A 113938-nucleotide genomic window follows, 5' to 3' on the forward strand; every position below is an offset into this window, starting at 1 on the left:
AGGCAATGTTGTCCGGCTGGGTGATAGCCAGATAATCGGCATTACGCTCTGCCAGGAGTGCAGCGACGCGCTGGCGCTTATCGGCGCTGCTTTCACCGCTGATCTCAACCGGCATCTCGCGGATCGCGCCCACGGGCGGGGCCGGGCGATCCTGCCACAGGCTGTCGAACGGCGAATCATTCAGGGCGACAAGTTCGCAATGGCTGGCGTTCAGCGCCTCGTACTGAGCGTTGGTCATCAGCAGGGCTTCAAAGGCAATCCGGGAGCCCGCCCCGACATGCCGATCCAGCCAGTCCGCCAGCAGATCGTTGTGCAGATGAAGGATCTCAATCTCCGCAAGGTCCACCTGTTCACGGGCCTGCACCTGATAGCGTCCGTCAACAAACAGCAGAGCGCGATCGCGCAGGATCAGGGCGTGGCCCGCTGAGCCATCAAAGCCGGTCAGCCAGGCGAGAACGTCGTCATGTGGGTGGCAGTACTCGCTCTGAAAGGCATCGGTACGCGGAACGATGATGCCGTCCAGCGCCTGGGTTTCCAGCCACTGGCGCAGGGCAGAGAGCGGTGATGTGGTTTGCATAACTTTCCTTTTTTATGATTAGCGGAACGGCGGCTCGTTGAAGGTACGCAGCTTGCGCGAGTGCAGCTTATCCCCCTCGGCACGCAGCAGGTCGATAGCGCGAATGCCAATCTGCAGGTGCTCGGAGATCGCCCCCTCGTAAAAACGGTTCGCCTGACCCGGGAGCTTAATTTCGCCGTGCAGCGGCTTATCGGAGACGCAGAGCAGGGTGCCGTAAGGGACGCGGAAGCGATAACCCTGGGCGGCGATAGTAGCGCTCTCCATATCGATAGCCACCGCGCGGCTTAAGTTGAAGCGCAGCGCCGACGCCGAGTAGCGCAGCTCCCAGTTACGATCGTCGGTGGTGACCACCGTCCCGGTACGCAGACGCTGTTTAACCTCTTCGCCCGGCATGCCGCTCACCTCTTTGGTGGCGTCGTACAGCGCCCGCTGCACTTCGGCAATGCTCGGGATCGGAATGTCCGGCGGCAGCACCGCATCCAGGACGTGATCGTCGCGCAGGTAAGCGTGGGCCAGCACGTAATCGCCAATCAGCTGGCTCTCACGCAGCCCGCCGCAGTGGCCAATCATCAGCCAGACGTCCGGACGCAGGACCGCGAGGTGATCGCAGATGGTTTTGGCGTTCGACGGGCCCACCCCGATGTTGATCAGAGTGATGCCCTGGCCGTCGGCGGTGACCAGGTGCCAGGCCGGCATCTGATGCTTCTTCCACGCCAGATCGGAGATGGCCTGCTCCGGGGCTTCGGTTTCGGCAGTGATCCAGATCCCGCCCGCGCAGGAGAGGGCGATGTACGGGCTGTCCGGATCGAGGATCTGGCTGCAACCCCAGCGCACAAACTCATCCACATAGCGGGTGTAGTTGGTGAACAGTACGAACGGCTGGAAATGTTCCGCTGGGGTGCCGGTGTAGTGACGCAGGCGCGCCAGCGAAAAATCAACCCGGCGGGCGTCAAAGTGCGACAGCGGGGAAAACTCCGCCGGATGGTAGATCCCGTCGGCGGTCTCATCCCCAATCTGCGACAGTTCGGTGGTCGGGAAGTGGCGCTTCAGGCCCGCGCTCATGGAGCGGTCCAGCGTCAGTTCGGAACCGTCGATAACATACGGATAGGGGATCTCATGCCGCGACGGCTCGACGGTGATGTGGGCGCCGTAATCCTGATACAGCAGCGTCAGTTGCTCTTCCAGATACGGGCGAAACAGCGTCGGCCGGGTAATGGTAGTGGAGTAGCAGCCAGCGTGGGTAAAGCGCGCATAGGCGCGGGTCTTCGGCGTATTGGTGGCGCTACCATCCCAGGTCACGGAAAGCGAAGGATAAACAAAGAGGCCATTCATTCTGGCCTCTGCATCCGGGAGCGTTCCGTCTTTAATATACTCGCTGATGGCGCTGCGTAAGGCGTTGACCGCCTGGTCGTACAGCGCATCCAGCGTTTCCAGTGCCTGAGCCGGGGTCAGGCTGGAGCCCTTATTATTCATCTCTGTCTCCTTGTTCCACAGGTGTACGGCGTTCACCGATAGTATGTCACCTGGATGTGAAACTAAAGTATCAGGATGAAGCCGGTTTCATCAGTAGAGCCGTGGCGGCAGAAAGCAAACATCCGGCCAGCAGATAGATGGCCACGCTGTGCCAGTCCCCGCCGGAGAAGGTCACCAGCGCAGCGGCAATAAACGGCGTAAACCCGCCGCCCACCACGCTCGCCACCTGATAGCCCACACCCGCGCCGCTGTAACGGTAGCTCGCGCCAAACATTTCGGTAAACATCGGCTGCTGGACGCACACCACCATGTCATGGGCGATATTCGCCAGCAGGATAGCGAACACCACAATCCAGAACACCGACTGGGCTTCAAGCGCCATAAAGAACGGGAAGGTGCTAAGGGCCCCGGTTAGCGCACCGGTGATATAGACCCGACGGCGACCAAAGCGGTCTGCCAGCCACGCAAAGCAGGGAATGGTCAGGCAGCTGATACCGCCCACCAGCAGGCCAATATTGAGAAACAGCTCGCGGGGCAGGCCGAGGTTCTGGGTGGAGTAACTCAGGGCAAAAGCCGTGACGATGTACATCGTCAGCAGTTCGCACAGGCGCAGGGCGATGATTTTCAGAAACGCCCCCGGATGGCGGATCAACGCATCCATCACCGGCAGACGGCGCTTCTCAGCGGGTTGCTGACGCTGCTGCTCGAATTCGGCGGACTCGTCCATCCCTTTGCGCACCCACAGGGCCGCCAGCACCAGCACGATGCTGAACAGGAATGGGATTCGCCAGCCCCAGCTCAGGAACTGCTCGTCGGTGGTAAGCGTGCTGATCAGCGAGACCAGCCCGGTGGAGAGCAGCAGGCCAACGCCATAACCCACCTGGACGCCGCTGCTGTAGAAGGCTTTTTTACGCGCCGGGGCGCTCTCTACCGACAGTAGCGCCGCGCCTCCCCATTCGCCGCCGACGGCGAAGCCCTGAACGGCGCGCAGGGTGACCAGCAGCACCGGTGCCCACCAGCCAATCGCGGTAAAGGAGGGCAGAATACCAATCAGCGCGGTGGCGATGCCCATCATCCACACCGTCAGCATCAGCATCCGCTTGCGGCCCAGCTTGTCGCCAAAGTGACCGAAGATCACCCCGCCGAGTGGGCGGAACAGAAAGCCAACGCCAAAGGTGGCAAAGGCGGCGAGCGTGCCCATCGCCGGGCTTATCTGCGGAAAAAATTCGTGGTTAAAGACCAGCGCGGCGGTAATGCCGTACAGCAGAAAATCGTACCAGTCGACAACCGCACCGGCAAAACTGCCGAGGGCCGCGCGGCGCGCGCGATGAAGCGATGGTGCTGTCCCATAGGGGGACGGGGATGCGAGGGTGGTGTCCATAGTGGTCCTGTCTGACGTTATTTTCTTATAGGTATAGGGAGAAGATCACTCACATTGCGGCCGCCTGAAAATAGCGACGGGTATGAGACTACCCCGACAGCAGGCAGGTGAAAACGTTTTTATCCTGGCGTGAGCTAAACGGGTGATATTTATCGACATGATGCGTGGTTATCTGGCGATAAACGCAGCAACAAGGCTATGCTTATCTGATACGTGGAGCGACAGAGGAAGGGAATGATGCGCCGTAGTACTATTTTGGGCTGTTTTGCCGCATTACTGGTCAGTCAGAGTGCGCTGGCGGTGAGTTACCCGTTGCCGCCGGAAGGAAGTCGTCTGGTGGGGAGCCCCCAGGTGATCACCGTTCCGGCTGACAACAGGCTGCCGCTCGAGGCCTTTGCGGCGCAGTACGGGCAGGGGCTGAGCAATATGCTGGAGGCCAACCCGGGAGCCGATCCGTTTTTACCTAAATCTGGCTCGCAGCTGGTGGTGCCCCAGCAGATCATCTTACCGCCGACGGTGCGGGAGGGGATCGTAGTGAACGTGGCGGAAATGCGCCTGTACTACTACCCAAAAGAGGGGAACACCGTGGAGATCTTCCCTATTGGCATTGGTGAAGCCGGACGGGAGACGCCGCGTAATTGGGTGACCGCTGTCGAGCGCAAGCAGGACGGGCCAACCTGGTCACCAACGCCAAACACCCGTCGCGCCTACGCCAAAGAGGGCAAAACCCTGCCTGCGTTTGTTCCCGCTGGTCCGGACAACCCGATGGGGCTGTATGCCCTCTATATTGGCAGGCTGTACGCCATTCACGGCACCAATTCGAACTTTGGCATCGGGCTGCGCGTTAGCCAGGGCTGTATTCGTCTGCGTAACGACGATATTAAGTACCTGTTCGATAATGTCCCGGTGGGGACGCGGGTGCAGCTGATCGATCAGCCGGTAAAAGTCACCACCGAGCCGGACGGCAGCCGCTGGGTGGAAGTCCACGAACCGCTGTCGCGTAATCGCGCGGAGTTTGAATCCACCAATAAAGTGCCGCTGCCAATGACGCCTGCGTTACGCGCGCAGCTCAACGGGGCGGAGGTGGATGCCGTGCGGGTGAGCGGGGCGCTGGAGCGTCGGTCGGGGATGCCGGTGAATATCGGGTTCGGAGTGCAAAGCACGCCGCTGGTGATGACCTCCAGCCAATAAGCCAGACAGTTAAAGCAAAAAGCCCGCTTAAGTTTCCTTAAGCGGGCTTCTTAAATGTGGCTCCTCTGACTGGACTCGAACCAGTGACATACGGATTAACAGTCCGCCGTTCTACCGACTGAACTACAGAGGAATCGTGTGAACGGGGCGAATATTAGCGGCGTCTCCTGCACTTGTCAAAGGGTGATCCCACCTGTGTGAATCGTTTGCTGACAAAATCAGCAAAGTGGCGGTTTCAGCAACGGATTGCACGTTTTTGGTGCGCATATACCCCGAATGGGGCAGATCATAAACCGCTGTTTCATGTTTAAAAGCGTGGGCAATGATTAGATTTCCTTATTTTCCGCCGCTTAGCGGACTTATCGGACCTCTTTTAAAAACTGGCAAGCATCTTGCAAAACCCTCAGTACATTCGCGCCGGAACCGGCAACGCATTTCGTACAGGGGGCAAAATGAACTTAAGACGACTGAAATACTTCGTAAAAATCGTCGATATCGGTAGCCTGACCCAGGCCGCTGAAGTGTTGCATATCGCACAGCCGGCACTGAGCCAGCAGGTGGCCACTCTGGAAGGTGAGCTGGATCAACAGCTGTTGATCCGCACGAAACGCGGCGTAACGCCAACCGAAGCGGGCAAGATCCTCTACACCCACGCCCGTACTATTCTGCGCCAGTGCGAACAGGCCCAGTTGGCGGTGGGTAATGTTGGACAGACGCTGAGCGGCCAGGTGTCAATCGGCCTGGCGCCGGGCACGGCGGCCTCGTCAGTCACCATGCCGCTGCTACAGGCGGTGCGCGCGGAGCTGCCAGAAGTACTGGTCTATCTCCACGAGAACAGCGGTTCGGCGCTCAATGATAAATTGCTCGGCGGACAACTGGATATGGCGGTGCTTTACGATCGCTCTCCCGTGGCGGGCATCACCAGCCAGCCGCTGCTGAAAGAAGATCTCTTCCTGGTGGGAACGCGCGACTGTCCGGGACAGAGCGTGGATTTAACCGCGGTAGCCGAGATGAATCTGTTCTTACCTCGCGACTACAGCGCCGTGCGTTTGCGCGTCGATGAGGCTTTCTCCCTGCGTCGTCTGACGGCCAAAATCATTGGCGAGATCGACTCTATCTCCACGCTGACCGCCGCCATTGCCAGCGGAATGGGCGTAACGGTACTGCCAGAATCGGCAGCCCGCTCGCTCTCCAGCGCCGCCAACGGCTGGATGGCACGAATTTCCTCGCCGTCAATGAGCCTGCCGCTGTCGCTGAACGTCTCGGCGCGCGGCGCACTCACACCGCAGGCACAGGCGGTGAAGGAGATCCTGATGTCGCTGGTGAGCCGTCCATCGCTGGAGAATCGCGAGCTGCAGCTGGTCAGCTGATATTCCATAAAGGTATAAGTTGCGGGTTTTTATTATTTGTTCTCACGACGGGCACGCTCTAACAATAGCGCTATGTCAGATCCGCCGGAGTGAACCGTGAATTTCCAGCAACTTAAAATCATCCGTGAGGCGGCCCGTCGGGATTACAACCTGACCGAGGTCGCCAACATGCTCTATACCTCCCAGTCGGGCGTCAGCCGCCATATTCGCGAGCTGGAGGAGGAGCTGGGTATTGAGATCTTCATTCGTCGCGGCAAGCGCCTGCTGGGTATGACTGAGCCCGGCAAGGCGCTGTTAACCATCGCTGAGCGCATTCTGAATGAAGCCAGCAACGTGCGCCGCCTGGCCGATCTCTTTACCAACGATGCCTCCGGCGTATTGACCATCGCCACAACCCATACTCAGGCCCGATACAGCCTGCCGCCGGTGATCAAGGCCTTCCGTGAGCTGTTCCCTGACGTACGTCTGGAGCTGATCCAGGGCACGCCGCAGGAGATAGAAGTCCTGCTGCAAAACGGCGGGGCGGATATCGGTATCGCCAGCGAGCGCTTAAGCAACGACCCGCTGCTGGCCGCATTCCCGTGGTTCCGCTGGCATCACAGTCTGCTGCTGCCGGTCGACCACCCGCTGACCCAGGTCTCTCCGTTGACTCTGGACGCTATCGCCAAATGGCCGCTGATTACCTACCGTCAGGGCATTACCGGGCGCTCGCGTATTGACGAGGCCTTTAACCGCAAAGGTCTGACCCCGGATGTAGTGCTCAGCGCTCAGGATTCTGATGTAATCCGCACCTACGTCGAACTGGGATTGGGCATTGGGCTGGTGGCGGAACAGTCCGGCGGCGAGCTCGAGCAGGGTAACCTGATGCGTCTCGATACCCGTCACCTGTTTGATGCCAACACCGTCTGGCTCGGGCTTAAGCGCGGCCAGCTGCAGCGCAACTATGTCTGGCGCTTTATCGAACTCTGCAACGCGGGACTCTCGGTGGATGAGATCAAACGCCAGGTCATGGAGTCCGAAGAAGTGGCCATTGACTATCAGATATAGCCCAACCGACCCCGCATCGCGGGGTTTTTTCTACCCCGGTTCCGACGGTGAACGCAGTTACATTGCATGATGAAGTTTCTTGCGAAGTCTCGTCCAGTTTCCCTCAGCCACACTTTCTTCCTCCCGTAAAAAAGATAATTTCTATATAGTCTTTAACCTATATAGATTTTAACCTATATTATCAGGGAGGACGTGTGTGGAAGATTGAAACGACGAACCGGACAGGGACCATCCTTTGTGCGGGTAACAAAGCCGGGAACGAAAAACGCTTCTATGAGGAGATGATCCCGCTGGCGGATCGTGAATTAACGGCTTATCTGAACAATAAAGAAGGAAAGGAGTGAGGTATGGGCAGAACGCTGGAACAGCTGCTTGCTGAGGAAAAACCTGAAGTAGTAGAGGCCGCCAAAGCTATAGCGGAGGAGATGCTCCTTAACATCCATCTGGCCGAACTGCGTGAGAAAGTGAACAAAACGCAGAACGAAATGGCCCAGGCGCTGGGCTTAAAGCAGCCGACGGTGGCGGGGATGGAAAAGGCCGGGCGTGACATCAAGCTTTCCACCCTAAAACGCTATGTTGAAGCGGCTGGAGGCAAACTGCGCGTCGAGGTCGATCTACCGGATGGCTCCCATTACGGCTTTGCGCTTTAAAATGGGTTTGATCAATAAGAATGCAAAAAGCCCGCTTAAGTTTCCTTAAGCGGGCTTCTTAAATATGGCTCCTCTGACTGGACTCGAACCAGTGACATACGGATTAACAGTCCGCCGTTCTACCGACTGAACTACAGAGGAATCGTGTGAACGAGGCGCATGTTAATGGCCCCGCCATTTTGTGTCAACACTAAATTCAACGCGCTGATTCAATTGATTAATTAAGCCTCAGAGTGCTGGTTTAGTGTACTTGCGCTGCGGGATCGCCGCTCTGGCCGTCATTTTCACGTAACCGTTGCAGCGGGTCCTGCTGGTAAAACTGGCAAAAACGCTGCCACAGTGCCGGGAAGCGGGGGGCAAAAAGCTCGGGCGCGCTGAAGAAATATTCCGATAACACTGCAAAGCACTCGGCCGGATCGGTGGCGGCGTAGGCATCAATACTGGCTGCGCTTTCGCCCACCAGATCGATCTCATCCTGAATATTGTTCATCGCGGCGTGCAGATCGTGTTCCCAGCCAGCCACTTCACGCAGCGGGATAAAAGGAACGCCGCTGGCGCGATCGCCATTGCGGGTGTCCAGCTTGTGCGCCACTTCATGAATGATAAGGTTAAAACCGGATGCGTCGAACGAGTCCTGAATGTCCAGCCAGTTGAGGATAATTGGCCCTTGCTGCCAGCTTTGGCCAGACTGCACCATCCGCTGACTGTGCACCAGCCCGATATCGTCCTCCCATTCGTCGTCAACCACAAACGGCGCCGGGTAGATCAGCACTTCATGGAAACCATCCAGCCACTCGATACCCAATTCCAGTACCGGCAGGCAAAAGAGCAGGGCGATGCGGGTACTCTTACGATCGTCGAGATCAAAACCCTGGAGCGGGACCAGACGTTTTTGCTGTAAGAATCGCATGGCAAGCTGCACCAGACGCGATTTATCCTCATCCGATAAAGTGGACAGGACGGGGATCGCCAGCGCCTCTTCCCACGGCAATGCCGCGCTTCGGGCGGATTCATTCGATTTCCAGGGCCACTTAATCATCGCTTTGCTCGCAAACTCGTCACTTGAACAAAATTGAACGGTTATGGTCTGTTAAAATGCCAAATTACGCGGCATCATGGCAACCATCAAAACGGAGAGATGCCGGAGCGGCTGAACGGACCGGTCTCGAAAACCGGAGTAGGGGCAACTCTACCGGGGGTTCAAATCCCCCTCTCTCCGCCACACTATCTCTTCAGTCAGTCTTTCCGCTAGCTTTCTCGTCAGACATCCTGTGCGCCGGGTACATTATCATTCCAGTTAAGGGAAGTAACAGCCCTTTACCGCTGCAAAACAATATATGTGAAGTAAATCAGGATGTTTACCCGAAGCGGTTGTATTGCGGGCGTTACTCCTGATGGCAATATTGTCTGAGCAGGGCGACCTGCTCGGGACGCAGACGGTAGCGATACACGGGCCGACCGGTGGCACCATAGTGAATACTGGTGTGCAGAATATTTATCTGAGCCAGCCAAATCAGATACTTGCGACAGGAAACCCGGGAGATATTAACAGCGTGCGCCAGATCGTCGGTCGAAAACTCGGTTCCGGGATGCGCATCAATCCACAGGCACAGCGTGCGCAGCGTCTGCGGGGTCAGCCCTTTTGGCAGACGTCGGCTGTCCGCCAGCCCTGGCGCGCCGCCGCGCAACAGCCGATCGACATCGGCCTGGTCATGGTACTGCTGCGACGCCATCAGGACTTTTTTCTCGCGCCAGCCGTTTAACGCCTCTTCGAAGCGCGGAAACTGAAACGGTTTGATCAGATAATCCACCACGCCATAGTGCATGGCGGTCTGAATGGTGGCGGCATCGGACGCTGAAGTGATCATAATGACATCGGTGTTGCGCCCCGATGCCCGGATAACCGGCAGCAGGCTTAGCCCATTTTCGCGCTGCATGTAGACATCCAGCAGGATCAGGTCGACCTGCCGGGCACGGGCGTTCAGCACCGCCCCGGCCTCCGCCAGCGTAGTTGCCACGCCGCAGCAGCAAAAGCCGTCCACCCGGTTAACGTACTGGCGGTTGAGATCGGCCACCATGGCATCATCATCGACAATCAAAACATGTATCACGCGCTTTTCCTTTCACTGTCCCAGGGAAGCTGAACAAAAAACTGGGTAAACACGCCCGGTTCAGATTCGACGGCGATCTCCCCGCCCAGGTTTTCAATATGCTGACGGGCGAGAAACAGCCCCACACCTCGGTTTTCCCCTTTGGTGGAAAACCCTTTGTTAAAAATGGCCTGCAGATGGTCGGGGGCAATGCCCGGCCCATCGTCACTGACCTCTGCGCTGAGCCAGCCCTGTTGATAGTGCAGCAGCAGGCCGATCTCCCCCTCGGGCTGCGCAGCCATCGCATCCAGCGCATTCTCGATCAGATTACCGAGTACGGTGATCAGCCCCGCCACCTGCTGTTCATTCGGGTTATCCGGCACCTGACTGGCATCGGAAAGCGTCAGGCTAAACCCCAGCTCTCTGGCGCGGTTGATTTTGCCCAGCAGAAACCCCGCCACCACAGGCGATTTTACGTTGCGCTGCAGCGTGCCGACATCCATCTGCCAGGCATTGGCGGTCATCAGGACGTACTCTTCCAGTTTGGCATAGTGCTTCATATGCAGCAGGCCGAGGATCACATGCAGCTTGTTCATAAACTCATGGGAGTGGCTGCGCAGCACATCCAGATAGCTCACCATAACGTCCAGTCGCTGTAGCAGCTGGCTGATCTCGGTCTTATCGCGGAAGGTGGTGATGGCGCCCATCAGCTGATTATCGCTTTTGACGGGCAGGGTGTTGCAGAGCAATAGCCGACCGTGGCAGTTGATCTCCTGATCCTGACGCGGCAGCCCGGTATGCAATACCTCACGTAGGTTCGCCAGTAGCGGCGTCTCGTGCAGGGCATGGCTGCTGGCGCTGGCATTCAGGATCTGCCGGGCGGCATGGTTGATCATCGTCACACGCCCCTGCTGATCCACCGCGATCACCCCCTCGCGCAAGGACTGCAGCATCGCCTGACGCTGTTCCAGCAGGGCGGAAATCTGATACGGCTCGAGGCCAAACAGCACGCGTTTCAGCATCCGCACCAGGCCCCATGCGCCGAGCGCACCCAGCAGGGCGCTGAACAGAACCAGCCAGATGGCATCCCAGCGGTTGCGGGCGATCTGCTGTTCGACTTTATTCAGCGAGATCCCCACCGCCACCACCCCGATCTGCTGATGCTGAGCGTCATAAACCGGGGTAAACACCCGCAGCGCCTCGTCGAGCACCCCGTGGTTGACGGCGACGTTCTCTTTGTCTTCCAGCGCAGGCTGAAGATCCTCCCCAATGAAGGTTTTGCCGAGCAGGGCACCGTTAGGATGTGAATAGCGGATCCCCCGCATGTCGGTGACGACGGCAAACAGCAGGTTATTACGCTGCATCACTGCCAGGGCCACAGGTTGAATAATGTTGCTGTCCGGAGGCAAGGATAAGCCGCGGATCACCTCCGGGCTGTCGGCCAGGGTTCTGGCAACCGCCAGGGCGGTATCCCGCACGCCATCCCGCGTGGCACGGGTAATTTGCGCAAAATAGAGCACAAAAATCACCAGCAGGATCGCGCCCGTTACGCTGTAGACCATCAGCGTGACCAGGGTGTTCAGTTTCATTGGGCGCTTGTGCGTAGGAGGAAGGGGCGGCAAATCGCGCATTGAAACTCCAGGAGATGCAGAAAGCGGGCATTATGGCTGATGGCGCTAATTTGTTAAAGCTATGTAAATCTGGTGGCGGGCAAAAAGCAAAAAGCCCGCTGCGTAGCGGGCTTAACAGAGGCTTGCCAGAAAATCAGAACTGGTAAACGATACCCAGCGCGAACTGGTCGTCAGAGTGACCGCCGGCTCGGGCTGCGTCGTCTTCATCCAGCAGGTTAAATTTGTATGCGGTGTAGACGTTCATGTTCTTGTTGAAGTAGTACCAGGTACCCAGTTCAACATAGTTCACGAGGTCGGCGTTAAATCCGCCACGACCGTTGCGTTCACCCAGATCTTTGCCTGTGGAATAGACGTAGCCCAGAGAAGGACGCAGGCCGAAGTCAAACTGGTACTGCACCACGGCTTCGACGTTCTGGGTTTTGTTGGCAAATCCGACATCGCCACCCGCCCAGGTCATGTTGCGGGTTTCACCGTACATCACCGCAGCGTAAAGGTTGTTGGCATCATACTTCGCTGCCAGAGACCAGACTTCAGCGGTATCGCCATAGCCGTCAGCAGACTGTTTGTTGGTGCGGTCAGACTTGCCATAGACACCCACGAAGCCAAAGCCATCGAAGTTGTAGGCCAGCGAGGTGCTGTAACCGTCGCCATTAGCTGTTTTCACCTGGTTTTCGTGGTTTTTACCCTGATACTGCAGCGCAAAATCCAGGCCTTCAACCGCACCGAAGAAGTCCGTGTTGCGATAAGTCGCCACGCCGGTAGTACGGCCGGTCATAAAGTTGTCGGTGTGAACCCAGGAGTCGCCACCCCATTCCACCAGCATATCGGTATATGCACCGGCATCGTAGGCCACGCCGTAGTTACGGCCATAGTCAAATGAACCGTAGTCACCGAACTTCAGGCCAGCGAACGCCAGACGGGTGCTCTCATCCTGCTCGCCTTCCGGGGCGCTGGCGGTCATGTTGTACTCAAACTGGCCAAAACCGGTCAGGTCGTCGCTAATTTGTGTTTCGCCTTTGATGCCGAAACGGGCGTAGGAGGTATCAACGTTTTCACTGTTGCTATCGTCGGTTTTGTCCCAGATATGCTCGCCGACCATCTTTCCGTACAGATCGAATTTATTGCCGTCCTTGTTGTAGATTTCAGCCGCGTTTACTGCGCCAGCGCTTAACAAAACAGGGACGAGAACTGCCAGAACTTTTCTTTTCATTATATATTCCCTTCAAAGTATTTTCTTAATGAATATACGTAACCCTCTCCGGATTACGGGTTCAATACTATTTCAGGGCGGGATTTTACTGTTTAAAAATAAATGTAACCAAATCATTTAGACTATTTCAAAATATTAATAATGATTTCATTATATGTGATATTTATGGTTGCTGAATTTGTATATTTATTATCTATTAATATATATATCAGTAACTTATTGAAGTTAAGGTTTCATTGGTTGTATTTATGCTTTTGCGATAAGGAGACGGCAAAAAAAAGCCCGATAACAGTATCGGGCTAAGGATTAGGGGGAATTTGAGAGTTATTAATGGTGTAACGATAAAAAAAGCATATAACGTCGTTATCATTGCACAGTTCTTCGTTTGAGCAAATGTCTTGTCCAGGATAAAAACAGTGTAATAAATCCTTCCCGTCCCTCTCGCCATGTCCGCTTAGAATATTTTTCAGTCAAATAAATACGAGCGAATGATAAATGTGCTAAATATAATCTTGCGGAAGATGACCCTAACGCAAACTGGCGGCAGAAAATCTGCCCCAGAGGGGTGCGTTCGATCGAAAAATGTGATTTATTTCACGGTTTGGATTGGCGATGTGAATGCGACGGCTATACTGTCGCGAAAAGGAAAGGACAATAACATGGAACAAAAACACAATCGCAGCCTTGGAGGCAAACTGGCCCTGTGGGTATTTTACGCCTTTTGCGGCTATTTCATCTGGGCGATGGCCCGCTATCTGTGGATCGTCAGTAAAGTCACCTCGGTATCGGGGCCGCTCATTGAGGACGATCTCGGCTCGACGTCGGGCAAATGGCTCAGCGCCCTGTGCGGTTTTCTGCTGTTAAGCGCGGTGGGATCGATCCTTGGGGCCATTGCCTGGTACACCCGGCCGCGTGATGTGTCAGAAGAGTAAATAATTGCTATTGTACGGCTTTTCACTTTTTGGAAAGCACTATGGAACTCGTGCAATGGCAGCAACGTTTTGAAAGCTGGCTGAAGGCGCATCATGCCACCGATGATACCGCCCATGATATCTCGCATTTCCGTCGGGTCTGGAACACCTCACAGCGGCTGATGAAAGATCGGGCGGTTGATGCGCTGGTCATCCTGACGGCCTGCTATTTTCACGATATCGTCAGCCTGCCAAAAAATCATCCGCAGCGGGGCCGCTCGTCGCAGCTGGCCGCCGCGAGAACCACCGCCATCCTGCGCGAAGACTTTGCCGATTTCCCTGCCCATCACTATGCCGCTATCCAGCATGCCATCGAGGCGCACAGCTTCAGCGCGGGCATTACGCCGCTTACCGAGGAAGCGAAAATTGTTCAGGATGCCGATCGGCTGGAAGCCCTCGGTGCGATTGGCCTTGCACGCGTCTTTGCCGTGTCCGGCGCGCTGGGGGTACCGCTCTTCGACCCGGAAGATCCCTTTGCCGATGCGCGTGAGCTGAACGACCGGGCGTTTGCGCTGGACCATTTCCAGACCAAACTGCTGCGCCTGCCTGAAACGATGCAGACCGCCGCCGGACGACAGCTGGCACGCCAGGGTGCCGATGTGTTGATTCAGTTTATGGCCCGGCTCAGTGCCGAGCTATGCGGTGATTACGAGGGTATAGACGCCGCAGTGCTGCAGCGTTTCCGCGACAGTCTGTGATGCCTTTATGTGTTACTCTCTCCTCAGTCCCTTTTGGCCCGGTTAAATCTATGCAGGAAAATGTATCAGTGATGGAGTCCGCGCTTGTGCTGGCAGAGAAATCAACGGCTTCAGTTCAGGCGTTATTAAGCCAGCTCCTGGAAATTTACGATGCCAGAACGCTGGCTCATCTTCTGAAGACTCAGGGCGACAGTCACTGGAGCCCGGCGATCCTCAAGCGTCTGGTGACCAGCGAGCGGGCAGGCCATCGCCTCAGCGACGGTGAATATAGCCTGCTGCAAAACCTGCTCCCGCGTCCTCCGGCCTGTCATCCTCACTATGCTTTCCGCTTTGTCGATCTGTTTGCCGGGATCGGCGGCATCCGCCATGGTTTTGAGGCGATCGGCGGCCAGTGCGTGTTTACCAGCGAGTGGAACAAACATGCGGTGCGCACCTACAAGGCCAACTGGTATTGCGATCCGGATGCACACCAGTTTAACGATGACATCCGCGAAGTCACCCTCAGCCACCAGAGCGGCGTCACGGACGACGAGGCAGCGCAGCACATTCGCAACGCCATTCCGGAGCATGACGTGCTGCTGGCGGGCTTCCCGTGTCAGCCGTTTTCGCTGGCCGGGGTATCAAAGAAGAATGCCCTGGGCCGCGCGCACGGTTTTGCCTGCGACACGCAGGGAACGCTGTTCTTCGACGTGGCGCGCATTATTGACGCTCGTCGCCCGGCGATCTTCGTCCTTGAGAACGTGAAGAACCTGAAGAGCCACGACGGAGGTAAAACCTTCCGCATCATCATGCAGACCCTCGACGACCTGGGATATGACGTAGCGGATGCCGCGGAGAGCGGGCCTGACGATCCGAAGATTATCGATGGTAAACACTTCCTGCCCCAGCACCGCGAGCGCATTGTGCTGGTGGGTTTTCGTCGCGATCTCAACCTGCGGGGCAACTTCACGCTGCGCGATCTCCCGGGGTTGTGGCCGGCACGCCGACCCACCATTGCCGATCTGCTCGAACCCGTGGTGGACGCAAAATTCATTCTCACCCCGGTGCTGTGGAAATATCTGTATCGCTATGCGCAGAAGCATCAGGCGAAGGGCAACGGGTTTGGTTTCGGTATGGTCGATCCCACCAACCCGAACAGCGTTGCCCGTACTCTCTCGGCGCGCTATTACAAAGACGGGGCCGAGATCCTCATTGACCGGGGCTGGGATAAAGCCCTCGGTGAGCGGGATTTCGACGATCCGCAAAACCAGCGCCACCGTCCTCGCCGCCTGACGCCGCGCGAGTGCGCCCGTCTGATGGGCTTTGAAACCCCCCAGGGCTACCAGTTCCGCATCCCGGTGTCTGACACCCAGGCTTACCGTCAGTTTGGTAACTCGGTGGTAGTCCCGGCGTTTGCCGCCGTCGCCCGACTGCTGGAGTCGCGTATTCTGCAGGCGGTAGCGCAACGCAAGGCTGAGACTGTCGATGGCGGACGTTCATAATAAGGCCACCCGCAGTAAAAACATGCGCGCCATCGGCACGCGGGATACGGCCATCGAAAAACGGCTGGCTGGCCTGCTGACGGAGGTCGGTTTTGCGTTCCGCGTGCAGGACGCCAGCCTTGCCGGGCGGCCTGATTTTGTGATTGATAGCCACCAGTGCGTCATCTTTACCCACGGCTGTTTCTGGCATCGCCACGACTGCTATCTGTTTAAGGTCCCGGCGACCCGCACCGACTTCTGGCTGGACAAGATTGGCAAAAACGTTGTTCGCGATAACCGCGATATTGCCTTGCTTCAGCAGCAGGGCTGGCGGGTACTGGTTGTGTGGGAGTGCGCGCTGCGCGGCAGGTTAAAGCTGGACGACAGGGCGCTCACGGAGCGGCTGGAGGAGTGGATCTGCGGCGGTGGAGAGACCGCGCAGATCGACACTCAGGGCATTCGCCCGCTTAAGGTTTCTCCGCCTGACACGGCGTAACCACCGGTTTGGCCGGTAACAGATACTTGCCTAACGTCACCAGCACCACCGCCATAATGATGATCCCCAGCGCCATCCACTCAACCGGGGAAAGCGATTCCCCGCCAAGACCCGTACCCAGCAGCACGGCCACCACCGGATTCACATAGGCATAGCTGGTGGCGACTGCCGGAGAGACATTGCGGATCAGGAACATATAGGCATTAATCGCAATCACCGAGCCGAAAATAGCCAGATAACCCACCGCCAGGAAGCCGGACAGGTCGGGCAGGGCGGTCAGCTTTTCGCCAGAGATCATTGACGCCACCAGCAGCACGATCCCGGCGGTGACCATCTCAATCGCCCCGGCCATCATTCCGGTGGGTAATTCGATGCGTGAGCCGTACACCGAGCCAAACGCCCAGCTCATCGACCCGATCAGGATCAGCACCGCGCCCCACGGATTACCGCTCAGATTACCGCCGCTGTTAAGAAGAATAATGCCCGCCATCCCGATGGCGATCCCCAGCCACTCCAGCTTGCGCGTTTTAATGCCAAACAGGCGGCTAAAGCAGAGGGTAAACAGGGGAACGGTCGCGACCACCACCGCCGCGATCCCCGAAGGAACATTCTGGTGTTCCGCCACGGTGACAAAGCCATTTCCGACCGCCAGCAACAGGACGCCGATCAGGGCGGCATTGAGCAGCGGGCGCAGCGGCGGCAACCTGTGACCGCGCAGGAATAAAAACGCCAGTAGCAGGACACCCGCAGAGAGGAAGCGCACGCCCGCCATCATCAGAGGCGGCCAGCTCTCCACGCCGATGCGGATCACGAAGTAGGTGGACCCCCAGATGATATAGAGCGCAAACAGCGCGCCCGCTAATGGTAAGACTTGCCTGAAACGCATACTCCCTCACAATGCAATAATTTGGTCGCATAGAGTTAACGTGAAAACTATCACGCTGGCGAGTTCTTTAATTGTGGTGATTCTGAATTATTTGTTGACTTAAACGGGAAAGTTTCGGGGTTGCGGGTTTTACTCCATACTGTTCAGGTTATTAACAAAAAAGAAGGAACGTAATTTTGGCGGGAAGTAGCTTATTAACACTGCTGGATGATATTGCCACCTTGCTGGACGATATTTCGCTGATGGGAAAACTGGCGGCCAAGAAGACCGCGGGCGTGCTGGGAGACGATCTCTCTCTCAATGCCCAGCAGGTCTCGGGCGTGCGCGCCAATCGGGAGTTGCCGGTGGTCTGGGCCGTGGCGAAGGGGTCATTGCTCAATAAAGTGATCCTCGTGCCGCTGGCGTTGCTGATCAGCGCCTTTATACCCTGGGCCATCACGCCGCTGTTGATGGTAGGCGGGGCGTTTCTCTGCTTTGAAGGGGCAGAGAAAATATTGCATTCGCTCGAATCACGTAAGAATAAAGGAAAGGAGAGTCCGGAGGCGCGGCAACAGCGTCTGGAAGCGCTGGCCTCGCAGGATCCCGTCACCTTTGAGAAGGATAAGATAAAGGGTGCGATCCGCACTGACTTTATCCTGTCGGCTGAAATTGTGGCCATCACCCTGGGTATTGTGGCGGATGCGCCGCTGCTGAACCAGGTGTTGGTGCTGTCCGGGATTGCCATTGTGGTCACAATCGGGGTCTATGGCCTGGTGGGAGTCATCGTTAAACTCGACGACGTCGGCTACTGGCTGAGTGATAAAACCAGCGCCCTGGCGAAGATGTTCGGTAAAGCCCTGCTGGTGATTGCCCCCTGGCTGATGAAGTCCCTGTCGGTGATTGGTACCCTGGCCATGTTCCTGGTCGGCGGCGGGATCGTGGTGCATGGCATCGCGCCGCTGCATCATGCCATTGAACACTTTGCCGAAGGACAAGCTGCTGTTATTGCAACCGTTTTACCTACCTTACTGAATCTGGTAATCGGGTTGATCATTGGTCTTATCGTGGTCGCTGTAGTAAAATTCGTCGGAAAAATGCGAGGTAGTTCACATTAATAGCTTGTGGCTATACCAGGCATAACTGTTATTTGTCGACTAAATTGATACAGTTTCACACTGATAAAGGAGGCGGTTATGGTCTTTCTGGTCAGCGATGAAGTTAAGCCAAAAAACGGCGGTCCACGAATGGTCGTTACCGGCTATGCAAGCGGAATGGTGGAGTGTCGCTGGTACGACGGTTACGGCATCAAGCAGGAAGCGTTTCGTGAAGATGAGCTTCAGCATGGTGACGGCATCCGGCGACAGGACAAGGCTTGAGTCACGCTACGCCCGGCAATGCCGGGCGTTTTTGTGCGCTATAATCGCTAACAGACAGTAATATTACCGTCCCCGCACATGCGGATGGCGCAGGTGGCTTTCAGGGAGTGTGTGTGCAGCCCGACGATATTGTAAGAAAAGAGGTTTTTGCGGCACCTCATCGTTTTCATCCGGGCCGGGTTGTCAATATCTGCTTCATTACCGTCCTTATCTTCTCCACGCTGCTGACCTGGCGCGAGGCTGTGGTGCTTGAAGACGCCTATGCTGCTACGCAGCACACGCATCTCGAGAACGTGGTCAACTCACTGGATCGCCAGCTGCAGTTCAGCGTGGAAAAACTGCTCTTCTTTCGCAACGGCATGCAGGATGCCCTTGAAACCCCGCTGGCCTCTACGGTGTTGCATGATACCGTCTCCCGCGTTAGCGACCTGCGGACAAAATCCTTCTGGCAACTCACCTTCGACGAGCGGCGCACCTTACCCTTAAATGGCGTTTCCGATGCCTTTGTCGAGCAGACCAACAGCCTGATACGCGACGACGAACGGCTCGAACAGGAGATGAGTGCCGCCTTCGAAATGGGCTATTTGCTGCGTATTAATGCCCCTCCTGCGCACGCAAAGCGCATCGTTTACGTCTCCCGGGCGGGGTTTTACATCTCTACCGAACCCAACAATGGGGAGCGGGACATAACCACCCGTTACTATCAGCTGGCGATCACCCCGTGGTTCACCCGTCAATCGGATCGCGATAATCGCGCCCGCAGCGTGCGCTGGTTTACGCAGGCGGCTGAACGCGATCGCATCGTTACGGTCAGCGTCCCGGTCGACTATCAGCGTTACTGGTACGGCGTGCTGGCGATTGATTTTACCCTCCCGGGAATCAAGAAGCTGCTGCAGGATGCGGTAGACGGTAATGGGGAAGGGGAGTTCCAGCTCTATGACAACAGCTTTACGCTGCTCGCCACGTCGGAGAGCGTCGCCAGAAACGCCAGCCAGTTTGATGAGCGCGAACGCGCGCAGATTGCCAGCGCCATGGAGAAGGATACCGAAGGGGAGATCCGGCTGGGGAGTCGGTACGTTAACTGGCAGCATCTGGACCACTTCGACGGGGTCCTGCTGCGCATCCACACCTTCAGGGAAGGGGCGCAAGGCGACTTTGGCAGCATTACCATTGCCCTGACGCTGCTCTGGCTGCTGTTCACCGGGATGCTGGTGGTCTCGTGGTTCGTCATCCGCCGGATGGTCAGCAATATGTACCGGCTGCAACACTCGCTCCAGTGGCAGGCCTGGCACGATCCCCTCACGCGAATCAACAACCGCGGCGCACTGTTTGAGCGGGCAAAAGCGCTGGCGAAGCGATGCGAGCAACAGCAGCAGCCTTTCTCGGTGATGCAGATGGATCTCGACCATTTTAAAAACATCAACGACAGATACGGCCACCAGGCGGGCGATAAGGTACTGACCCATGCGGCCAGGTTAATCACCAGCACGATACGGGAGGCCGATGTCGCCGGGCGCGTGGGCGGGGAAGAGTTTTGCGTGGTCCTGCCAGGAGCCGGGCCTGAGGAGGCGATGCAGATTGCCGAGCGGATACGGGCGCGGATTAACGGCCGCGAAATTCTGGTGAAAAAGAGCCAGACGGCACGCATCAGCGTGTCGATCGGCGTCAGCAGCGCCCGGGAAAACGGTAATTATGACTTTGAACAGTTGCAGTCCATCGCTGACGCCCATCTCTATCAGGCGAAGCAGCGAGGACGCAATCAGGTCGTTGGTCAGGAAGAGAAGAAGTGATCCAGCCCTTCACGCCAGCCCGCAGGGCCGGGCTGTTGGGTATGGTAAACCCGCTGCGGGTCATCGTTTTTCAGCTGTATGCCCTGGCGGTTAATGCCTTTGATCACTACCGCCAGGTCCACGCTGTCCAGCAGCGGGGCGTCGTTTGGCCCGTCCCCCAGCCCTAAGGTGGTGGGCAGCATGCCGTCGCGCTGCAGGTACTGCTCGTTGAGCCAGCTGATGGCCTGGTCTTTACCGCCCCGGGCGTCAAGGATATGCCAGAAGCGCGCGCCCTGAACAAACTTCAGCCCCAGCGCCTCCAGGGCCGTTTCAAAAGCCGCCATTTCCTCGTCGCTGTCACGCCAGATCAGCGTAACCGAGGCTTCGTGCAGCCGCGCCAGGGCCGCTCTTTCGCGACTAAGGCCTGTCCACTCGCTAATCACCCGCTCGTCCACCTCATCGAAGGTGGTGAACTTGTATCCCGCGTCGGTACGCAGCTGGTTAATCACCTGGACAATATCGGCATGGGGAACCCCGCTGATCAGCCGTGGGCCGTCAGGATGATCGTTCCAGCGCACATCCAGCTGAATCACCGCGCCGTTCTCCGCAATAAAGGGCAGACCGTCCAGGCCGAGATCGCGCTGGATCGCCTGCATCTCCGCCGCGGTTTTGCTGCTACAGAGAACGATCGGGATTTGATGGTCCTGTAAAGTCTCCAGCCAGCCAGCGGCGGGTTGCCAGTCGTAGGTGTGAATGTCCAGCAGCGTGCCATCCAGATCGCTATAGATGAGCAGCGGCTCCTCAAGTGAAGGCATAGCATCTCCCGTAACGGATAAAGGTCGTTTATAGGAATTTTCTTAAAAAAATGGCATGGCAATAGTTCCACTTATGGAACCGATCCCGTTGAGGCCGCGTCCCAGGCCCATTGGCAATCATATCTAAAAATTTAATTTCGTGAGGTAACTATACATGTGAAAAATATATCCTTGTCTTGCAAAAATTTTGCAGATAATGTCTACCCCACATCAGATTTCCTGGTGTAACGAATTTACAAGTGCTTCTTGCATAAGCAAGTTTCATCCCGGTCACCCCATGACCGGGATTTTTTTCGCCTCAGCGATTCACTTCCGTCACGCTAAAATCATGGATATCGAGCTCGAAGGCCTCAGCCAGCTCGCGCCAGGTGTGGTAATCCCGGTCATTCACTCTTACCCGTGCGGGGTCATCCTCGATGCGTTTTACCTCACTCTCGCTAATTTCATTGATTGCGGCGAGCAGGGCATCAACGTCAACATTCACTTCCCGTTTTGCCGTTTCGCTGTACTCTTTGACGGTCTTCATCACTCACTCCTCATTACAGGCTGTCCACCTGTAAGTATAGACCGTCGATAAAAACGTCATTCACGCGGCAACACGCTGCCAGTTTTCACGTTTTGTTCTACACTGGCTCAAAACCAGAGGAGGATTTTATGCAGGTTAACGATCGGGTGACAGTCAAAACGGATGGCGGGCCGCGCCGCCCGGGTGTGGTACTGGCGGTTGAGCAGTTTAATGAAGGCACGATGTATCTGGTCTCGCTGGAAGATTATCCGCTCGGGATCTGGTTCTTTAACGAGACGGGTCACCCTGACGGCATTTTCGTCGAAAGCCAGGAGTAACGCGTGTGTCGGGTAGCGCGGGCTGGCCCGACCCGAATAGCGCACAGGAAAAATCTCTGGCATAGCCAGAGATCGGGGAGCAATAAAAAAGGGGAGGGCGATTAACGCAGGTTAACGTAAATTCCGTTGGTCACATTATCTGTCAGACGCACAACATGATAGATCACTTGCTTATTGTGCGTTTTTATCTTCCTTTTAATATTTCCTTTATGTGACGAAACCGTCTTGGCCTTGATATTCATCTGATCGGATATTTGAATCGTTCCCTGTCCGGCCATCCACATTCGCAGCATACTTGATTCAGTCCGGCTTAATGATAAAGTCGGAAAATTAAATTCTGCTACATTCTTTATCTCTTTGCTTAAATAATCCCCCACCAGGTCATCCAGTGACTCCGGCTTAATGGATTTAGAGCTAATCAGAAGATTCTGACGTACCCGCAAATATTCGTCGAAATGAAGATTGGCAATTGCCATAAATACAATAAACAGAGTGCCGGGATGCTGATTAATGATCTGCTTTATTTGCTGACTGTTGCCGGGATCGTGAATGAAACAGTCCTCATTAATAAACACCACACCGGGCGTCAAGGCCTCACATGCGGCGGCAAGTTCGTCAACGTTATGAACGTCGTTGATGTCTTTTTTCTTTACCCCTCTACTGGCCAAATACCCGGTTAACCCTAGCCGGGTGTAACTGCATAAATCCATAATGATCGTTGACATGGTATACCCTCACTCAATGCATAACGATAATTTACCATCGGCCTGAGAGCTCTATAACCGCCATACGGGATGGAATAACATAATTACCTGTGAGCATTACAAGGACTTTCAGGCGAACTCACTATCCCGTAAAGTTACGTATAATTTGCCAGGAAACTTCTTAAAGTAAAGTAAATGTTGAATAATGTGAGGAGGATAAAAACATTCAGGCCGCACCAGATATACGCTGGTAGATGTTCCTTATCTTTGACTTTAGGATTATCCTCAAAGAAACAATATAAAACCCAGGGGTTATTATTTCGCTGAAAGTTCACTCACGATATTGCTCAGCAGATTAAATACGTCACTGAATAAGCGTTCGCAGAAAGGGGCAATAAGGGGCATTAACAGAGAAATAAGCACCATGCCGACGGTCAGGGTGATCGGGAAACCAATGACAAACACCGAGAGCTGCGGTGCCATACGGTTCAGTAAACCCAGCGACAGGTTGAGGATCAGCAGCAGGGTAATCAGTGGCAGCGCCAGCATCAGGCCGTTAAGGAAGATCAGCCCGGCGGCACGGGTCAGGGCCATAAAGGCGTTACTGTTCACCGCTTCACCGCCAATCGGCAGCGTGTGGAAGGTATCCACCAGCATTGAAATCAGCCACAGATGACCATCAAAGGCCAGAAACAGCAGCATCGCCAGCAGGTCGATAATACGGGCGATAATCGGCATGTTGAGTCGGCTGCCCGGGTCGAAGAAGGTGGCGAACGACAGACCCATCTGTAAACCAATCAGCTCCCCGGCCATACGCACCGCGGCAAAGGCAAACTGCATTGTAAAACCGATCGCCACACCAATCAGGATCTGCTGTAACCCAACCCACAGTGCCGGACCCGAAAATATCGGCACGTTCACCGGCGGCAGCGTCGGGGCAACGATAATAGTGATAAGAATACCGAGGCCGATTTTAACCCGTTTGGGGATTGACCGCTCACTGAGGATCGGCGCGGTGGAGATCAGGGCCAGAATGCGCAGCAGGGGCCAGAAGTAGAGGCCGAGCCACTCAAGCCATTGATCGCTGGTGAAGTGGATCATGCCCGGGCTTAACCGATGATGTACGGCAGGTTGGTAAACAGATTACGCATGTAATCCAGCAGCAGGTTCAGCATCCACGGCCCGGCAATAATCATCGCCACGAACACGGCGATAATTTTCGGGATAAATGACAGGGTCATTTCGTTAATCTGGGTGGCGGCCTGCAGGATACTGATAATCAGACCGGTGACCAGGGCCACCAGCAGCAGGGGAGCGGCAACGGAGATGGCGACTTTCATCGCTTCCGTGCCCATCATCATGACCGATTCTGGCGTCATTGCGCGCTCCTTAACTGTAGAAACTTTGCGCCAGCGAGCCGACCAGCAGCTGCCAGCCATCCACCAGCACAAACAGCATCAGCTTGAAGGGCAGGGCAATGGTTGCCGGCGGCACCATCATCATCCCCAACGCCATCAGCACGCTGGCGATCACCAGGTCGATAATCAAAAACGGAATGAAGATCGTAAACCCAATCTGGAAGGCGGTTTTCAGCTCGCTGGTGACGTAGGCGGGCAGCAGAATGCGCATCGGCACCGCTTCCGGCCCCTGGATCGGCCCGGCGTTGGCCAGACGGGCAAACAGCGCCAGGTCGGCTTCACGGGTCTGACGCAGCATAAATTCGCGCAGCGGCTGAGCCCCTTTCTCCATCGCCTCCTGCATCGAGATCTTGTCTTCGCTGAACGGCTGATAAGCATCGACGTAAATCTTGTCGATCACCGGCGACATAATGAAGAAGGTCAAAAACAGGGACAGACCGAGCAGAACCTGGTTCGGCGGCGCCGAAGGGGTACCCAGCGCATTTCGCAGCAGACCGAAGACGATGATGATGCGGGTGAAGCTGGTCATCATCAGCAGGATTGCCGGGATAAAGGTCAGCGAGGTGATAAACACCAGCGTCTGAACCGACAGGGTCCAGCTCTGGCCACCCCCGGCCATCGGCGTGGAGATTATGCCTGGCAACTGAGCGTACACGGCGGGAGCAAACAGGCCAAGGCCTGCAAGCGCAAGGGATAAAACACGGCGCATCACGATCTCCCGGAACGCTTAAGCAAACTCTTCATCATGGCCTGGAAATCGGCCGGAACTTCTTTGCCTGTCTCTTCAGAGACCGGCGCAGGCGGTAAGGTATGCAGGATGTTAATTTGCGAGGCGGTGACACCCAGCACCAGCCGGGCATCTTCCACCTCGATAATCACCACGCGCTCGCGTGGCCCCAGCGAGGTGCTGGCCGCAAGCTTGAGCCCGCGCGCGCCGGCGGTTTTACCCGCCAGGCCAACGCGTTTAGCCAGCCAGGCGACAATCAAAATAAAGGCAATAATACCCAGCAGCGCACCGCTGACCTGCAGCAGCGGCGAACCGGTCACTGCAGAGGGTTGAGAGACGATGGCCTGGGTTTTCATCATTAACGGCTCAGACGACGCATACGTTCAGACGGGGTGATAATGTCGGTGATACGCACGCCGTACTTATCGGCGACAACCACCACTTCACCCTGGGCAATCAGGTAGCCGTTGATCAGAATATCCAGCGGCTCACCGGCCAGACCGTCCAGCGCCACTACGGAACCCTGGGTCAGGCGCAGCAGCTCTTTGATGGTCATCCGGGTACGGCCCAGCTCCACGGTCAGCTTGACCGGGATATCCATAATCAGATCGATATCCTGCAGCGTACCGCTGACGTCACCGCCGCCCAGCTGCTGGAACACCGCATCGGCCACGCTTTTGCTGGCCGGTGCTTGTTGTTCGTTTAATGCCTCAGCCCACAGATCGTCCAGTGCTCCGTTGTTGTCATCGGACGGATTGTTCATATCACTCATTTGGGCTGTTCCTCATTCAGAGAATTCAAAATCGGGTTAATCAGGTGCTCAACGCGTAACGCGTATTGATTGTTCACGGTGCCATACTGGCTGGTCAGCACGGGTACGCCATCCACATGGGCGATGATGCGATCGGGTTTGTCGATCGGCAGCACATCACCGGGTTTTAATTTTAAGATCTGCGACAACCGCAGCGGTACGTCAGCAAAGTTCGCCACCAGCTCCAGCTGGGAGTGCTGAACCTGGCGCACCAGGTTTTCGCGCCAGTTCTGGTCTTCGTGACGGGAGTTTTCCAGCGGCGGGTTCACCAGCACTTCGCGCAGCGGTTCAATCATGCTGAACGGCAGGCAGATGTTGAACTCACCGGTCAGGTTGCCGATCTCCACGTGGAACGGGGTGTTCACCACGATGTCGTTTGGCGAGGTGGTGATGTTGGTGAACTTCACCTGCATCTCGGAACGGACATACTCCACTTCCAGCGGGTGGATCGCTTTCCACGCGTCGCTGTAGCCTTCAAGAGCCAGCTTCAGCATGCGGTTGATGACGCGCTGTTCGGTATGGGTGAACTCGCGGCCTTCCACTTTAGTCGGGAAACGTCCGTCGCCGCCGAACAGGTTATCCACGGCGATAAACACCAGGCTTGGCGAGAAGACGAACAGGCCCGTGCCGCGCAGCGGTTTCAGATGGATCAGGTTGAGGTTCGTCGGCACCGGCAGGTTGCGGGCGAACTCATGATACGGCTGAATGCGGATCGCGCCGACGGTGATATCCGGGCTACGACGCAGCAGGTTAAACAGCCCCATACGGAACTGACGGGCAAAACGTTCGTTGATGATCTCCAGCGCCTGCAGACGCTCGCGCACCACGCGACGCTGGGTATTAGGATCGTAGGGACGAATGTCACTTTCGCCCGGTTTGCCCGGTTTTGGATCGTCGGTTTTATCGCTGTCGCCGTTGAGCAGCGCATCGATTTCCGCCTGAGAAAGAATACTGTCGCCCATGTCGTTACCGCAGAATGAAAGCTGTATACAGAACGTCAGTGACTTCCTGCTTAGGTTGACCGCTTACCAGAGGCGCAGCCAGCGTTTGCTTAATGTCCGCCACCAGTTTTTGTTTACCTTCATCGGTAGACAACTGCGTGGGATCCTGACGCGAGAACAGCAGCAGCAGACGGCTGCGCACTTCCGGCAGGTATTCGCTCAGACGGGTGCGGGTGGCATCGTCTTTCAGACGCAGCGTAATGCCCACGTAAAACACGTGCTCGGCATCGCCCAGGTTAACGGTAAAGGTATCCAGCGCGAAAAAGACCGGGGCCGCGGGTGGCGGTGGCTCTGCTTTGGCTGCGGCTGACGGTGCTTTATTCATGCGCCAGTAGCTGTAACCTGCGGTCGCGCAGGCAGCGAGCGTAATTAACACCAGAAGCGGGATCCAGATGGAACGCTTACTTTTCTTGGTGATGGCGGAGTCAGTCATCTGATTCGTGCTTCCTGTTTCGGGACTGCTAATGAGGTGATTATCCCGTGTCCGCTCGCCGTCAAAGGGCCGAAAAGACGGAGATAATCACGCTACCTCTGACGTTTAGGTTTAGGCGAAGATATCGACAGCGTTGTTTCCACGTGCCGCGGACTGCAGGGAGGCAGGTACTGCCAGCAGCTCATCGCTCTCTTCATCGAATGTGCTTGCATTGCCGGAACGGGAAGTCTGCTGCTGATGCTGGGAAGAAGCCTGCTGCTGGCCGTTAAAGTTTTCACTGCTAATGCTGCTTTGCGTCAGTTCAATACCGTTTTCCGCCAGCTGGGTACGCAGCACCGGCAGGGCCGCTTCCAGCGCCGCACGGACGTGGCTATGGCCTGAGACCATCTGCAGCTGCGCCTGGTTATCATCCAGCTTAAGCGTAATCTGCACCTGACCCAGATCTTCCGGGTGCAGACGCAGCTCGGCGCTCTGCTGGCCCTGACGAGTGAAGAGGGTGATGTGCTGGCTGATGGTCTGCTGCCATTCGTTGCTGCCCAACTGGGCGCTGACCACCGGCGCGGCGGCAAAGGTCGGCTGCACTGAGGCCGGGGTGCTGACAATCGGCCCCATGGTGATGGTCGGCCCGGTCGGGGACGGGGTGCTCTCTGCCACCTGCTTAGTCGTCGCGGCGGCAACGGCTGGCGTCAGTTGGGTGTTGGAGGCGAGCGCCGCCTCTTTATCCTGGGCTACGGCTTTGGCGGTGCGCAGGGCGTCAGTATCCAGCGCAGGCTGACGGCCACGATCGCTGCTCAGAGAGGCCTTAACCTCCAGGCCCCCGGTGCTCACCGGCTGAGGTGGTGCGGCAGCAGTGGCGGTCTGCTGGTGGGGCAGCATCGCCATCAGGGCGCTTAATCCCGCCAGCTCTTCATCGCTGAGTTCGGTTTTGCTGTCGGCTTCTTTCGCCGCCTGGGTCAGGCTTTTCAGCACCTCGCCTTTGACTGCGGGCAGCAGGCCGGAGGTCAGGCCCGGCTGGGTGGCACTCTCGTCGGCGACGATGAGATCCTGATGCGCCAGCAGATCGGCCAGTTTCCCGGCGTCGGTGTCGGCATCAATATCGCTGGCGTCGGCTTTCAGATCCACGACGGCCCGCTTACCGCCAGCGGTCTGCAGATCGTTCAGCGTGAGACCGACCTCGTTGCCCTGGCCTTTGGCATCGGTTAACGCGCCCGCCAGCAGGGAAAGAAAGTCCTGCGCGCCGTCGGCCGCTTTTCCGCCCCGAACGCCCGCCGCAAGGTCGGTGTCGCTCGAAAGCAGTTGTTGAAGGGTGATCATTCCGGTCTCCTCATTGTTGCTCGCTGGGCAAATTCATCCATTTTTTTCTGATCGAGACGGCTTTCCGCCAGGGTTGCTGCGGCAACCTGCCGATCCTGCAAGGTTTGCCAGGCCTGTAAACGCTGTTTCTTCTCTCGCCAGAAGTTCAGGGCCCGGTCAACCTTCTCGGTCCACTGAAGCACCTGCTGGCGATGCTGATCTATGGCTTTCTCCAGGGTCTGGATGAACTGTTGATAGTTGATCCAGCGCTGGCTGCCGATGCCCTGGGCCATATCCGTGTTGAGGTTGGTGCGATACTCATGCTGGTAGTCAATCAACATCTTCAGCTGCTCTTCCGCCTGCTGATACCCGCGGCGCATTGCGCCAAGCTGCTGCGCGGCAGTATCAACGTCTTTTTCGGCCAGATCTTTCAGCGTGGATAATGCGCCGTGTTGTGCCATGACATTCGCCCTCTACTCGGTTACACCTGCGGGAAAATCATTTCCAGAGCCTGGATCGAGCTTTCCCAGTCGGCTTTCTCAAAAATACCCTGCTGCAGATAAGCCTCCAGATGCGGCCACAGGGCGATCGCCTTGTCGAGCATCGGGTCGCTGCCTTTGGCATAGGCCCCGACGCTGACCAGATCGCGGTTGCGCTGGAAACTGGAGAGTAGCTGCTTGAAGTTACGCACCCGGGCGTAATGCTTCTCGGTAATCAGGGACGTCATCGCACGGCTGATCGAGGCTTCGATATCAATGGCCGGATAGTGGCCCGCTTCGGCCAGACGGCGCGACAGGACAATATGACCGTCGAGGATCGCACGTGCCGAGTCGGCAATCGGGTCCTGCTGGTCATCGCCTTCGGTCAGCACCGTATAAAACGCGGTGATCGACCCGCCGCCGCTGATGCCGTTACCGGCGCGTTCCACCAGCGCCGGTAATTTGGCGAAGACCGAAGGCGGATAGCCTTTGGTTGCCGGAGGCTCACCGATCGCCAGAGCAATTTCACGCTGGGCCATCGCGTAACGGGTCAGGGAGTCCATAATCAGCAGCACGTGCTGGCCGCGATCGCGGAAATCCTCAGCGATGCGCGTGGCATAGGCCGCACCCTGCATACGCAGCAGGGGAGAGACGTCCGCCGGGGCGGCAATCACTACCGACCGGGCGCGCCCTTCGGCGCCCAAAATGTTCTCGATAAAATCTTTAACTTCACGGCCACGCTCGCCAATCAGCCCCACCACGATGACGTCGGCCTGGGTGTAGCGGGCCATCATCCCGAGCAGCACCGATTTGCCGACGCCGGAGCCGGCAAACAGCCCCATACGCTGGCCGCGACCGACTGTCAGCAGGGCGTTGATCGGGCGTACGCCGGTATCCAGCACGTGCTCGATCGGCGTACGTTGTAACGGGTTAAACGGTTGAGTGATCAGCGCCCCGGTTTCGGTGGTGTCGGGGGAGGGCAGGCCATCCAGCGGTTTACCGGCACCGTCCAGCACGCGTCCGAGCAGCGCCGGGCCGAGCGGCAACTGCTTGCCGCTGTGCAGTCCGTCGCCGGATAAATTTTTGGCATACACGCGCGCGCCGGGCAGGACGCCTTCGACCTCTTCCAGCGGCATCAGGAACAGACGCTGGCCGTTAAAGCCAACCACTTCGCTCTCGACTTCGCGGATCTCGTTCCCGTCCTGGCGTTCGATAATGCAGGTGGCCCCCAGCGGCAGCTGCAGGCCGGTCGCCTCCAGCACCAGGCCGGTGGCGCGGGTTAAGCGACCATAACGGCGAACCGCGGGCAGTTGCGCCATTTTGGTTTCAAAATTGTCGAGGGTGTTGAGCCAGCGGGTCAGGCGTGCGGTCATCAGATGACTCCCGGTGCCGCCAGGCGGCACAGTTCCTGCCAGCGGGTGGCCACGCTGGCATCCAGATCGCCTTCATCGGCAGAGACTTTGCAGCCGCCGTGATGGAGGGTCGGATCGCCACGCAGACGCCAGCCGTGCAGGCTCAGGGTCGCGCCGAGCATCTCTTCCACCCGCTGCAGATCGTCCGGGTGGACGCGCAGCTGCGGTTTGCCGCTGAACAGCGGCTCCTGCTGCAGCAGACCCTGGATCTGTTTGATCAGCGAGGAGTTATCCACCGGCGGGGTGTGGCCGATCACCTGACGGGCGGCTTCCAGCGCCATCTGCATCAGGCGCGAGGCGATAACGCTGTCCAGCGCGTCCAGAGTGTTCTGGAACTCGCTGACCAGCTGCTGCATCCGGGCATGGATTGGCGCCTGCTGGGCACGCGCCTGCTCAAGGCCTTGCGCCAGCCCCTGGGCCAGCCCTTCCTGATAGCCTTGCTCCTGGCCTTTCTGCCGACCTTCGTTCATGCCGGCCGTGTAGCCCTGATCGTGGGCCTGCATCTGGATCTGCGCCAGCTGCTGGGCACGCTGCTCCTCTTCGCTCAGCTCAGGCTCGTCGTTATCCTCACCTGCCTCGGCAGGCGTGATGGACGCAGGCACAAATTCCGCGCGAGGAGGGGAGAGATCGTCGGGGGTCCAGATCTTCCACGGCAGTTCATCAGACATAGGTATCCTCGCCGCTGCCGACTACCATCTCGCCGGTTTCGGCCAGACGACGCACAATAAGGAGGATCGCTTTCTGTTCGTTTTCCACCTGAGACAGACGCACCGGGCCACGGTTGGCAAGGTCGTCGCGCAGGATATCCGCCGCACGCTGGGACATGTTGCGCAGGAACTTCTCGCGCAGCGGCTGTTCGGCACCTTTGAGGGCGATAAGCAGCGATTCGGAGTCCACTTCCTGCAGCAGGCGCTGGATACTGCGGTCGTCCACGTCGACCAGGTTTTCGAACAGGAACATCTCGTCGATGATCTTCTGTGCCAGCTCGCCGTCGAATTCGCGTACCGCGGTAATGACCGCCTCTTCCTGCTGGGTTTTCATCAGGTTGATAATTTCGGCCGCCGTTCTCACGCCGCCCATTTTGCTGCGCTTGAGATTCTGGCCGTCGAGCAGGCCGTTCAGCACTTCGGTCAGCTCAGCCAGCGCCGCCGGCTGGACGCCGCCGAAGGTGGCGATACGCAGCATCACATCGTGACGCAGACGCTCGTCGAACAGCGCCAGAATATCCGCCGCCTGGCCACGCTTGAGGTGGACCAGGATGGTGGCGATGATCTGCGGATGCTCGTCGCGAATAAGGTCTGCGGCGGTCTGCGGCTCCATAAAGTTGAGCGTTTCGATGCCGCTGGCGGTATCGCGGGTCTCGAGAATATCCTCCAGCAGGCTGGCGGCGCGCTCTTCTCCGAGCGCCTTGACCAGCACCGAACGCAGGTATTCGTTGGCGTTGACGTTGAGCGCCGCAAACTGTTCGGCTTCCTGCTCAAACTCCGCCAGCACGTCGGTCAGCTGCTTATTGGAGATCTGGCGCACGTTGGCCATCGCCGCACTGAGAACCTGTACTTCGCGCTGGGAGAGGTGTTTGAACACCTCTGCCGCCCGGTCCTCGCCAATGGTCATCAGCAGGATGACGCTTTTATCCGTTCCGGTAAGGTTACTCATTTTCTGTACTCATCCACTGGCGAATGACCAGCGCCACGACGCGCGGATCGTTGTCTGACATTTCGCGAATACGCTGGCTCATCACCTCAGCGCCCATGCGCTGGTTAGCACGGCGCTGCTGCATTTGTTCGTCTTTGCTGAGGCGCACTTCCACGGCTTCCTGCGTCTCTTCGTGCAGCATGGACTGCTCTTTCAGCGCCTTGGCCTCGTCGGCGCGGCGGACAAGCTGCGGACGTACGGCTTTACGCCACAGCAGCCAGGCAACAATCACCACCAGCAGCCAGCGACCGGCTTCAATCAACTGATCGATAAACGACTGGGTTTTCCAGAACGGCAGTTCACCGCTGGTATCGTCCACGGCGCTGAACGGCGAGTTCACGACGTTGAGGGTATCGCCACGTTTCTCTGAATAACCCATGGCTTCACGGGTCAGGTTTTCGATCTGCTTCATCTGCTCGGCGGTCAGCGGCAGGGGCTTACCGTCCGCCAGGGCTTTGTAGTTGACGACTACGGCCACGGAGAGACGCTGCACTTCACCGGTGTTCATTTTGGTATGGCGAATGGTGCGGTCGACTTCGTAGTTAGTGGTTTCGTTACGGCTGCTGGTGCGCGGACCGGCGTTGGCGGCGGCAGTGGTTTGCTGCTGCTGCGCGCCTTGCTGACCGTTCTGCTGATTCTGCGCCGGGGCGTTAATCGGTGCGGTATTGGCCGGGGCAGGCTGGTTAGAGAGCGCACCCGGCACACCGCCAGGGTTTGGTCCGCCGACCTGCAGGTTTTCATTGACCTGACGCGAGCGCATCACGGCCTGGGCGGCATCGCCGTTCGGACGATACTGCTCTTCGGTCTGCTCTTTATCGGCAAAATCAATCTGCGCGGTGACCTGGGCATGGACGTTGCTGGTCCCGACGATCGGGCCAAGAATGGCTTCGATGCGGCTCTGCAGGCGGGTTTCCACATCGGTGGCATATTTCAGCTGGGCGTCATTCAGATCGCGACCGCTGGTATTGGATTTGGTTAACAGGCGACCCATCTGATCCACCAGGGTCACGTTGCCCGGCGGTAAACCTGCTACAGCGCTGGAGACCAGATGCACCACGGCGCTAATCTGCCCTTCATCCAGCGCACGGCCAGGCTGCAGATTGACGGTGACGGAGGCGGAAGGCGCTTTCTGTTCCCGGACAAACAGGGTCGGTTTTGGCATCGCCAGGTGCACGCGGGCGCTTTTCAGCGGGCCGAGAGTTTCGATGGTGCGGGCCAGTTCGCCTTCCAGCGCGCGCTGGTAGTTAACCTGCTCGCTGAACTGGCTGATACCGAATTTTTCCTGATCCAGCAGTTCAAAGCCCACTGCGCCGCCTTTCGGCAGACCTTGCTGGGCAAGACGTAAGCGGAGCTCATGAACTTTATCGGCAGGGACTTCCAGTGCGCCGCCATTATCCGAGAAGCGGTAAGGGACGTTCATCTGGGTTAACTGGGTGACGATTGCGCCGCCATCCTGATCCGAGAGATTGCTGAACAGCGTGCGGTAGTCAGGTTGTTTGGCCCATAAAACCATCGCGACAACGATAGCGATAGCGGCGGCACCTGCCACGATCAATGGCACTTTAGGGTTCGCGCGCAGGCGGCTCATCCATTCGAGAGATTTAGTTTGAGGAGCGGATGTTGCTGACGCACTCATAGCGTACCTCGTGACTCATCGTGGATTTCATTATTCGTGTGGAGAAACAAAACAGACTCCCGGGTCGGCAAACACAACAAAAATTCCATAATCATGGCTGTGCCATTATTTGATGTTTCAGGATTTTCTATGCGTCAAATAACCTGGTTTTTTAACGCTATTTAACGCCTTTATCTCATTGACAGGCTGCTACTCTTGAGCGCGTAAAAATCCATCAGGGGAAAGTCATGGCAATACAGGGGATTGAAAGCGTCATTAGCCAGTTGCAGGCAACGGCAATGACCGCCCGTCATCAGAACGTGGCTGACGTGCAGTCAACCGTCAGCTTCGCGGGCCAGCTGCATGCGGCGCTGGATCGGATCAGCGACACGCAAACCGCCGCGCGCGTGCAGGGCGAAAAGTTCACCATGGGTGCGCCGGGTATTGGTCTGAACGATGTGATGACCGATTTGCAAAAAGCGTCAGTCTCCATGCAGATGGGCATTCAGGTGCGTAATAAACTGATGCAGGCGTATCAGGACGTTATGTCCATGCAGGTTTAGTCCTTCTGGTGCTGGCGACCCGACCGCTTTAATGCCACACTCTTTTTTTTCGACATAGACGGAACAATGATGAAAAAAATAGCAATGATGGCGGGGCTGCTGGCATTAACCGGCTGTGTGCAGGTGGACCGATACGAGGACGTGATTAAGCATCCCGTCCCGGCTGAACTGGCAGGGTACTGGCAGTCGAAAGGGCCGCAAAGCGCAATGGTCAGCCCGGAAGCGATCGCCACGCTGGTGGTGACGCAAGAAGGGGACACCCTGGACTGCCGTCAGTGGCAGCGCGTGGTGGCGGTACCGGGGAAAATGATGCTGCGTTCGGATGATTTTTATAATGTCACCCGCAAGCTGGATATCTACCCGCTGGATCGCGAAGGCAGCGCCATTGAGTATGACGGGATGATCCTGCAGCGCGTGGATCGCCCGACCACCGAGTGTGCGACTTACCTCAGCAAAAATCCGCTCGGCAGTAAGCTGCCGTAAGTAATTTGCAGGCCGGGCAAGCGTAACGCCGCCCGGCCTCCCACCCTTTACAACACCTCTTCCAGTACCCACACGCTGACGCTGCCGCCGTTGCAGGTAAACACGCCGGTGCCGGTTTCGTCGGTCGTTACACACTCTTCGCGGTTGCCGAGGAAATCTTTCCAGTTTTTATTGCCGTAGTTCTCCCCCAGCGTAATGGTCTTTTCACCCTCATCGCCGTTAGAGAGCACCACCACGCAGCCCGGCTCTTCCTCGGTGCCGCTGCGGCTGAAGGCGATGCAGTTAGGATGATCGAACCACAGGGTCTGAACGCCGTGGGCAAAACGCTGGCGGGCGAGGATCAGCTGGTCGAGCTGCTCGATCACCGGCATCTCGATATGGTACGTCTCGCCGTCACCGCCGGTGTCGTCATAGCTGGCCCCGTACAGATCGGGATAGAAGACGCTCGGCACTCCGTTCTCACGCAGCAAAATCAACGCGTAGGCCAGGGGTTTAAACCAGGCCTCGACCGGAGCCTCCAGGGCCTGTAACGGCTGGGTGTCGTGGTTAGCCACCAGCGTCACCGCGTGAAAGGGATCGGCCTCTACCAGGGTGCCGGTAAAGATCTGGCTCATGTCGTAATCACGTCCCTGCAGCGAAGCCTCGTGAAACTTCATGTGCAGCGGGGCGTCGAACAGCATGGTTTTCCCGTCCACCTGATCGATGTAGTGCTGCAGTTTACCGACATCTGGCGACCAGTATTCCGCCACGATAAACAGCGGTTTCGGCGCAACCTCCTGCACATGCTCGATCCACTCTTTATAGAACCATGCCGGAATATGTTTCACCGCATCCAGACGGAAGCCGTCGCACTGGGTCTGCTCCATTGCCCAGCGCGCCCAGTATTTAATCTCCTCGGTCACCGCCCGGTTACGAAAATCGATGTTCTCGCCCATCAGGTAATCAAAGTTCCCCATCTCGTTATCGACCTGGTCGTTCCAGCCATCGCCGGTATAGTCATTGACGATCTTGAAGATGCCGTCTTCATCGGGGTTTTCGATATGATCGATGCCGCTAAAGCATTTGTAGTCCCAGACGAACTCCGAGTACTGTCCGGCCCGCACCGGGAAGGTGTAGCGGGTCCAGGCTTCACATTCGATAATCTCGTCGTCGATCTGATTGCGATCGTCCGCATTGACCCGCTGAACGCGGATAGCCTCTTTCTCATCGGCGCCCATCTTGTGGTTCACCACCACGTCCATCAGGACCGCAATGTCGTTGCGTTTTAACGCCCCGATAGCCGCCAGCAGCTGGTTTTTATCCCCGTATTTAGTGGGAATAGAGCCTTTTTGATCGAACTCACCGAGGTCGAAGAGATCGTAGCAGTCGTACCCGACGGAGTATCCACCGGACGCCCCTTTATAGGCCGGGGGCAGCCAGACCATGTTGATACCGATATCGTTTAAAAGGTCGGCGCGCTCGGCTACTTCCGGCCAGAGTTGGCCGCCATCAGGGTAATACCAGTGAAAAAACTGTAAAAGGGTGGGGTTTTTCATCTTCCGTGCTCCAGAAGCCGTTTCGGCTGACCTCTGGAGTATGGAACATAAGAATCATAACGGGAGGTCGCGGGTTAAATTTTCCGGATAAAGAATATTGCCTGACAGTTTGCCATACGTAGACGTGACCGATTGCTGCTTACCGGTCTGGGTGATCAGCTGGCGCAACTCACTCATTCTGTCCGTCAGCAACGCTTTCAGTTCAGTTTCATTTTGCAGCACCTTTTCGAGGAGAAAGCGTGCCTGCTCAATTTGCGCTGGCGGACAGGCCGAGATGGCGTTCTGTCCGATACTTTCGACTAACTTAACGTACTCCGTCTCTTTTTCAACCAGCTCATCCCACTGACCGGAATGAGCTAGTTTCAGCATGGCAATACTCAGGGCATGCAGGGCATGCCAGTTGTTAAGAGCAGTGCTAGGGTTGTTCATCAAAAATTATCCTGAAATGGAGGTAGCATTGGGGCCGATTTGTTTCCACGCGTCCGCAATGTTATTCAGTAAAACCTCAACCTCGACGATCGCCTCTGCATCATTACGTAAGTTCGCGTGTAATAAACGGCGAACCATATAGTCATACAGCGCGGCGAGATTTTCCGGCAAGTCACTTTCGACCTCCATGTTCAGGCCAGCCTTTAAGCCATTGTCAATGATGTTGATGGCTTTAGACAGGGCTTCTCCTTTAGCAGGAATATTCCCCTGCTCAAGGAAAAGGCGCGCTCTTACCAGCGCGCTGTGGGCACCGTCAAACAGCATGACAACTAACTGGTGTGGGCTGGCACTCAAAACGGCAGATTCAAGACCTACCTTCTGATAGGCCTGAACACCAGAATTGCTATACATATCGGTTCCTTTATTAATTGTTACTGAACTGCGAGGTCAGGTAGGAAGCAGTTCCGTTGAATTTGGTGACCAGCGAATCTAAATCGCTGAACTGCTTTTTATACCGGGCCATTGTGGCTTCAATGGACAGTTCCATCGCGTCGTAACGTTTGCCAATGGTTTTCAGCGTGGCGTTAATGCCATCTTTCGCATTTTGAATAACGCCTTCTTTACCCACGGAGGTGCTCAGCATGTCCGTCAGTTTGCTATTCATTTGGGTGGCGAAACCGGTGGTTTTACCGTCCCCAACAAAATAGGCTTGTACGCCAGCCGGGTTATCTGTCAGCGCCTGGGTTAACTTCTTGTCATCAATCTTAAGATTGCCGAACGTGCCGTCAGCCCCTTTCAGCGGGTCCTGAGTGATACCCAACTGCGCCATGATCGCATACGAGCCGGTCTGCACATTGGTCAATAAAGCACGCAGATCTGACTGTACTCCTCTGATAGTGCTGTCACCCATCAGCACGCCATTGCTGGAGTTCTGTGCGGTGGCACCCGTGGCAGGCGGTTCATATTTGGTCAGAGACGTAATGGTCGATTGCAGGGCGTTATAGGCGGTAACCCAATCGGTAACGGCTTTCTTGTTATCGTCGGTGGAACGCGTGACTGACAGCGTCTCATCAGCGGTGCTCGGCGCTTTCAGGGTTAAGGTCACCCCAGGCAGCGCGTCGGTCACCGTATTACTCTGACGGATAATTTCAATGCCGTTAACGTTGACGACGGCATTCTGGGATTTAACCTGCTCGTTGAGCGCAGCGCTGCCAATAACCGCGTTCAGCGTGTCATCGCCAGTGACCGTCACGGTCATATCCGAATCGGTGCCGGTGGTTTTTGATGACAGCATCAGACGGTAATCACCGTCATCCGCTTTGACAATACTGGCTGTAACGTTGCCGTTGGCCGCGTTGATGGCTTTGGCAATCCCGTTCAGGGAGGTATCGCCGTCGGCGAGCGTCACGGTCAGTGGTTTGCTGTCGGCGCCGGCCTGGGTGATAGTAATAGTGCGATTTGCACCGGTGGTTTCACCCAGCTGTTTGGTATTGCTGTCAATGGTGCCGGGAGCGGTAGTGAGAACCTGGCCCTTAGCAATTTTATTGACGTTAATCGTGAATTCGCCAACGTTCGCATTTGTAGACGTGGTCGCGGCGAAGGCGGTATTGGTGCTGGTAACAGACGTTGAGTTCCATGTGTCTGTCTTGGCCAGTTTAGCGGCAGCTGTTTGCAGATTGGTCAGGGCGCTTTGCAGTTTGCCGTAGCCGGTGATCTGCGCGTCATACTTGGTTTTCTGTGTAGCGATAGCCGTGAGCTTCGTCTCTTCCGCAGCCTGTAATTTATCGTACAGGTCTGATAAACCCGGCATCCCCACCCCAAGGTTGCTAATAGTCGCCATAATTAATTCCTTTCCAATGGTTGTTTCAGACCTCTATCGGCCAAAACAGCAAAAAGTTTACGCTATAAGGAAAAAAATAAATCGGGCAATAACTCCCCCTTATTAGCGTATTTTGCCGTTGATTCAGGCAATGACAAAGCATATTAAGAAATGAAATCAAAAAAATTACATTAAAAAACAATAATTTAAATTTTTTATTAGATATTTTCTAAAGTCTGTTGCCAGGGCGTCGATAACCTTGTTGACGGTGAGAGACGCCGTGAGTGTTAGGCACCGACCTAGAAACCATTTTTGTTTAAGGAATTAATATTATGGCCGTTATCAATACTAACCTGTTGTCCCTGACCACTCAGAACAACCTGAACAAATCTCAGTCTTCCCTGGGCACTGCTATCGAGCGTCTGTCCTCCGGTCTGCGTATCAACAGCTCTAAAGACGATGCAGCTGGTCAGGCGATTGCTAACCGTATGACCGCTCAGGTTAAAGGGATGACTCAGGCGGCGCGTAACGCCAACGACGGTATCTCCCTGGTTCAGACTGCTGAAGGTAACCTGAACGAAATCAACAGCAACTTACAGCGTATCCGTGAGCTGGCTGTTCAGGCTGCGAACGACACCAACGGTACTACTGACTACGCTTCTGTCAGCACTGAAATCACACAGCGTCTGGGTGAAATCGACCGTATCGCTGGCGCAGCTAACTTCAACGGCAAAAAACTGCTGGATGGTAGCCTGACTGCTTCCCTGAACATCCAGGTGGGTGCAGGTACTGGTGCAACTGACACCATCTCCATCACCACTGGCGCGCTGATCAACGCTAAAGCGACCAGCCTCGACACTGGCCTGACCGGTACCATTACCGACAACAGCTCCGCTAAAGCCTTCATCACTGCAGCTGACAACGCAATCAGCAAAATTGATACTGCTCGTTCAAACATGGGTGCGATTCAGAACCGTTTCGAATCTACCATCAACAACCTGAACAACTCTATCTCTAACCTGTCTGCTGCACAGTCCCGTATCCAGGATGCTGACTACGCGACCGAAGTTTCCAACATGTCTCGCGCGCAGATCCTGCAGCAGGCTGGTACTTCCGTGCTGTCTCAGGCAAACCAGGTTCCACAGGCAATGCTGTCCCTGCTGCGTTAATAGACGCTATAAATTCCAAAAAGGTTGCTGGAAACAGCAGCCTTTTTTTATGGTATTTATCCAGAACCGTCCATTTCGTTATGTGCAAAATAGGAGTGCAATTAGCAGCGTTTTCCTTCCATAGTCCCGTACAAAGCGGTGCTACTCTGCGTAAAACCCCCCTTCAGGTCGTCTGACGACATTTACCGATGAGTTATTACGATGAGTGAATTTGCACGTAGCCGGGCTATGCGTCAGTTTTATCGCAATGTGTTTACCCGGTTGATTGAACTGCCGGAAACAGATGTTATGCCTGCGCATATCGTGGCGGAGATCTTTAGTTTTAAAAGCACTAACCTCGGTCGTCTTGAACCTCAGATTCGGGACGTGAAGACCGGCCTGGCGCCAGAAAAAGACGTAGCCTTGAAGCATCTCTTGTGTGCGATCGTTCTTGCAAACCATGCTCTCGACGAGTCTGAATCAGAAGGGCGCCAACGGCTTTCTGCAGAAGAGAAGACTCAGATCATCGACTATGTTGTCGCGGCATTAAAAGGCGATAATAACGTAAACTATCTTGTTGCCGCGATTCAGATACTTTTCCGCATTAATGAAATTTCGTCTGCACTCTTTTTAATTAACAACAATCTTTCGTTAGTCAGCAAGTCAGGGCCAGTGCTTAAAATTCTGCTGCTCATTTGTTTGATGGAAAATGACTTCAATCAGGCGATGGTCGTTATCCAGGCACTGACGGAAGATGCCTCGCTGATTGGCGAAGATCCGATGGCGTTATTAATGATCACCTGCGGCATCTATATGCTCGGGGGGATACCGGATTCCTGGATCGATTTCAGACCGCTGAAAGAGAGCAAGTCTGAGATTGCGGAAGCGGGCTATGACGTATGGATTGAAAAAACCGCAAACGACAAAACGACGGTGCTGGTTACCTGCGATAAATTTGATTATTTCGAACATGCTGTACCGCTGATGTACTCTGTTTATGAAACCAACCGTGACGGACTTGATGTACACCTGCATCTCTACAATTGCGATGAGCAAGTTAAAGAGAGCATCACCTCTTTGCGGGATCAACTCCCCGAACTCCATATTTCTGTTAGCCACGAAAAGATTGTCAGTAATGACGCACTGTCCACATGGTACGCGTCTCGCCGAATCGTTTTCCTGCGTCACGCGTTGCAGACATTCGGTACGCCGATTATGGCTATCAACGCCAGCGTATTGATGCGCCAACGCTGGGAAGCGACAGATGCGTCACTCATGTTATTACGCAGTGAAACGTCTCCGTTTTGGGAAGTGGTCTCCCCTGAGTTTATCTATGTGAATCCTGGTGAGATGGCTCAACGCTACTTTGATCGGGTTGCCCATTTTATTGAGGTCAATCTCAACAGTGGTAATGCCACTTATGGGCTGGAGCAGGTGGCGCTGTTCGCCAGTCTCGACACCCTGTCGGGGATGGAACAGATGTCAATCTCCTGGGTTGAGAGTGCTTCGATACTCAGCCGCCAGTATCAGACAGATGCTTTCTGTTGGGGTGTAGAGAAAAACAACCGCTCTTGCGCTGAGTATTTGGCCTCACTCATTCAAAAATACCAACGCTAGATACCTAAGGCGTGTAAGCAGAATAACTAAGATCTGGAACAGAACGTGACGACAAATTATCCAAGCTATCGGATTACTCCCGAGGCAATTCATGCCGCCGCAAAGATCAACCACCTGGCAACAGTGTGTCCCGGGAATGCACGTATTCTTGAACTGGGATGTGGTTCGGCGTCACGCCTCATTACGCATGCTTTTGCAAATCCTGAAAGTATTTTCATTGGTATTGATATCGATGAACAGGGCATTCTTGATGGGCAGCAGCATGTGACAAGCCTGGGATGCGCCAACGTCGAGTTGTTTGCCGCAGGATTAGGCGACCTGCTGGCTGTGGATCCCGGCGAGTTTGATTACATCATTATTCATCGCACTTTTTCATTCCTTGGCAAAACCGAACGCGAAGCCCTGCTGGAGTGGAGCAAAGCGCATTTATCCCCCCATGGTGTCATTGCCATAAAATGGTCGGTACTGCCAGGTGGCGCAGCACGATTATCGTTAGGGGAGGCGTTGCAGTTTCATCTGGAACGTGCGCAAGAGGGGAGCGATCTCCTGGTAACAGCACGTGCGATGTTGAGCTTTATGCTGGTCACGCTGGAAGACGGGTTGTTGAAAGATGAGGCCCTCGCTGCTGAAAAGATGAACGATCTTGATCTAACTCTGGCCTACCTGAGCCCAACGGACGGGGCCTCTAATCTGAACGAATTCAGTTCTCAGGCAGAAAAGGTGGGGTTACAGTTTCTCGGCGATCTGTTACCGCAATATGAGCTGGGGAACTATTACAATCCGGCTATTGAAGAGATGTTAAATGCCGTTAGCGCCGATGCCAGCCGACTTATGGCGCAACAGTACCTCGATTATGCCGTTCAGCGGCGAGTGCGCTTTACGCTGCTTTGTCATCCATCCGTCAATGCAACACCAGTGACACCGGACCTCAGTCAGTTGAAAAACCTGCACTGGGCAGGGTGTTTCATACCGGTTGAGGTCGATTCGGCCAAAGCCTCTCATCTGTATAAAAACAGTCATGGCAAACTCATCCGCAGCGATAATGGCATAATCATTCGCCTTATGGAGTTGTTGGGCAGTGCCTGGCCGATGTCGTTAAGCTTTGAACAACTCGTCTTTAACTGCCAGTCACCTGAGTCTAAAGAAGATATTGAGGAGACGGTGTGGGAGTCGCTAAAGACATTATTTATGACCGGCACCGAAGGGCTTTACTGGAGTGCTTCACCGGCAGCGTATAACACTTCACAGAACGATTGGCTGGCGTTGGTAGGGGCATTGCCCACCGAGTGCCCGACAGAGAATACAACCCTGCACAATCTTTGGGGTGAGTCTGTTATCTTGACCCCGGCCGAGTGGAATTATATCCGATACGATATGGATATCGCGAATCAGACCTCCTGGGAACTCTACTCGTCATTGAAAATGAAAGGGTTGTTAATGGGCTCGCCTTCGGCCTGGAAAAAACAGCTGCAACGCTTTCTACGTGCAGGCATGACGAATGTCTTAACGTCTCAACTCTCACTTCTGTTGCTGCTAAGCGTTAAGCATCAGCAGGGAGGGATGTTATATGACGAAGTGCAGGAGCCAGCTTTAGCCGATGTAAACGTCGATTCACTCTATGATCGTGTTAACGAGCTCATCAGGAAAGGCCTTTCTCAGAAGGCCAGAGAGTACGCACAGGGATTAATGGAGAACGATCCTGAAAATATTCATATCCTTCGCTGTTACACCCGGGCATGCGTTTTAACCTCTTCATGGGATGATGCCTTAGCGTCTCTATGCAAATTAATGGGCTATTATTTTACCAGCCTCGATATTTACTACGATCTGGCGACTGTCCTGCAGAGAAAACGTGAATTCTACGGTGCGCGTAATATTGTCCGTACATTACTCAGACTTAATAACAAAAATATTGATTACTGGCTAAGTCTCGCTTCCCTTCATCACGCTTACGGTGATATGACCTTAGCGGAAAAATGCTGTCGTGAAATCATGCGCTTCCAGCATCCGGGAGCATCCTCTCTTGGTTTAACCGGCATAGTGTTGAGTGATAACCATAAAATGGCTGAAGCTCGCTATTTTATGGAAAAAGCCGTTGAGATGAGTAATTACAATTTTGGTTACTTCAGTAACTTATTATTTGTGATGAGTCATGATGCCAGCGTAAAACCTGAAGAACTGCTGGAAAAGCATCTGGAATTTGGTCGTCGTGCTGACGAATGGGCAAAAGGGTGTGAGTTAAAACCCGTCCTGAAAAATAGCCAGGACCCAGGCCGGAAGCTTCGAATCGGATTTGTCTCCGGGGATTTACGCAAACATCCTGTCGCTAACTTTTTGCTGCCCGCCTGGAATGCTCTGGATAGAGAAAAATTTGAGCTGGTGGCCTACAGCACGCTTTTCATGAATGAAGATAGTGTTTATCAACATTTCCGTGATACCGCGACCTTATGGCGTCAGGTGGATGCCCTCAGTGATATTGAACTGGCTAATCTCATCGCCGAAGATGAAATTGATATTCTGTTCGACTTATCAGGGCATACCGCCTACAACCGTCTGCCCGCCTTTGCTTTGCGCCCGGCGCCAATCCAGATAACCTGGATTGGTTATCCTGGTACGACTGGCATTAAACAGATGGATTATATTTTATTGCCGACGACCCTGACGCAGTCCCAGGTGCTGAGAGATCAGCTCTCTGAGAAGATCATGTTTGTCGAGACGCGTAAGCACTTTGAGCCCCATCCTCAATGTCCGGAACTCAATGAGCTCCCTGCGCTACGCAATGGCTACATCACGTTTGGTAGCTTTAACAGAGCTAAAAAGCTCAATGACCATGTTCTTGGCGTCTGGGCAAAAATTATGCTGGCGTATCCTGAGTCAAAACTGCTTATGGGGTTTATGACGGATGGGGAAATGGTGACGGCGATGACCAGACGCATGCAGGACCTTGGCATTGCTGAAGAGAGACTGATATTCAGAGGGTTAGTTGAACTGGACGAGTATCTCGCCTATCACCATGAAATTGATATATTGCTGGATACCTTCCCTTATACAGGGGGAACCACGACGCACCATGGTGCGTGGATGGGTGTCCCGACCCTGACCCTGAGCGGACCCACTATCCCCTGCCTGCAAGGTGTGGATATTATGGGCGGTTATCAACTTGAGCAATTTATCGCCATTGATGAACAGGATTACATTAATAAAGCCGTGAGCTGGGGTGAAAAAATTGCTGAACTGGCCAATATTCGTCAGGGCATGCGGGCCAGGATCCCTGTCGCGAATGAAGCAGGTTGCAATGTTGCGGCCAATTTAGAAAAAGCACTCAGGGAAGCATGGCATATGTATTGTCGTGGTGAACAACCCCATGAGTTTATTATTAGAAGTTAGGCATTAAAGTTGCTGCTCCTCTCCGGCGGAGAGGAGAGGGTGGTGGTAATAAAAAAGGCAGGTAGCACTTAAATGCTACCTGCCTGAAAGACCCTCAGAGATTATTTCCAGTAGTCGAGAAAACCATCTTTGCCAAAAAGCCACGTGGTTTGCAATTCCTGATTAATGGTGTCAATCAGCGGCTTAACTTCTTTATAAGGCTGGCGTAGAAGCACCCAGGATTTGCTTTTCGGACTGTAAACCGAAGAACGATATCCCCACTGTTCCATTAAAATGCTCATGCTTTTATTGGTATGGACGCAGGTATGTACCGGGACATCAATATAAAACCAGTTGGGATCTTCTGGGACTTTTTCTACGACCACCGTATGAATAAACAGGCTGCCACTGTCAGAGACCAGGCGATTAACGTTATCTAAATCATTACGCGTTAATACATGTTCAAACATGGCTGAGTTGATCACAAGAGACCAACTCTTATCTTCAGGCTCGTCAATATAGTTAAAGGCAGGATTTTGTACGTATTTGTCGTAGCAATAGGTGTTGCGCTTAAAATACTTCTGAATCAAATGACTAAGCGTGCCGTAGCCTGCTGCGTAATCCAGGATTCGACTGTCGTCAACGATGTTATTACGCGCCAGCAGCTCAATCATCAGGGCCTGTTCAGCATAGGGAGGCTGATTAAAGCCCAGAGTTTCACGGCCCCCGTTCTCATTATAATGATGAAAATCAGTGTTGAATTTTTCCCATTCACTCAGGGAGAGATCCTGATGCGTTTTCGAACTAAAAAATCCGCATTCAGGACATTGGTAATATTGCACCGGCAGCAGGCTCTGCGTGAATTTTTCCGCCGAAGGTGCAAGATACCTGGATTTTTCGAAATAGAACTTCATTTCGCTGTTACAGATGAGGCATGAGTTCGTCATGATGCTCCACGTTAAAAGAGTGTGCTGCCAGCCAGCGCGGGTAAGGAATGTGACATAAAAAGTGCTTTGATTAATGTCGCATATCCTGGCGGGGATCAGGCGCAAAACAGATGCCTTTTTCAGCCCTTGTTTCCGCGATGGCAGAGGGCTCTGATTATGGTCACCTCAAATAGGCCGTAAAATGTCGGTTATTTTACCGATAAGCTGGCGGCGGCCCTCGCTATGATGGAACATGTCTTCATTACACTCAGGTTTGCACATGGGCGATAAAATTTTTGTCACCAGTCCTTTACTGCCTCCTTTAGAGGAGTTCATGCCCTATCTTCAGAAAATATGGCAGAACCGAATTCTGACTAACGGCGGTGAATTCCATCAGGAACTGGAAGAAGCCCTGGCGCGCTATCTGGGCGTTAAATACGTTTGCCTGTTTGCAAATGGCACGCTGGCATTATTGACCGCGCTGCAGGCGCTGCGCGTGACGGGTGAAGTCATCACCACGCCATACTCATTTGTGGCGACATCACATACGTTGTTGTGGAATGGCTTAACGCCGGTATTTGCCGACATCGATCCGCACACGTTCAATATAGATCCAGAACGTATCGAAGAGTTAATTACCCCGCAGACAACAGCAATTATGCCCGTTCACTGCTATGGCATTCCTTGTGACGTGGATAAAATCCAGCAAATTGCTGATATCTATGGTCTGAAAGTGATTTACGATGCGGCACATGCATTTGGTGTTCGTCAGAACGACAGCAGCATACTGAATCATGGCGATCTGTCGGTATTAAGTTTCCATGCGACTAAAGTCTTTAATACCTTCGAGGGTGGGGCGATTATTTGCCACGATAGCCGCACTAAACAGCGTATCGACTACCTGAAAAACTTTGGCTTCGCCGGTGAAACGCGCGTTGTCGCACCGGGTATTAATGCCAAGATGAATGAAATGGAGGCGGCATTCGGTCTGCTTCAGCTGCAATATATCGATAATGCACTCCTGGCAAGGGCGGACATTTCTCAGCGTTACAGTGAAGCGTTTAAAGATACGCCTGGCGTGACGTTCTTTGATGCTGCTGACCGTTTTGAATGGAATCATGCCTATTACCCGATTCTGATCGACAGCACTTATCCCCTAAGTCGGGATGCGCTCTACGAGGCTTTGAAAGCGGAAAACGTCTACTCCCGACGTTATTTTTACCCTCTCATCAGTTCGTTCGCGATGTACAATCATCTACCGTCTGCAGCGTCGCACAGATTACCTGTCGCCAGTCGTCTTGCCGAACAGATCCTTTGCCTGCCAATATATCCTGACCTGAAGATCGAGGATCAACTGCGGGTAATCGATATAGTGCGGCGCTACGCGGTCATACCTTCAATAAGTCGTCAGGTTGCATAATAAAAAAGGCTTTGTTTATCAAAGCCTTTTTTTATTAGTGGGTAACGATTCTGTGGGGCGGAATGGCATACAGAACCAGTTCACATGCCAGTCTTGGGTGATGAGCACGTAGATAGAAACGATAGCCGGGCTGAACCTGATGAATAAATTGCGGAATGGTGATGAGATCGGCTGGCTTATGGTAAAGGCTGATAGCCAGTATCGGGTAATGTTTCGCAATTGTCGCTTCAGCACCTTGTAATGCCGCGAGCTCAGCGCCTTCAATATCCATTTTTATAAAGGTGACTTTCTCGCCTGCCACCACGTTATCGATGCTGTTAAGCGCGATTTCATCCCCGTCAGGCGCATCCGTTAATGCAGAAGAGAGAGCATGGCCGGCACTGAAGCGCAGGGTGGTTTTTTTATGCCATATACCGGCATTGATACACACGCACTGGGTTAAATTAAGCGTGTTTTGCTTCAGCAATTTGAACGTCGCTTGATCCGGTTCGAAGGCGAAAATTTTTGCGGGAGGGGCTGCGTTTTGCTGCTGCAGTGCCTGTAAAAAAGCCGCGATGCTGTCGCCATTATACGCCCCTCCATCCACAAAGACCTCTTCATCCCCCAGGCGAATCAGCTCTTCGGGGAAGTAATGTTGCGGATGAAAGACCGCATGATAATAGATTTCCCGCGCGCTTATCCGCTGGTTCAGATAAGCGATCAACGTGGCTTTTGACCTCTCATCGGCAAGGCTGGCGTAAAATTCATTAAGGGTATCCTGATGCGTTTCACACCACGCCGTCGTGAAATGTTCGCCAGCATTAATGCCCACAAAAGTGGGATCGTAAAACAGGATCTCGCCGGCATTGCGTTCAAGCTGGACTCGCAATGGCTCATCAATGTATTGCATGGCGATAATGTAGTTGTACTTCGACTCCTGTGCCATCAGCGACTCCAGGCCAACAATACGTTGTCCATTGAATTCGGCATCGGATTTAAGCCACGCATCACTTATCGCCACATAATCGACGGGCATTCCCTGACGCTGCATAAAATCCCAGGTTATTTGCGCCACATATCCGGCACCACAAAGCACGATGGGATGACCGTTAGCCTGCATCCGCGCCAGCATATCGATGAAGTGATTGCGGCTTTCACTAAGCATATCCAGTAAGGCTTTCAACATGATCTCCAGCGTTATGCGAAAGGGTTAAGAGGAGGGACGCGCAATGACGCGCGTCAGCATGGCGACCAAATCATAGCCGTCCCACTGCAGGGAAAAATCAAGGGTCTGGCCAACAGGAACGATGCGGTCAACGCCTCTGAAACCCGCAGCAAGCCAGCTGTCGAGTTCATCAGACGAAACGCCAAATGTGGCCATGGTCTGGCAGCGTGAATGACAAATCGGGTTTATCTCGTCAAGCGACCGCGCCACGTACTCCATGAAAAAACCACTGTTGCCGCGCCAGTCGAGTGTCTCTTTGTCAAGGGCAGATAATTCAACGCGCACTACGTTATTTTGTGCCCCGGACACTTTTTTCACGCCTGCAAATTGGGCACTTAACAAACATAACTGAGTCAGCTTATTAACAGCAGCGACGGGCTCTGGCGTATAACGTGCGGCGGCAAGCACCTCAAAATGCTGCCAGAATGTGTCGCGTCCCTGCTGGATATGCTCACCCAGCCAGACGATAAGAGACGGCGATGTACAGGCGTTCTGATCGTTTAACAGCGTGTCATTGTAAAATGCACGCGCGAGTTGGGCTTTTTCGGCATGGGCCAGATAAGCGTCGGCGTTAATCACCGCGATGGAGTAGCGATCGGCGAAAGCAATGTCCAGCGCGCGAGGCGGGAGTGAAGACTGACGCAACTGCGCGATTGTACCGTCGCCTCCCCAGATAATGCGTGTATCACATAATGCTGAAAGGGCATCATTAATGTGCTGCTGCCGATCGTAACGCACAAGAATAATTCGTGGCCGCATCAGTGGGTGGCTTTTGAGAGCACTTTTAATTAATCGTATCACTATCGCCGTCTGGGGATGATCGCGTCCGGGTAAACGAACAATATTCGCGTTACCGGTTAATAGCCCAACGATAAGCGAGTAGGCAAAATTCACCGCGACGTTGCCCGGCGCAATATGAAATGCCACACCCCGGCCATAACGCTGTGTTGCTGACATGTTGTCAGCCTGCATACGGGCAACAGAAGAGGCACGACACCAAAACCCCAGGCTTATGACATCCGGCCAGCTTTTCGCTTCGCTATCGGTTAGCGTCAGACGCGAAAAGGCGTCGAGAAAAGCGATAACTTCCGGAGCAAAAAGAGGCAGCGCTTTTTGCACAGGTGCGTCGCGCAGCAGCGTTTCATCTCCCAGAACAAAATCCAGACCCTTAAGATTGTGCTGCATAGGTATCACTGCATCCTCGTAATTCGGCTTTCTTCAGCCGACCTATAATGCGGAAGTATTTGCCTTTTCGCCCACAGGCACAGTCATCTTCTCCCAGAACGACGCCTTCATCTTCGGTCAGCAACGCATGGCCGGGATAGGATTCGGGTAACAGGGAGTTCACCTGGATAATGCCTGGCTGGCCGTGGGGAAGAACGGAAAAATCGCGCGGGTCACGGACAATAACATCCGAGAAAATCGACGTGTGCAGATGACCATGCTCGCACTGCATGTAAATGCAGCCGGTTTGTTCGACCATGCCGTAATAATCGTGTACCGCAGGCAGGGCGCAAACCTCATTCAGCTTTTGCGCAAAGACCTCGGGCGTAACGGCTATATTTTGCAGCTTTTTCCAGCCGCCGCCGTGGATCAACAGTGCATTGCTGAGATCAATGTTATGGCCGCTTGCTTTGAGTGCCTGATAAAAATGTTGCCAGACCATAAAGGTGAAGCCGAACAGCAGGATCCGCTTACCCTTATGCTTCTCTAAAAAAGCCGTAATGACGGGCAAATTAAGTGCCATGTTCTCGTCTAAGGCCCAGGCACGATCGCTGCCAAATAACGAGAAGCCTAAAATGCCTGCGCCACGGGCAGAGAACTGCTGGCGATCTTTTAACACGTCCGGGGAATCAATAATCAGCATCGGCAAACGCCCGGACCCGGTAAATTGGCTGACAATTTTTACCAAGGTTTTTTGCTGGTGGGATGCCGTTGCCTTATTCAGATAAATGCGTGAGACCTGCTGTCCGGTAGTGCCGGATGAGGTCAGGGTTTTCACAATCTCGCTGTCAGGTACGCTTTGCAGCTTCAGTGTTTTAAACAGCGAAACGGGAAGAAACGGCAATGAAGCTACATCGTTAAGCGTGGCGGGATCACATGACTGCGCATTCAGCATACGACGATAAGGTTCGCAGTGAGCATAATGATGCGCGGTAAGCTCACGCAGCCTGGCCAGTTGCAGCGCGTGTTTATCTTCCCGGGCAAGGGAGTAGGGCGCCTGCGCTAACAGTGATTCAAACGGAAGGGACATGATCTTTCAGCCTGTGGTAAAGCGTCTTGCCCGCGGCGTTTTTGGGTATCTCATCGAGTGTGATAACGCAAAATGCGGAATGATGGAGCTGACTTTTAGCCGCTGCATACTGTTTTACTGTGTTTTCGAAAGCGGCATCGGTAATGAAGATACAGAGTAAATCATCGCGTCCATCGCAGGCGCAGGAGAGCTCCGGGAAGGCTGATTTCACCAGTGTTTCCATATCATCCAGGCCGACGCGGTTGCCAAAAATTTTCAGAAAACGCTTTTTCCGTCCGACAATAGTGTAAAAACCCTCGGCATCCACACGAGCGATATCGCCGGTATGAAGTGTGCCCTGGAACGTATCGCCCAGCGCCAAATCGCTACCACGCTCGGCGTAGCCAAGCGCCACGTTTTCACCCTGATACACCAGCTCACCCTCCGTGTCGGGGGTGGTGATGATGCCACCGCCTGCGTCAAGCAGGATAAATTCACCGCCGGGCACAGGCTGACCAATAGTGCCATTTTTGCGCTGGGCAAATTCCGGGGCAAGCCAGGCCATGCGCGATGTCGCTTCGGCAGCGCCATACATCACCACAAAACGCTTTCCGTGTTGCTCTGCAAAATCGGTATATTCTTTTACCAGTGCCGGAGCCAGTTTTCCGCCCGCCTGGGTCATGGTGCGCATATCAGGCAGATCCATACGCATAAAACGCAATTTTTTAAGCATTTCCCAGGTGTAAGGCACCCCGGCAAGGGAGCTAGCCCGTTCATCGCGCACAAACTGCCAGAACTCACGCTGCATCACGCTCGCACCTGTCAGCAGCAACGTAGCGCCTGCTCTCAGGTGACTATTGACGATCGACAATCCGTACACGTAATTCAGTGGCAGGCTAACCAACCCCCGTTCGTGGGCATCGATGGCCAGATAGTTCGCAATGCTGGTGGCATTACTTTCCAGGTTGCGTTGACTTAAGCGCACCAGCTTGGGACTTCCGGTGGATCCTGAAGTCGTCATCAGCAGGGCAAGATCATCATGCAGTGGGAAGGGGGTAAGGCCAGTTGCGTGCAGACTGAAAGCACCTTCATCCTCTCGCCATAAAAACGCAGGATGGTAGGTGTCGATAAGTGACTGAACCATCGTGTCGTCAAGATCGGCGTCCAGCATCAGTGCAACTGCATTTTGCTTTAAACAAGCCAGGTAACCCATCACGGTGTCACACTGATTTTTGCAAAAAATAAAGACCAGACAACGCGGCGGAATTGACTCAGCCAGGGTCTGAACGCGCATGGTGAGCTCACCCCAGGTGAGAGTAAATCCACGTGCGTCCACTAACGCCGGATGATCAGAGGGAACCTTTTCCGTATGCCAGAACGCCATAATTTATAATGCACCCAGAATACGGGCGGCCAGTTGTGCTGCAGTGAGTCCGCTTTGTTCAAGCATCCACGCATAGTCGCCTGCATGTGGATAGCCCTGAGGAATACCGGCGATCATCAGTTTCGGCCGACGTTCTTCCCCGGCAAGAAATTCTGCGACTGCGCTACCGAGCCCCCCCGTCACGCTGTGTTCTTCCACCGTAACCAGCAGTTTTTTACCCAGATGTTCTTTAAGCGTCGTGACGTCGAGGGGTTTGATTGTATGCATGTCAATCACCGTCGCGTGCACGCCCTGGTCCGCCAGATGTCCGGCAGCGGTAAGAGAGGTGTGGACCATACTGCCGGTGGCGATGATGGCGATATCCTCTCCGTCACGCAGCGTATTGGCTTTACCTGGCACCAGTTCGAAGTCCTCTTTATAGACAATTGGCGCACGCATTCCACCCGTCAGTCGCAGGTAAACCGGTCCTGCATGTTCAAAGGCGGCCTGGGTCATTTTCACTGTTGCCGTACAATCAGCCGGAGAGAAAATAGTGATGTTGGAAACGGAACGCAGCATCGCCAGTTCTTCGATACCGTGATGGGTTGCGCCGAACATCCCTGTCGCCAGCCCTGAAGCCAGACCGACCAGTTTCACGTTTTCCTGCATATAACCCAGGTTTAAGCGCACCTGTTCGGCTGCACGCAGGGTCAGGAAGTTGGGGAACGAGGTCACAAAGGGGACAAAGCCGCTGGCTGCCAGTCCGGCAGCCACACCAACCATGTTCTGCTCGGCGATCCCGGCGTTAAAGAAACGCGCAGGCCAGGTGGTGCTAAAGCGGTCAAGACCGGAGGATTTACACAGATCGCCGGAAAGCGCGACGATATTTTCGTGCTCACGTGCCAGCTCCAGCAACGTCATACCGAATGTACCGCGTGAACCGAGCATTGACCATGAACGGATAGTCGCAGGTTTGAACTCTAGCATGATGTGCCCCCGTTGAGTTCAGCGAGCGCATCGCTAAGCTGCTGTGCAGAAATACGATTACGGTGGAACTCTTTGTTATTTTCCATCATGGAAACGCCTTTGCCTTTCACGGTGTCGGCAATGATGACCTTCGGTTTGCCGTTGTGTGGCATCGCGAAAGCCTTCGTCAGCGCCTGCAGATCGTGTCCGTCACAAACGATAGTTTCCCAGTGGCAGGCACGCCACAGCGCTTCAAGATCCATGCGCATCACATCTGCCGTGTGACCGTCAGATTGCAAACCATTACGGTCGACAATCAGTGTCAGGTTGTCCACGTTATGATGCGCCGCCATAAAGGCGCATTCCCATATCGCACCTTCATTGCACTCACCATCGCCCACCAGCGCATAGGTATGCCAGGTTTCTCCCTTAAGGCGCCGGCCCAGCGCCAGCCCGGTAGCAAACGAAAGCCCCTGAGCCAGACTACCGCCAGAAAAATCAATGCCGTATTCAGGATGTTTAGTGGGATGGACTTGCAGAACAGACCCGTTCAGCTCGAAGGTATTCAGCTGCTCAAGGGTCATAATGCCAAATTCGCACAGGGTAGCGTAAAGCCCCAGCGCGGCATGACCTTTACTCAGAATAAAGACGTCGCGGTGGGCGCTGGTAATATCTTTCGCGTCATAACGCATTACAACGCCGTAAAGCACGCTGAGTATATCCACCATCGACAGAGCAGGTGAGATATGTACGCCATCGCTTGGGGCATGATGGGCGACGCTCACAATCTGCTGCCGAATGCGACGTGCCGCGTTTTCTGTCTCTGAGAGCTTAGGCGTCATTTCAAACCGCCATCAACGCGGATCGTCTGCCCGGTTATGTAGGATGAGAGATCGCTTGCAAGGAATAATGCCGCTTCTGCAATTTCTGCAGGCGTGCCAGCTCGACGCAGATCGGCGCTATTTTTCGCCTCTTCCACGACCTGTTCCGGCATCGTCAGGAGCATATCAGTGTCGGTAATACCCGGGGCGATACAGTTGGCGCGTATGCCTTTTTCACCCAGCTCTGCCGCAATGGACTTGGTCATCGCGATGAGCGCTGCTTTTGATGCGCCGTAGGCTGATTTGCCTGGATTACCATCTTCACCCGCGGTGGAGGCAATATTAATAATACTGCCGCCCTGGTTGCGAACCATTAATTTGGCAATGTACTGGCTGAAAAGATAAACCGAGAAGAAGTTCACCTCAAACTGCGCGCGTAACTGCGCTTCGCTGGTCATCTGAAACAGGCTGTTTAAAGTAATCCCTGCGTTGTTGATAACGGCATCCAGCTGGCGCTTGTCAGACATGATTCTTTTTATCGCCAGCTTCATTGCGGCATAATCCGTCATATCAAAACAGACGGGCCAGATCGCAACCTGATGACGGTCGGCGATGGCTGCCATTTGCTCGATGAATTCCTCATCAGCTTCACGCGCATGGGCGTAAATGTTAGCGCCATTGGCGGCAAACACTTCGACCATAGCGAGACCCATGCCGCGGCGGCAGCCAGTAATTAAAACGGTCTTACCCTGCATCAACATTTCTGCTTACCTCAACCCATTCCGCCATCGATGCGGATAACCTGTCCGGTGGTGTAACTGGAGGCATCGGACGCCAGCCACAACAACGTGTTTGCCACTTCTTCTGGCAGACCCGGGCGTTTTAATTCGCAACGCGCCATTTGTCGTGCCATCACCTCTTCTGATAGTGCGGCTGTCATTGCTGTGCTAATAACGCCCGGTGCGATAGCGTTGACACGCACGCCCTGTGGTCCCAGCTCAGCGGACATTGTTTTGGTGGCTGCAATCCACGCCGCTTTTGCGCTGGCATAGGCAAGTTGGCCCGGATTTCCGTCAAGGGCAGAAATACTGGAAATATTAATAATGCTGCCACTTTTCTGGCGCAGCATGATGCGGGCGATGTACTGCGTGAAAGCGATTTGCGCGAAGAAATTGATGGTGAACGTTTTTTGCAACTGATCGAGCGTTACCATCTGAAAATTGGCATCAAAATTAGCGCCAGCTACATTGACCAGAATATCGACCTTTTTTTTGGTCTTCTGAATAGTCATTGCCGCCTGTTTTATTGCATCGTTATCCTGCAAATCGAAATATATCGGAATAATTTCCGCCTGATATTTCTCGCTAATTTCAGTGATAAAGTCAGAAAAGGTGGGATCGTGCGACTGGCAGCAAGCAAATACAGTAGCACCGGACCGGGCAAACGTTTCCAGCGTAGCCTTCCCGATACCCTGCAGACAACCCGTGATAACAGCCGTTTTTGCGTGAAGCATCATCACTTAATCCTGAATTTCTACATCGTATTTTTTCAGGATTTCTTTACCTTTTTCCCATGACTCAAATTCAATAATGTCATCGGTGTCCATCATGATGTCGAATGCATCTTCAAGTGATGCGATCATTGTCATATGACCTACGGAATCCCAGGAAGGTGTATCCTGATATTTATAGCCCGCTAAAATATCTTCTGATACCTCAAAGGTTTCAGTGAAGATACGGTTGTAAGTTTCCAAATTTGACATCATTTTTCTCCAGAGTAGCGAGGAAATCTCATTAACTTAACATTCGTTTGGTAACGTATTTATGAACAAAACCGAACGCTATTTTTAGCGTCGTAAAATACGGTCTACCTGAATACTTTTTTTTCCATATTTGGCCGAATTGCCCGCGCCGGATTACCCATCACGATCATCGCTGGGGCAATGTCGTTAAAAACGGCAGCCCCCATACTGACAATGGAATCATCGCCAATGGATGTGGTTTCACGGATAACGGCATTCATCCCTATAAAGACGCGTTCGCCGACGAGGCATTTGCCAGCGAGATTGGCATAAGACGAAATAATAGAGTCTTGCCCTATATGACAGTCGTGCCCCAGGCTGGCGTTTGGCTGGAGGTGTACATTGCGGCCAATTACTGTGTCACAAGAGATAAATGCGCCATAGCAAACCACGCATCCTTCTCCGAGAGTGCAGGACGCGCTTATGCGGGCATCAGGATGAACAAGTGTGGTAAGTCTGAAGCCACCATCACCGATCTTTTGTGCCAGTTTGCGACGTAGTGAAGGTTCGCCAACAGCGATAACGATTTCATACTCTTCTGGCTTAAGCATGTTCAGGGGAACGACCGGATAGCCGCTTAATTGCTCAAACCTGGGATTATCATCGATCAAACATAATGCATCCCAGCGCGATTCTGCAGCGTTTATCTCCTGTGCGAGTTCAAGAACTTCTCTGCCCAGGCCACCTGCGCCATAAATTGCCAGCTTCATCTTATCCCCAACGTTCACATGGCTGACCAGAGTCTCGCCGCAACCTTGCTCTATTACTGCCAGGATGCATGAAATGAATTGATACTTAGGACCCAATATAAACCAGTAGCCAGCTCTGTCAGGGAGGGAATAGCCGTCATTTTTTCTCGTTAATTAGCGGATTGGAAAAGAGGGGGTTTTATCGCCAATAAACGTGACATCGCCGCAGGTTCGTAATAGTTTAATTAAAATGGGGCTGGGTTAAACCGCCTTGTTTATCCGGAGAAATTTCTGCACAAAGGACAATTTGCTGCAAAATTGATCCTGAAAAAAAATAACAATTTTCACTTATAACAATCATTTCGTGTCGGTTCATCGCGTTATTACTCTAAATAACCCCCCATTTCCCCCCCTTTTCACACGATTAAAAACCCTGCAGAAACGGATAATCATGCCGATAACTCAACTAACGCAGGGCTGTTTATCGTGAATTCACTCTATACCGCTGAAGGTGTAATGGATAAACACTCGCTGTGGCAGCGTTATGTTCCGCTGGTGCGACATGAAGCATTGCGGCTTCAGGTGCGGCTACCGGCGAGTGTGGAACTGGACGATCTGCTACAAGCGGGCGGTATCGGGTTATTGAATGCAGTTGACCGGTACGACGCTCTGCAAGGAACGGCATTTACGACTTACGCAGTACAGCGTATTCGTGGTGCGATGCTGGACGAACTGCGCAGCCGGGATTGGGTGCCGCGCAGCGTCCGACGCAATGCACGCGAAGTAGCGCAAGCAATGGGGCAGCTGGAGCAAGAGCTCGGACGTAACGCGACGGAAACCGAAGTTTCGGAGCGTCTGGGGATCTCCACAGCTGACTATCGCCAGATGTTGCTCGATACCAATAATAGCCAACTCTTCTCTTATGATGAGTGGCGCGAAGAGCATGGCGATAGCATCGAACTGGTGACGGACGATCATCAGCAGGAAAACCCATTGCACCAGTTAATGGAAGGCAATGTACGCCAGCGCGTGATGGAAGCTATTGAAGCTTTACCGGAACGCGAGCAGCTGGTGTTGACCCTCTATTACCAGGAGGAGCTCAATCTCAAGGAGATTGGCGCTGTACTGGAAGTAGGGGAGTCGCGGGTTAGCCAGCTGCACAGCCAGGCCATTAAACGCTTACGTACCAAGCTGGGTAAGTTATAGGTGATCCTTATCACCCGTTAAGTGCCGCACAACGTATTGACAACCAGGAGTTATCATGACGGTGCAGCAATCTAAAAGACGGCCATTAAGCCGCTACCTGAAAGACTTTAAACACAGCCAGACGCATTGCGCCCATTGCCATAAGCTGCTCGATCGCATCACGCTGGTTCGTCGCGGCGAAATCGTCAATAAAATTGCGATTTCCCGCCTCGATACTTTGCTGGATGAAGCCGGGTGGCTGGAAGAGCAGAAGGAGTGGGTGGCGTTATGTCGTTTTTGTGGCGATCTGCACTGCAAGGAGCAGAGCGACTTTTTCGATATCATCGGCTTCAAGCAATTCCTGTTTGAGCAAACAGAGATGAGCCATGGCACGGTGCGCGAATATGTCGTGCGTCTGCGTCGCCTGGGCCAGCATCTGACCACGCAGCGTATCTCCCGTGACTTACTGACCAACGGCTATCTGGATGAAAATCTGGAGCCATGGCTGCCTGCAACCAGCACCAATAACTACCGGATTGCGCTGCGCAAGTACGCACAATTTAAAACGCAAATGCCGGTGTCGCCGAAGCAGAAAGTCCACCGCGAAACAACTTCTGATATATATTAAAAATGAATAACATGTAGCGCAGTCGTGTTTGACCTTGCGGCCGAACGCCCTACACTACACTCAAAATTCCAATGATATCGGGGTAAGTATGAAATTTGCACTTCTGGGTCGTCAGGCGCTGATGGGTGTAATGGCCGTTGCGCTGGTTGCCGGTATGAGCGTGAAAACGTTCGCGGCAGAAGGTCTGTTAAATAAAGTAAAAGAGCGCGGCACGCTGCTGGTTGGGCTGGAAGGCACCTATCCTCCGTTCAGCTATCAGGGTGACGACGGTAAACTGACCGGTTTTGAAGTGGAGTTCGCTGAAGAGCTGGCGAAACACCTCGGCGTGAAAGCGTCGCTGAAGCCGACCAAATGGGACGGCATGCTGGCCTCGCTGGACTCCAAACGTATTGATGTGGTGATTAACCAGGTCACCATCTCTGACGAACGTAAGAAAAAATATGACTTCTCCACCCCGTATACCGTCTCCGGTATCCAGGCGCTGGTGAAGAAAGGCAACGAAGGCTCGATTAAATCTGCCGCCGATCTGAAAGGCAAAAAAGTCGGTGTTGGTCTGGGGACCAACTACGAAGAGTGGCTGCGTCAGAACGTGCAGGGCGTCGATATTCGTACCTATGATGATGACCCGACTAAATACCAGGATCTGCGCGTAGGCCGTATCGATGCCATTCTGGTTGACCGTCTGGCGGCGCTGGATCTGGTCAAGAAAACCAAAGACACCCTGGCTGTGGCCGGTGATGCCTTCTCCCGTCAGGAAGCTGGCGTGGCGATCCGCAAAGACAACGACGATCTGGTGAAAGCGGTCGACGGGGCAATTGCCGAGATGCAGAAAGACGGCACCCTGAAGGCGCTCTCCGAGAAATGGTTCGGGGCAGACGTCACAAAGTAAGCAGTTGAATGCAAAAAAAGGCGCTTATCAAAGCGCCTTTTTTATTTCCTCGCCAGCAACGTGCATAATAAAAAAAGAGAGACTTAGACAGGGTTACGGAGGTTTTCATGTCATTACAGAATCTAACGCGTTTTCCGCGCCTCGAATTTATTGGCGCCCCGACGCCACTGGAGTATTTGCCGCGCTTATCGGACTACCTCGGGCGCGACATCCTCATCAAACGTGATGACGTGACGCCCATGGCGATGGGTGGCAATAAACTGCGCAAGCTGGAGTTCCTTGCGGCAGATGCCCTGCGCGAAGGGGCCGACACGCTGATTACCGCAGGGGCGATCCAGTCCAACCACGTGCGCCAGACCGCGGCCGTGGCGGCAAAGCTGGGCCTGCACTGCATCGCCTTGCTGGAAAACCCGATTGGCACCCAGGCAGAAAACTACCTCAGCAACGGCAACCGTCTGCTGCTGGACCTGTTCAATGTGCAGATAGAAATGTGTGATGCGCTGATCGACCCTGTGGCGCAGCTGCATGAGCTGGCCACCCGCGTCGAAGCTCAGGGCTTCCGTCCTTATGTGATCCCGGTGGGCGGCTCGAACGCGCTGGGTGCCCTGGGGTACGTTGAAAGCGCGCTGGAGATCGCCCAGCAGTGTGAAGGGGCGGCGGACATCTCCTCGGTGGTGGTGGCTTCCGGTAGCGCCGGCACCCATGCCGGACTGACGGTCGGGCTGGAGCAGTTAATGCCGGACGTCGAGCTGATTGGCGTCACCGTCTCGCGCAGCGTTGCCGAGCAAAAACCGAAGGTGGTTACCCTGCAACAGGCTGTGGCCCAGCAGCTGGAAGTGAGCGCCAGTGCCGATATCATCCTGTGGGATGACTACTTCGCGCCGGGCTACGGTACCCCAAATGAGGAAGGCACCGAGGCGGTGAAACTGCTGGCGCGTCTGGAAGGTATCCTGCTGGACCCGGTCTATACCGGGAAAGCGATGGCGGGCCTTATCGACGGCATCAGCCAGAAGCGCTTCAAAGATGAAGGGCCGATCCTGTTTATTCATACTGGCGGGGCACCGGCTCTCTTTGCCTACCATCCTCACGTCTAAATCACAGGCAGAAAAATCATAATGCAAGAAAGTATTCAACTGGTGATGGATTCGCTGCCTTACCTGCTGAAAGGTGCGGTGTTTACGCTGCAACTGAGTATTGGCGGCATGTTCTTTGGTCTGGTGCTGGGCTTTATCCTGGCTCTGATGCGCATGTCAACGCTGCTGCCGGTGCGCTGGCTGGCACGTTTTTATATCTCCGTGTTTCGCGGTACGCCGCTGATTGCCCAGCTGTTTATGATCTATTACGGCCTGCCGCAATTTGGTATCGAGCTCGACCCGATCCCGGCGGCGATGATCGGCCTGTCGCTTAACACTGCGGCTTATACTTCGGAAACCCTGCGTGCAGCGATCTCCTCCATTGAAAAAGGGCAGTGGGAAGCCGCCGCCAGTATCGGTATGACCCCGTGGCAAACCCTGCGCCGGGCCATTCTGCCCCAGGCCGCACGGGTAGCCTTGCCGCCGCTGAGCAACAGCTTTATTAGCCTGGTGAAAGACACCTCGCTGGCGGCTACCATTCAGGTACCGGAGCTGTTCCGCCAGGCGCAGCTGATTACCTCGCGCACGCTGGAGGTCTTCACCATGTATCTGGCCGCCTCGCTGATCTACTGGGTGATGGCGACGGTGCTGTCGGCGCTGCAGAACTATTTTGAAAACCAGCTTAATCGCCAGGAGCGTGATCCGAAATGAGTGCTATCGACGTTAAAAACCTGGTGAAGAAGTTTCATGGCCAGACGGTGCTGCACGGCATCGACCTGGAAGTGCAGGAGGGCGAAGTGGTGGCCATCATCGGGCCGAGCGGTTCCGGTAAAACCACGCTGCTGCGCAGTATTAACCTGCTGGAACATCCGGAAGGCGGAACTATCCGCGTGGGTGAGATCACCATTGATACCGGCAAGTCCCTGAGCCAGCAAAAGAGTTTGATTCGCCGTCTGCGTCAGCATGTCGGCTTTGTCTTCCAGAGCTTTAATCTGTTTCCCCATCGCACGGTGCTGGAAAACATCATTGAAGGGCCGGTGATCGTTAAAGGCGAACCGAAAGATGAAGCTACTGCCCGCGCCCGTGAGCTGCTGGCGAAGGTGGGGCTTTCCGGCAAGGAGACCAGCTATCCGCGTCGTCTCTCCGGCGGGCAGCAGCAGCGTGTGGCCATTGCCCGTGCGCTGGCGATGCGTCCTGACGTTATTCTGTTTGATGAGCCGACGTCGGCACTGGATCCAGAGCTGGTGGGGGAGGTGCTGAACACCATTCGTCAGCTGGCGCAGGAAAAACGCACCCTGGTGATTGTCACCCATGAAATGAGCTTTGCCCGCGATGTGGCGGACCGGGCTATTTTTATGGATCAGGGCCGCATTGTGGAGCAGGGTCCGGCAAAATCACTCTTTGCCGACCCTCAGCAGCCCCGTACCCGGCAATTCCTCGAAAAATTCCTGATGCAATAGCATATTTGTTCTTAATTGCTCCGGAAATATTCACCGGAGCGATATATTCACCCCGTATATGAATGCTCCCCTGATTTTATCCGGTTATTACCGCCCTAAGTACATAAAATGTGTAGATAATTATCCTTGAGACGATATTTTATACATATAAATAAGATTTATGTGTTAGTTTAAGAATCCATAATAATGATTATCTTTTACAGGGGCTTAATTCAGTCAGTATGAAGGATTTAGATTTTTTCACATGGCGGCGGGACTGCTTCCTACGTTTTCAGGAGATGACTTCTGCCGACGAGGTATATCCCGAACTTCAGCGACAAACACAGAACCTGGGCTATGATTTCTTCTCCCTCTGCGTTCGTCATCCGGTGCCTTTCACGCGGCCTAAAGTCTCGGTACATTCCACCTATCCGCACCAGTGGATGGCCCAGTATCAGGCAGAAAATTATTTCGTCATCGATCCGGTGCTCAAACCGGAGAATTTCGTTCACGGGCATTTACCCTGGAATGATGCGTTATTCGCTGAAGCGCAACCCTTATGGGACGGTGCACGCGACCACGGGCTACGTAAAGGGATCACGCAATGCCTGATGCTACCTAATCATGCGATGGGCTTCCTTTCGGTCTCCAGCACCAGTCTGCCAGTGAATATCCTGGCGAATGAAGTGGTTGAATTACGTCTGCAAATTCTGGTGCAACTGGCGTTGACCACGCTGCTACGGCTGCAACATGAAATGGTGATGCCACCTGAGATGAAATTCAGCAAGCGCGAGAAAGAGATTCTTAAATGGACAGCGGAAGGGAAGACCTCTGCAGAAATAGCGATCATTCTTTCTATTTCTGAAAATACGGTTAACTTCCATCAGAAAAATATGCAGAAGAAATTCAATGCGCCGAACAAGACGCAGATTGCATGCTATGCGGCAGCGACGGGGATTATCTGACTACACTTCTGTTCTGCGTGGCAGGCGAGTAAACGGCTGAATGCATTGCGTTCAGCCGTTTTTGTTTTATTGACGGTAAGCTTGTTTGATCTGCTTAACGGTGCCGGAAAATACCGCGGCCTGAGCCTGGTCTTCCATCTCAGCAATCTGGCGTTCCATCTTAATGATCACACGGCCAGCGTCCGCCTGGCCCATCGCCTGCAGCATCAGAGTCAGCAGGGATTTCAGGCAGGAGACTTCCTGTGCCAGTTCTTGATTATTCTCCGCAGTGGCGAAATCAGGTGTGCTCATTTATTTTCCTCATGATAAAAACAGCGCTTTTGCGCATAGATCAAAGTTAAGGCGGCGGAGTATATCACAAGCCGTCAGGAAAAACGCAGTGCTTGTTTTTTGTACTTTCTCGCGTTTAGTTTATTCAATTGAACAAACATTAACTCTGATTTTTCTAAGACTTTAGTGTGGGTTAATTGTTTGTAGAAGGTAGGCAAGAGGTTAATTATTGTTACAAATTTTAAAGGTGTATTTTAATAGCATTATATGCGCAGTAAACTTTGTAAGTTTTTGAAAACATCCGCCTGCAAAAAGTGACCGAAGCCGCATTGCACAAGCCTTTAGTTTCCAGTTGATGTACAAGTTAATTTCCAAAAAAGGGAGCAATATCGGCGATATGCATTTTTTAACGTTTTCAGTTTCGGATAAAAACCGTTAATATATGCCGAATTAACTGTCTGTAGCCGTTATCCCTATTCTGGAGAATTTCCTTTGATCAACGTCCTTCTTGTTGATGACCACGAACTGGTGCGCGCAGGGATACGACGCATTCTTGAAGATATTAAAGGTATTAAAGTGGCTGGTGAGGCCTGCTGCGGTGAAGATGCCGTGAAATGGTGCCGGTCAAATACCGCTGATGTTGTCCTGATGGACATGAACATGCCTGGGATTGGCGGCCTGGAAGCGACGCGTAAAATCGCGCGTACCTGGGTTGATACCAAAGTCATTATGCTGACGGTTCATACTGAAAATCCCCTTCCTGCAAAAGTAATGCAGGCGGGCGCAGCCGGTTATTTAAGCAAAGGCGCAGCCCCTCAGGAGATGGTTAATGCGATCCGATCCGTGTTTTCCGGGCAGCGCTATATCGCATCCGATATTGCGCAGCAGATGGCCCTCAGCCAGATTGAGCCAGAAAAGACCGAATCACCCTTTGCAAGTTTGTCTGAGCGCGAATTGCAGATTATGCTGATGATTACCAAAGGCCAAAAGGTGAATGAGATCTCCGAGCAGCTTAATCTCAGCCCGAAAACGGTGAATAGCTACCGCTATCGTATGTTCAGTAAACTGAACATCCATGGCGACGTTGAACTCACTCACCTGGCCATCCGTCATGGTCTGTGCAATGCCGAGACCCTAATTAGTCAGTGAGTGATGTGTTTGAATCCAGTGCTTTCCTGAAAACCGTTACCAGCCAGCCAGGCGTCTACCGGATGTATGACGCCGGCGGGACGGTTATCTACGTCGGAAAAGCGAAAGATCTCAAAAAGCGACTTTCCAGCTATTTCCGCAGCAATCTTGCTTCCCGCAAAACAGAGGCGCTGGTCGCCCAGATCCAGCAGATCGATGTCACTGTGACCCACACAGAGACCGAAGCGCTGTTGCTGGAACATAACTACATCAAGCTCTATCAGCCGCGTTACAACGTGCTGCTGCGCGATGACAAATCCTATCCGTTTATTTTTCTCAGCAGCGATACTCATCCGCGTCTGGCGACCCATCGTGGCGCCAAACATGCGAAAGGCGAATACTTCGGCCCATTCCCTAACGGTTATGCCGTGCGGGAGACCCTGGCCCTGCTGCAAAAGATTTTCCCGATTCGCCAGTGCGAAAACAGCGTCTATCGCAACCGCTCCCGCCCCTGTCTGCAGTATCAGATTGGTCGCTGCCTCGGGCCCTGCGTGGAAGGGCTGGTCAGCGAAGAGGAGTATGCGCAGCAGGTGGACTATGTGCGCCTGTTCCTCGCCGGGAAAGACGATCAGGTCCTGACCCAGCTGATTGCTCGTATGGAGAAGGCCAGCCAGGCGCTGAACTTTGAAGAGGCGGCGCGGATCCGCGATCAGATTCAGGCCGTGCGTCGGGTCACGGAAAAACAGTTTGTCTCCAACAATGGTGATGACCTGGACGTGATTGGCGTGTCGTTTGATGCAGGCATGGCCTGCGTCCATGTGCTCTTTATCCGCCAGGGCAAGGTGCTGGGAAGCCGCAGCTACTTCCCGAAAGTGCCGGGCGGCACCGAGCTGGGTGAAGTGGTGGAAACCTTTGTCGGCCAGTTCTATCTCCAGGGTAGCCAGATGCGCACCCTGCCGTCGGAAATTTTGCTCGATTTTAATCTGAGTGATAAGACGCTGCTGGCCGATTCGCTGTCGGAACTGGCGGGGCGTAAGGTGAATGTCCAGACCAAACCGCGCGGCGATCGTGCCCGCTACCTGAAGCTGGCGCGCACCAATGCGGCAACGGCCCTGAGCACTAAACTGTCGCAGCAGTCGACCATTCATCAGCGTCTTGCCGCGCTGGCGACAACACTGCAGCTGCCGGAAGTGAAACGGATGGAGTGTTTCGACATCAGCCACACGATGGGGGAGCAGACCGTGGCCTCCTGCGTGGTGTTCGATGCCAACGGGCCGGTGCGCGCGGAATATCGCCGCTACAATATCACCGGCATCACCCCTGGCGATGACTATGCCGCCATGAACCAGGTATTACGCCGTCGCTATGGTAAAGCCATTGAAGAGAGCAAGATCCCGGACGTCATTATCATAGATGGGGGGAAAGGGCAGCTCGGCCAGGCTAAATCAGTATTCGCCGAACTGGACGTTCCCTGGGATAAGCATCATCCGCTGTTACTGGGCGTGGCAAAAGGTACCGACCGTAAAGCCGGGCTGGAAACCCTGTTCCTGGAGCCGGAAGGGGAGGGCTTTAGCCTGCCGCCGGATGCACCTGCGCTGCATGTTATCCAGCATATTCGCGATGAGTCGCACGATCACGCGATTGGCGGCCACCGTAAAAAACGCGCGAAAGTGAAAAACACCAGTACGCTGGAAACGATCGAAGGGGTCGGGCCAAAGCGTCGCCAGATGCTGCTGAAATACATGGGCGGTTTGCAAGGATTACTCAACGCCAGCGTGGAGGAAATTGCAAAGGTGCCGGGTATTTCGCAAGGGCTGGCAGAAAAGATCTACTACTCGTTGAAACATTGAGGGCTCTGTAGCAACATAGGGCTAATAATTACTGACAACAAACAGTTACCGTCACTATGCGATTAAACATCCCTACGTTGTTAACGCTTTTCCGCGTCGTCCTTATCCCTTTCTTTGTACTGGCGTTTTATCTGCCCTTCGTCTGGGCACCTTTCGCCTGTGCATTGATCTTTTTCATTGCGGCAGTCACCGACTGGTTTGATGGCTATCTGGCGCGTCGCTGGAACCAGAGCACCCGTTTCGGCGCCTTCCTCGACCCGGTCGCGGACAAGGTGATGGTTGCCATCGCCATGGTGCTGGTGGTGGAGCATTACCACACCTGGTGGGTGACGCTGCCTGCCGCGACCATGATCGCCCGTGAGATTATTATCTCGGCCCTGCGTGAGTGGATGGCCGAACTGGGTAAACGCAGCAGTGTGGCGGTTTCCTGGATAGGGAAGGTGAAAACCACTTCCCAAATGGCGGCGCTGGTGTGGATGTTGTGGCGTCCAAACGAGTGGGTTGAGTGGGCCGGCATCGCTCTGTTTATGGTATCAGCTGTGCTGACGCTGTGGTCAATGTTGCAATATTTGAACGCTGCACGCGGCGATTTGCTTGATCAGTGATCGTTTCGACGTAATTTTCAGCAAACGATTCAGAGTAGCGAAAAATAACGTTGACTCAAAACGTCAGGTAAGTAGAATGCAACGCATCGAACGACGGCACGGTTCGTTAGTCGATAACAAAATCAAGTGATTAGCATAATGACTTGATGATTGCGGGAATAGCTCAGTTGGTAGAGCACGACCTTGCCAAGGTCGGGGTCGCGAGTTCGAGTCTCGTTTCCCGCTCCAAATTTAAGACAGTCGCATTTGCGGGTGTCAGTCGAAAGACAAAAGATTTAAGGCGCGTTAGCAAAGCGGTTATGTAGCGGATTGCAAATCCGTCTAGTCCGGTTCGACTCCGGAACGCGCCTCCACTTTCTTCCCGAGGCCGGATGGTGGAATCGGTAGACACAAGGGATTTAAAATCCCTCGGCGTTCGCGCTGTGTGGGTTCAAGTCCCACTCCGGCTACCATGGGAAAAAGAAGAATAATCAAAGCAATAAGCAGTGTCGTGAAACCACCGAAAGGTGGTTTTTTTGTGCCTGAAATCTGCTTTCCTCACTTTATGTCGTGATTATTGACCGCCTTCCGACGGTCTCCGCTAATCATCAGGACCTGCTGAACAGGTGCGAGAGGTTAGCCCCTTTCAGGAAAATAAACGCCAGCAGCAGGCCGCCCCACAGGGCCATGGTGATATAGCTGCTCACTCCCAGGATGTTCAGCCCGCTCTCCAGCATCTGCAGCAGGATCAGCGCCATCACCATGCCAAAGACTTTGCCAAAGCCGCCGTCAGGATTTACCCCGCCCAGCACCGCCGCCAGAATAGACACCAGCAGATAAGACTCACCATAAGAAGCTTTGGCCGAGTTCAGCTTGGACATCATCAGTAGGGCAGCAATCACGCACAGTACCGATGAAAGTATATAAACCCAGATAAGGGTTTTACGGGTGTTGATCCCGGAATAGTGGGTCGCCTGTTCATTGGAGCCAATCAGGTAGAGGGTGCGCCCGAAGGCGGATTTTTCGAGGATCACCCATAGCACCGCCACCACCACCAGGAACACCAGTAGTGGTAGCGGAATGCCAAGGATGTTAGTACTGTTGATGACCAGCACGTAATCCGGTAAGTTCGAGATAGACGAGCCTTTGGAGATCAGAATATTGATCCCCTTCAGCAGGGTCATGATCCCGAGCGTGGCTAAAATCGGCGAGACTCGCACCACGGCAATTAAAAATCCAATCACCGAACCTATCACTATCGCCATGGCTAATCCGGCAGCCAGCACCAGCAGCATGCTGCTGAGGGTTGGGGGATAGTGCGTGGCGACCCAGGCCATTACCAGCCCGCAGGCATTCATGGTGGCAATGATAGAAAGGTTTATCCCCCCGGTAAGAATGGTCACCGCCATGGCTAACGCCAGCACACCGAGGATCGGCATCTGCGAGGCGATGGACTGGAAGTTAGCTGAAGACCAGAAGACAGAGGGGATGAGGAAGCTAAACGCGATCACGACGATGGCGATTAACAGACTGAGGTAAATCTCAACGCGATCCTGGGTTTTTCTGGCGCTCATGCTAATGCTCCCTGACCTTTGCGCTGACTCCAGGCCGTCATGCTGATGCTGGTGACAATCACCACACCGGTAACGACCGTATGCCAGTAAGAGGAGATCCCTAAAAGATTGAGACCGTTTTGGATCACGGCCAGTAAAATGACCCCCAGCAGGGTGCCGAGTAAGGTGCCGCGCCCGCCGACGATGCTGGTTCCGCCCAACACGACCGCCGCGAGCACCGTCAGCTCATAGCCGAGCAGGGAGTCAGGGGCGACGGTTAATACGGTCGCGGATTGCACCACACCAGCGACGCCGGACATCAGCCCCATATAGCCGTAGACAAACAGCTGCATTTTAAAGACGCCGAATCCCATCCGGGAGGCTGCCTCGCGGTTGCCACCCATGGCGTAAATCATCCGGCCGATGCTGGTTTTATTCATGATAAAACCGGTTAACGCCACCACTACCAGCAGGGTGAGGATCGGCAGGCTCAAGCCATAGTCGTAGCCATCGGCGGCGGTGAATTTAAACAGCATCACCCCCTGTTCAAACCACTCCGGATAGCTGTAGAGCCACACCCCTTTGGTCAGGTACAGCAGCAGGCCGTAAAAAATATTCAGGGTGGAAATGGTAATGATGATCGAGGGAACCTTAAGCCGGTTAACCAGCGTGGCGTTGACCAGGCCGAGGAGTAAACCCAGCCCGCCGGACAGCGCAAACGCGAGGGCAAAGTTGCCGCTGGTGCCCTGAATCAGGGTGACCATCACGTACTGGGAGATGATGGTCATCGCCGGGAAGGAGATATCGATCCCGCCGGAGATCAGGACGATGAACAGACCGCAGGCCAGGATGGTTAACATGGCGTAGTTGTTGATCAGGTCGTAGATATTGCCCAGCGTCATAAAGTCGGCGCTGGCAAACGACAGATAGCCGCCAATCACGATTATGGTCAGGCCGAGGAACAGCTCGTGAGTTTTCACCCCAATTTTATTAACCATTGACGACCTCTGCCAGCGCGGCCTCGGTGGTTTTTTCCGGGAAGATTTCCGCGACGATCGCCCCCTTGCGCATGACTAAAATCCGGTGGCTGTTAAAGTACGCCTCGTCGATCTCATCGGTGATCATCAGCACTGCGATCCCCTTGCGCGACAGGGCGGAGATGATCTGGTAGATCCCCGCTTTATTGGCAATGTCGACCCCGACGGTGGGGGAGTCGAGGATCAGCACTTTGGGGTTGATGGCCAGCCATTTGGCAATTGCCACGCGCTGGGCGTTGCCGCCGGAGAGGGTATTCACCGGCAGGTGTACGCTGCCAATCTTAATGCTCAGTTGCTCGATAAGATCCGTGACGATGCGGTCCGATTTTGCCCAGTCCAGCAGGTGGAAGGGGGTTTTCAGCCGCTGCAGCACGGTCGAGATAATGTTGTCGTTAATCGACTGATCCATCACCAGACCGGTGCTCATCCGATCTTCAGAGACGTAGCCTATCCCGGCTTTCACCGCATCCCGGTTGCTGGCGAACTGCACCGTCTTACCCTCCAGCACTATCTCGCCGGAATCCGGCTTTGTCAGCCCGAACAGGCTCAGGCACAGCTCCGTGCGCCCGGCGCCCAGCAGCCCGGTAATGGCCAGGATCTCCCCCTGATGGATCCGGAAGGAGATGTCTTGATACTGCTGATGTTTAGTCAGGTTTTTTACCGTTAGCGCCACCTCGCCAATCTTCTCAATCGGCGGCAGGACCGCATAAGAGAACTCCTTCCCGGTCATCAGGAAGGCGAGTTTTTTATTATTGATATCGATGGCGGGATAAGTGCCGACCAGGCTGCCGTTTTTCAGAACGGTGATCCGGTCGGAGATCTCCAGCACCTCATCCAGCCGATGGCTGACAAACACCACGCAGATATCTCTCTTCTTGAGATCGCCGATTACCCGCAGCAGCCCCTTCACCTCCTGCATGGTCAGCGAGGCGGTGGGCTCATCCATAATGATCAGCCTGGCTTCCTGGGCCAGCGCCCGACAGATGGCGACGATCTGACGTTGGGCGATGGGCAGAGAGTCGACGCTGGCATCCAGATCCAGCCTTGCATCGATACTCTTCATCGTCAGCTCGGCGATGCGGCGGATCTCCCGCTTGTTGACCAGCAGATTGTGGTGGTGCTGGTGGATACCGATGTTTTCCGCAACAGTCAAATTGGGAAATAAAGAGAGATCCTGATAGATAACCTGAATCCCGGCTTTAACGGAGTCAATAGGGGATAGATGGGCGTATGGTTTGCCGGCAATGGCGATCTCAAATCCGGGATCGGGTTTGTAGACGCCGGAGATAATTTTAATCAGCGTCGATTTGCCGCAGCCGTTCTGCCCGGCCAGACAGTGAACTTCTCCGGGAAACAGCGTCAGGTTGATGTTATCCAGCGCTTTCACACCGTAGAAGGTCTTGCTGATCTTACCCAGTGAAATAAAGGGCTCCATGTCTACCTCTCAGGGGCGCATGCCGCACGCCCTGACAGGGCGTGCGGGTTCAACGGATCAATACAGGCTATCGATATTCTCTTTGGTGACGCGCAGGACTTTGTGGAATTTGATGATGCGTTTTTCGCTATCCACATCAGCTTTACCGAGATTAGGGATCTCCAGGCCCTGGGTGATCTCTTCGCCTTTCAGCACCTTGTCGGCAATGGCGGTGATGGCATAACCCGCAGAAGCCGGATCGTAGGTGATGCCCATGGCAATATCACCGCTTTTGATCAGCGAGGCGGCCTGGGATGGGATCATCATGCCGTAGACAAACACTTTGCCTTTCGCCCGTTTCTCTTTCACCGCGCGGCCTGCACCGATCGGGCCCTGAGAGCCAAACGAGACAATCCCTTTCATGTCAGGATGGGCTTTCATCAGATCGATGGTGGTACGGCGGGCGTCGTCGATATTCTCTGCCACCGGCATCCGGTTGGTGACTTCGTGCATATCCGGGTAGTGCTCTTTCTGGTATTTCACGAACAAATCCGCCCACAAATTATGCTGCGGCACGGTCAGGCTGCCGACATAAATGACATAACCGCCTTTTCCGCCCATGGCTTTCGCCATCTCTTCCACGTTGTCGGCGGCAAATTTCTGGTTATCAATAATTTCCACATCCCAGTTAGCGCTGGGCTGCCCCGGGGATTCATTGGTTAATACCACGATGCCCGCTTCACGCGCCTTTTTGAATACCGGCTCAAGAACGTCGGCGTCATTGGGGACAATGCCGATGGCGGAGACTTTTTTAGCGATTAAATCCTCAATGATTTTGACCTGCTGCGGGGCATCGGTGCTGGACGGTCCCACCTGAGACGCTTTTATCCCGAGATCGCTGCCCGCTTTCGTTACGCCTTCCCCCATGCGATTAAACCAGGGCATGCCATCTATCTTGGAAATATTGACCACTTCAATTTCTTTCGCCATTGCAGAGGTCGAGAAAACCATCAACCCGAGCAAGCTCGCAGACAATAATTTTGTTAAGCACATTTTACTCATCTCATACCTCTGTAGGGTGGTAAAAAAAGTAAAGTAAAAATCTGGATGTGTTGTTTTATAAAGCGGTGTTCAATTTAATATTAGGCGAGAATAATGATTCACCCTATGAGGCGCTAAATTAAATAAGCGCACGATCGGCCCCCTCTCCATTCAGGGAGAGGGATGGGGTGAGGGGGAGCAGGGCGCACACTATTTAGCCAGTGCTTTCTCCCATCCCTGCAAATGTTGCGGTTATTCTCGATTTTTTACCATCACGCCTGTACAACCCCGCCAGAATACCGCCTAATAATGGCGCTTATTTTTTCATTCACAGTTAACAGGTCTGTTATTGATGAATCATCTCTATCACTCCGCGCCAGCTCCTGTCTGCTGTGATGAACATTCATTTTCAAGGGACAGGTAGCCATGCAGCGTCGACAATTTCTTAAAAACAGCGTACTTCTTTCTGCCGCAGGCTTAGTAGGCCCGGCCGTCGCCAGCCAGACGGTGGTGCATAGCAGCGCGCCGCTCGCCGCGCCGGTGATGCGCCGCCGTTTCGTCTTATCGCAAACCTATAAGCTGGCACCGCCCCAGGGCTCCAGCGGGGTGGTCAAACTCTGGATCCCACTGCCGGTGGATACCGCCTTTCAGCAGATGACCGACCTGTCGTTCAGCGGCAACTATCAGCAGGCCTACATCACCACCAATAATACCTACGGCGCGAAAACGCTGTTTGCGACCTGGCCGAAATCAGAAGGCGATCTACTCCTGCAGCTCGATCTGGAGATCGAAACGGCAGACTGGGAACCGCTGAAGCAGGACGCCCTGAAAAACTGGCAGGCGCCGGAGCAGATTGTCTACCCGCTGGCGGTGAAGCCGTACCTGCTGCCAACGACGCATACTCCGGTTGATGGCCTGGTGCGCGAAACGGCGCAAAAAATCACGGCCGGCGAAACCGATCCGCTGAAAAAAGCGCGCCTGATCTACGAGTGGGTCAGCAGTCATATGGAGCGTGATAACGACGTGATTGGCTGTGGCACCGGCGATGTGGCAACTATTCTGCAAAGCGGCAAGCTCAGCGGCAAATGCACCGACATCAGCTCGGTGTTTGTCGCCCTGGCGCGCGCCAGTGGTATCCCGGCGCGGGAGCTGTTCGGCATCCGTCTGGGCAAGGCCAACAAGCTGGAACGCTACTCGAAAAGCGCCTTCGGCAAGGCCGACAGCGCGGGCGTGTCCGACGTCAGCGGCGGACAGCACTGCCGGGCAGAATTCTATCTGGCGGGATATGGCTGGCTGCCGTGCGATCCGGCTGACGTCACTAAAATGCGTCTGGCGGAGAAAAAAGCCCATCAGGATCCCGATGTGCAGGCGGTAAATGCTTACCTGTTCGGCAACTGGGAGATGAACTGGGTGGGCTTCAACTACGGGCGCGATTTTGAACTCTATCCGGCGACGGAGCAGGGGGCAGTAAATAACTTTGGCTACCCCTATGCCGAAGTGGACGGCGACCCGCTCAATTTTTACGATCCAAAGGTGTTTACCTACCACTATGTCTCAACAGAACAACGCTAAAGGGGCGGGGCTGACCCTGCTGACGGCGGCTGCGGCGGCCGTCACCGCCGGGCTGTGCTGCGTCGGACCGCTGCTCTATTTGCTGTTTGGTATATCGGCTGCCGGTTTTGCCGGGCTTAGCCAGCTCGAATTCCTGCGGGTGCCGATGATCCTGCTCTCGGCAGGGCTGATGCTGCGGGTATTCTGGCGGCTCTATTTTTCAACGCGGCCGTGGTGTACCGGGCGGATGACGCTGGGGCAGATGCGTCTGCTGTTCTGGCTCTCGCTGCCGGTGCTGTTGCTGGTGCTGTTCTACCCCACGGTGGTAGCCTGGTATTATGAGGTGATGGAATGAAACGACTGCTGATAACCGCGAGTCTGTTGCTGCCCCTGTGCGCGCAGGCTGCAAACGAAAAAGTGGTGCTGGATGTGCAGGGCATGACCTGCTCGCTGTGCGTGATTTCGGTTAACCAGGCCCTGCGTGAAACGGAAGGGGTGGTGAAAGCGAAAGCGTCGTTGAAGACGCGCCAAACCGACGTCATCGTTCCGGAAGGTTTCCCGACCGGGACGTTATTAGAGGCGGTGGCGAAAACAGGCTATACGGCAACCGTGAACCGTATTGAAAAACCGTAAATATAATAATAATGCCTGATGGCGTAATTATTATTATCGTATTCACGTCTTTCTCAAATTTTGGGAAAGACGTGCTACCACGCAATTATTAATAAATTATGATGATATTGCTTCCGTTTGCGTAATATCTGGTTACACAGCGTTGACCTTCCCGCCTGCGCGCTCTATCTTTGGATTAGTTTCTCCATAAAACGCTCCATTTTTATCCCTATATCGCCGTCCCCGGCGGTTTGTTGATCCTTGGTGTCCGCATTTTATTGCGGCTTATTGTGGATTAAGGTCAATATGAATATAACAGCGAGTAAATATACCCTCTGGATGCGCGATATTACCCTTAATCCGTGGGCAGCGTTTTATTTTCTCCAGTCGGTGCTGATTAATTACTCGTTTGGATATTCATTTAGCCTGCTCTACTCGGTGGCATTTTGCTGCGTCTTGTTTGTCCTCTGGCGGTTTGCCCCTCGGGTGCAGAAAGGGGTCATTCTCCTCTGCAGCCTGCTGGCGGCCATGTACTACCCCTTTCAACAGGCCTATGGCGCACCGAATTTCAATACCCTGCTGGCGCTCCACGCCACCAACGTCAATGAATCCGTCGAGATCCTCACCATATTCCCGTGGCACAGCTATCTGGTCTCTGTAGTCATTCTGGCGTTAGGCGGGGTGGCGCTGGCGCGTAAAATTGGGCCAAAACAGCCCTGGCGCCGCCTGGATATGTTGTGTCTGGCCTTCAGCGTGGCCTGTTTCTTTATGACCCCGGCGAAAAACCTCGTCTACTGGGGAAACTTCACCCTGCTGGATGTGGGTTATCCGGTGTTCCGCTTCGTGAAGGATGTAGTGATCAACAACCAGGAAGTGGTGCAGGAAAAGGCCCATATGCTGGAGTTGGCGAAGATGAAGGACAACTGGACCGTGCTGGCGGTGAAGCCCCGCTACCACAATTACGTGATGGTGATCGGCGAAAGCGCACGGCGGGATGCCCTGGGTGCCTTTGGCGGCCAGTGGAATAACACGCCCTTTGCCAGCGCTGTTAATGGCACGTTATTCACGGATTTCATCTCCGCCAGCGCCTCCACCCAAACTTCGCTGGGCCACTCCCTGAGCCGGGTGAGCGGAGGGAGCCCGGAGTACCAGAATAACGTTGTCACCCTGGCGAACCGCGCCGGGTTCCGCACCTGGTGGTTCTCTAATCAGGGGCAAATTGGCGAGTACGATACCGCCATCGCCAGCATTGCGAAGCGCGCGGATGAAGTACAGTTTCTGCGTAAAGGCTATTACGAAGATGAAAATAACCCGCGGGATGAAGCCCTGCTGCAGATGACGCAGCAGGTATTGTCCGCCCCGCGTACCGAGCCGCGGCTGATCGTCCTGCATCTGATGGGCTCACACCCGCAGGCCTGCGAGCGCACCCAGGGGAAATACCTCGAGTTTGTGCAGTCGAAAGAGACCTCCTGCTACATCTACAGCATCACCCAGACCGATACCCTGTTAAAAAAGCTTTATGAGCAGCTGCAAAACAGCGGCGACAGCTTCTCGATGGTCTATTTCTCTGATCACGGGCTGACCTATAAAGCCCGTCTGACCGGCGGACAATATATGGCCCATGGCGATGCCTTCCAGCAAAACTATCAGGTGCCCTTTATGATCATGTCCAGCGACGATAAAGCACATCGCCTGATTAAAGCCCGGCGTTCTGCCAACGATTTTCTCGATTTCTTCTCGGTCTGGACCGGGATCGAGGCGAAAGAGATAACCCCGAAATACCCCTTTGTCTCGGAGCAGGATGCCGGCACGCCCTGGGTGATGAACTTTAAGCTGCAAAAAGTGGATTATGCGCAGCTTCCTGACGATCTCCACTGATCTTGCCCCCGGTCAGGCGCCCCCCAGATAGGCTTTTCTGACCTCCTGATTGCCCAGCAGCTCCTCGCCGCTGCCGCTCAGGCGGATCTGGCCGTTGACCATCACATACCCGCGATCGGAGAGCTTCAGCGCATGGTGCGCGTTCTGCTCAACGAGGAAAATCGTCATCCCGTTACGCGCCAGCTCCCGCAGGGTCTGGAAGATCTGCTTCACCACAATCGGCGCTAACCCCAGGCTCGGCTCATCCAGCAGCAGCAGTTTTGGCCGACTCATTAACGCCCGGGCGATGGCCAGCATCTGCTGCTCGCCGCCGGACATGGTCATTGCCCGCTGTTTACGCCGCTCCTTCAGGCGCGGAAAGAGATCAAACATGCTCTGCAGATCTTCTGCCGCAAACTGGTTGCCGATGGGGATGGTACCCATCAGCAGGTTCTCTTCGACGGTCATATCGGGGAAGATGCGCCGCCCCTCCGGGGCCTGAGCAATGCCCCCTGAGGCGACGTAGTGGGTCGATTTATGGCTAATGTCCTCTCCGCAAAACAGGATTTGCCCGTTGCGCACCCGCGGCTGGCCGAAAATCGACATCAGCAGGGTCGATTTTCCCGCCCCGTTAGCGCCGATCAGCGCCACAGTTTCACCGGCGTTGACCTGCAACGACACCTGCTTCAGCGCCTGGATCACACCGTAATAGACATCCACCTGACGAAACTCCAGCATTGCCTCACTCATACACTGACCTCGCTCTCATCGGTGCCCAAATAGGCGGCAATGACTTTTTCATCGTGCTGGATCTGTGCCGGTTTGCCCTGGGCAATCACATCCCCGTGATCGAGCACGATAATGTGATCCGATATCTCCATCACCATCCCCATATCGTGTTCGATCAGCAGCACCGTAATGTCGTGGCGATCGCGCAGAAAACGGATGATGTTACTCAGCGTGTGGGTTTCCACCGGGTTGAGCCCGGCGGCCGGTTCATCAAGACAGATCATCTCCGGCCCGGTACACATGGCCCGGGCAATCTCAAGCCGCCGCTGCTGGCCGTAGGACATCTCACCCGCCAGTCGGTTGGCGCAATCCACCAGATCCACCACTTCCAGCCAGTAAAAGGCCCGGTCGAGGGCGTCGCTTTCCGCGCGACGGTAGGCAGGAGTGTTCAGCACCCCGGCCAGCAGGTTGCGGTTGACCCGCATGTGCTGGGCTACCAGCAGGTTCTCCACCACCGACATCTCGCGGAACAGGCGGATATTCTGGAAGGTGCGCGCCAGCCCGGCGCGGTTCACCAGGTGGGTGCCGCCAAACATCTTGTAGAACAGACGCTGGCCGAACTGCGCCGGGTTGATCCAGTCTCCCGGCTGGAATTTCTGCCCCAGGATCTGGATCACGTTGGTGGTTTTGCTCCGGGTGTTAAACAGAATATTGCCCCCGGAGGCCTTATAAAACCCGGTCAGACAGTTGAACACCGTGGTTTTTCCCGCACCGTTGGGGCCGATCAGGGCGGTGATGGACCCGCGCTGCACCTCGAGATTGACGTCGTTGAGCGCCTTAATGCCGCCAAAGTGCATCATCAGATGCTCGACGCTTAAGATGGTCCCGTTCATGGCGCCACTCCTTTGCGTACTGCAAAGCCGCTGCGGTTGATGCGGATCAGCCCGCGCGGCCGCCAGATCATCATCACCACCATTAATACGCCAAACAGCAGCACCCGATACTCCGCGAAGGTGCGCAGTAGCTCCGGGGTAACGGTGAGCACGAAGGCCGCCAGCACCACCCCGAGGGTGGAGCCCATCCCGCCTAACACCACGATGGCGAGGATCAGAGCCGACTCAAAGAAGGTGAACGAGGTGGGGTTAACAAACCCCTGATAGGTGGCGAAGAATACCCCGGCAATGCCCGCGGTAGAGGCTCCGAGGGTAAAGGCCGACAGCTTGACCAGGACATGGTTGAGGCCCATGGAGCGGCAGGCGATTTCGTCTTCGCGCAGCGCTTCCCAGGCGCGGCCAATTGGCATCCGCGTCAGGCGGTGCTTGATGTACAGCACCAGCAGGACCACCAGCAGCAGAATGGCGTAGATAAAGATGAACTTCAGGTTAGGGTTAAAGGTCAGGTTGAAGAACTCGTGGAACGGCACGCCGCCATCTTTCGCCCGTCGACCAAACTCCAGCCCGAAGAGGGTCGGAGGCGGGGCGGAGATGCCGTTTGGCCCGCCGGTAAAGGTCAGCCAGTTGTTCAGCACCAGGCGGATGATCTCCCCGAAGCCGAGGGTCACAATCGCCAGATAGTCGCCGTGCATGCGCAGTACCGGAAAGCCGAGCAAGGCCCCGGCCGCGGCGGCCATCAGCGCCGCCAGAGGCAGCATGGACCAGAAGCCGAGCCCCAGATACTGATAGCCCAGTGCCAGGCCATAGGCACCGATGGCGTAAAAGGCGACATAGCCGAGGTCCAGCAGGCCCGCGAGCCCGACCACGATGTTCAGCCCGAGGCCGAGCAGGACGTAGATCAGGCCGAGGATCGCCACCGTCAGCACGTATTTGGTGGCGACGAACGGAAAGCAGACCGCCAGGGCGATAATCAGGGGTAGGATCCAGCGCATCCGGCTTTTGTACTCCGGCGGCCGAACGTAAACCCCGGTATTATCGTTGTCGAAACGGGCCATCACCCGTCGTCCCGGCGCGGTGGTTAAAAAGGCACTGAGTAAAAAGCGCCCGGTCATCACCGTGGCGATGATCCACGCCAGCCGCTGTCCTTCGAAGTTAAAGCTGTAGCCATCCAGCACCACGCCCACCACCGGACCAAAAATCACCAGCGCCACCATGCCCGCAAAAATGGCGTCGAGAATGCAGCGTTTTAGGGAAAAACCGTCGTGGGCAACGGGTTGCGAAACGAGTTGTGCAGTCATCTTTTTTCCCTCACACCTTGGCCACGACAGGGCGGCCAAGCAGTCCCTGAGGACGGAAAATCAGGATCACCACCAGCAATCCAAACGAGAACACGTCTTTATAATCGGAGTTCACCATCCCGGAGAATTGCGCCTCGGCAATGCCGAGGATCAGGCCTCCCAGCATCGCGCCGGGCAGGGAGCCGATCCCTCCGAGGACGGCGGCAGTAAAGGCTTTGATCCCGATGATAAACCCGGCGTAAAAATCAAAGGTGCCGTAGTTCATGGTGATCAGCACCCCGGCCAGGCCAGCCATCGCCGCGCCAATCACAAACACCAGGGAGATGATCCGGTCGGTATTGATGCCCAGAATCGACGCCATCTTGCGATCCTGCTGCACGGCGCGGCACATCCGCCCGAGCCGGGTGTTGCTGATTATCCAGGTGAGCAGCAGCATCCCGGTGAACGAGGCGATCAGAATGAAGACTTTGGTGTAGGTGATCTGTACAAAGCCTTCGCCAATATGAAAGCGCAGCACGCCGTCGAGCATGGTAGGCACCCCCTGCTGACGCGGCCCCTGGCTGATTTGGGCGTAGTTTTGCAGGATCAGCGACATGCCGATGGCGGAGATCAGCGGGGCCAGGCGCGTGGAGTTACGCAGCGGTTTATAGGCGATGCGCTCGATGGTCCAGCCGTACACCCCGGTCACCACGATGGTGAAGACCAGCGTGCCGAGGATCAGCAGCGGAAAAGATTCCAGCCCGAAGAAGGAGAGAAGCGCCAGGCCGATGGCGCAGAGATAGGCGGAGATCATATAGACTTCGCCGTGGGCGAAGTTAATCATGCCGATAATGCCGTAGACCATGGTGTAGCCAATGGCGATCAATCCGTAGACCGACCCCAGCGTTAAGCCATTAATAAGCTGCTGCAGAAAGAACGTTTCCATCATCGCGCGCTCGTGTTTTAGACCGCAGGTTGCGCTGCGGTCCTCGGGTTATAGTGCGTCGGTATGTCACCATACCGACGTTGAGCGTGATTCCGTCCGCTTACTGCACTTCCTTATATTTACCCTTGTCGTCCCACTCATACACCACGTAGTCAGAGACTTTCAGGTCGCCCTTGCTGTCCCAGGATTTTTTGCCCATCACGGTATCCACCGAATTGGCCTTCAGCCATTCGCTGGCTTTGGCCGGATCGGCCCCACCGGTGGCTTTAAAGGCCGCAGCAATGGCCTGGATGGAGGCGTAGGAGTAGAGGGTATAGCCTTCCGGCTCGAATTTACTGGCGCGGAATTTGTCGATCACCGCTTTGCCTTCCGGGATCAGACGCGGGTCTTTGCCGAAGGTCATATAGATGCCGTTGGTGTACTGCGCACCCCCGGCGGCGGTGACCATCTCTTCGTTGACGATACAGTCACCGGAGAAGAATTTGGCCTGCACCCCTTGCTCACGCATCTGGCGCACCAGCGGGCCCGCTTCCGGGTGACAGCCGCCAAAGAAGACCACGTCCGGTTTCTGGGCACCGATTTTGGTCACCAGCGCGTTAAAGTCTTTTTCGCCGCGGGACAGGCCTTCGTACATCACGTCTTTGACATCACGTTTCGCCAGCGCCGCTTTGGTGGCATCCGCCAGCCCCTGGCCGTAAGTGTCTTTGTCGTGAATGATCACCACCCGTTTGGCTTTCAGCTTATCAATAATGAAATCAGCGGCGACCTGGCCCTGCTGGTCATCACGGCCGCACATGCGGAACATGTCGCTCATGCCGCGCTCGGTGATCAGCGGGTTGGTGGAGCCGGGGGTGATAGCCAGTACGCCCGCGTCGTTATAGACCTCGGAAGCCGGCATGGTGGAGGAGGAGCAGAAGTGGCCGACCACCGCTTTGACCTTATCCTGGTCAACCAGACGGTTAGCGACCGAGACGGCCTGTTTCGGTTCACAGGCGTCATCGCCCTGCACCAGTTTGATCTTCTCGCCATTAATGCCGCCCGCGGCGTTAATGTCTTCCGCGGCCTGGGTCGCGCCGTGCCAGTACTGGTCCCCATAGGTGGCGTTCGGTCCGGTGAAGGGACCCGCCACGCCAATCACGATATCAGCCTGGGCGGAAAACGCCGTCACCAGACACCCTGCCAGCACAAGAGAGAGAGGACTTCTGATCAATTTCAGCGACATTATTATGTACCTTTTCTGAGTGTTTTTTGGCACAACCCTGTGTAGTCGAACGCCGGAGGCGTACCCAATCCAAACGTATTGCACTAAACGGACGACATACCGCAGAAACAGGCGAGATTGCCTGAGGGTGATGACCCTCAGCACAACAGTAAGCAAAATGGTTGCCAGAACGGCAGCGTATTGCCTGTGTTTCGACAATTTTCAGTATAGAGCGCCGTTTTAAGCGGCCCGGCGGCATGAAGTGAAATTACAGCGGGGATCACATCTCATTAACAACAAAGCACATAAGTTGTGCAACGGTCACGATTTAGACGGAATTGCACCAGTAACGCGCCCCGGAACAACAGGGGAAGGGGACCGTTGAGCCTGCTTTCTGTGTTACCCTGCACGCAATTCTATTCTGCAGGAGATTTACCATGAGCGAAGGTCCATTAAACGAAACCGAAATGGAGTGGCTGGAAGAGACCTTAATGACCTATGGTCATGACGGCGAGTCCGTAATGGACGTCTCGGAGCTCGACGGGATGCTGACCGCGGTGCTGTCTGGCCCGGTGGTGATTGAGCCGGATCGCTGGCTGGTGGCGGTGTGGGGCGGCGAGAAAAACATTCCGCGCTGGAAGAACGATCGCGAGATGAACCGCTTTATCGATCTCTGCTTTAAGCACCTGAACGATATTGCCGAGCGCCTTAGCGACTACCCGGAGCAGTTTGAGCCAATGTTCGGCATGAACGATGTTGAGGGTGAAACCTTTACCGTGGTGGAAGAGTGGTGCTTCGGTTATATGCGCGGCGTGGCGCTGACCGACTGGTCATCCCTGCCAGAGTCGCTGCGTGAGGATCTGGATCTTATCGCCCTGCACGGCTCCGAAGAGAACTTTGAGCGTCTGGATACCTTCAGTGAAGAGGAGTTCCAGCAGAGCATCGAGGGCATTCGTCCGGCGGCGCTGCGCCTGTATAATCACTGGATTGCCAACCCGCAAGAGCCGGTTGCCCAGCAGCCGGTGATCAACGGCACCAAAGTCGGTCGCAACGATCCCTGCCCGTGCGGCAGCGGCAAAAAATTCAAGAACTGCTGTCTGCATTAACAGCGCCCGGCGGCGCTTCGCTTGCACGGGCCTACAGGTTTCGTAGGCCGGGTAAGCGTAGCGCCACCCGGCGGTCATTTATCCCACTTCCGGAAGCAGCCCTGCCGCAATCCCAAACTGCACGAGGATTATCGCGATCCCGCAGGCGAAGACCAGACACAGCGTCGGTTTCCCGCCGGGCACCCGGTAATCACCGGCTGGATGATGCTTACGGCTCTGCCACACCAGCAGCGACGGCAGCAGCAGCGCCAGCACCGCCAGCGCGACGCCTGCATAACCCAGCGCCATCACAAACCCACGCGGATAGAACAGGGCGAAGGCCAGCGGCGGCAGGAAGGTGATCGCACCGGTCTGGATACGCCCGCCCACGGTGCGGCTGCGCTGGAACAGGTCGGCAAGGTAATCGAACAGGCCCAGCGCTACGCCGAGGAACGAGGTCGCCAGGGCGAGGTCGGCAAACAGGTGTACCGCCAGCTCTACGTGCGGCGACGCCACCACTTCACGCAGGGCCTGCAGCAGCCCGTTCAGGCCGGTATGGCTCGCCAGCATCCCCATAAAAGTTGTCGAGTTAATGCTGCCGAGGGTTACCAGCTGCCAGAAGATATAGGCCACCAGTGGAATGGCGCTGCCGGTGATAAAGATCCAGCGCAGCTTGCGCACGTTGCCATTCATATAGCTGACGATGCTCGGCACACTGCCGTGGAAACCAAACGAGGTAAAAATCACCGGGATAGCCGACAGCGCCAGCCCTTTCTCCAGAGGCAGGGTCAGAAGATTGACCTTATGAATGTGCGGCGCCAGCAGCGCCAGCATCACCACCAGGAAGATGATTTTGGCCGAGAACAGGAAACGGTTGAACAGATCCACCAGCGAGGTGCCCACGCAGACCACGCCGCCGCCGATCAGGGTAAAGAAGATCACCCCGGTGGTCGGGGAGATATCGGCGTTGAACCAGTCGTTGACGCTGGAGGCGATTAGCTCACCCGCGCCGCTGATGTAGGCCGCGGTCAGGGCATACATCAGGAACATCATGCTGAAACCGGTGATCCACTGGCCGAAACGGCCCAGATAACGCCCGGCCAGTGACCCGAGTCCGGTATCGGCGGGAACGTGCTGATACACTTCCAGCAGCAGCAGGGCGGTATAACACATCAGCGCCCAGAGCGTGCCCAGTAACACCAGCGTGACGCCAAACCCGACGCCCGCTGCCGCCAGCGGCATCGCCAGCATACCTGCGCCAATCGTGGTTCCGGCGACGATAAAAATACTTCCCAGCGTTCTGTTCTTCACGTTTTCCTCTACGGCCTTGCACTATCGCGACAAAATCTGCGGCGCAGCGTAAGGGAAAAACGCAGGTTCGTCAAACCGCCGTTACAGGTGCTGTAAATGTAGGTTTACGATATTCATCGGAAGCCATTGGAAGGGGAATTGAAAGCTATTTCTGCGCCAGCGCAAGGTGGGGAGGGGAGGAAGGAAATATGCCGTTATTAAAAATAACGCGGCGCCAGAGGCGCCGCAGTAATATTAATTTTGAGCATCAAGCGTCGACAGCTCTTTATCAATAAAGTACAACCCTTCACCGGATTTACCCGCCAGCGACAGTTTATCGAGAACGGATTTAAACAGCTTCTCTTCTTCGTGCTGCTCTGCCACATACCATTGCAGGAAATTAAAGGTGCCATAATCCTGGCTTATCATCGCCGCATGGACCAGGTCGTTAATCTTCTGGGTGATCAGCTGCTCGTGCTCATAGGTGGCGCGGAATAGCTCGTCCAGCGAGGCGTACTCAGCAAACGGCGATGCCACAGGGTTGATGCGCGGCAGGCTGCCAGTATCAGTAAGATAATCAAAGAGACGCTGCATGTGAGTCATCTCTTCCTGTGCGTGACGACGCATAAATGCCGCCGCGCCTTCAAAACTGTGATAGCTACACCAGGCGCTCATCTGCTGATAGAGCAGGGAGGAGTAAAGCTCCAGATTCATTTGCTCATTGAGCTTGTCGATCATTTCGGTTTTAAGCATGGTGTCGCTCCGTATTATTATTCACTGGTCAACGTGAGCGTCACTATAATTTGTTATTTATTTATTTGCAAAAAGTAAAATAAATATTTAAACGATCATAATACGAATGGGAATAAAACGCATTGCGGGTAAGGTAAATAAATTAATGAGAATTATTCTGTTTCGTGTTTAATACTATTATTGCCAGCGGGATCGCTGGCAGCGGAATTAATAATAGGTGACGACGACGGGCCGCGGGGTATAGCCATGACACTGATACTGAATGGTCATGGTTTCATTCAGGCACAGCGAGCCGCTGATGAGGCTACAGGTTTTGATCGGCTGCCCGTAGGCCATGGCCGTACTGTATCCCATCGCCTGGCATTCACGGGTCGCGGTACCGCTGGTGACGTAGTCGTCATAGCGGGCGTTCTGCAACATGGCCTGATCGTAATTGAGCATGACAACACCTGACGTGACGTCGACGCTGCTGACTTCTGCTTGCCGGGTAACGCCACAGCCCGCCAGTAACAGGAGCAGGCCGCCAGTGCATAATCTCTTCATAGAACACTCTGGATGCATGGAAATAACCTATACTAGCGGCTGATGTGCGCCGCAATGCCAGGATTAAACGCCTGTTCTGCCCCTTCTCTTTGCCACGAGCCCTTGCTCCTTCAATCCTAAGCCATCCGTTTATCAGGCGGCGGCAAAAACCTCTTCAGGCACAAAATTGTGAGCGCATCTTTGTTTTTTGAAACTATTTTTCACTTAATTTGAAAGTGCGTTTGCTAAGTAGTAAGGTTGGACAGGTAAGCTATCCACAGCGGGACGCCCCGCATCGCATTCAGGAGACGAAGAATGAAAATTGCACTGATGATGGAAAACAGCCAGGCGCCAAAAAACGCCATCATCCTCAAGGAATTGAACGCCGTTGCTGAAGAGAAAGGTTTCCCGGTCTACAACGTTGGGATGAGCGACGAAAACGATCACCACCTGACCTACATTCACCTGGGGATCATGGCGAGCATTCTGCTGAACTCGAAAGCGGTTGATTTCGTGGTGACCGGCTGCGGTACCGGCCAGGGTGCGCTGATGTCCCTGAACATCCACCCGGGTGTGGTGTGCGGCTACTGCATCGATCCGGCTGACGCCTTCCTGTTCGCCCAGATCAACAACGGTAACGCGCTCTCTCTGCCATTTGCTAAAGGCTTCGGCTGGGGCGCAGAGCTGAACGTTCGCTTTATCTTTGAAAAAGCCTTCACCGGCCGTAATGGCGAAGGTTATCCGCCAGAGCGTAAAGAACCTCAGGTTCGCAACGCTGGCATCCTGAACCAGGTGAAAGCCGCGGTGGTTAAAGAGAACTATCTCGACACCCTGCGTGCTATCGATCCAGAGCTGGTCAAAACTGCAGTAACCGGTCAGCGTTTCCAGCAGTGCTTCTTCGAGAACTGCCAGGATAAAGAGATCGAAGCCTTTGTCCGCGGTATTATCGGCTAAGTTGCCAACGCCAGTGATAAAGCCAGCTTACGCTGGCTTTTTTTATGCCCGCTTGCTGGATACCGCACTGCCGGCATCTTTCACCAGCCGCAGGGTATCGACCATCCCCAGCAGACAGACCAGCGCAATCGCCACAAACGCCAGCCGGAAGCTGATCCCCGGCAGCGCGTCCATCCCCAGCATTTCGCTACTCAGCTCCCCGAGACGGATCCCGATCGCACCGAGGGTGATCCCCAGCCCCACCGCCAGCTGAGTGGCGGTTGAGAACAGGGTGTTGGCATAGCTCATCTGCGGGGAAGGGACATCGGCAAAGGCGAGGGTGCTGATGGCGGTAAACTGAATGGAACGGAATACGCCGCCCAGATAGAGCACCAGCATAATGACCCACACCGGGGTTTGCGGGGTCAGGAATGCACAGGCCAGCAGGGCCAGTACGTTCAGCGCCCCGTTGATCAGCAGCAGCTTTTTAAACCCCAGCCCACGGATCAGCGGGGTGGTCGCCGGTTTGATGGTCAGGTTACCGACAAATACCGCCAGCACCAGCAGACCGGAGTGGAACGCATCCATGCCGAATCCCACCTGAAACAGCAGCGGCAGCAAAAACGGCACGGCGCTGATGGAGGCGCGAAACAGCGACCCGCCGTACATCGTCACGCGAAAGGTGGGCACCTGCAGGGCGTCGAGGCGGATCATCGGCCATTCAGCGCGTCTGAAATGCCGCAGGGCATAGATCAACGTCACCACTCCGATGGCCAGCAGTGCAAGGGTGATCGCCGTATTCACGTCGTGCGCCCCCATCATCTCCATGGCGCAAACCAGGCTAACCATTGCCAGCGAAGTGGCGATAAAGCCCGGGGTGTCGAACGGACGGCGCGTCTCCTCACAGATATCCGGGATAATGCGCAGCGCCAGCGCGATGGCAATCAGCCCCAGCGGGACGTTAATAAAGAAGATCCAGCGCCAGTTGGCATAGCTGGTGATAAACCCACCCAGCGGCGGGCCGATAATCGGCGCCACCAGCGCGGGCCAGGTCAGGGTGGCGATGGCGGTAATCAACAGATGTTTCGGGGTGGTGCGCAGCACTGCCAGCCGCCCGACAGGGACCATCAGCGCGCCGCCCATCCCTTGCAGGACGCGCATGGCGACGAACTGATCGACGCTGGTGGCGAGGCCGCACAGCACCGAGGCGAGGGTAAAGATGGCCAGCGCGAGAGTGAAGACTTTGCGCGCGCCAAACCGGTCGGCAATCCAGCCGCTGGCCGGGATCAGCACCGCCAGGGTGATAAGATAGGCGCTGATGCCGATGTTGAGATCCACCGCCTGTACGCCAAAGCTTTTCGCCATATCGGGTAGGGCGGTGGCGATCACCGTCCCGTCGAGAAACTCCATAAAGAATGCGCCAGCCACCAACAGCGCAGCGGGAGAGACCCCGCTGGCCGCGTTGCCGGAGATTTTTTCGCTCATTTTTCCTCTGCCACTTAAACTTTTTTTTAAAAATTTACAGGAACAAGCAGGGTGCTAATTGCCTGATTTGTATTTATTTTTAACAGGAACGCTGTTTTATTTTAAATAAACTGCCGTGATGAATATCACAAAATGATTGATTTTTGTGATGGCGGTCATATTATAGGCGCATCAACGATAACACCTGCATAACAATTAGCCGGAGCAAAACAATGAAATTGCGCAAAATTCTGAAAAGCATGTTCGAATCCTATTGCAAGACCTTCAAGGACGTACCGCCAGGCGCGATGTTCTGATAAAAAAACCTGCTTCGGCAGGTTTTTTTGTGCCTGCAGGCCGCAACAGGCCGGGCGTTTTGCTACTATGGCGGCCTTTCAAACAGGAGAAGCCTATGTCTCAAAACCTGAGTGCCGATCAGGAACTGATCTCTGACGTTGTTGCATGTCAGCTGGTTATCAAACAAATCCTTGATGTGATTGAAATCATCGCCCCGGCTGAGGTGCGCGAGAAGATGTCCAGCCAGCTCAGAAACATCGATTTTGCCAGCAATCCTGCCTCGGCCGACCCCGTCACGCTGCGTGCGGTTCAGAAAGCCATTGCGCTGATTGAACTGAAGTTCACCCCGCAGGGCGAATCTCACTAAAATAAACCGACGTTTTGAATTTAGAAATGGTTTTGTGAGAAGAATGTGAACGGGCGACCCCGGGTCGCCCGGAATGCAGGTTACATAAAGGTCTGCACCAGCAGATAGCTCACCGCACATGCGCAGCTCACCCCAATAAGCCCCGGCAGAATAAAGCTGTGGTTGATAATAAACTTGCCGATGCGTGTGGTGCCCGAGCGGTCAAAGCCTATACAGGCGAGGTCGCTGGGGTAGGTCGGCAGTACAAAATAGCCGTACGACGCCGGGAAGAAGGCAATCAGCATTTTCGGATCGATTCCCAGCATTAATCCCATCGGTGCTACCGCCGTCAGGGCTGCCGCCTGGCTGTTGACCAGTTTCGAGACCAGGAACAGCACGATGGCGTAGGTCCAGGGGTGACTTTTTACCACCCCCTCCAGGGCCATCTTCAGTTCATCCAGATGCGCCTGGAAAAAGGTGTCGCTCATCCATGCCACGCCAAAGACCGAGAAAATCGCCACCATCCCGGCCTTGAAGACCGCACCGTTTGAGATGGACGCGGCATTCACTTTGCACACCATCAGCATCACCGCCCCGGCAATCAACATCATCATCTGGATCACCAGGTTCATCGACAGGGCCGTCATTTTGCCTTTCACCTCGAAGGCCGGACGCAGCTCGGGCAGGGCACCCAGCAGCACCACGACGGCAATCCCGGCGAAGAAGATCCAGGTGGACCAGTAGGCCTGCTTCGGAAAACGTTGATCCATTAAGGTGTCGGTACTGCCGTAGATGAACTTGCGCTGCTCAGGATCCTGCAGCCGGGCCTGAAACTCCTCGTCATCGGCCAGATCCTTGCCGCGGCGCAGACTCCAGAGGGCGGCAATTGCCACCCCCGCCAGCGAGGCCGGGACCGAAATGGCGAGGATCTGCAGAATGCCAAATGCCTGACCCACGCCGTGCTGCGCGGCAAGAATCGATACCAGCGAGACGACGGCAACCGACACCGGAGAGGCGGTAATCGCCATCTGCGAGGCAATAGACGCCACTGCCATCGGGCGTTCCGGGCGGATGCCTTTTTTCAGCGCGATATCGGCAATGATCGGGAACATGGTATAGACCACATGGCCGGTGCCGCACAGGAAGGTCAGCATCCAGGTGGTAAAGGGGGCGAGCAGGGTAATGTGTTGCGGATGCCGCCGCAGCAGCCTTTCGGCAAACTGCATCATCACGTTCAGTCCTCCGGCGGTTTGCAGCGTGGCGGCGCAGCCGATAACGGCCAGGATCGTCAGCATCACGTCTACCGGGGGCTTACCGGGCTGAAGCCCAAAGACAAAGCTGAGAATAAAAAGGCCAATGCCGCTGATCAGCCCCAGTCCCATGCCACCGAACCGGGTGCCGACCAGCAGGCACAGAATAATGACAACAAATTCAACGTTAATCATACGTTTCCCTCGTCTGTGAAAATGAAATTCTCGCAAATCATTACACGGAGTAGGGTTATTCGGTGGGAGCCAGATCGGATTTGTTAAAGATTAATAAAAGCAAAGGGTTGGTGGTTCTGAAACAAAATTACCCGGCACAGGCCGGGTAAGTCATGTAAAGCGCAGGATCAGTGATGCTGACAGTTGACGACGTTCAGCAGGTGACGATCGGTCTGTTCCAGTCCCATGCCGGTGCTACGGGCCTGGCGAACTTCATCGAGGACGGTCTTGAGTAACACCCCATCCTGCTGTTGCTCTTTTTCAATATCATGCAGGAAGTTAAGCGTAGAGATATCTTCCATTTTTCGCGCTTCATCCGTTAATTGATTCAGCGTCTGGCAGCGTTGTTCATATTCCTCCAGCGTACGCTGGAAAACCGCTTCCAGGCAGCTACAGTCTTCATCACTCATATCCACCGGTTTCAGAACTGGCATCGCGCCAGAGGCTTTCAGAAAATCGAAAACGCGCATCATCTGGGTGACGTTGCTCTGCGCCTGGGTGCGCAGGAAGGTTGCGGAACCGGTAAATTGATGTTCTGAACACCACTCGCTGAGGTGCAAAGAGAGGTTTGACGCGTGAAACTCCAGGTTCATCTGCGTATTGAGCTTGTTGATCATATCCGAGGCAGCCATATCCATTCCCTTTTCTTCGTAATGTAACCTAAAAAATAATCATCATTAACGATAGTTCACTTCAGAATAAAAGCATTCTGTTTTCCCTGTATGTGATCCCTTATTCACTTCAGTCATCGGTTAAAAATAATAATAACAGCGGATGGTTTATAAGAAAATCCTTATAAATATATTCTTACTAAACCTTACCTCCCATCAGCAATTAAAAATTGCGAAGAGATCAGAGCGATCTGTCTGGAAGGTGAAAATATTTAACTCTATGTAATTTATATAAATTTATAAAAACGAGGCGAGCTGATCGATTGCGGCATTTAATGTTTTACCGGATAACCGTGAGACGGGCGTTTAGCACATAAATTGATAATAATTTCCGCCAGGCGGAATAGAGATAATTCTTATATTTAAACATTTTTTACACCTGGTGAAAATTGCGCCAGATCATTTTTGCGGGAAAGCGTGGGATATGTGATCCAACAGGAAGTTTGCCGTCCCGCACTCTGAGAAAATGAAACATTGTTTTAATCTGAAGGAGTTTTTTTATGGCAAAGGTTGCGGTGCTGCTGGCACCCGGATTTGAAGAGGCGGAAGCGATCATTACCATCGACATTCTGCGCCGTCTCAATATTGAGGTAGAGACCCTGGCCTGCGACGGGTCGCGCGCGGTGGTGAGCTACCATAATATCCCGATGGTTGCAGACCACACCCTGAGCAACAAAATCGATACGTACTACGACGCCGTGGTTTTACCGGGCGGCCCGCAGGGCAGCGTTAACCTCGCCGCCAGCGCAGAGGTGGTGCGTTTTGTCGCTGCGCATGACGAAGCGGGCAAGATTATCGCCCCGATCTGTTCCGCCGCCGCGCGCGTGCTGGGCGGGAACGGCTTGCTCAAAGGCCGTCGCTATGTCTGCTCGGGGGATCTCTGGCAGGCGGTTCAGGACGGCGTCTATGTCGATGCCCCGGTAGTGGAAGAGGGCAACCTCATCAGCGGCAAAGGCCTGGGTCATGCCTTCGACTTCGCCCTGACCCTCGCCGCGCGCCTGCTGGGCGATGAGGCCCAGGTTCGCGAGCACGCCGAACACATCTACTATCCCTGGTAAGATCGCCGGGCGCGCGTGCGCCCGTCTAACAAGGATATCCTGGCTGAACTTATGGACTAATCTGCTTTAACCCTTTCTAATTGTCTGACAAATATCTCCGCATTTATGTCATTTCTCGCTGAATGTATGTACGCAATTACTGTAATTCTGCGGTGTGATGGCGCTCTCTTATGGATGATTAATTTCCCGCTAAAACTATCTCAAGCAAATGCGCTTTTAACACCTTTGGCGCTAATGCGTTGTTTTACGTCCGATTAAACAAAATTGAGAAGTTGTTTCCCTACAAATTAGAACGCTAAAGCTGGAGTTAACCATGCACAAATTTACTAAAGCGCTGGCGGCCATCGGTCTGGCTGCCGTTATGTCACAATCCGCTATGGCGGAGAACTTAAAGCTCGGTTTCCTGGTGAAGCAGCCGGAAGAGCCGTGGTTCCAGACGGAGTGGAAATTCGCTGATAAAGCCGGGAAAGATTTGGGCTTCGAAGTGATCAAAATTGCCGTGCCGGACGGTGAAAAAACGCTGAACGCCATCGATAGCCTGGCGGCCAGCGGCGCGAAAGGGTTTGTCATCTGTACTCCGGATCCAAAACTGGGCGCCGCCATCGTGGCGAAAGCGCGCGGTTACGACATGAAGGTTATCGCGGTGGACGATCAGTTCGTCAACGCCAAAGGCGCGCCGATGGATACCGTTCCTCTGGTGATGATGGCGGCGACCAAAATCGGCGAGCGTCAGGGCCAGGAGTTGTATAAAGAGATGCAAAAACGCGGCTGGGATGTGAAAGACACCGCCGTGATGGCCATTACGGCTGACGAGCTGGATACCGCGCGCCGTCGTACCACCGGTTCGATGGATGCCCTGAAAGCGGCCGGCTTCCCGGAAAAACAGATCTACAAAGTGCCAACCAAATCTAACGACATCCCGGGCGCCTTCGATGCGGCCAACTCTATGCTGGTTCAGCACTCTGAAGTCAAACACTGGCTGGTGGTCGGGATGAACGACAACACCGTGCTCGGCGGCGTGCGCGCCACTGAAGGCCAGGGCTTCAAAGCGGCAGACGTGATCGGGATCGGCATCAACGGTGTGGATGCGGTGAGCGAACTCTCTAAAGGGCAGGCCACCGGCTTCTACGGCTCCCTGCTGCCAAGCCCGGACGTTCACGGCTACAAATCCAGCGAAATGCTTTACAACTGGGTGACCAAAGGGGCAGAGCCAGCGAAATTTACTGAAGTGACCGACGTGGTGCTGATCACCCGTGACAACTTCAAAGCCGAGCTGGAGAAAAAAGGACTGGGCGGTAAGTAATTTACTGTGATTGCGCCCCCCGGCATTAACGGGGGGCCAGACGTTCACTACTCGTTCCCCGGAGATGTTATGCACCAGTCTGAACCCTATCTCTCATTTCGCGGCATCGGCAAAACCTTTCCCGGTGTCAACGCGCTGACCGACATCAGCTTTGACTGCTACCCGGGTCAGGTTCATGCCCTGATGGGGGAGAACGGCGCCGGAAAATCCACGCTGCTGAAGATCCTCAGCGGTAACTACGCCCCCACGACGGGAACCCTGGCGTTACAGGGCAAAGAGGTCGCCTTTGCGGACACCACCGCCGCGCTGAACGCCGGCGTCGCCATCATCTACCAGGAGCTGCATCTGGTCCCTGAGATGACCGTCGCAGAAAATATTTATCTCGGTCAACTTCCCCATAAGGGCGGCTTCGTTAACCGTTCGCTGCTCAACTATGAAGCCGGGCTGCAGCTGAAACACCTCGGGCTGGATATCGATCCCCAGACCCCGCTCAAGTATCTCTCCATCGGCCAGTGGCAGATGGTGGAGATCGCCAAAGCGCTGGCGCGCAATGCCAAAGTCATCGCCTTTGATGAACCAACCAGCTCGCTCTCAGCGCGCGAGATCGAAAACCTGTTCCGGGTGATCCGCGAGCTGCGTAAAGAGGGGCGCATCATTCTGTACGTGTCGCACCGTATGGAAGAGATTTTTGCCCTCAGCGATGCCATCACCGTGTTTAAGGATGGCCGGTATGTTCGTACCTTCACTGATATGCAGCAGGTCAATCACGACCAACTGGTGCAGGCGATGGTGGGCCGCGAGCTGGGCGATATCTATCACTGGGAGTCGCGCCAGTACGGCGGCGAGCTGCTGCGTCTGCAGGAGGTGAAAGCCCCGGGCGTACGCACGCCGATCAGCCTTACCGTGCGCAGCGGTGAAATCGTCGGCCTGTTCGGGCTGGTGGGGGCAGGGCGCAGCGAGCTGATGAAAGGGCTGTTTGGCGGCACCCGCATTACCGGCGGTCAGGTGTTTATCGACGGGCAACTGGTCGACATTCAGAAACCGGCGCACGCCATTCGCGCAGGGATGATGCTCTGCCCGGAAGACCGTAAAGCCGAGGGAATCATCCCGGTGCACTCGGTGCGGGATAACATCAATATCTCGGCGCGCCGTAAGACCATTCGTGCCGGGTGTCTGATTAACGATACGTGGGAGGTCAGCAATGCCGATCACCACATTCGCTCGCTCAATATCAAAACCCCGGGCGCTGAGCAGCTGATCATGAACCTCTCCGGCGGCAACCAGCAGAAGGCCATCCTGGGCCGCTGGCTGTCGGAAGAGATGAAGGTGATCCTGCTGGATGAGCCGACCCGCGGTATCGACGTGGGGGCGAAGCACGAAATTTATAACGTGATTTACGCTCTGGCAAAACGCGGCGTGGCGGTGCTCTTCGCCTCCAGCGATCTGCCGGAAGTGCTGGGTGTGGCCGACCGTATCGTGGTGATGCGCGAAGGGGCCATTGCCGGTGAATTGCTTCATGAACAGGCGAATGAACAGCAGGCCTTAAGCCTCGCCATGCCTAAAGTCAGCCAGGCTGTCGCCTGAGTAAGGAGAATAAGATGTCCTCTGTCACTACATCCGGAGCGCCGAAATCGGCCTTCAGCTTCGGGCGCATCTGGGATCAATACGGCATGCTGGTGGTTTTTGCCGCGCTGTTCCTCGGCTGCGCCATCTTTGTACCTAATTTCGCCACCTTCATTAATATGAAGGGGCTGGGTCTGGCGATCTCCATGTCCGGGATGGTCGCCTGCGGGATGCTGTTCTGTCTGGCATCCGGCGACTTCGACCTGTCGGTGGCCTCGGTCATCGCCTGCGCCGGGGTTACCACCGCGGTAGTCATCAATATGACCGAAAGCCTGTGGATTGGCGTAGCGGCGGGGCTACTGCTCGGCATGCTCAGCGGGCTGGTCAACGGCTTCGTTATCGCCCGGCTGAAAATCAACGCCCTGATCACTACCCTCGCTACCATGCAGATCGTGCGCGGGCTGGCCTATATCATCTCTGACGGTAAAGCGGTGGGGATTGAAGACGAACGCTTCTTCACCCTCGGCTACGCCAACTGGCTGGGCCTGCCGGCGCCTATCTGGCTGACGGTAGGGTGTCTGATTATCTTTGGTTTTCTGCTGAACAGAACCACCTTTGGCCGTAACACCCTGGCGATTGGTGGTAATGAAGAGGCGGCGCGTCTGGCTGGTGTCCCGGTGGTGCGCACCAAGATTATTATCTTCGTGCTCTCCGGTCTGGTGTCGGCGGCGGCGGGGATTATTCTGGCCTCGCGTATGACCAGCGGCCAGCCGATGACCTCTATCGGTTATGAGCTGATCGTCATCTCAGCCTGCGTTTTGGGGGGCGTATCGCTCAAAGGCGGCATCGGAAAAATCTCATATGTGGTGGCGGGGATCCTGATACTCGGGACGGTGGAGAACGCCATGAACCTGTTGAACATCTCTCCGTTCTCGCAGTATGTGGTACGTGGCCTAATCCTGCTTGCAGCGGTGATCTTCGACCGTTACAAACAAAAAGCGAAGCGTACGGTTTAACCGGTTTTCCTCCCTTCCGCGACCTAACTTTTAAGTGTAGTCGCGACCTTAACCCCCTTTCCAGCCGCAGCGGGAAGGGGGTTGTCAAATGGCGAGCCTCGTCACACTGTCTATACTTACACTGCTACTGAGATGTTAACAGTTTTTCATCTCGCCAACTGTAAGGAGGATCAGGGTGGCCGATACGTTAACTTCACCGCCATTACTAACTGAAAACTATGCGTACTTTTTTGACCTCGACGGGACTCTGGCAACAATCAAGCCGCACCCCGATGAGGTGGCAGTTCCCGTAGAAGTGTTAGAGGCGCTGAATCAGCTCGCGCAGCTGAACCAGGGGGCACTGGCATTGATATCAGGGCGTTCAATCGCCGAGCTGGATCAGCTCGCCGGTCCCTACCGTTTTCCGCTTGCCGGTGTACACGGGGCGGAGCGCCGCGACATCCATGGTCATCTGCAAACCGTTTCCCTTCCTCCTGATCTGGTCCAGACGCTGCATGCGCAGTTGACGACGGCGCTTTTATATCTGCCTGGTACCGAGCTTGAGGCTAAAGGGATGGCGTTTGCGCTCCACTATCGCCAGGCGCCCCAGTATGAGCAGGAAGTGTTTAACCTGGCGGAGCAGGTAGTGCGTGACAATCCGCAGCTGTCACTGCAGCCGGGTAAATGTGTCGTAGAAATTAAACCGAGGGGCATCCACAAAGGCGAAGCCATTTCTGCCTTTATGCATGAAGCGCCTTTCCTCGGCAGAACGCCGGTGTTCTTTGGCGATGACCTGACCGATGAGCATGGCTTTGAGGTGGTCAACCAGCTTAAAGGGGTATCAGTAAAAGTCGGCGCGGGCGATACCAAAGCTAGCTGGCGGCTGGCGACGGTGCCCGATGTCTGGCAATGGGTAATAAAAGCCGCTAACCATCAACAAGAAAAAGAAATAGCGCAAATTAACAGGAGAAAACCTTATGGGTCGCTTGATCGTAGTTTCTAATCGCATCGCTCCCCCGGACGACAAAAAAGCCAGCGCAGGTGGACTGGCTGTAGGGGTGCTGGGGGCGTTAAAAAGTACGGGGGGGCTCTGGTTTGGCTGGAGTGGAGAGATTGGTAACGAGGATAAACCGCTAAAAAAGGTGACCCGCGGGAACATCACCTGGGCCTCGTTTAATCTTAGTGAACAGAATTACGATGAATATTACAGCCAGTTCTCTAACGCTGTGCTGTGGCCAGCCTTCCACTATCGCCTCGACCTGGTGAAGTTTAAGCGCGAGGCCTGGGAAGGGTATTCGCGAGTAAATAGCCTGCTGGCCGATAAACTACAGCCGTTAGTCCAGCAGGACGACACGGTGTGGGTACACGATTACCATCTGCTGCCGTTTGCCAGCGAGCTGCGTAAGCGCGGCATTAACAACCGCATCGGCTTCTTCCTGCATATCCCGTTCCCGACTCCGGAGATTTTCAACGCGCTGCCGCCCAGCGACGAGCTGCTCGAAGCGCTCTGCGATTACGATCTGCTGGGCTTCCAGACCGAAAACGACCGACTGGCCTTCCTCGACAGCGTAGCCAGCAAAACGCGGCTGACGGCCCATGACGATGATTCGCACTCCGCCTGGGGCAAGCGCTTCCGCACCGAGGTCTATCCAATTGGTATTGAGCCGGACGAGATTGCCGGTCAGGCCTCCGGGCCGCTGCCGCCGAAGCTTGCGCAGCTGAAAGAAGAGCTTAAGAACGTAAAAAACATCTTCTCCGTTGAGCGTCTCGATTATTCCAAAGGGTTGCCGGAACGCTTCCAGGCTTACGAGACCCTGCTGGAGAAATATCCCGAGCACCACGGTAAGATCCGCTACACCCAAATCGCACCGACCTCGCGCGGTGAGGTGCAGGCTTATCAGGACATTCGTCATCAGCTTGAAAACGAAGCCGGGCGCATCAACGGTCGCTATGGTCAGCTGGGCTGGACCCCGCTGTTCTATCTCAATCAGCATTTTGAACGCAAGATCCTGATGAAGGTGTTCCGCTATGCGGATGTCGGGCTGGTGACGCCGCTGCGTGATGGCATGAACCTGGTGGCGAAAGAGTACGTCGCCGCGCAGGACCCGGCCGATCCGGGTGTGCTGGTGCTGTCGCAGTTTGCCGGTGCGGCCAATGAGCTGACTTCGGCGCTGATCGTCAATCCTTACGATCGGGATGATGTCGCCAACGCCCTGCACCGGGCGCTGGATATGCCGCTTACGGAGCGTATTTCACGCCACGCGGAGATGATGAAGGTGATTCGTGAGAACGATATCGATCGCTGGCAGGCGCGTTTCATCGAGGACCTGAACCAGATCACCCCTCGCAGCGTGGAGAGCAACCTGCAAAAAAAGGTCGCAACCTTCCCTAAACTTGCCTGAAAATAAATTCACTCAGCGCATTACACTGCGCTGAGTGGAATTAACAGCACATCAACTTTACTGTTGCTAACGATTGTCTTTGCGCAACAGGCTGTCCGCGAAAAAAAACTGTGATTATGATTGCCACAAATCACCAGGTCGACCTCCTGATTTTGACATATATCAAGTATCCTCGTGCTTAATTCCCCTGACGCACAAAGTGTCTGGGCGATGGGATATTCTGCACGCGCAATAAGTTCGTCCAGAAATTGCTGGGTTTCCTCCTGAATAACGCCACGAATATCTTCCAGCATCGGTGCGGCCAGTTGATTGTACATCTCGGGATCGGCGGAAAGCGTGACGAGGGTGATGCGGGCCTGGGTCGGCCGGGCGATGGCCACCGCTTTGGCAACCAGTTGATGGCTTTCGGGAGAAACAGAAACAGAAACAAGGATATGGGAGTAACTCATAGTACCCTCCGGACCTGGCTGTACATTAGCGATCCCTCACCTTTAGCGCGCTTTTTTTACTTACGCAAGGGGGGATATGACATTCATGTGATGGTTATCATAATTATTCATTAAATATTCTTATGTAATGAATAGTGCTAAACCCTGCTTAGGGGGTTAAAACGGCTAACTTAACGGAAATCATACAAATAAAACCCCCTCAAAAACAAGGGGATTAACCCCTTTGCAACATTTATCCAGCCGTAAACGTAAGAAAAAACTTACGTATTGACGCTGATTTAATTACTTTATTTTCAATCGCTTAATCCACTGTTTCTATCTTAGATATATTAAGGGGTTTAGGCGATTTGTAATTTGTCAACCCCAGGCAAGTAACGTGCCGGTTTTGTTCATACTTGTGCATGAATATTCGACCAGAAAGAATATATCTGGCGGTTATTTGTTCATTAAACAGACAATTTAGAAGTGATACTGATGGATTTTTGGTTCAAATTCACCTAAATTATGTGACGTGGATCACATTTATTTTAAATTTCAGGCGAGGCTGCATTGTATGTCCTACATCGGACGGGTAGAGTTGCACCGAATTAGGAAAAATCTTAGTTAATTGTAAGAAGTGATAACTGTCAGGAAGCAATTATTGTTTTTCTTTACGAGATTCATCAATACAGAACTTAATTCAACTAGCGTTTTAGCCTTTTCTTCTTTTTTTTACCGGGGTTTTCCCGGCGACATCACGGGGTGCGGTCTACCGCACAAGAATATAGTGTTATTCGGGAAGGGAAAATGAACACATCCGAATTGCTAAAACACATTTATGACATCAACCTGTCATATTTATTGCTTGCACAACGTTTGATTAGCCAGGACAAAGCCTCGGCGATGTTTCGCCTGGGTATTCATGAAGAGATGGCGACAACACTTGGCGGCTTAACGTTGCCACAGATGGTCAAACTGGCCGAAACTAACCAGTTAGTGTGCCAGTTCCGTTTCGATAGTCACCAGACCGTGACCCAGTTGACTCAGGAGTCCCGCGTGGACGATCTGCAGCAGGTTCACACCGGTATTTTGCTTTCTACTCGTTTGCTTAACGACATTAGCCAGCCTGATGACGCAGCCCGTAAGAAAAGAGCGTAATCATGAGTGAGAAGAGCATTGTTCAGGAAGCGCGTGACATTCAACTGGCGATGGAGCTGATTACGCTTGGTGCTCGTTTGCAGATGCTTGAAAGCGAGACACAGCTGAGCCGTGGTCGTCTTATCAAACTGTATAAAGAATTACGCGGTAGCCCGCCGCCAAAAGGCATGCTGCCGTTTTCTACCGACTGGTTTATGACGTGGGAGCAGAATATTCATGCTTCCATGTTCTGTAATGCCTGGCAGTATCTGCTCAAGACCGGTTTATGCACCGGTGTTGATGCAGTCATTAAAGCGTACAAACTGTATCTCGAGCAGTGCCCGCAGCCTGAAGAGGGTCCGCTGCTGGCACTGACTCGTGCATGGACGCTGGTGCGTTTTGTTGAGAGCGGATTGCTTGAATTATCTCGCTGCAACTCCTGCAGCGGTAACTTTATCACCCACGCTCACCAGCCTGCCGGCAGCTTTGCCTGCAGTTTGTGCCAACCGCCGTCTCGTGCGGTAAAAAGACGTAAACTTTCCCGGGATGTTGCCGATAGTAATCCACAACTGCTGGATGAACAGATCAAACAGGCTGTTTAACCCGAACGTACGGGCAAGACTCCAGCAGCGGTAAGCAATTACCGCTGCTTTTTTTTGCCCCGCGAACAGGTAAACCCCCGAACTGTGTCCTCTGGCTAAAGTCACTAGCGGAAGGATGATGTCGTGCTTATCGTATTAGGTTACCTGGTAGTTCTCGGTACAGTTTTCGGCGGTTACATGATGACCGGCGGGCACCTTGGGGCACTCTATCAACCGGCCGAGCTGGTTATAATCGGCGGTGCAGGGGTGGGTGCATTTATCGTTGGCAACAACGGCAAGGCGATCAAGGGAACGTTAAAAGCGTTGCCGTTACTGTTCCGTCGTTCGAAATACACCAAAAGTATGTATATGGACCTGCTGGCGCTGCTCTATCGCCTGATGGCCAAGTCGCGTCAACAGGGGATGTTCTCTCTGGAACGTGATATCGAGAACCCCAAAGAGAGCGAGATCTTCGCCAGCTATCCGCGGATCCTGGCGGACTCGATGATGCTCGAATTTATCGTCGACTATCTGCGTCTGATCATCAGCGGCAACATGAACACCTTCGAAATCGAAGCGCTGATGGATGAAGAGATCGAAACTCACGAAAACGAAGCGGAAGTGCCGGCCAACAGCCTGGCGATGGTCGGCGACTCCTTGCCGGCGTTCGGTATCGTGGCGGCGGTGATGGGGGTGGTTCACGCCCTGGCCTCTGCGGATCGTCCGGCGGCAGAGCTGGGGGCGCTGATTGCCCACGCCATGGTGGGGACCTTCCTCGGGATCCTGCTGGCGTACGGTTTTATCTCTCCGCTGGCCACCGTATTACGCCAGAAGAGTGCTGAAACCACCAAAATGATGCAGTGCGTCAAAATCACGCTGCTCTCCAACCTGAACGGTTATGCTCCGCCGATTGCGGTAGAGTTTGGCCGTAAAACCCTGTACTCCAGCGAGCGTCCGTCGTTTATCGAACTCGAAGAGCACGTGCGCGCGGTGAAGAACCCAAACCAGCAGACGAGCACTGAGGACGCATGAAAAATCAGTCCCATCCCATCGTCATAGTCAAAAAGCGCAAGCACAAAGGCCACGGGGGCCATCATGGTGGCTCCTGGAAAATCGCCTATGCGGACTTTATGACCGCGATGATGGCGTTCTTCCTGGTGATGTGGCTGATCTCTATCTCCAGCCCGAAAGAGCTGATTCAGATAGCAGAGTATTTCCGCACCCCGCTGGCGACCGCGGTGTCGAGTGGCCCGCGTATTTCCAACAGCGACAGTCCGATCCCGGGCGGTGGGGATGATTACACGCAGAAGCAGGGTGAAGTGAAGCGCGAGCCCAACATTGATGAGCTGAAAAGACGCATGGAACAGGCGCGCCTGAAGAAACTGCGTGGCGATCTGGATCAGCTGATCGAAGCGGATCCGAAGCTGCGTGCCCTGCGTCCGCACCTGAAGATCGATCTTGTTCAGGAGGGGCTGCGCATTCAGATTATCGACAGCCAGAACCGTCCGATGTTTAAAACCGGCAGCGCCGACGTGGAACCCTATATGCGCGATATTCTGCGCGGGATTGCCCCGGTGTTGAACGGGATCCCAAACCGAATCAGTCTTTCCGGTCACACCGATGACTTCCCTTACGCCGGTGGCGAAAAAGGGTACAGCAACTGGGAGCTCTCTGCGGATCGTGCCAACGCATCCCGTCGTGAGCTGGTGATCGGCGGACTGGACGATGGCAAGGTGCTGCGGGTTGTCGGCATGGCCGCCACCATGCGTGTGACCGACCGCGGACCGGAAGATGCCATCAACCGTCGAATTAGTCTCTTAGTGCTCAACCAGCAGGCGGAGCAGGCCATCCTGCATGAAAACGCCGAAAGTAAAAATGAGTCACTGGATGATTTAAAACAGCCAGGCCCTGTGCCGTCGGCTGCCGTTCCAACATCGCCACCAGCCAATCCGAGGTGATAGCGTGAGCATGGATATTAGCGATTTTTACCAGACGTTTTTTGATGAAGCCGACGAACTGTTGGCGGATATGGAGCAACATTTGCTGGACCTGGTGCCCGAGGCACCGGATTCAGAGCAGCTCAACGCCATATTTCGTGCAGCCCACTCCATAAAAGGAGGCGCCGGTACGTTTGGCTTTACCATTCTGCAGGAGACGACCCATCTGATGGAGAACCTGCTGGATGAGGCCCGACGCGGTGAGATGCAGCTCAATACCGACATTATTAACCTGTTTTTGGAAACGAAAGATATTATGCAGGAACAGCTCGATGCCTATAAAAGCTCGCAAGAGCCGGATGCTGCCAGCTTCGAATATATCTGCCACGCCCTGCGTCAGTTAGCGCTGGAAGCCAAAGGTGAGACGGCAGCCGTTGCCGTCAGCCCGGCAAAACTGAGCGTCGTTGATGCCGCCCCGACGGCCGCGCCAGCCCTTGACGACCGCGTGCGCGTGGTGCTCTCCGGTCTGAAAGAGAGCGAAGTGAATCTGCTGGAAGAGGAGCTGAGCAATCTGGCGACGCTGAGTAACGTGGTAAAAGGCAAGGACACGCTGGCTGCGACCCTCGATGGCGGCATCGGCAAAGATGACGTGGTCGCGGTGCTCTGCTTTGTGATTGAGCCTGAGCAGATCGACTTTGAAGCGGTTGCGGATGCACCGGTTGCCGAGGCTGCCGACGTCGCTGAAGTGGTGGAGGCCGCGCCTGCGGTACCGGCAGTGGCACCGGCGGCACCCGTGCTGAAGGCCGTTCCGGGCGAAGCCGCTGCACCAAACCGTGGCGAACGTGAAAAACCGGCCGCCCGCTCCAGCGAATCCACCAGTATCCGCGTAGCGGTAGAGAAGGTGGATCAGCTGATCAACCTGGTCGGCGAACTGGTGATCACCCAGTCGATGCTGGCCCAGCGTTCAAACGAACTGGACCCGGTAAACCACGGGGACCTGATCACCAGCATGGGCCAGTTACAACGTAACGCCCGTGACCTGCAGGAATCGGTGATGTCCATCCGTATGATGCCGATGGAGTACGTCTTCAGCCGCTTCCCGCGCCTGGTGCGCGACCTGGCCACTAAGCTGAATAAGCAGATCGAACTGACGCTGATGGGCAGCTCCACCGAGCTGGATAAGAGCCTGATTGAGCGCATTATCGACCCGTTAACGCACCTGGTGCGTAACAGCCTCGACCACGGGATCGAGCTGCCGGAAAACCGCGTTGCCGCAGGGAAATCCCCGGTCGGGAACCTGATCCTATCTGCGGAACACCAGGGCGGGAACATCTGTATCGAAGTGACCGATGACGGCGCAGGCCTGAACCGTGAGCGCATCCTGGCCAAAGCGATGTCGCAGGGGATGGCGGTCAACGAAAACATGACCGACGAAGAAGTGGGCATGCTGATCTTCGCTCCGGGCTTCTCTACCGCCGAGCAGGTGACGGACGTCTCCGGCCGTGGCGTGGGCATGGATGTGGTGAAACGTAACATCCAGGAGATGGGCGGCCACGTTGAGATCAAGTCGAAGCAGGGGTCCGGTACCACCATTCGAATCCTGCTCCCGCTGACGCTGGCGATCCTCGACGGCATGTCGGTCAAAGTGGCGGGCGAAGTGTTTATTCTGCCGCTGAACGCGGTGATGGAATCACTCCAGCCGCGTGAAGAAGATTTACATCCGCTGGCGGGCGGTGAGCGCGTACTTGAAGTGCGTGGCGAGTACCTGCCGTTGGTGGAGCTGTGGAAAGTGTTCGACGTGGACGGCGCCAAAACCGAAGCCACACAGGGGATCGTAGTGATCCTGCAGAGCGCGGGTCGCCGCTATGCGCTGCTGGTCGATCAGCTGATTGGTCAGCATCAGGTGGTGGTGAAGAACCTTGAGAGCAACTACCGCAAGGTACCAGGTATTTCAGCCGCCACCATCCTCGGGGATGGTAGCGTGGCGCTGATCGTCGATGTTTCGGCGCTTCAGGGATTAAATCGTGAACAACGTATGGCGCACACAGCCGCCTGATTCAGTTAAGAAGGTAAAAAAATGACCGGTATGAGTAATGTAACCAAGCTGGCCGGCGAGCCATCAGGGCAGGAATTCCTGGTTTTCACTTTAGGTGACGAAGAATACGGTATCGACATTCTGAAAGTGCAGGAAATCCGTGGCTATGATCAGGTGACCCGCATCGCCAACACGCCTGATTTCATCAAAGGCGTGACCAACCTGCGTGGCGTTATCGTGCCCATCGTCGACCTGCGCGTGAAGTTCAGCCAGGGCGACGTGGAGTATGATGACAATACCGTGGTGATCGTGCTCAATCTGGGCCAGCGCGTGGTCGGGATCGTGGTTGACGGGGTCTCTGACGTGCTCTCCCTGACCGCCGAACAGATCCGCCCGGCACCGGAATTTGCTGTGACGCTGTCCACCGAATACCTGACCGGCCTGGGTGCGCTGGGCGATCGTATGCTGATTCTGGTGAACATCGAGAAGCTGCTGAACAGCGACGAGATGGCGTTACTGGATGTGGCGGCAAGTCACGTAGCTTAATTTCTTAAATGTAACATTCGTGGGCTTTTCCGTTCACTTTAAGAACGGGGAATATGTTACTTGCACAGCCCGTGAACGGGATAAGGGGGCCACCGCGGCCCCCTTATCAATCCCCGCGGCCCCGCGACGAAATCGGTGCTTCGCACTACGCTCACCTCACGACCTGCTGTCTGCGGTCGGCTCAACTCGACATCCTGTCTCGATTCGCCTCTGGCCGCCATCCATGGCGTCCAGCCCTTGCCATCCGGTCTCCGGTTCGCCGATTTCAGCGGGGACTCAACACCCGTGCCACATTCAGGCGACGGAGAAGCTGGAGGGGGTAATAGTCCGGCTGAAAATCGCTGAGGCGTTGACCGCAGGCCGGGGCGAGGCGCATGGATGCGCCGAGAGGGCGTGACCTACAGGGATGTAGGATCACGCCCGACCCGATAGCCGAAGGGAATAAGCCGAAGGGACCGCGAAGCGGCGATTTTCTTTGCCGGGAGCCGGGATTGTTAAGGGGGCGGCGATAGCCCCCTTAACACGTTCACCGCAGCGGGGAGTACATATGGCGAAAGAGTTATAGTGAACGGAACGTTTCCACAATTTTTACATAAGACTTAAGCTTCCTGGCTAGCCAGCTCCACCTCATCCTCCAGCAGCCCCTCATTCTGCGCCAGCATCGCTGTCGCCACGCCGTTCCCCAACACGTTAATCGCTGACCGCCCCATATCCAGGAAGTGATCGATTCCCATCAGCAGCAAAATCCCCGCCACCGGAATATGGAAACTCGGGATAGTCGCCGCCAGCACCACCAGCGCCGAGCGCGGTACCCCGGCAATCCCTTTTGAGGCCAGCATCAGGGTTAACATCAGCACCGTGATTTCCGAAAACGTCAGCTGAATATTGTACGCCTGGGCGATAAACATCGAGGCAAACGAGCAGTAGACCATCGACCCCACCAGGTTAAACGAATACCCAATCGGCAGCACAAACGAGACGATATTGCGCGAGCAGCCAAAGCGGGTCAGCTGCTCCAGCGTTTTAGGGTAAGCCGCTTCCGAACTGCTGGTGGTAAAGGCCACCAGGACCGGATCTTTCAGCATGCTCACCAGACGGAAGATCTCGTTTTTCAGCACCATATAACCCACCGCCACCAGCACCAGACAGGTGAGGACGATCGCCAGGTAATACCCGCCAATAAACGAGGCGTAGTTGAGCAAAATCCCCAGCCCCTGGGTGGCGATCACCGAGGAGATGGCGGCGAAGATCGCCAGCGGCGCAACGTACATCACGTAGCCGGTCACTTTCAGCATGATGTGGGAGACCACGTCCAGCGCGGCCACCAGCGGGGCGTTAAACTTCTCCCCCAGCGACGCGCCGCCAATGCCGAAGAACATCGAGAACACCACAATTTGTAGGATCTCGTTATTAGCCATCGCCCCGACGATGCTGGTGGGGATGGTGTGGGAAAGGAAACCTTTCAGCGACATCCCCCCCGTCGCCAGCCCGGTCTCGACCGCGCCGGCCGGAACGGCCAGATTCAGGCCGCTGCCCGGGTGGAGCAGGGTGACGATAAACAGCCCGACCAGGATGGAGAGCACCGACGAGCTGATAAACCACACCATCGCTTTACCGCCCACTCGGCCAATGGTGGCGGTCTCGCCCAGACGCATAATCCCCACCGTCAGGGTGCTGAACACCAGCGGCGCAATGACCATTTTAATCAGGCGTAAAAAGATATCGGTTAATAACGTGATGTTATCTGACCAGGCTGCGATTGCGTCAGGGGACGCGTACTCATGAATGACTGCCCCGGACAGGATGCCCGCCAGCATAAAGACCACGATGAAGATCGTGAGTCGGTTTGCACTTGCCACCAAAATACCTCATTAACGAAAAGGTGAAATTAAACAGCTGATGTATCTAATTTTAATTATTCAGCACATGAATGATTCATAACCTACGTTGAAGTAAAAAAGCGCGCTTTTCAATATTTTTTTAATATTTATCAGTTTTGTTAATGGCTGCGTGACGATATATTGTGATCTATATCACATTGTAATCAATATATCCTCCCGGTTTGTTTAAAACGCGGCGGGTTACATTGCGTATCCACATGTTTTAATAAGTAAAAATGTGTCAATACGGTAAGTGTATGAGTATTGTTGCAAAAAGTTGTTGAGATTGTATCCATAAACTAAATTTCACAATAACCACCCTGGCAGTGGCCTGATGGGTGCTAACAGACTGAGCGTTATCAAAAAATTGATAACCGCACGTGACATTTTCTGGAGGGTGGAAAATGAATAAAAAGCTCCTGATGCTGTTTTCCGGCGGCGTTCTGGCGATGGCAGCCGGCAATAGCCAGGCCGTTACCAGCAGCGGCACCATCGGCGCAACCTTGACGTTAACCAACGGTTGCCTGATTAACGGCTCGCCAACGCAGGACGGCATTAACTTCGGTACCCTCGATTTCGGTACTCATCCGGCGACCTTCTCCACGCTGACCACCCAGTTGACCGGGGCCAGCGGCGGCAACACCTTCACCATTCAATGCACCACCGCCAGCTACACGGTAGCGATCACCGGGAATACCAACTCGACGGCTCCCGGCACCGTAGTCGGCACGCCGGGTACTCCCGCGCGCTATCTGGTGAATACATCCAATACCAGTCAGGGCGTGGCCTACAGCCTGTTCAGCGACGGCGGATTTAACAACATCATCGCCAACAACGCCCCGTTGCCAGTGACCTCCACCGCCGGGGGCGTTGACAGCTACACCCTGTACGGCCGCATCACCGGTGGGGGCAACAGCGTCACCGTGGTGCCAGGCACCTACACCGACACCATCAACGTCAGCGTCACCTATTAGCGCCAGCACGTTTTAATGCGCGTGAATAACCAAAAGCTCCATCACCGGGGAGAGGGAAAACTGCGCGCTCTTTTTAGCCTGAGCATGCTGCTGCTTGCGGCGGGAACCAGCGAGGCGGTGACGACGCAATCCTTTCAGGTGAGCGCCACCATCACCCCCGGCTGTTCCGTCGCCGCAGGCAGCGGTGGCCTGCTGGGCACCCTGAACTTTGGCACCCACAGCGGGGTGGCACGGGGATCGGTGAATACCAGCTTTGTGCCGAACGGTTCGCTGTCCATCGCCTGCACGCCAGGCGTGGCGCTGAGCATGAGTATCGACGGGGGCCAGTATTATACCTCGGTGCGCAATATGCAGCGCTCCGGGGCAACCGATCGGGTGGCGTACCGCCTGTACAGCAGCAGTTCCCTGGCGGCCAACAGTGAGATCGGGGTTAACCAGGCGGTGTCTGTGACATACACCAACAGCAACAACATTGCGCTACCGCTCTTTGGTGTGGCGCTTCTGACCGGGTTCAGCCCGGCTGGAAATTATTCCGATCAACTCACCGTGACCCTGTCGTGGTGATAAAGGGAGAAGGACGATGAAGGCACTTTCGGGAACGCGTACGCTCTGTCTGCTGATGGCGCTGGGTGCAACGCTCAACACCGCCCACGGGGCGGCCACCATTCTGCTGTGGCCTATCGACCCGTGGCTGTCGGCGGATACCAAAGCCACGGAACTGTGGGTACAGAATCAGGGCAACAGCGCCACCACCATGCAGGTGCGAATTGTTCGCTGGCGTCAGGAGAATGGTCTTGAACGCTATACCGCGCAGCAGGAGGTAGTCGCCAGCCCGCCGATCGTCACTATTGCCAAGGGCAGCAAGCAGTTAATCCGCCTGATCAAACAGAGCGAGGTGCCGGCTGGTGTCGAGCAAGCCTACCGTATTATCGTGGACGAAATCCCTCAGCCGCAGGATAAGGCGACCCCGCAGATGGGACTCAAACTGCAGATGCGTTACTCCATACCGCTGTTTGTCTACGGGCAGGGGATCGCCACCATCAAGGACGGGGCGCACCACGCCCTGGCCGAGACGCGGGATCTCAACTGGCGGGTGATCCGTGAGAATGGCCAACCCGCTCTGCAGGTCCGCAACCAGGGCAATGTGCATGTCCGCCTGAGCCAGGTCACGCTGCAGCAGGGGGGACAAAATCGTACCCTCGCGGATGGCCTGCTGGGTTACGTGCTACCGGGCAGCGCCCGTAGCTGGCCGCTTCCGTCAGGGATCAGCCAGCCGAACCAGATGCGTGCGGAAATTAATGCCCGGGATACGCAATGGCAGTCGGCCCCCGTCAACTGAAGCCGTCGATGCTTATCCTGCTCTGCGTCAGCTCCGCAAGCTGGGCCGATCCTGGTGATGATATGCTGCCTCCACCGCCGGTGCCGCAGTCGGTCAATGACGAGGCGGTGTTCCAGCTGGTGCTGGTCGTTAACCATTATGACACCGGGCTGGTGGTGCCCGTCACCCGGCGGCAGGAGGAGTATCTGGTCGCCAGCGCCGATCTGCGCCGCGCGGGTTTGCCCGCCGAACAGGTCCCGCCGGGGGAGGTAAATGTCAGCCGCCTGCCGGAGGTGCGCACCGAGTACGACAGCACCGGGCAACGGCTGTTGCTCAGCGTGCCGCGAGAGTGGATCGGCGCCCGCGTCACCCCCTTCAGCGGGCAGATGGCGCGCAGCACGCCCCATTTTGGCAAAGGAGCGCTGCTCAACTACGACTTTTATACCAACCACACCGAGCACAGCGGCGGCCAGGCCTCCCTGTGGCATGAGTTGCGCTATTTTGACGACCGGGGATCGTTATCCTCCACCGGTTACGTGCGGAAAAACCTCTCCGGCGGCAGCGGGCAGCAGGAGGGGTACGTGCGCTACGACACCACCCTGATGATTACCGACGAAGAGAATGCCACCACCTGGACCGCCGGGGATGTGATCAGTGATGCCCTGAGCTGGAGCAGCAGCGTGCGCATGGGCGGCATCAGCTATGGCCGCGATTTCTCCCTGCGCCCGGACCTCGTCACCTGGCCATTACCGGAATTCTCCGGTGAAGCGGCGGTACCTACCTCAGTGGATCTGTTCGTCAACGGCTACCGTGCGGGCTCGACCCGTTTGCAGCCGGGACCCTTCACCCTCACCAATCTGCCTTACATCAACGGCGCCGGGGATGCGGTGCTGGTCACCACCGATGCGCTGGGTCGTCAGGTGAGCACCACCATGCCGTTCTACGTCACCAGCGATCTGCTCCGCCAGGGGCTCAGCGACGGGGCCATGACCCTCGGCAGCCTGCGCCGCAACTACGGTATCGAGAATTTTGACTACGGCCCGGCGGCGGGCAGCGGCTCGTATCGCTATGGCCTTACCGACTGGCTGACGCTGGAAGGGCACGTCGAAGGGGCGGAAGAATTGGCGCTGGGCGGGGCCGGAACCATCGTCAAACTCGGGCGGCTGGGGGTAGTGAACAGCGCCTGGACCCAGAGCAAAATGCGCGGCGACACCGGCGGGCAGGTAAACTGGGGCTACCAGTACAGCACTAACGCCTTCAGCATTGCCACCCAGCACAGCCGTCGCGATCGCGGCTTCGGCAACCTCGCCCTCTACGATCAGCCCACCGTTTATGATGAATATAACCAGCCCATCGCCAGCCTGAGCCGCAATACCGATCAGTACTCCCTGACTTTTAACCTCGGCGACTTCGGCAATATTGGTGCGGCATGGATCGGCGTGCAGAGTTTCGACGATCAGAAAACCGAGCTGCTGAACCTCTCCTGGAGCCGTAACCTGTGGGGCAGCAGCAGTATTTACCTCGCTGCCAGCCGGGATCAGCAGCAGGGCGACTGGACGGTGGCCCTGTCGCTGCAGATCCCCCTCGGCGAGCGCGACAGCGCCGCCATCACGCTGGAAAATACCCCGGACGCCGGGAGCACTCAGCGCCTCAACTACAACCACTCGATGCCCACCGACGGCGGCTTCAGCTGGAATATGGCGTGGGCGCGCCAGTCGCAGGCCAGCAACTATCAGCAGGCCACGCTGGGCTGGCGCAATAACAACATCGAGCTGCAGGGCGGCGGCTACGGCGACCGCGACATGATGACCTGGTGGGGCGAGGCGATGGGGGCGGTGGTGCTGATGGACGGCGAGCTGTTTGCCGCCAACAAAATCAACGACGCCTTCGTGGTGGTCAGCACCGACGGGCAGCCGGACGTGCCGGTCAGCTATGAGAACCAGCCGGTGGGTAAAACCAACCGCAACGGCTATCTGCTGATCAGCGGCGTATCGGCCTATTATCCGGCCAGCTACAGCATCAACACCCTCAATTTCCCCGCCGACACCCGCCTGAAGGAGACCGAGCGCCGCGTCGCCCTGCGGCGCAACAGCGGCTATCTGGTCGATTTCCCGATGGAGCAGGAGCGGGTGGCCAGCGTGATCCTTCATGACGGGGCAGGGGAAGCGATCCCCCTCGGCAGCCAGGTGCGACGCCAGGGGCGGGAGCCGGTGGTGGTGGGCTATGACGGGCTTGCCTGGCTGGAGGATCTGGCGGACGTCAACCCGCTGGAGGTCATCACCCCGGACGGCAAAGGCTGTCGTATTACCCTGACCCTGACGGCGAACCCGGAGCATAAGCTGCAAACCTACGGGCCGCTGACCTGTCGGGTGGCACCATGAAACGCCTCCTGCTGCTGGTGATGCTGATCCTGTTTTCGGCGACCAGCTGGGGAGCGTGCCGGGTCAGCACCGTCAATGCCAGCTTTGGCAGCGTCACCTCGTTTGCCCTCAGCGGCAGCAATGAAGTGGCCACCACCGGGACGCTGGTGGTGAACTGCGATACGGTGCTTAACCTGCTGACCAATGACTCAGTGACGCTCAACTTCACCGGCGCCTCCATCGCCGCCAGCAGTCGCGGGACGATGAAGCGCACCGATAATGCTACCATCACCGACGTGATCCCCACTCGCCTGTGCGGCCAGACTACCTGCAACGCCAGCAGCGAAGTGCAGATCGGCAAAGCCTATACCTGGAGCGGTTCATCGCTGCTGGGCCTGCTTGGGTCAAGGCAGTACAACATCCCGCTCTATTTTCGCACCGTCGCCGGGCAGAACGTCAGCGCCGGGCCCTATCAGGTGACCCTCAATTTCAACGTCAGCTACAGCGTCTGCGCGCTGGGGGCGCTGGGGCTCTGTACCTCCGCACAAACCGGCACCACGCCGGTCAGCCTGACCCTCAACATGACGGTCACCAACGACTGCAGCGCGATGACCACTCCAAACGTCAACTTCAACAGCGCGCCGCTGGTGCAGAATTTCCCCACCGTCTCGCAGGCCATCTCGGTCATCTGCACCAAGGGCAGCGTCTATACCATCGGCATTAATAACGGCGCTAACGCCAGCAATAACGTGCGCCGGATGGCCAGCGGCAATAACCGCATGAGCTATGAGATCTATAAAGAAGCTACCGCCAATCGCTGGGGCAGCAGCGGCAGCGAACGCTGGTCCAGTGGTGCCTCCTCCCAGGTAAGCGCCGACGGGCTGCTGCGCAGCTACAACTATACCGCTCGCGTCCTGACCACTCAGGCCACCCCACCCGCCGGTAACTACAGCGACACCCTGGTCGTCGACGTCGCGTTCTGACCCTCGCTTTTCCCTTTCGCAAATGTAAAGTTCCTGTCAGTTGTGCCGATAACACCGAGAACAAATTCATAAGAAGGTGTTGTATGTTGAACCGTATGCGCGTTGTCACAATGCTGATGCTGGTGCTGGTTGTCTTCGCACTGCTGCAGCTTATTTCCGGCAGTCTGTTTTTCTCATCCATTAAGGCTAACCAGGACAGTTTTGCGGTTTCTAACCAATTCCGTGTTCAACAAAGCGAAATCACCTCCAGCTGGGATTACCTGCTGCAAACGCGCATCAACCTGAGCCGTGCCTCCGCGCGCATGGCGACGGATCCCTCTAAGCCGCAGCCTGAGCTGATCAACAGCGCCCGCACCACGCTGGCGGAAGCGGACAAACACTTCAAGGCCTACAGCGCCATCACGCCACAGCCGTCAATGGCGCAGGTGAGCCAGACCATCAATGACAAATATCAGGACTATGCTGCGGCCCTGACGGAGCTGATCCAGTTCCTTGAGAGCGGCAATATGGACGCCTATTTTGCTCAGGCCACCCAGTCAAAGCAGAACGCGCTCGGCACCGCCCTGCGGGATTATGTCTCCGCGTCTGATGCCCGCAACCAGGAGGCGTTCAACGCCAGCGTGGCGGATTACACTTTTGCCAAATGGCAGATGGGGATCCTCGCCCTGGCGCTGGCGATCGTGCTGGTCGGGGTCTGGTACGGTATTCGCCATACCCTGCTTAATCCGTTGAACCGCGTTATCGAGCATATTCGTCAGATTGCCAGTGGCGATCTGACCCATACCCTGGCGATTGCCGGACGCAGCGAAATCACCCAGCTGGCGGTTACCGTTGACCATATGCAGCGCTCCCTGAGCGAGACGGTGGCTAACGTGCGCCAGGGCTCGGATGCCATCTACACCGGCACCAGCGAAATCGCGATGGGCAACAACGATCTCTCCTCCCGCACCGAACAGCAGGCGTCGGCCCTGGAAGAGACCGCGGCGAGCATGGAGCAGTTAACTGCCACCGTGAAGCAGAACGCCGACAACGCCCGTCAGGCGTCACAGCTGGCGAACAGCGCCTCAGAAACCGCTCAGAAAGGCGGCAAGGTGGTGGATGGGGTGGTGAAAACCATGCACGACATCGCCGGCAGTTCGAAGAAGATCGCTGACATCATCAGCGTGATCGACGGCATCGCCTTCCAGACCAACATCCTGGCGCTGAACGCCGCGGTTGAAGCCGCCCGTGCCGGTGAGCAGGGGCGTGGTTTTGCCGTGGTGGCTGGTGAAGTGCGTAACCTCGCCAGCCGCAGCGCCAATGCGGCGAAAGAGATCAAAGCCCTGATTGAAGATTCTGTCGCGCGCGTGGATACCGGCTCGGTGCTGGTGGAAAGCGCGGGAGAAACCATGAATGACATCGTCAACGCGGTAACGCGCGTGACCGACATCATGGGGGAAATCGCCTCGGCCTCGGATGAGCAGAGTCGTGGTATCGACCAGGTCGCCCTGGCGGTATCGGAAATGGATCGCGTCACACAACAAAACGCCGCGCTGGTTCAGGAGTCCGCCACCGCTGCGGCGCAACTGGAAGAGCAGGCGAGCCGTCTGAAGATGGCCGTTTCGGCGTTTCGACTTACTTCTGCACCTGGAAAAACGGGGTCATCGCGTGCCAGCCATCAGCCGGCAGCGCCGGTCAATGCACCGGCGCAGGTACGCGCGCTGACGACCGGAAAAGATGAGAACTGGGAAACATTTTGATCGAACGTTAAATCGCGGCTGCTGGCCGCTAAATGGGAGCGTGGATGTTTAATCGTATTCGTATCTCGACCACCCTGTTTTTGATTTTGATTGTCTGCGGGGTGTTGCAGGTTGGCAGTAATGGCTTGTCATTTTGGGCTTTTCGCGATGGTTATCAGAATTTGCAGGAGATGCAGGGCAGCAACCAGCAGCGGGCGTTGCTTACACAGAGCCGCGCCGTTCTGCTGCAGGCCAGCACGGCGCTGAATAAAGCGGGCACCCTGACCGCGCTGAGTTATCCGCCTGATGATATCAAGGCGCTGATGACTACCGCGCGCAGCAGCCTGAAACAGGCTGACGGCATGTTCAAAACCTTCAACGAACAGGCGGCGATCAGCGCCAAAGACGGCGAGCTGAAAAAAGCGATGCAGACCGCCTTTAGCCAGTGGTACAGCGATCTGGATCATCAGGCTACCTGGCTGGAAAACAACCAGCTGTCAGATTTCCTCACCGCGCCGGTGCAGGCGTCGCAGGCGGCGTTTGATGCCAGCACCGAGGCCTGGCAACAGGAGATTAACCAGTTTGTGCAGGCGGCGGGTAACGACAGTCGCACCAGCTACCACATGTCGGGCGTGATTTTCGCCACCATGATTGTGCTGACCGCGATCCTGACCAGCGCCGCGCTGTTCTGGTCACGCAGAATGATCGTCCAGCCGCTGGCGATTATCAGCAGCCATTTCGACAGCATCGCGAAGGGCGATCTGGCGCGGCCGGTGGCGGTCTACGGCAAGAATGAAATTTCGGCAATTTTCGCCAGCCTGAAAGCGATGCAGGGCTCGCTGCGCGAAACGGTGTCCGAGGTGCGTCAGGGCAGTTATGCCATGCACACCGGGATCTCCGAGATTGCCGAAGGCAATAACGATCTCTCGTCGCGCACCGAGCAGCAGGCGGCGTCCCTGGCGCAAACCGCGGCCAGCATGGAGCAGTTGACCGCCACCGTCGGGCAGAACGCCGACAACGCCCGTCAGGCCTCAGGTCTGGCGAAAAGCGCGGCGCAGACGGCGAAGAAGGGCGGCGAGCAGGCGTCCCACGTGGCGAACACCATGAATCAGATCGCCACCAGTTCGCAGAAGATTGGCGACATTATTAGCGTTATCGATGGCATCGCCTTCCAGACCAATATTCTGGCGCTGAACGCCGCGGTGGAAGCCGCCCGTGCGGGCGAGCAGGGACGTGGCTTTGCGGTGGTGGCGGGTGAAGTCCGTAATCTTGCCAGCCGCAGCGCCAACGCGGCGAAAGAGATCAAGGTGCTGATTGAAGAGTCGGTATCCCGGGTACAGCAGGGCTCAGAGCTGGTGGATACCGCCGCGAAAACCATGACCGAGATCGTCAGTTCGGTCACCCAGGTGAACGACATCATGGGTGAAATCGCCTCGGCATCCGATGAGCAGCGACGCGGCATTGAGCAGGTGGCGCTGGCAGTGAGCCAGATGGATCAGGTGACACAGCAGAACGCCGCGCTGGTAGAAGAAGCCGCGGCCGCCACCGACCAGTTAGCCGGCCAGGCGGATCATCTCACCTCGCTGGTCGCGGTATTTAATGTGAATGAACGTAGTGAAACAGTTACAGAAGTCGGGCGGTCGCAGGCCGTACCAGTCGGAACCTGAACGTGATTAAGTAAGAAGGCGCTATGACATCACCACTGCCCTCAGGGCAATCGTCATTATTGTTACAGATGACACAGCGCCTCGCGCTGTCCGATGCGCATTTCCGTCGGATATGTCAGTTAATCTACCAGCGCGCGGGGATCGTGCTTGCCGATCACAAGCGGGACATGGTCTACAACCGTCTTGTGCGTCGCTTGCGGAC

112 protein-coding genes, 6 tRNA genes and 2 pseudogenes (2 of these 120 running past the window's edge) are annotated in these 113938 nt (G+C 55.1%); 61 read left to right on the plus strand and 59 right to left on the minus strand.

Translation table 11 applies throughout. From position 1 onward, the window contains the following. The 3 genes from LG383_RS04965 to shiA all read right to left on the minus strand — a co-directional run. Positions 1–577: the start of an aminopeptidase P family protein gene (locus LG383_RS04965; RefSeq protein WP_225758476.1), read on the minus strand. 1196 nt of this gene lie to the left of the window's left edge; only the first 577 of its 1773 coding nucleotides appear in the window; it begins with the start codon at positions 575–577; its stop codon lies off the left edge, out of view. 18 nt (positions 578–595) lie between these two features. Further along, positions 596–2050, minus strand: a complete 1455-nt coding sequence (locus LG383_RS04970) for an AMP nucleosidase (protein WP_225758477.1) — start codon at positions 2048–2050, stop codon at positions 596–598. Positions 2051–2120: 70 nt separating this feature from the next. Further along, positions 2121–3431 carry a shikimate transporter gene (gene shiA / locus LG383_RS04975; protein WP_225758478.1) on the minus strand — a complete coding sequence of 437 codons (1311 nt, stop codon included), beginning with the start codon at positions 3429–3431 and terminating at the stop codon, positions 2121–2123. Between the two features lie 234 nt (positions 3432–3665). Between shiA and ldtA the strand changes: the two genes are divergently transcribed. Next, complete coding sequence (ldtA, locus tag LG383_RS04980) at positions 3666–4622, plus strand: L,D-transpeptidase (RefSeq protein WP_225758479.1); 957 nt, start codon at positions 3666–3668, stop codon at positions 4620–4622. 57 nt (positions 4623–4679) lie between these two features. Here the strand turns inward: ldtA and LG383_RS04985 are convergent. Continuing rightward, positions 4680–4755 (minus strand) — tRNA-Asn (locus tag LG383_RS04985). Between the two features lie 319 nt (positions 4756–5074). Here LG383_RS04985 and nac point away from each other — a divergent pair. The 4 genes and pseudogenes from nac to LG383_RS05005 all read left to right on the plus strand — a co-directional run bounded on the left by nac (position 5075) and on the right by LG383_RS05005 (position 7689). Then, complete coding sequence (nac, locus tag LG383_RS04990) at positions 5075–5992, plus strand: nitrogen assimilation transcriptional regulator NAC (protein WP_106993448.1); 918 nt, start codon at positions 5075–5077, stop codon at positions 5990–5992. Between the two features lie 96 nt (positions 5993–6088). After that, positions 6089–7039 carry an HTH-type transcriptional regulator Cbl gene (cbl, locus tag LG383_RS04995; RefSeq protein WP_225758480.1) on the plus strand — a complete coding sequence of 317 codons (951 nt, stop codon included), beginning with the start codon at positions 6089–6091 and terminating at the stop codon, positions 7037–7039. A 218-nt stretch (positions 7040–7257) separates the two neighbouring features. Beyond that, a pseudogene (locus tag LG383_RS05000) lies at positions 7258–7383 on the plus strand (diaminopimelate decarboxylase); the annotation flags it as partial. Between the two features lie 3 nt (positions 7384–7386). Beyond that, positions 7387–7689 carry a helix-turn-helix domain-containing protein gene (locus LG383_RS05005; RefSeq protein WP_106993446.1) on the plus strand — a complete coding sequence of 101 codons (303 nt, stop codon included), beginning with the start codon at positions 7387–7389 and terminating at the stop codon, positions 7687–7689. Positions 7690–7754: 65 nt separating this feature from the next. Here LG383_RS05005 and LG383_RS05010 read toward each other — a convergent pair. Both LG383_RS05010 and mtfA read right to left on the minus strand, forming a co-directional pair. Beyond that, positions 7755–7830 (minus strand) — tRNA-Asn (locus tag LG383_RS05010). Between the two features lie 100 nt (positions 7831–7930). Beyond that, positions 7931–8728 (minus strand): DgsA anti-repressor MtfA, encoded by a 798-nt coding sequence (gene mtfA / locus LG383_RS05015; protein WP_106993445.1) that lies wholly within the window; start codon positions 8726–8728, stop codon positions 7931–7933. A 93-nt stretch (positions 8729–8821) separates the two neighbouring features. Between mtfA and LG383_RS05020 the strand changes: the two genes are divergently transcribed. Continuing rightward, positions 8822–8911, plus strand: a tRNA-Ser gene (locus LG383_RS05020). Between the two features lie 163 nt (positions 8912–9074). Here the strand turns inward: LG383_RS05020 and dcuR are convergent. The 3 genes from dcuR to LG383_RS05035 form a co-directional block, all read right to left on the minus strand. Beyond that, complete coding sequence (gene dcuR, locus LG383_RS05025; protein ID WP_225758481.1) at positions 9075–9800, minus strand: two-component system response regulator DcuR; 726 nt, start codon at positions 9798–9800, stop codon at positions 9075–9077. Then, positions 9797–11410 carry a sensor histidine kinase gene (locus LG383_RS05030; RefSeq protein WP_225758482.1) on the minus strand — a complete coding sequence of 538 codons (1614 nt, stop codon included), beginning with the start codon at positions 11408–11410 and terminating at the stop codon, positions 9797–9799. The genes dcuR and LG383_RS05030 overlap by 4 nt, the downstream gene beginning before the upstream one ends. A 133-nt stretch (positions 11411–11543) precedes the next feature. Further along, positions 11544–12620 carry a porin gene (locus LG383_RS05035; protein WP_225758483.1) on the minus strand — a complete coding sequence of 359 codons (1077 nt, stop codon included), beginning with the start codon at positions 12618–12620 and terminating at the stop codon, positions 11544–11546. Positions 12621–13279: 659 nt separating this feature from the next. Between LG383_RS05035 and drpB the strand changes: the two genes are divergently transcribed. From drpB to LG383_RS05055, 4 genes are read left to right on the plus strand one after another with little or no spacing between them, the layout of a single operon-like run. Beyond that, a complete protein-coding gene (gene drpB / locus LG383_RS05040) occupies positions 13280–13552 on the plus strand; it encodes a cell division protein DrpB (RefSeq protein WP_106993441.1) in 273 nt (90 codons plus the stop codon). 41 nt (positions 13553–13593) lie between these two features. After that, positions 13594–14289 carry a phosphohydrolase gene (locus LG383_RS05045; RefSeq protein ID WP_225758484.1) on the plus strand — a complete coding sequence of 232 codons (696 nt, stop codon included), beginning with the start codon at positions 13594–13596 and terminating at the stop codon, positions 14287–14289. Positions 14290–14339: 50 nt separating this feature from the next. Beyond that, positions 14340–15770 (plus strand): DNA cytosine methyltransferase, encoded by a 1431-nt coding sequence (locus LG383_RS05050; protein WP_166182897.1) that lies wholly within the window; start codon positions 14340–14342, stop codon positions 15768–15770. Beyond that, positions 15754–16245, plus strand: a complete 492-nt coding sequence (locus LG383_RS05055; protein ID WP_106993438.1) for a very short patch repair endonuclease — start codon at positions 15754–15756, stop codon at positions 16243–16245. The genes LG383_RS05050 and LG383_RS05055 overlap by 17 nt, the downstream gene beginning before the upstream one ends. On the opposite strand, the gene yedA is transcribed toward LG383_RS05055, so the two are convergent. Then, positions 16217–17131 (minus strand): drug/metabolite exporter YedA, encoded by a 915-nt coding sequence (yedA, locus tag LG383_RS05060; protein WP_106993437.1) that lies wholly within the window; start codon positions 17129–17131, stop codon positions 16217–16219. The genes LG383_RS05055 and yedA overlap by 29 nt on opposite strands. Before the next feature lie 176 nt (positions 17132–17307). On the opposite strand from yedA, the gene LG383_RS05065 reads away from it, so the two are divergent. From LG383_RS05065 to dgcQ, 3 genes are all read left to right on the plus strand, one after another. Then, the gene (locus tag LG383_RS05065; RefSeq protein ID WP_225758485.1) at positions 17308–18225 is read left to right on the plus strand and encodes a DUF808 domain-containing protein; all 918 of its coding nucleotides are present in this window, start codon (positions 17308–17310) and stop codon (positions 18223–18225) included. Positions 18226–18303: 78 nt separating this feature from the next. Next, positions 18304–18486, plus strand: a complete 183-nt coding sequence (locus LG383_RS05070) for a YodC family protein (RefSeq protein ID WP_166182893.1) — start codon at positions 18304–18306, stop codon at positions 18484–18486. Between the two features lie 113 nt (positions 18487–18599). Beyond that, entirely contained in the window at positions 18600–20276 is a 1677-nt protein-coding gene (gene dgcQ, locus LG383_RS05075) for a cellulose biosynthesis regulator diguanylate cyclase DgcQ (RefSeq protein WP_225758486.1), read from the plus strand. Here the strand turns inward: dgcQ and LG383_RS05080 are convergent. Next, positions 20258–21070 carry a mannosyl-3-phosphoglycerate phosphatase-related protein gene (locus tag LG383_RS05080; RefSeq protein WP_225758487.1) on the minus strand — a complete coding sequence of 271 codons (813 nt, stop codon included), beginning with the start codon at positions 21068–21070 and terminating at the stop codon, positions 20258–20260. The two genes, dgcQ and LG383_RS05080, sit on opposite strands and share 19 nt — an antisense overlap. 298 nt (positions 21071–21368) lie before the next feature. Beyond that, positions 21369–21596 (minus strand): YodD family peroxide/acid resistance protein, encoded by a 228-nt coding sequence (yodD, locus tag LG383_RS05085; RefSeq protein ID WP_106993432.1) that lies wholly within the window; start codon positions 21594–21596, stop codon positions 21369–21371. A 128-nt stretch (positions 21597–21724) separates the two neighbouring features. On the opposite strand from yodD, the gene dsrB reads away from it, so the two are divergent. Next, on the plus strand, positions 21725–21913 hold the full coding sequence (dsrB, locus tag LG383_RS05090) for a protein DsrB (RefSeq protein ID WP_181247239.1): 189 nt from the start codon (positions 21725–21727) through the stop codon (positions 21911–21913). 101 nt (positions 21914–22014) lie between these two features. Here the strand turns inward: dsrB and rcsA are convergent, their stop codons facing one another. From rcsA to fliF, 14 genes and pseudogenes are all read right to left on the minus strand, one after another. Then, positions 22015–22638: a transcriptional regulator RcsA gene (rcsA, locus tag LG383_RS05095; protein WP_106993430.1), complete on the minus strand. Its 624-nt coding sequence runs from the start codon at positions 22636–22638 to the stop codon at positions 22015–22017. A gap of 287 nt (positions 22639–22925) precedes the next feature. Next, positions 22926–23718, minus strand: a pseudogene (fliR, locus tag LG383_RS05100) (flagellar biosynthetic protein FliR); the annotation flags it as partial. A gap of 8 nt (positions 23719–23726) precedes the next feature. Further along, complete coding sequence (fliQ, locus tag LG383_RS05105; protein ID WP_106993428.1) at positions 23727–23996, minus strand: flagellar biosynthesis protein FliQ; 270 nt, start codon at positions 23994–23996, stop codon at positions 23727–23729. A gap of 10 nt (positions 23997–24006) precedes the next feature. Then, entirely contained in the window at positions 24007–24744 is a 738-nt protein-coding gene (gene fliP, locus LG383_RS05110; RefSeq protein ID WP_106993427.1) for a flagellar type III secretion system pore protein FliP, read from the minus strand. Then, on the minus strand, positions 24744–25118 hold the full coding sequence (fliO, locus tag LG383_RS05115; protein ID WP_106993426.1) for a flagellar biosynthetic protein FliO: 375 nt from the start codon (positions 25116–25118) through the stop codon (positions 24744–24746). Before fliO ends, fliP begins: the two co-directional genes overlap by 1 nt. Before the next feature lie 2 nt (positions 25119–25120). After that, positions 25121–25534 carry a flagellar motor switch protein FliN gene (gene fliN / locus LG383_RS05120; RefSeq protein WP_106993425.1) on the minus strand — a complete coding sequence of 138 codons (414 nt, stop codon included), beginning with the start codon at positions 25532–25534 and terminating at the stop codon, positions 25121–25123. After that, positions 25531–26535 carry a flagellar motor switch protein FliM gene (fliM, locus tag LG383_RS05125; RefSeq protein ID WP_106993424.1) on the minus strand — a complete coding sequence of 335 codons (1005 nt, stop codon included), beginning with the start codon at positions 26533–26535 and terminating at the stop codon, positions 25531–25533. Before fliM ends, fliN begins: the two co-directional genes overlap by 4 nt. Positions 26536–26539: 4 nt before the next feature. Next, positions 26540–27007 carry a flagellar basal body-associated protein FliL gene (gene fliL / locus LG383_RS05130; protein ID WP_106993423.1) on the minus strand — a complete coding sequence of 156 codons (468 nt, stop codon included), beginning with the start codon at positions 27005–27007 and terminating at the stop codon, positions 26540–26542. Positions 27008–27118: 111 nt separating this feature from the next. Then, positions 27119–28321, minus strand: coding sequence for a flagellar hook length control protein FliK (gene fliK / locus LG383_RS05135; RefSeq protein WP_225758488.1), 1203 nt, complete (start codon positions 28319–28321; stop codon positions 27119–27121). Continuing rightward, a complete protein-coding gene (gene fliJ, locus LG383_RS05140; RefSeq protein WP_166182886.1) occupies positions 28318–28761 on the minus strand; it encodes a flagellar export protein FliJ in 444 nt (147 codons plus the stop codon). Before fliJ ends, fliK begins: the two co-directional genes overlap by 4 nt. A gap of 20 nt (positions 28762–28781) precedes the next feature. Then, entirely contained in the window at positions 28782–30152 is a 1371-nt protein-coding gene (gene fliI / locus LG383_RS05145; RefSeq protein ID WP_106993420.1) for a flagellar protein export ATPase FliI, read from the minus strand. Next, complete coding sequence (fliH, locus tag LG383_RS05150) at positions 30152–30859, minus strand: flagellar assembly protein FliH (RefSeq protein WP_225758489.1); 708 nt, start codon at positions 30857–30859, stop codon at positions 30152–30154. Before fliH ends, fliI begins: the two co-directional genes overlap by 1 nt. Then, positions 30852–31847, minus strand: coding sequence for a flagellar motor switch protein FliG (gene fliG, locus LG383_RS05155; RefSeq protein WP_032612254.1), 996 nt, complete (start codon positions 31845–31847; stop codon positions 30852–30854). Before fliG ends, fliH begins: the two co-directional genes overlap by 8 nt. Continuing rightward, complete coding sequence (gene fliF / locus LG383_RS05160) at positions 31840–33522, minus strand: flagellar basal-body MS-ring/collar protein FliF (RefSeq protein WP_225758490.1); 1683 nt, start codon at positions 33520–33522, stop codon at positions 31840–31842. Before fliF ends, fliG begins: the two co-directional genes overlap by 8 nt. Positions 33523–33749: 227 nt before the next feature. Here fliF and fliE point away from each other — a divergent pair, with 227 nt between their 5' ends. Together fliE and yedD are read left to right on the plus strand one after the other, a co-directional pair. Beyond that, positions 33750–34064 (plus strand): flagellar hook-basal body complex protein FliE, encoded by a 315-nt coding sequence (gene fliE / locus LG383_RS05165; protein ID WP_106993417.1) that lies wholly within the window; start codon positions 33750–33752, stop codon positions 34062–34064. Positions 34065–34133: 69 nt separating this feature from the next. Further along, the gene (gene yedD, locus LG383_RS05170; RefSeq protein ID WP_225758491.1) at positions 34134–34547 is read left to right on the plus strand and encodes a lipoprotein YedD; all 414 of its coding nucleotides are present in this window, start codon (positions 34134–34136) and stop codon (positions 34545–34547) included. 47 nt (positions 34548–34594) lie between these two features. Here yedD and amyA read toward each other — a convergent pair whose 3' ends face one another. From amyA to fliD, 4 genes are read right to left on the minus strand one after another with little or no spacing between them, the layout of a single operon-like run. Further along, positions 34595–36082: an alpha-amylase gene (gene amyA / locus LG383_RS05175; RefSeq protein WP_225758492.1), complete on the minus strand. Its 1488-nt coding sequence runs from the start codon at positions 36080–36082 to the stop codon at positions 34595–34597. A gap of 54 nt (positions 36083–36136) precedes the next feature. Then, positions 36137–36511 carry a flagella biosynthesis regulatory protein FliT gene (fliT, locus tag LG383_RS05180; RefSeq protein ID WP_106993414.1) on the minus strand — a complete coding sequence of 125 codons (375 nt, stop codon included), beginning with the start codon at positions 36509–36511 and terminating at the stop codon, positions 36137–36139. 6 nt (positions 36512–36517) lie between these two features. Continuing rightward, the gene (fliS, locus tag LG383_RS05185) at positions 36518–36922 is read right to left on the minus strand and encodes a flagellar export chaperone FliS (RefSeq protein ID WP_106993413.1); all 405 of its coding nucleotides are present in this window, start codon (positions 36920–36922) and stop codon (positions 36518–36520) included. Positions 36923–36935: 13 nt separating this feature from the next. Beyond that, a complete protein-coding gene (gene fliD / locus LG383_RS05190) occupies positions 36936–38351 on the minus strand; it encodes a flagellar filament capping protein FliD (protein ID WP_106993412.1) in 1416 nt (471 codons plus the stop codon). Positions 38352–38662: 311 nt separating this feature from the next. Here fliD and LG383_RS05195 point away from each other — a divergent pair, with 311 nt between their 5' ends. From LG383_RS05195 to LG383_RS05205, 3 genes are all read left to right on the plus strand, one after another. Then, positions 38663–39499: a flagellin gene (locus LG383_RS05195; protein WP_106993411.1), complete on the plus strand. Its 837-nt coding sequence runs from the start codon at positions 38663–38665 to the stop codon at positions 39497–39499. A 201-nt stretch (positions 39500–39700) separates the two neighbouring features. Next, positions 39701–41095: a hypothetical protein gene (locus LG383_RS05200; RefSeq protein ID WP_225758493.1), complete on the plus strand. Its 1395-nt coding sequence runs from the start codon at positions 39701–39703 to the stop codon at positions 41093–41095. 45 nt (positions 41096–41140) lie between these two features. Then, positions 41141–44482 (plus strand): bifunctional class I SAM-dependent methyltransferase/glycosyltransferase, encoded by a 3342-nt coding sequence (locus tag LG383_RS05205; protein ID WP_225758494.1) that lies wholly within the window; start codon positions 41141–41143, stop codon positions 44480–44482. A gap of 101 nt (positions 44483–44583) precedes the next feature. Here LG383_RS05205 and LG383_RS05210 read toward each other — a convergent pair whose 3' ends face one another. After that, complete coding sequence (locus tag LG383_RS05210) at positions 44584–45513, minus strand: methyltransferase domain-containing protein (protein WP_225758495.1); 930 nt, start codon at positions 45511–45513, stop codon at positions 44584–44586. Between the two features lie 154 nt (positions 45514–45667). Here LG383_RS05210 and LG383_RS05215 point away from each other — a divergent pair, with 154 nt between their 5' ends. Next, positions 45668–46807, plus strand: a complete 1140-nt coding sequence (locus LG383_RS05215) for a DegT/DnrJ/EryC1/StrS aminotransferase family protein (RefSeq protein ID WP_106993407.1) — start codon at positions 45668–45670, stop codon at positions 46805–46807. Between the two features lie 34 nt (positions 46808–46841). Here LG383_RS05215 and LG383_RS05220 read toward each other — a convergent pair whose 3' ends face one another. The 10 genes from LG383_RS05220 to LG383_RS05265 all read right to left on the minus strand — a co-directional run bounded on the left by LG383_RS05220 (position 46842) and on the right by LG383_RS05265 (position 55905). Then, on the minus strand, positions 46842–47972 hold the full coding sequence (locus LG383_RS05220; protein ID WP_106993406.1) for an FkbM family methyltransferase: 1131 nt from the start codon (positions 47970–47972) through the stop codon (positions 46842–46844). 24 nt (positions 47973–47996) lie between these two features. Continuing rightward, positions 47997–49196 carry an acyl-CoA reductase gene (locus tag LG383_RS05225; protein ID WP_225758496.1) on the minus strand — a complete coding sequence of 400 codons (1200 nt, stop codon included), beginning with the start codon at positions 49194–49196 and terminating at the stop codon, positions 47997–47999. Continuing rightward, the gene (locus LG383_RS05230; RefSeq protein ID WP_225758497.1) at positions 49180–50265 is read right to left on the minus strand and encodes an acyl-protein synthetase; all 1086 of its coding nucleotides are present in this window, start codon (positions 50263–50265) and stop codon (positions 49180–49182) included. The genes LG383_RS05225 and LG383_RS05230 overlap by 17 nt, the downstream gene beginning before the upstream one ends. Further along, on the minus strand, positions 50249–51628 hold the full coding sequence (locus LG383_RS05235; protein ID WP_225758498.1) for an AMP-binding protein: 1380 nt from the start codon (positions 51626–51628) through the stop codon (positions 50249–50251). Before LG383_RS05235 ends, LG383_RS05230 begins: the two co-directional genes overlap by 17 nt. 3 nt (positions 51629–51631) lie before the next feature. Next, positions 51632–52594: a transketolase family protein gene (locus LG383_RS05240; protein WP_225758499.1), complete on the minus strand. Its 963-nt coding sequence runs from the start codon at positions 52592–52594 to the stop codon at positions 51632–51634. Beyond that, a complete protein-coding gene (locus LG383_RS05245) occupies positions 52588–53415 on the minus strand; it encodes a transketolase (RefSeq protein ID WP_225758500.1) in 828 nt (275 codons plus the stop codon). The genes LG383_RS05240 and LG383_RS05245 overlap by 7 nt, the downstream gene beginning before the upstream one ends. Continuing rightward, entirely contained in the window at positions 53412–54155 is a 744-nt protein-coding gene (locus LG383_RS05250; protein WP_225758501.1) for an SDR family NAD(P)-dependent oxidoreductase, read from the minus strand. The genes LG383_RS05245 and LG383_RS05250 overlap by 4 nt, the downstream gene beginning before the upstream one ends. 11 nt (positions 54156–54166) lie before the next feature. Continuing rightward, entirely contained in the window at positions 54167–54910 is a 744-nt protein-coding gene (locus LG383_RS05255) for an SDR family NAD(P)-dependent oxidoreductase (RefSeq protein ID WP_225758502.1), read from the minus strand. Positions 54911–54913: 3 nt separating this feature from the next. After that, positions 54914–55156, minus strand: a complete 243-nt coding sequence (locus tag LG383_RS05260) for an acyl carrier protein (RefSeq protein ID WP_106993398.1) — start codon at positions 55154–55156, stop codon at positions 54914–54916. A gap of 104 nt (positions 55157–55260) precedes the next feature. Further along, positions 55261–55905 (minus strand): acetyltransferase, encoded by a 645-nt coding sequence (locus LG383_RS05265; RefSeq protein ID WP_225758503.1) that lies wholly within the window; start codon positions 55903–55905, stop codon positions 55261–55263. 465 nt (positions 55906–56370) lie between these two features. On the opposite strand from LG383_RS05265, the gene fliA reads away from it, so the two are divergent. From fliA to sdiA, 7 genes are all read left to right on the plus strand, one after another. Beyond that, a complete protein-coding gene (fliA, locus tag LG383_RS05270) occupies positions 56371–57090 on the plus strand; it encodes an RNA polymerase sigma factor FliA (RefSeq protein ID WP_032612078.1) in 720 nt (239 codons plus the stop codon). A gap of 55 nt (positions 57091–57145) precedes the next feature. Further along, a complete protein-coding gene (fliZ, locus tag LG383_RS05275; RefSeq protein WP_106993397.1) occupies positions 57146–57697 on the plus strand; it encodes a flagella biosynthesis regulatory protein FliZ in 552 nt (183 codons plus the stop codon). Positions 57698–57785: 88 nt separating this feature from the next. Further along, entirely contained in the window at positions 57786–58586 is an 801-nt protein-coding gene (gene tcyJ, locus LG383_RS05280) for a cystine ABC transporter substrate-binding protein (RefSeq protein ID WP_106993396.1), read from the plus strand. A 107-nt stretch (positions 58587–58693) separates the two neighbouring features. Continuing rightward, complete coding sequence (gene dcyD, locus LG383_RS05285) at positions 58694–59680, plus strand: D-cysteine desulfhydrase (RefSeq protein ID WP_225758504.1); 987 nt, start codon at positions 58694–58696, stop codon at positions 59678–59680. 21 nt (positions 59681–59701) lie between these two features. Then, complete coding sequence (gene tcyL, locus LG383_RS05290) at positions 59702–60370, plus strand: cystine ABC transporter permease (RefSeq protein WP_106993394.1); 669 nt, start codon at positions 59702–59704, stop codon at positions 60368–60370. Next, the gene (gene tcyN / locus LG383_RS05295; RefSeq protein WP_106993393.1) at positions 60367–61119 is read left to right on the plus strand and encodes an L-cystine ABC transporter ATP-binding protein TcyN; all 753 of its coding nucleotides are present in this window, start codon (positions 60367–60369) and stop codon (positions 61117–61119) included. The genes tcyL and tcyN overlap by 4 nt, the downstream gene beginning before the upstream one ends. 221 nt (positions 61120–61340) lie before the next feature. Continuing rightward, positions 61341–62063 (plus strand): transcriptional regulator SdiA, encoded by a 723-nt coding sequence (gene sdiA / locus LG383_RS05300; RefSeq protein WP_106993392.1) that lies wholly within the window; start codon positions 61341–61343, stop codon positions 62061–62063. Between the two features lie 66 nt (positions 62064–62129). Here sdiA and LG383_RS05305 read toward each other — a convergent pair whose 3' ends face one another. Further along, entirely contained in the window at positions 62130–62354 is a 225-nt protein-coding gene (locus tag LG383_RS05305; protein WP_106993391.1) for a DUF2594 family protein, read from the minus strand. 471 nt (positions 62355–62825) lie between these two features. Here LG383_RS05305 and uvrY point away from each other — a divergent pair, with 471 nt between their 5' ends. The 6 genes from uvrY to LG383_RS05335 all read left to right on the plus strand — a co-directional run bounded on the left by uvrY (position 62826) and on the right by LG383_RS05335 (position 66368). Beyond that, positions 62826–63482 carry a UvrY/SirA/GacA family response regulator transcription factor gene (gene uvrY, locus LG383_RS05310; protein ID WP_106993390.1) on the plus strand — a complete coding sequence of 219 codons (657 nt, stop codon included), beginning with the start codon at positions 62826–62828 and terminating at the stop codon, positions 63480–63482. Continuing rightward, a complete protein-coding gene (gene uvrC, locus LG383_RS05315) occupies positions 63479–65311 on the plus strand; it encodes an excinuclease ABC subunit UvrC (protein WP_106993389.1) in 1833 nt (610 codons plus the stop codon). The genes uvrY and uvrC overlap by 4 nt, the downstream gene beginning before the upstream one ends. A 56-nt stretch (positions 65312–65367) precedes the next feature. Then, the gene (gene pgsA / locus LG383_RS05320) at positions 65368–65916 is read left to right on the plus strand and encodes a CDP-diacylglycerol--glycerol-3-phosphate 3-phosphatidyltransferase (protein WP_225758505.1); all 549 of its coding nucleotides are present in this window, start codon (positions 65368–65370) and stop codon (positions 65914–65916) included. A 152-nt stretch (positions 65917–66068) separates the two neighbouring features. Further along, positions 66069–66144: transfer RNA gene (locus LG383_RS05325), tRNA-Gly, on the plus strand. Between the two features lie 51 nt (positions 66145–66195). After that, positions 66196–66269 (plus strand) — tRNA-Cys (locus tag LG383_RS05330). Positions 66270–66281: 12 nt separating this feature from the next. After that, positions 66282–66368: transfer RNA gene (locus LG383_RS05335), tRNA-Leu, on the plus strand. A 135-nt stretch (positions 66369–66503) separates the two neighbouring features. Here LG383_RS05335 and LG383_RS05340 read toward each other — a convergent pair. Genes LG383_RS05340 through LG383_RS05355 form a run of 4 tightly spaced genes read right to left on the minus strand, consistent with a single transcriptional unit; the run spans position 66504 to position 70961 of the window. Further along, positions 66504–67469 (minus strand): ABC transporter permease, encoded by a 966-nt coding sequence (locus LG383_RS05340; protein WP_225758506.1) that lies wholly within the window; start codon positions 67467–67469, stop codon positions 66504–66506. Then, on the minus strand, positions 67466–68446 hold the full coding sequence (locus tag LG383_RS05345; protein WP_225758507.1) for an ABC transporter permease: 981 nt from the start codon (positions 68444–68446) through the stop codon (positions 67466–67468). Before LG383_RS05345 ends, LG383_RS05340 begins: the two co-directional genes overlap by 4 nt. After that, complete coding sequence (locus tag LG383_RS05350) at positions 68439–69920, minus strand: sugar ABC transporter ATP-binding protein (protein WP_225758508.1); 1482 nt, start codon at positions 69918–69920, stop codon at positions 68439–68441. Before LG383_RS05350 ends, LG383_RS05345 begins: the two co-directional genes overlap by 8 nt. 57 nt (positions 69921–69977) lie before the next feature. Then, complete coding sequence (locus tag LG383_RS05355; protein WP_106993384.1) at positions 69978–70961, minus strand: autoinducer 2 ABC transporter substrate-binding protein; 984 nt, start codon at positions 70959–70961, stop codon at positions 69978–69980. A 405-nt stretch (positions 70962–71366) separates the two neighbouring features. Here LG383_RS05355 and LG383_RS05360 point away from each other — a divergent pair, with 405 nt between their 5' ends. From LG383_RS05360 to LG383_RS05375, 4 genes are all read left to right on the plus strand, one after another. After that, positions 71367–72512, plus strand: a complete 1146-nt coding sequence (locus LG383_RS05360; RefSeq protein WP_225758509.1) for a transglutaminase-like domain-containing protein — start codon at positions 71367–71369, stop codon at positions 72510–72512. Further along, positions 72490–72846, plus strand: a complete 357-nt coding sequence (locus tag LG383_RS05365; RefSeq protein WP_225758510.1) for a mercuric transporter MerT family protein — start codon at positions 72490–72492, stop codon at positions 72844–72846. Before LG383_RS05360 ends, LG383_RS05365 begins: the two co-directional genes overlap by 23 nt. Next, positions 72843–73124 carry a heavy-metal-associated domain-containing protein gene (locus tag LG383_RS05370; protein ID WP_166182869.1) on the plus strand — a complete coding sequence of 94 codons (282 nt, stop codon included), beginning with the start codon at positions 72843–72845 and terminating at the stop codon, positions 73122–73124. The genes LG383_RS05365 and LG383_RS05370 overlap by 4 nt, the downstream gene beginning before the upstream one ends. Before the next feature lie 285 nt (positions 73125–73409). Then, positions 73410–74981 (plus strand): phosphoethanolamine transferase, encoded by a 1572-nt coding sequence (locus LG383_RS05375; RefSeq protein WP_225758511.1) that lies wholly within the window; start codon positions 73410–73412, stop codon positions 74979–74981. A 12-nt stretch (positions 74982–74993) separates the two neighbouring features. Here LG383_RS05375 and LG383_RS05380 read toward each other — a convergent pair whose 3' ends face one another. The 5 genes from LG383_RS05380 to LG383_RS05400 form a co-directional block, all read right to left on the minus strand. Continuing rightward, positions 74994–75710, minus strand: coding sequence for an ABC transporter ATP-binding protein (locus LG383_RS05380; RefSeq protein WP_106993379.1), 717 nt, complete (start codon positions 75708–75710; stop codon positions 74994–74996). Further along, the gene (locus LG383_RS05385) at positions 75707–76582 is read right to left on the minus strand and encodes an ABC transporter ATP-binding protein (protein ID WP_166182867.1); all 876 of its coding nucleotides are present in this window, start codon (positions 76580–76582) and stop codon (positions 75707–75709) included. Before LG383_RS05385 ends, LG383_RS05380 begins: the two co-directional genes overlap by 4 nt. Further along, complete coding sequence (livM, locus tag LG383_RS05390) at positions 76579–77880, minus strand: high-affinity branched-chain amino acid ABC transporter permease LivM (protein WP_106993377.1); 1302 nt, start codon at positions 77878–77880, stop codon at positions 76579–76581. Before livM ends, LG383_RS05385 begins: the two co-directional genes overlap by 4 nt. Before the next feature lie 10 nt (positions 77881–77890). Further along, complete coding sequence (locus LG383_RS05395) at positions 77891–78805, minus strand: branched-chain amino acid ABC transporter permease (protein WP_059309089.1); 915 nt, start codon at positions 78803–78805, stop codon at positions 77891–77893. Positions 78806–78905: 100 nt separating this feature from the next. Then, a complete protein-coding gene (locus tag LG383_RS05400; RefSeq protein ID WP_106993376.1) occupies positions 78906–80027 on the minus strand; it encodes a branched-chain amino acid ABC transporter substrate-binding protein in 1122 nt (373 codons plus the stop codon). Between the two features lie 416 nt (positions 80028–80443). On the opposite strand from LG383_RS05400, the gene LG383_RS05405 reads away from it, so the two are divergent. Next, complete coding sequence (locus LG383_RS05405; RefSeq protein ID WP_106993375.1) at positions 80444–81112, plus strand: YecA family protein; 669 nt, start codon at positions 80444–80446, stop codon at positions 81110–81112. 78 nt (positions 81113–81190) lie between these two features. Here the strand turns inward: LG383_RS05405 and tyrP are convergent, their stop codons facing one another. The 3 genes from tyrP to yecR form a co-directional block, all read right to left on the minus strand. Further along, entirely contained in the window at positions 81191–82402 is a 1212-nt protein-coding gene (gene tyrP / locus LG383_RS05410; protein ID WP_225758512.1) for a tyrosine transporter TyrP, read from the minus strand. A gap of 234 nt (positions 82403–82636) precedes the next feature. Continuing rightward, entirely contained in the window at positions 82637–83134 is a 498-nt protein-coding gene (gene ftnA, locus LG383_RS05415; protein ID WP_106993373.1) for a non-heme ferritin, read from the minus strand. A gap of 207 nt (positions 83135–83341) precedes the next feature. Further along, complete coding sequence (gene yecR, locus LG383_RS05420; RefSeq protein WP_106993372.1) at positions 83342–83677, minus strand: YecR family lipoprotein; 336 nt, start codon at positions 83675–83677, stop codon at positions 83342–83344. A 294-nt stretch (positions 83678–83971) separates the two neighbouring features. Here yecR and LG383_RS05425 point away from each other — a divergent pair, with 294 nt between their 5' ends. Then, positions 83972–84610, plus strand: a complete 639-nt coding sequence (locus tag LG383_RS05425) for an RpiB/LacA/LacB family sugar-phosphate isomerase (protein WP_032612023.1) — start codon at positions 83972–83974, stop codon at positions 84608–84610. A 42-nt stretch (positions 84611–84652) separates the two neighbouring features. Here the strand turns inward: LG383_RS05425 and LG383_RS05430 are convergent, their stop codons facing one another. Next, positions 84653–86074 carry an MFS transporter gene (locus tag LG383_RS05430; protein ID WP_225758513.1) on the minus strand — a complete coding sequence of 474 codons (1422 nt, stop codon included), beginning with the start codon at positions 86072–86074 and terminating at the stop codon, positions 84653–84655. A gap of 212 nt (positions 86075–86286) precedes the next feature. Here LG383_RS05430 and azuC point away from each other — a divergent pair, with 212 nt between their 5' ends. Then, entirely contained in the window at positions 86287–86370 is an 84-nt protein-coding gene (gene azuC, locus LG383_RS05435; RefSeq protein ID WP_098946254.1) for a stress response protein AzuC, read from the plus strand. 95 nt (positions 86371–86465) lie between these two features. Beyond that, entirely contained in the window at positions 86466–86717 is a 252-nt protein-coding gene (locus LG383_RS05440) for a DUF2766 family protein (protein ID WP_106993370.1), read from the plus strand. A gap of 80 nt (positions 86718–86797) precedes the next feature. Here LG383_RS05440 and LG383_RS05445 read toward each other — a convergent pair whose 3' ends face one another. Together LG383_RS05445 and LG383_RS05450 are read right to left on the minus strand one after the other, a co-directional pair. Continuing rightward, on the minus strand, positions 86798–88141 hold the full coding sequence (locus LG383_RS05445; protein ID WP_225758514.1) for an anaerobic C4-dicarboxylate transporter: 1344 nt from the start codon (positions 88139–88141) through the stop codon (positions 86798–86800). A 167-nt stretch (positions 88142–88308) separates the two neighbouring features. Further along, complete coding sequence (locus tag LG383_RS05450; protein WP_225758515.1) at positions 88309–88812, minus strand: non-heme ferritin-like protein; 504 nt, start codon at positions 88810–88812, stop codon at positions 88309–88311. A gap of 539 nt (positions 88813–89351) precedes the next feature. On the opposite strand from LG383_RS05450, the gene LG383_RS05455 reads away from it, so the two are divergent. The 6 genes from LG383_RS05455 to otsA all read left to right on the plus strand — a co-directional run bounded on the left by LG383_RS05455 (position 89352) and on the right by otsA (position 96172). Next, the gene (locus LG383_RS05455) at positions 89352–89909 is read left to right on the plus strand and encodes a DJ-1 family glyoxalase III (protein ID WP_225758516.1); all 558 of its coding nucleotides are present in this window, start codon (positions 89352–89354) and stop codon (positions 89907–89909) included. A gap of 313 nt (positions 89910–90222) precedes the next feature. Further along, a complete protein-coding gene (gene araF / locus LG383_RS05460; RefSeq protein ID WP_106993367.1) occupies positions 90223–91212 on the plus strand; it encodes an arabinose ABC transporter substrate-binding protein AraF in 990 nt (329 codons plus the stop codon). Positions 91213–91281: 69 nt separating this feature from the next. Then, positions 91282–92796 (plus strand): L-arabinose ABC transporter ATP-binding protein AraG, encoded by a 1515-nt coding sequence (gene araG / locus LG383_RS05465; RefSeq protein WP_225758517.1) that lies wholly within the window; start codon positions 91282–91284, stop codon positions 92794–92796. Positions 92797–92810: 14 nt separating this feature from the next. Next, positions 92811–93791, plus strand: a complete 981-nt coding sequence (gene araH / locus LG383_RS05470) for an arabinose ABC transporter permease AraH (RefSeq protein ID WP_106993365.1) — start codon at positions 92811–92813, stop codon at positions 93789–93791. A gap of 175 nt (positions 93792–93966) precedes the next feature. Beyond that, entirely contained in the window at positions 93967–94773 is an 807-nt protein-coding gene (gene otsB / locus LG383_RS05475; protein ID WP_106993364.1) for a trehalose-phosphatase, read from the plus strand. Continuing rightward, the gene (otsA, locus tag LG383_RS05480; protein WP_106993363.1) at positions 94748–96172 is read left to right on the plus strand and encodes an alpha,alpha-trehalose-phosphate synthase; all 1425 of its coding nucleotides are present in this window, start codon (positions 94748–94750) and stop codon (positions 96170–96172) included. Before otsB ends, otsA begins: the two co-directional genes overlap by 26 nt. Positions 96173–96192: 20 nt before the next feature. Here otsA and uspC read toward each other — a convergent pair whose 3' ends face one another. Then, on the minus strand, positions 96193–96621 hold the full coding sequence (gene uspC / locus LG383_RS05485; protein WP_106993362.1) for a universal stress protein UspC: 429 nt from the start codon (positions 96619–96621) through the stop codon (positions 96193–96195). 786 nt (positions 96622–97407) lie between these two features. Here uspC and flhD point away from each other — a divergent pair. The 6 genes from flhD (at position 97408) to cheW (ending at position 102836) form a co-directional block, all read left to right on the plus strand. Then, positions 97408–97758: a flagellar transcriptional regulator FlhD gene (flhD, locus tag LG383_RS05490; RefSeq protein ID WP_106993361.1), complete on the plus strand. Its 351-nt coding sequence runs from the start codon at positions 97408–97410 to the stop codon at positions 97756–97758. 2 nt (positions 97759–97760) lie between these two features. Continuing rightward, positions 97761–98339: a flagellar transcriptional regulator FlhC gene (flhC, locus tag LG383_RS05495; RefSeq protein WP_225758518.1), complete on the plus strand. Its 579-nt coding sequence runs from the start codon at positions 97761–97763 to the stop codon at positions 98337–98339. Positions 98340–98462: 123 nt separating this feature from the next. Continuing rightward, positions 98463–99350, plus strand: coding sequence for a flagellar motor stator protein MotA (gene motA / locus LG383_RS05500; protein WP_032611994.1), 888 nt, complete (start codon positions 98463–98465; stop codon positions 99348–99350). Beyond that, the gene (gene motB, locus LG383_RS05505) at positions 99347–100276 is read left to right on the plus strand and encodes a flagellar motor protein MotB (RefSeq protein ID WP_166182855.1); all 930 of its coding nucleotides are present in this window, start codon (positions 99347–99349) and stop codon (positions 100274–100276) included. The genes motA and motB overlap by 4 nt, the downstream gene beginning before the upstream one ends. Positions 100277–100280: 4 nt before the next feature. Further along, complete coding sequence (cheA, locus tag LG383_RS05510; RefSeq protein WP_225758519.1) at positions 100281–102311, plus strand: chemotaxis protein CheA; 2031 nt, start codon at positions 100281–100283, stop codon at positions 102309–102311. 21 nt (positions 102312–102332) lie between these two features. Continuing rightward, positions 102333–102836: a chemotaxis protein CheW gene (cheW, locus tag LG383_RS05515; protein ID WP_032611989.1), complete on the plus strand. Its 504-nt coding sequence runs from the start codon at positions 102333–102335 to the stop codon at positions 102834–102836. A gap of 599 nt (positions 102837–103435) precedes the next feature. On the opposite strand, the gene LG383_RS05520 is transcribed toward cheW, so the two are convergent. Beyond that, positions 103436–104695 carry a dicarboxylate/amino acid:cation symporter gene (locus LG383_RS05520; RefSeq protein ID WP_225758520.1) on the minus strand — a complete coding sequence of 420 codons (1260 nt, stop codon included), beginning with the start codon at positions 104693–104695 and terminating at the stop codon, positions 103436–103438. Positions 104696–105120: 425 nt separating this feature from the next. Here LG383_RS05520 and LG383_RS05525 point away from each other — a divergent pair, with 425 nt between their 5' ends. The 8 genes from LG383_RS05525 to cheR form a co-directional block, all read left to right on the plus strand. Further along, positions 105121–105690 carry a spore coat protein U domain-containing protein gene (locus LG383_RS05525; protein WP_166182852.1) on the plus strand — a complete coding sequence of 190 codons (570 nt, stop codon included), beginning with the start codon at positions 105121–105123 and terminating at the stop codon, positions 105688–105690. Positions 105691–105774: 84 nt separating this feature from the next. Next, the gene (locus LG383_RS05530) at positions 105775–106254 is read left to right on the plus strand and encodes a spore coat U domain-containing protein (RefSeq protein WP_370635158.1); all 480 of its coding nucleotides are present in this window, start codon (positions 105775–105777) and stop codon (positions 106252–106254) included. Positions 106255–106309: 55 nt separating this feature from the next. Further along, positions 106310–107029: a molecular chaperone gene (locus tag LG383_RS05535; RefSeq protein ID WP_225759507.1), complete on the plus strand. Its 720-nt coding sequence runs from the start codon at positions 106310–106312 to the stop codon at positions 107027–107029. Then, the gene (locus tag LG383_RS05540; protein WP_225758522.1) at positions 107005–109389 is read left to right on the plus strand and encodes a fimbria/pilus outer membrane usher protein; all 2385 of its coding nucleotides are present in this window, start codon (positions 107005–107007) and stop codon (positions 109387–109389) included. Before LG383_RS05535 ends, LG383_RS05540 begins: the two co-directional genes overlap by 25 nt. Then, the gene (locus LG383_RS05545) at positions 109386–110351 is read left to right on the plus strand and encodes a spore coat U domain-containing protein (RefSeq protein ID WP_225758523.1); all 966 of its coding nucleotides are present in this window, start codon (positions 109386–109388) and stop codon (positions 110349–110351) included. Before LG383_RS05540 ends, LG383_RS05545 begins: the two co-directional genes overlap by 4 nt. An 83-nt stretch (positions 110352–110434) precedes the next feature. Next, positions 110435–112090, plus strand: a complete 1656-nt coding sequence (gene tar, locus LG383_RS05550) for a methyl-accepting chemotaxis protein II (protein WP_106993352.1) — start codon at positions 110435–110437, stop codon at positions 112088–112090. A gap of 44 nt (positions 112091–112134) precedes the next feature. After that, on the plus strand, positions 112135–113736 hold the full coding sequence (gene tap, locus LG383_RS05555) for a methyl-accepting chemotaxis protein IV (RefSeq protein WP_106993351.1): 1602 nt from the start codon (positions 112135–112137) through the stop codon (positions 113734–113736). Between the two features lie 23 nt (positions 113737–113759). Continuing rightward, positions 113760–113938, plus strand: partial view of a protein-glutamate O-methyltransferase CheR gene (cheR, locus tag LG383_RS05560; protein ID WP_106993350.1) — the 5' end (the start) only. Its footprint extends 691 nt past the window's final position; only the first 179 of its 870 coding nucleotides appear in the window; its start codon is at positions 113760–113762; its stop codon lies beyond the right edge, outside the window.

The organism is Leclercia sp. Marseille-Q4284 (assembly GCF_916618945.1).
In the GTDB taxonomy this organism is placed as follows: Bacteria; Pseudomonadota; Gammaproteobacteria; order Enterobacterales; family Enterobacteriaceae; genus Enterobacter; species Enterobacter tamurae.

Bases quoted from the DNA above. Each gene is read 5' to 3' on its own strand.
- LG383_RS05005 (WP_106993446.1), top strand. From the start codon at position 7,387: ATGGGCAGAACGCTGGAACAGCTGCTTGCTGAGGAAAAACCTGAAGTA.
- yodD (WP_106993432.1), bottom strand. From the start codon at position 21,596: ATGAAGACCGTCAAAGAGTACAGCGAAACGGCAAAACGGGAAGTGAAT.
- fliD (WP_106993412.1), bottom strand. From the start codon at position 38,351: ATGGCGACTATTAGCAACCTTGGGGTGGGGATGCCGGGTTTATCAGAC.
- flhC (WP_225758518.1), top strand. From the start codon at position 97,761: ATGAGTGAGAAGAGCATTGTTCAGGAAGCGCGTGACATTCAACTGGCG.
- LG383_RS05230 (WP_225758497.1), bottom strand. From the start codon at position 50,265: ATGTCCCTTCCGTTTGAATCACTGTTAGCGCAGGCGCCCTACTCCCTT.
- LG383_RS05050 (WP_166182897.1), top strand. From the start codon at position 14,340: ATGCAGGAAAATGTATCAGTGATGGAGTCCGCGCTTGTGCTGGCAGAG.
- LG383_RS05260 (WP_106993398.1), bottom strand. From the start codon at position 55,156: ATGTCAAATTTGGAAACTTACAACCGTATCTTCACTGAAACCTTTGAG.
- LG383_RS05305 (WP_106993391.1), bottom strand. From the start codon at position 62,354: ATGAGCACACCTGATTTCGCCACTGCGGAGAATAATCAAGAACTGGCA.
- fliN (WP_106993425.1), bottom strand. From the start codon at position 25,534: ATGAGTGATATGAACAATCCGTCCGATGACAACAACGGAGCACTGGAC.
- LG383_RS05245 (WP_225758500.1), bottom strand. From the start codon at position 53,415: ATGACGCCTAAGCTCTCAGAGACAGAAAACGCGGCACGTCGCATTCGG.
- fliZ (WP_106993397.1), top strand. From the start codon at position 57,146: ATGACGGTGCAGCAATCTAAAAGACGGCCATTAAGCCGCTACCTGAAA.
- motB (WP_166182855.1), top strand. From the start codon at position 99,347: ATGAAAAATCAGTCCCATCCCATCGTCATAGTCAAAAAGCGCAAGCAC.
- uspC (WP_106993362.1), bottom strand. From the start codon at position 96,621: ATGAGTTACTCCCATATCCTTGTTTCTGTTTCTGTTTCTCCCGAAAGC.
- LG383_RS05525 (WP_166182852.1), top strand. From the start codon at position 105,121: ATGAATAAAAAGCTCCTGATGCTGTTTTCCGGCGGCGTTCTGGCGATG.
- LG383_RS05265 (WP_225758503.1), bottom strand. From the start codon at position 55,905: ATGAAGCTGGCAATTTATGGCGCAGGTGGCCTGGGCAGAGAAGTTCTT.
- fliO (WP_106993426.1), bottom strand. From the start codon at position 25,118: ATGAAAACCCAGGCCATCGTCTCTCAACCCTCTGCAGTGACCGGTTCG.
- LG383_RS05540 (WP_225758522.1), top strand. From the start codon at position 107,005: ATGGCAGTCGGCCCCCGTCAACTGAAGCCGTCGATGCTTATCCTGCTC.
- fliG (WP_032612254.1), bottom strand. From the start codon at position 31,847: ATGAGTAACCTTACCGGAACGGATAAAAGCGTCATCCTGCTGATGACC.
- LG383_RS05430 (WP_225758513.1), bottom strand. From the start codon at position 86,074: ATGAGCGAAAAAATCTCCGGCAACGCGGCCAGCGGGGTCTCTCCCGCT.
- otsA (WP_106993363.1), top strand. From the start codon at position 94,748: ATGGGTCGCTTGATCGTAGTTTCTAATCGCATCGCTCCCCCGGACGAC.
- tcyL (WP_106993394.1), top strand. From the start codon at position 59,702: ATGCAAGAAAGTATTCAACTGGTGATGGATTCGCTGCCTTACCTGCTG.
- LG383_RS05340 (WP_225758506.1), bottom strand. From the start codon at position 67,469: ATGAGCGCCAGAAAAACCCAGGATCGCGTTGAGATTTACCTCAGTCTG.
- LG383_RS05200 (WP_225758493.1), top strand. From the start codon at position 39,701: ATGAGTGAATTTGCACGTAGCCGGGCTATGCGTCAGTTTTATCGCAAT.
- cheW (WP_032611989.1), top strand. From the start codon at position 102,333: ATGACCGGTATGAGTAATGTAACCAAGCTGGCCGGCGAGCCATCAGGG.
- araH (WP_106993365.1), top strand. From the start codon at position 92,811: ATGTCCTCTGTCACTACATCCGGAGCGCCGAAATCGGCCTTCAGCTTC.
- LG383_RS05375 (WP_225758511.1), top strand. From the start codon at position 73,410: ATGAATATAACAGCGAGTAAATATACCCTCTGGATGCGCGATATTACC.
- LG383_RS05440 (WP_106993370.1), top strand. From the start codon at position 86,466: ATGTCTCAAAACCTGAGTGCCGATCAGGAACTGATCTCTGACGTTGTT.
- araG (WP_225758517.1), top strand. From the start codon at position 91,282: ATGCACCAGTCTGAACCCTATCTCTCATTTCGCGGCATCGGCAAAACC.
- LG383_RS05450 (WP_225758515.1), bottom strand. From the start codon at position 88,812: ATGGCTGCCTCGGATATGATCAACAAGCTCAATACGCAGATGAACCTG.
- LG383_RS05370 (WP_166182869.1), top strand. From the start codon at position 72,843: ATGAAACGACTGCTGATAACCGCGAGTCTGTTGCTGCCCCTGTGCGCG.
- LG383_RS05545 (WP_225758523.1), top strand. From the start codon at position 109,386: ATGAAACGCCTCCTGCTGCTGGTGATGCTGATCCTGTTTTCGGCGACC.
- fliJ (WP_166182886.1), bottom strand. From the start codon at position 28,761: ATGGCACAACACGGCGCATTATCCACGCTGAAAGATCTGGCCGAAAAA.
- yedA (WP_106993437.1), bottom strand. From the start codon at position 17,131: ATGCGTTTCAGGCAAGTCTTACCATTAGCGGGCGCGCTGTTTGCGCTC.
- LG383_RS05070 (WP_166182893.1), top strand. From the start codon at position 18,304: ATGGTCTTTCTGGTCAGCGATGAAGTTAAGCCAAAAAACGGCGGTCCA.
- LG383_RS05195 (WP_106993411.1), top strand. From the start codon at position 38,663: ATGGCCGTTATCAATACTAACCTGTTGTCCCTGACCACTCAGAACAAC.
- mtfA (WP_106993445.1), bottom strand. From the start codon at position 8,728: ATGATTAAGTGGCCCTGGAAATCGAATGAATCCGCCCGAAGCGCGGCA.
- tar (WP_106993352.1), top strand. From the start codon at position 110,435: ATGTTGAACCGTATGCGCGTTGTCACAATGCTGATGCTGGTGCTGGTT.
- LG383_RS04970 (WP_225758477.1), bottom strand. From the start codon at position 2,050: ATGAATAATAAGGGCTCCAGCCTGACCCCGGCTCAGGCACTGGAAACG.
- tcyJ (WP_106993396.1), top strand. From the start codon at position 57,786: ATGAAATTTGCACTTCTGGGTCGTCAGGCGCTGATGGGTGTAATGGCC.
- ldtA (WP_225758479.1), top strand. From the start codon at position 3,666: ATGATGCGCCGTAGTACTATTTTGGGCTGTTTTGCCGCATTACTGGTC.
- LG383_RS05535 (WP_225759507.1), top strand. From the start codon at position 106,310: ATGGCGCTGGGTGCAACGCTCAACACCGCCCACGGGGCGGCCACCATT.
- shiA (WP_225758478.1), bottom strand. From the start codon at position 3,431: ATGGACACCACCCTCGCATCCCCGTCCCCCTATGGGACAGCACCATCG.
- LG383_RS05530 (WP_370635158.1), top strand. From the start codon at position 105,775: ATGCTGCTGCTTGCGGCGGGAACCAGCGAGGCGGTGACGACGCAATCC.
- LG383_RS05250 (WP_225758501.1), bottom strand. From the start codon at position 54,155: ATGTTGATGCAGGGTAAGACCGTTTTAATTACTGGCTGCCGCCGCGGC.
- fliP (WP_106993427.1), bottom strand. From the start codon at position 24,744: ATGCGCCGTGTTTTATCCCTTGCGCTTGCAGGCCTTGGCCTGTTTGCT.
- livM (WP_106993377.1), bottom strand. From the start codon at position 77,880: ATGACTGCACAACTCGTTTCGCAACCCGTTGCCCACGACGGTTTTTCC.
- azuC (WP_098946254.1), top strand. From the start codon at position 86,287: ATGAAATTGCGCAAAATTCTGAAAAGCATGTTCGAATCCTATTGCAAG.
- LG383_RS05240 (WP_225758499.1), bottom strand. From the start codon at position 52,594: ATGCTAGAGTTCAAACCTGCGACTATCCGTTCATGGTCAATGCTCGGT.
- LG383_RS05350 (WP_225758508.1), bottom strand. From the start codon at position 69,920: ATGGAGCCCTTTATTTCACTGGGTAAGATCAGCAAGACCTTCTACGGT.
- fliK (WP_225758488.1), bottom strand. From the start codon at position 28,321: ATGATCACCCTTCAACAACTGCTTTCGAGCGACACCGACCTTGCGGCG.
- LG383_RS05380 (WP_106993379.1), bottom strand. From the start codon at position 75,710: ATGAGTGAGGCAATGCTGGAGTTTCGTCAGGTGGATGTCTATTACGGT.
- amyA (WP_225758492.1), bottom strand. From the start codon at position 36,082: ATGAAAAACCCCACCCTTTTACAGTTTTTTCACTGGTATTACCCTGAT.
- LG383_RS05055 (WP_106993438.1), top strand. From the start codon at position 15,754: ATGGCGGACGTTCATAATAAGGCCACCCGCAGTAAAAACATGCGCGCC.
- fliE (WP_106993417.1), top strand. From the start codon at position 33,750: ATGGCAATACAGGGGATTGAAAGCGTCATTAGCCAGTTGCAGGCAACG.
- ftnA (WP_106993373.1), bottom strand. From the start codon at position 83,134: ATGCTTAAAACCGAAATGATCGACAAGCTCAATGAGCAAATGAATCTG.
- LG383_RS05455 (WP_225758516.1), top strand. From the start codon at position 89,352: ATGGCAAAGGTTGCGGTGCTGCTGGCACCCGGATTTGAAGAGGCGGAA.
- tcyN (WP_106993393.1), top strand. From the start codon at position 60,367: ATGAGTGCTATCGACGTTAAAAACCTGGTGAAGAAGTTTCATGGCCAG.
- fliQ (WP_106993428.1), bottom strand. From the start codon at position 23,996: ATGACGCCAGAATCGGTCATGATGATGGGCACGGAAGCGATGAAAGTC.
- LG383_RS05445 (WP_225758514.1), bottom strand. From the start codon at position 88,141: ATGATTAACGTTGAATTTGTTGTCATTATTCTGTGCCTGCTGGTCGGC.
- LG383_RS05035 (WP_225758483.1), bottom strand. From the start codon at position 12,620: ATGAAAAGAAAAGTTCTGGCAGTTCTCGTCCCTGTTTTGTTAAGCGCT.
- fliS (WP_106993413.1), bottom strand. From the start codon at position 36,922: ATGTATAGCAATTCTGGTGTTCAGGCCTATCAGAAGGTAGGTCTTGAA.
- dsrB (WP_181247239.1), top strand. From the start codon at position 21,725: ATGCAGGTTAACGATCGGGTGACAGTCAAAACGGATGGCGGGCCGCGC.
- LG383_RS05425 (WP_032612023.1), top strand. From the start codon at position 83,972: ATGAAAATTGCACTGATGATGGAAAACAGCCAGGCGCCAAAAAACGCC.
- LG383_RS05355 (WP_106993384.1), bottom strand. From the start codon at position 70,961: ATGAGTAAAATGTGCTTAACAAAATTATTGTCTGCGAGCTTGCTCGGG.
- LG383_RS05395 (WP_059309089.1), bottom strand. From the start codon at position 78,805: ATGGAAACGTTCTTTCTGCAGCAGCTTATTAATGGCTTAACGCTGGGG.
- fliL (WP_106993423.1), bottom strand. From the start codon at position 27,007: ATGACTGACTCCGCCATCACCAAGAAAAGTAAGCGTTCCATCTGGATC.
- fliH (WP_225758489.1), bottom strand. From the start codon at position 30,859: ATGTCTGATGAACTGCCGTGGAAGATCTGGACCCCCGACGATCTCTCC.
- LG383_RS05345 (WP_225758507.1), bottom strand. From the start codon at position 68,446: ATGGTTAATAAAATTGGGGTGAAAACTCACGAGCTGTTCCTCGGCCTG.
- LG383_RS05045 (WP_225758484.1), top strand. From the start codon at position 13,594: ATGGAACTCGTGCAATGGCAGCAACGTTTTGAAAGCTGGCTGAAGGCG.
- LG383_RS05400 (WP_106993376.1), bottom strand. From the start codon at position 80,027: ATGTCGCTGAAATTGATCAGAAGTCCTCTCTCTCTTGTGCTGGCAGGG.
- drpB (WP_106993441.1), top strand. From the start codon at position 13,280: ATGGAACAAAAACACAATCGCAGCCTTGGAGGCAAACTGGCCCTGTGG.
- LG383_RS05360 (WP_225758509.1), top strand. From the start codon at position 71,367: ATGCAGCGTCGACAATTTCTTAAAAACAGCGTACTTCTTTCTGCCGCA.
- LG383_RS05385 (WP_166182867.1), bottom strand. From the start codon at position 76,582: ATGAACGGGACCATCTTAAGCGTCGAGCATCTGATGATGCACTTTGGC.
- LG383_RS05365 (WP_225758510.1), top strand. From the start codon at position 72,490: ATGTCTCAACAGAACAACGCTAAAGGGGCGGGGCTGACCCTGCTGACG.
- sdiA (WP_106993392.1), top strand. From the start codon at position 61,341: ATGAAGGATTTAGATTTTTTCACATGGCGGCGGGACTGCTTCCTACGT.
- LG383_RS05235 (WP_225758498.1), bottom strand. From the start codon at position 51,628: ATGGCGTTCTGGCATACGGAAAAGGTTCCCTCTGATCATCCGGCGTTA.
- LG383_RS05215 (WP_106993407.1), top strand. From the start codon at position 45,668: ATGGGCGATAAAATTTTTGTCACCAGTCCTTTACTGCCTCCTTTAGAG.
- rcsA (WP_106993430.1), bottom strand. From the start codon at position 22,638: ATGTCAACGATCATTATGGATTTATGCAGTTACACCCGGCTAGGGTTA.
- tap (WP_106993351.1), top strand. From the start codon at position 112,135: ATGTTTAATCGTATTCGTATCTCGACCACCCTGTTTTTGATTTTGATT.
- araF (WP_106993367.1), top strand. From the start codon at position 90,223: ATGCACAAATTTACTAAAGCGCTGGCGGCCATCGGTCTGGCTGCCGTT.
- flhD (WP_106993361.1), top strand. From the start codon at position 97,408: ATGAACACATCCGAATTGCTAAAACACATTTATGACATCAACCTGTCA.
- dcyD (WP_225758504.1), top strand. From the start codon at position 58,694: ATGTCATTACAGAATCTAACGCGTTTTCCGCGCCTCGAATTTATTGGC.
- yecR (WP_106993372.1), bottom strand. From the start codon at position 83,677: ATGAAGAGATTATGCACTGGCGGCCTGCTCCTGTTACTGGCGGGCTGT.
- fliI (WP_106993420.1), bottom strand. From the start codon at position 30,152: ATGACCGCACGCCTGACCCGCTGGCTCAACACCCTCGACAATTTTGAA.
- LG383_RS05405 (WP_106993375.1), top strand. From the start codon at position 80,444: ATGAGCGAAGGTCCATTAAACGAAACCGAAATGGAGTGGCTGGAAGAG.
- pgsA (WP_225758505.1), top strand. From the start codon at position 65,368: ATGCGATTAAACATCCCTACGTTGTTAACGCTTTTCCGCGTCGTCCTT.
- LG383_RS05220 (WP_106993406.1), bottom strand. From the start codon at position 47,972: ATGTTGAAAGCCTTACTGGATATGCTTAGTGAAAGCCGCAATCACTTC.
- fliM (WP_106993424.1), bottom strand. From the start codon at position 26,535: ATGGGCGACAGTATTCTTTCTCAGGCGGAAATCGATGCGCTGCTCAAC.
- fliT (WP_106993414.1), bottom strand. From the start codon at position 36,511: ATGAACAACCCTAGCACTGCTCTTAACAACTGGCATGCCCTGCATGCC.
- LG383_RS05225 (WP_225758496.1), bottom strand. From the start codon at position 49,196: ATGCAGCACAATCTTAAGGGTCTGGATTTTGTTCTGGGAGATGAAACG.
- fliF (WP_225758490.1), bottom strand. From the start codon at position 33,522: ATGAGTGCGTCAGCAACATCCGCTCCTCAAACTAAATCTCTCGAATGG.
- yedD (WP_225758491.1), top strand. From the start codon at position 34,134: ATGAAAAAAATAGCAATGATGGCGGGGCTGCTGGCATTAACCGGCTGT.
- LG383_RS05080 (WP_225758487.1), bottom strand. From the start codon at position 21,070: ATGCCTTCACTTGAGGAGCCGCTGCTCATCTATAGCGATCTGGATGGC.
- LG383_RS05255 (WP_225758502.1), bottom strand. From the start codon at position 54,910: ATGATGCTTCACGCAAAAACGGCTGTTATCACGGGTTGTCTGCAGGGT.
- nac (WP_106993448.1), top strand. From the start codon at position 5,075: ATGAACTTAAGACGACTGAAATACTTCGTAAAAATCGTCGATATCGGT.
- LG383_RS05030 (WP_225758482.1), bottom strand. From the start codon at position 11,410: ATGCGCGATTTGCCGCCCCTTCCTCCTACGCACAAGCGCCCAATGAAA.